Annotated in this window: 106 protein-coding genes, 2 tRNA genes and 1 pseudogene (1 of these 109 running past the window's edge); 77 read left to right on the forward strand and 32 right to left on the reverse strand. The window is 70.4% G+C overall.

Features of this window, described 5'->3' with window-relative positions:
- Positions 1 to 29: 29 nt before the first annotated feature.
- A complete protein-coding gene (gene pepN, locus ABEA33_RS07340) occupies positions 30 to 2,600 on the reverse strand; it encodes an aminopeptidase N (protein ID WP_345526080.1) in 2,571 nt (856 codons plus the stop codon).
- A 79-nt stretch (positions 2,601 to 2,679) separates the two neighbouring features.
- Here pepN and ABEA33_RS07345 point away from each other — a divergent pair, with 79 nt between their 5' ends.
- On the forward strand, positions 2,680 to 3,294 hold the full coding sequence (locus ABEA33_RS07345) for a mycothiol-dependent nitroreductase Rv2466c family protein (protein WP_345526081.1): 615 nt from the start codon (positions 2,680 to 2,682) through the stop codon (positions 3,292 to 3,294).
- A gap of 17 nt (positions 3,295 to 3,311) precedes the next feature.
- Here the strand turns inward: ABEA33_RS07345 and ABEA33_RS07350 are convergent, their stop codons facing one another.
- Entirely contained in the window at positions 3,312 to 3,899 is a 588-nt protein-coding gene (locus ABEA33_RS07350; protein ID WP_345526083.1) for a GOLPH3/VPS74 family protein, read from the reverse strand.
- Between the two features lie 125 nt (positions 3,900 to 4,024).
- Here ABEA33_RS07350 and metG point away from each other — a divergent pair, with 125 nt between their 5' ends.
- The 4 genes from metG (at position 4,025) to ABEA33_RS07370 (ending at position 7,557) form a co-directional block, all read left to right on the forward strand.
- Positions 4,025 to 5,830: a methionine--tRNA ligase gene (gene metG, locus ABEA33_RS07355; protein ID WP_345526084.1), complete on the forward strand. Its 1,806-nt coding sequence runs from the start codon at positions 4,025 to 4,027 to the stop codon at positions 5,828 to 5,830.
- On the forward strand, positions 5,823 to 6,494 hold the full coding sequence (locus ABEA33_RS07360) for a glutamine amidotransferase-related protein (protein ID WP_345526085.1): 672 nt from the start codon (positions 5,823 to 5,825) through the stop codon (positions 6,492 to 6,494). Before metG ends, ABEA33_RS07360 begins: the two co-directional genes overlap by 8 nt.
- Entirely contained in the window at positions 6,487 to 7,317 is an 831-nt protein-coding gene (locus ABEA33_RS07365) for a class I SAM-dependent methyltransferase (RefSeq protein WP_345526086.1), read from the forward strand. Before ABEA33_RS07360 ends, ABEA33_RS07365 begins: the two co-directional genes overlap by 8 nt.
- Positions 7,318 to 7,416: 99 nt before the next feature.
- Positions 7,417 to 7,557, forward strand: coding sequence for a hypothetical protein (locus ABEA33_RS07370; RefSeq protein ID WP_345526087.1), 141 nt, complete (start codon positions 7,417 to 7,419; stop codon positions 7,555 to 7,557).
- A 45-nt stretch (positions 7,558 to 7,602) separates the two neighbouring features.
- On the opposite strand, the gene ABEA33_RS07375 is transcribed toward ABEA33_RS07370, so the two are convergent.
- The 4 genes from ABEA33_RS07375 to ABEA33_RS07390 are packed head-to-tail and all read right to left on the reverse strand — an operon-like array spanning position 7,603 to position 9,074.
- Positions 7,603 to 7,893, reverse strand: a complete 291-nt coding sequence (locus tag ABEA33_RS07375) for a putative quinol monooxygenase (protein WP_345526088.1) — start codon at positions 7,891 to 7,893, stop codon at positions 7,603 to 7,605.
- A complete protein-coding gene (arfB, locus tag ABEA33_RS07380) occupies positions 7,890 to 8,318 on the reverse strand; it encodes an alternative ribosome rescue aminoacyl-tRNA hydrolase ArfB (protein WP_345526089.1) in 429 nt (142 codons plus the stop codon). The genes ABEA33_RS07375 and arfB overlap by 4 nt, the downstream gene beginning before the upstream one ends.
- On the reverse strand, positions 8,318 to 8,662 hold the full coding sequence (locus ABEA33_RS07385) for a DUF2568 domain-containing protein (RefSeq protein WP_345526090.1): 345 nt from the start codon (positions 8,660 to 8,662) through the stop codon (positions 8,318 to 8,320). The genes arfB and ABEA33_RS07385 overlap by 1 nt, the downstream gene beginning before the upstream one ends.
- Position 8,663: 1 nt before the next feature.
- Positions 8,664 to 9,074 carry a CoA-binding protein gene (locus ABEA33_RS07390; RefSeq protein WP_345526091.1) on the reverse strand — a complete coding sequence of 137 codons (411 nt, stop codon included), beginning with the start codon at positions 9,072 to 9,074 and terminating at the stop codon, positions 8,664 to 8,666.
- A gap of 150 nt (positions 9,075 to 9,224) precedes the next feature.
- On the opposite strand from ABEA33_RS07390, the gene ABEA33_RS07395 reads away from it, so the two are divergent.
- Complete coding sequence (locus tag ABEA33_RS07395; RefSeq protein WP_345526092.1) at positions 9,225 to 10,112, forward strand: Ig-like domain repeat protein; 888 nt, start codon at positions 9,225 to 9,227, stop codon at positions 10,110 to 10,112.
- A gap of 77 nt (positions 10,113 to 10,189) precedes the next feature.
- Here ABEA33_RS07395 and ABEA33_RS07400 read toward each other — a convergent pair whose 3' ends face one another.
- A complete protein-coding gene (locus tag ABEA33_RS07400) occupies positions 10,190 to 10,852 on the reverse strand; it encodes a TetR/AcrR family transcriptional regulator (protein ID WP_345526093.1) in 663 nt (220 codons plus the stop codon).
- A gap of 78 nt (positions 10,853 to 10,930) precedes the next feature.
- Between ABEA33_RS07400 and ABEA33_RS07405 the strand changes: the two genes are divergently transcribed.
- From ABEA33_RS07405 to ABEA33_RS07430, 6 genes are all read left to right on the forward strand, one after another.
- Entirely contained in the window at positions 10,931 to 12,103 is a 1,173-nt protein-coding gene (locus ABEA33_RS07405; RefSeq protein ID WP_345526094.1) for an acyl-CoA dehydrogenase family protein, read from the forward strand.
- A 174-nt stretch (positions 12,104 to 12,277) separates the two neighbouring features.
- On the forward strand, positions 12,278 to 14,113 hold the full coding sequence (locus ABEA33_RS07410; RefSeq protein WP_345526095.1) for an eCIS core domain-containing protein: 1,836 nt from the start codon (positions 12,278 to 12,280) through the stop codon (positions 14,111 to 14,113).
- Between the two features lie 31 nt (positions 14,114 to 14,144).
- Positions 14,145 to 14,879, forward strand: coding sequence for a dienelactone hydrolase family protein (locus ABEA33_RS07415; protein WP_345526096.1), 735 nt, complete (start codon positions 14,145 to 14,147; stop codon positions 14,877 to 14,879).
- Positions 14,880 to 14,888: 9 nt separating this feature from the next.
- Positions 14,889 to 16,154 carry a phenylacetate--CoA ligase PaaK gene (gene paaK / locus ABEA33_RS07420; protein ID WP_345526097.1) on the forward strand — a complete coding sequence of 422 codons (1,266 nt, stop codon included), beginning with the start codon at positions 14,889 to 14,891 and terminating at the stop codon, positions 16,152 to 16,154.
- Positions 16,155 to 16,553: 399 nt separating this feature from the next.
- A complete protein-coding gene (locus ABEA33_RS07425) occupies positions 16,554 to 17,453 on the forward strand; it encodes a hypothetical protein (RefSeq protein WP_345526098.1) in 900 nt (299 codons plus the stop codon).
- Positions 17,454 to 17,807: 354 nt separating this feature from the next.
- The gene (locus tag ABEA33_RS07430; RefSeq protein WP_345526099.1) at positions 17,808 to 18,215 is read left to right on the forward strand and encodes a hypothetical protein; all 408 of its coding nucleotides are present in this window, start codon (positions 17,808 to 17,810) and stop codon (positions 18,213 to 18,215) included.
- Here the strand turns inward: ABEA33_RS07430 and ABEA33_RS07435 are convergent.
- The 4 genes and pseudogenes from ABEA33_RS07435 to ABEA33_RS07450 all read right to left on the reverse strand — a co-directional run bounded on the left by ABEA33_RS07435 (position 18,212) and on the right by ABEA33_RS07450 (position 20,681).
- The gene (locus ABEA33_RS07435; RefSeq protein ID WP_425577356.1) at positions 18,212 to 18,451 is read right to left on the reverse strand and encodes a DUF1990 family protein; all 240 of its coding nucleotides are present in this window, start codon (positions 18,449 to 18,451) and stop codon (positions 18,212 to 18,214) included. The two genes, ABEA33_RS07430 and ABEA33_RS07435, sit on opposite strands and share 4 nt — an antisense overlap.
- Positions 18,408 to 18,620: pseudogene (locus ABEA33_RS07440) on the reverse strand (DUF1990 family protein); the annotation flags it as partial. The gene ABEA33_RS07435 and the pseudogene ABEA33_RS07440, both read right to left, overlap by 44 nt.
- Positions 18,595 to 19,464 carry a crotonase/enoyl-CoA hydratase family protein gene (locus tag ABEA33_RS07445; RefSeq protein WP_345526100.1) on the reverse strand — a complete coding sequence of 290 codons (870 nt, stop codon included), beginning with the start codon at positions 19,462 to 19,464 and terminating at the stop codon, positions 18,595 to 18,597. The pseudogene ABEA33_RS07440 and the gene ABEA33_RS07445, both read right to left, overlap by 26 nt.
- Entirely contained in the window at positions 19,461 to 20,681 is a 1,221-nt protein-coding gene (locus ABEA33_RS07450) for an LCP family protein (RefSeq protein ID WP_345526101.1), read from the reverse strand. Before ABEA33_RS07450 ends, ABEA33_RS07445 begins: the two co-directional genes overlap by 4 nt.
- Positions 20,682 to 20,814: 133 nt before the next feature.
- On the opposite strand from ABEA33_RS07450, the gene ABEA33_RS07455 reads away from it, so the two are divergent.
- The 8 genes from ABEA33_RS07455 to ABEA33_RS07490 all read left to right on the forward strand — a co-directional run bounded on the left by ABEA33_RS07455 (position 20,815) and on the right by ABEA33_RS07490 (position 32,332).
- Complete coding sequence (locus ABEA33_RS07455) at positions 20,815 to 22,263, forward strand: LCP family protein (protein WP_345526102.1); 1,449 nt, start codon at positions 20,815 to 20,817, stop codon at positions 22,261 to 22,263.
- Between the two features lie 155 nt (positions 22,264 to 22,418).
- Positions 22,419 to 23,330 carry a glycosyltransferase gene (locus tag ABEA33_RS07460; RefSeq protein ID WP_345526103.1) on the forward strand — a complete coding sequence of 304 codons (912 nt, stop codon included), beginning with the start codon at positions 22,419 to 22,421 and terminating at the stop codon, positions 23,328 to 23,330.
- Positions 23,327 to 24,229 carry a glycosyltransferase family 2 protein gene (locus ABEA33_RS07465; RefSeq protein WP_345526104.1) on the forward strand — a complete coding sequence of 301 codons (903 nt, stop codon included), beginning with the start codon at positions 23,327 to 23,329 and terminating at the stop codon, positions 24,227 to 24,229. The genes ABEA33_RS07460 and ABEA33_RS07465 overlap by 4 nt, the downstream gene beginning before the upstream one ends.
- A 6-nt stretch (positions 24,230 to 24,235) precedes the next feature.
- Entirely contained in the window at positions 24,236 to 25,462 is a 1,227-nt protein-coding gene (gene glf, locus ABEA33_RS07470; protein WP_345526105.1) for a UDP-galactopyranose mutase, read from the forward strand.
- On the forward strand, positions 25,459 to 27,468 hold the full coding sequence (locus ABEA33_RS07475) for a glycosyltransferase (RefSeq protein WP_345526106.1): 2,010 nt from the start codon (positions 25,459 to 25,461) through the stop codon (positions 27,466 to 27,468). Before glf ends, ABEA33_RS07475 begins: the two co-directional genes overlap by 4 nt.
- Positions 27,461 to 28,375 carry an ABC transporter permease gene (locus ABEA33_RS07480; RefSeq protein ID WP_345526107.1) on the forward strand — a complete coding sequence of 305 codons (915 nt, stop codon included), beginning with the start codon at positions 27,461 to 27,463 and terminating at the stop codon, positions 28,373 to 28,375. Before ABEA33_RS07475 ends, ABEA33_RS07480 begins: the two co-directional genes overlap by 8 nt.
- Entirely contained in the window at positions 28,375 to 29,163 is a 789-nt protein-coding gene (locus ABEA33_RS07485; protein WP_345526108.1) for an ABC transporter ATP-binding protein, read from the forward strand. The genes ABEA33_RS07480 and ABEA33_RS07485 overlap by 1 nt, the downstream gene beginning before the upstream one ends.
- Positions 29,164 to 29,446: 283 nt before the next feature.
- Positions 29,447 to 32,332, forward strand: a complete 2,886-nt coding sequence (locus tag ABEA33_RS07490; protein WP_345526109.1) for an FG-GAP-like repeat-containing protein — start codon at positions 29,447 to 29,449, stop codon at positions 32,330 to 32,332.
- Positions 32,333 to 32,372: 40 nt separating this feature from the next.
- Here ABEA33_RS07490 and ABEA33_RS07495 read toward each other — a convergent pair whose 3' ends face one another.
- Positions 32,373 to 33,095, reverse strand: a complete 723-nt coding sequence (locus ABEA33_RS07495) for a TIGR03089 family protein (RefSeq protein WP_345526110.1) — start codon at positions 33,093 to 33,095, stop codon at positions 32,373 to 32,375.
- A gap of 16 nt (positions 33,096 to 33,111) precedes the next feature.
- On the opposite strand from ABEA33_RS07495, the gene ABEA33_RS07500 reads away from it, so the two are divergent.
- Positions 33,112 to 34,191, forward strand: coding sequence for a mannose-1-phosphate guanylyltransferase (locus ABEA33_RS07500; RefSeq protein ID WP_345526111.1), 1,080 nt, complete (start codon positions 33,112 to 33,114; stop codon positions 34,189 to 34,191).
- A gap of 110 nt (positions 34,192 to 34,301) precedes the next feature.
- Here the strand turns inward: ABEA33_RS07500 and ABEA33_RS07505 are convergent, their stop codons facing one another.
- From ABEA33_RS07505 to cofD, 3 genes are all read right to left on the reverse strand, one after another.
- Positions 34,302 to 35,057, reverse strand: a complete 756-nt coding sequence (locus tag ABEA33_RS07505; protein ID WP_345526112.1) for a DUF3105 domain-containing protein — start codon at positions 35,055 to 35,057, stop codon at positions 34,302 to 34,304.
- A gap of 73 nt (positions 35,058 to 35,130) precedes the next feature.
- On the reverse strand, positions 35,131 to 36,093 hold the full coding sequence (locus tag ABEA33_RS07510) for a coenzyme F420-0:L-glutamate ligase (protein ID WP_345526113.1): 963 nt from the start codon (positions 36,091 to 36,093) through the stop codon (positions 35,131 to 35,133).
- Positions 36,090 to 37,103, reverse strand: a complete 1,014-nt coding sequence (gene cofD, locus ABEA33_RS07515; RefSeq protein ID WP_345526114.1) for a 2-phospho-L-lactate transferase — start codon at positions 37,101 to 37,103, stop codon at positions 36,090 to 36,092. The genes ABEA33_RS07510 and cofD overlap by 4 nt, the downstream gene beginning before the upstream one ends.
- Positions 37,104 to 37,295: 192 nt before the next feature.
- Between cofD and ABEA33_RS07520 the strand changes: the two genes are divergently transcribed.
- The 3 genes from ABEA33_RS07520 to ABEA33_RS07530 all read left to right on the forward strand — a co-directional run bounded on the left by ABEA33_RS07520 (position 37,296) and on the right by ABEA33_RS07530 (position 41,971).
- Positions 37,296 to 37,586: a WhiB family transcriptional regulator gene (locus ABEA33_RS07520; RefSeq protein ID WP_345175629.1), complete on the forward strand. Its 291-nt coding sequence runs from the start codon at positions 37,296 to 37,298 to the stop codon at positions 37,584 to 37,586.
- A gap of 93 nt (positions 37,587 to 37,679) precedes the next feature.
- Positions 37,680 to 40,535 carry a glycosyltransferase gene (locus ABEA33_RS07525; protein WP_345526115.1) on the forward strand — a complete coding sequence of 952 codons (2,856 nt, stop codon included), beginning with the start codon at positions 37,680 to 37,682 and terminating at the stop codon, positions 40,533 to 40,535.
- Positions 40,532 to 41,971: a DUF5719 family protein gene (locus ABEA33_RS07530; RefSeq protein ID WP_345526116.1), complete on the forward strand. Its 1,440-nt coding sequence runs from the start codon at positions 40,532 to 40,534 to the stop codon at positions 41,969 to 41,971. The genes ABEA33_RS07525 and ABEA33_RS07530 overlap by 4 nt, the downstream gene beginning before the upstream one ends.
- A 28-nt stretch (positions 41,972 to 41,999) precedes the next feature.
- Here ABEA33_RS07530 and ABEA33_RS07535 read toward each other — a convergent pair whose 3' ends face one another.
- Positions 42,000 to 42,449 (reverse strand): metallopeptidase family protein, encoded by a 450-nt coding sequence (locus ABEA33_RS07535; protein ID WP_345526117.1) that lies wholly within the window; start codon positions 42,447 to 42,449, stop codon positions 42,000 to 42,002.
- A 49-nt stretch (positions 42,450 to 42,498) separates the two neighbouring features.
- Here ABEA33_RS07535 and ABEA33_RS07540 point away from each other — a divergent pair, with 49 nt between their 5' ends.
- The 6 genes from ABEA33_RS07540 to ABEA33_RS07565 all read left to right on the forward strand — a co-directional run bounded on the left by ABEA33_RS07540 (position 42,499) and on the right by ABEA33_RS07565 (position 47,699).
- The gene (locus tag ABEA33_RS07540) at positions 42,499 to 42,858 is read left to right on the forward strand and encodes a DUF3499 domain-containing protein (RefSeq protein WP_345526118.1); all 360 of its coding nucleotides are present in this window, start codon (positions 42,499 to 42,501) and stop codon (positions 42,856 to 42,858) included.
- A 111-nt stretch (positions 42,859 to 42,969) separates the two neighbouring features.
- A complete protein-coding gene (locus ABEA33_RS07545) occupies positions 42,970 to 44,340 on the forward strand; it encodes a phosphomannomutase/phosphoglucomutase (protein ID WP_345526119.1) in 1,371 nt (456 codons plus the stop codon).
- Positions 44,337 to 44,504 (forward strand): Trm112 family protein, encoded by a 168-nt coding sequence (locus ABEA33_RS07550; RefSeq protein ID WP_345526120.1) that lies wholly within the window; start codon positions 44,337 to 44,339, stop codon positions 44,502 to 44,504. The genes ABEA33_RS07545 and ABEA33_RS07550 overlap by 4 nt, the downstream gene beginning before the upstream one ends.
- Positions 44,505 to 44,523: 19 nt before the next feature.
- Positions 44,524 to 45,555 (forward strand): SIS domain-containing protein, encoded by a 1,032-nt coding sequence (locus tag ABEA33_RS07555; protein ID WP_345526121.1) that lies wholly within the window; start codon positions 44,524 to 44,526, stop codon positions 45,553 to 45,555.
- Between the two features lie 29 nt (positions 45,556 to 45,584).
- Entirely contained in the window at positions 45,585 to 46,742 is a 1,158-nt protein-coding gene (locus ABEA33_RS07560; RefSeq protein WP_345526122.1) for an acyltransferase family protein, read from the forward strand.
- Positions 46,743 to 46,751: 9 nt separating this feature from the next.
- A complete protein-coding gene (locus ABEA33_RS07565; protein ID WP_345526123.1) occupies positions 46,752 to 47,699 on the forward strand; it encodes a DUF808 domain-containing protein in 948 nt (315 codons plus the stop codon).
- Between the two features lie 471 nt (positions 47,700 to 48,170).
- Here the strand turns inward: ABEA33_RS07565 and ABEA33_RS07570 are convergent, their stop codons facing one another.
- Positions 48,171 to 48,398: a hypothetical protein gene (locus tag ABEA33_RS07570; protein WP_345526124.1), complete on the reverse strand. Its 228-nt coding sequence runs from the start codon at positions 48,396 to 48,398 to the stop codon at positions 48,171 to 48,173.
- A 202-nt stretch (positions 48,399 to 48,600) separates the two neighbouring features.
- On the opposite strand from ABEA33_RS07570, the gene ahcY reads away from it, so the two are divergent.
- The 9 genes from ahcY (at position 48,601) to secA (ending at position 61,056) form a co-directional block, all read left to right on the forward strand.
- The gene (gene ahcY / locus ABEA33_RS07575) at positions 48,601 to 50,031 is read left to right on the forward strand and encodes an adenosylhomocysteinase (RefSeq protein WP_345526125.1); all 1,431 of its coding nucleotides are present in this window, start codon (positions 48,601 to 48,603) and stop codon (positions 50,029 to 50,031) included.
- Between the two features lie 189 nt (positions 50,032 to 50,220).
- On the forward strand, positions 50,221 to 50,955 hold the full coding sequence (gene mtrA / locus ABEA33_RS07580; RefSeq protein ID WP_425577359.1) for an MtrAB system response regulator MtrA: 735 nt from the start codon (positions 50,221 to 50,223) through the stop codon (positions 50,953 to 50,955).
- A 9-nt stretch (positions 50,956 to 50,964) separates the two neighbouring features.
- Positions 50,965 to 52,596: an MtrAB system histidine kinase MtrB gene (gene mtrB / locus ABEA33_RS07585; protein ID WP_345526127.1), complete on the forward strand. Its 1,632-nt coding sequence runs from the start codon at positions 50,965 to 50,967 to the stop codon at positions 52,594 to 52,596.
- A complete protein-coding gene (locus ABEA33_RS07590) occupies positions 52,593 to 54,341 on the forward strand; it encodes an LpqB family beta-propeller domain-containing protein (protein ID WP_345526128.1) in 1,749 nt (582 codons plus the stop codon). The genes mtrB and ABEA33_RS07590 overlap by 4 nt, the downstream gene beginning before the upstream one ends.
- Positions 54,342 to 54,406: 65 nt before the next feature.
- Entirely contained in the window at positions 54,407 to 55,162 is a 756-nt protein-coding gene (locus ABEA33_RS07595) for a ComF family protein (RefSeq protein WP_345526129.1), read from the forward strand.
- Between the two features lie 377 nt (positions 55,163 to 55,539).
- Positions 55,540 to 56,163 (forward strand): ribosome hibernation-promoting factor, HPF/YfiA family, encoded by a 624-nt coding sequence (gene hpf, locus ABEA33_RS07600; RefSeq protein WP_345526130.1) that lies wholly within the window; start codon positions 55,540 to 55,542, stop codon positions 56,161 to 56,163.
- Positions 56,164 to 56,274: 111 nt separating this feature from the next.
- Positions 56,275 to 56,958: a response regulator gene (locus ABEA33_RS07605; protein WP_345526132.1), complete on the forward strand. Its 684-nt coding sequence runs from the start codon at positions 56,275 to 56,277 to the stop codon at positions 56,956 to 56,958.
- Positions 56,959 to 56,987: 29 nt separating this feature from the next.
- Complete coding sequence (locus ABEA33_RS07610) at positions 56,988 to 58,193, forward strand: winged helix-turn-helix domain-containing protein (RefSeq protein WP_345526133.1); 1,206 nt, start codon at positions 56,988 to 56,990, stop codon at positions 58,191 to 58,193.
- Between the two features lie 46 nt (positions 58,194 to 58,239).
- Positions 58,240 to 61,056 carry a preprotein translocase subunit SecA gene (secA, locus tag ABEA33_RS07615; RefSeq protein WP_345526134.1) on the forward strand — a complete coding sequence of 939 codons (2,817 nt, stop codon included), beginning with the start codon at positions 58,240 to 58,242 and terminating at the stop codon, positions 61,054 to 61,056.
- A 15-nt stretch (positions 61,057 to 61,071) separates the two neighbouring features.
- On the opposite strand, the gene ABEA33_RS07620 is transcribed toward secA, so the two are convergent.
- The 4 genes from ABEA33_RS07620 to ABEA33_RS07635 form a co-directional block, all read right to left on the reverse strand.
- On the reverse strand, positions 61,072 to 61,590 hold the full coding sequence (locus ABEA33_RS07620) for an Rv3235 family protein (RefSeq protein ID WP_345526135.1): 519 nt from the start codon (positions 61,588 to 61,590) through the stop codon (positions 61,072 to 61,074).
- Complete coding sequence (locus tag ABEA33_RS07625; RefSeq protein WP_345526136.1) at positions 61,587 to 62,198, reverse strand: LysM peptidoglycan-binding domain-containing protein; 612 nt, start codon at positions 62,196 to 62,198, stop codon at positions 61,587 to 61,589. The genes ABEA33_RS07620 and ABEA33_RS07625 overlap by 4 nt, the downstream gene beginning before the upstream one ends.
- A gap of 250 nt (positions 62,199 to 62,448) precedes the next feature.
- Positions 62,449 to 63,699 (reverse strand): MFS transporter, encoded by a 1,251-nt coding sequence (locus tag ABEA33_RS07630; RefSeq protein WP_345526138.1) that lies wholly within the window; start codon positions 63,697 to 63,699, stop codon positions 62,449 to 62,451.
- A gap of 13 nt (positions 63,700 to 63,712) precedes the next feature.
- Positions 63,713 to 65,191, reverse strand: a complete 1,479-nt coding sequence (locus tag ABEA33_RS07635) for an NAD(P)-binding domain-containing protein (RefSeq protein ID WP_345526140.1) — start codon at positions 65,189 to 65,191, stop codon at positions 63,713 to 63,715.
- A gap of 144 nt (positions 65,192 to 65,335) precedes the next feature.
- On the opposite strand from ABEA33_RS07635, the gene ABEA33_RS07640 reads away from it, so the two are divergent.
- The 5 genes from ABEA33_RS07640 (at position 65,336) to ABEA33_RS07660 (ending at position 69,450) form a co-directional block, all read left to right on the forward strand.
- Positions 65,336 to 66,292 carry a metalloregulator ArsR/SmtB family transcription factor gene (locus tag ABEA33_RS07640; protein ID WP_345526141.1) on the forward strand — a complete coding sequence of 319 codons (957 nt, stop codon included), beginning with the start codon at positions 65,336 to 65,338 and terminating at the stop codon, positions 66,290 to 66,292.
- A 163-nt stretch (positions 66,293 to 66,455) separates the two neighbouring features.
- The gene (locus tag ABEA33_RS07645) at positions 66,456 to 66,857 is read left to right on the forward strand and encodes a metalloregulator ArsR/SmtB family transcription factor (RefSeq protein WP_345526142.1); all 402 of its coding nucleotides are present in this window, start codon (positions 66,456 to 66,458) and stop codon (positions 66,855 to 66,857) included.
- The gene (gene arsB, locus ABEA33_RS07650; RefSeq protein WP_425577360.1) at positions 66,854 to 67,978 is read left to right on the forward strand and encodes an ACR3 family arsenite efflux transporter; all 1,125 of its coding nucleotides are present in this window, start codon (positions 66,854 to 66,856) and stop codon (positions 67,976 to 67,978) included. Before ABEA33_RS07645 ends, arsB begins: the two co-directional genes overlap by 4 nt.
- Positions 67,975 to 68,664, forward strand: coding sequence for an arsenate reductase ArsC (locus ABEA33_RS07655; RefSeq protein ID WP_345526143.1), 690 nt, complete (start codon positions 67,975 to 67,977; stop codon positions 68,662 to 68,664). The genes arsB and ABEA33_RS07655 overlap by 4 nt, the downstream gene beginning before the upstream one ends.
- A gap of 108 nt (positions 68,665 to 68,772) precedes the next feature.
- Positions 68,773 to 69,450: a Fic family protein gene (locus ABEA33_RS07660; protein ID WP_345526144.1), complete on the forward strand. Its 678-nt coding sequence runs from the start codon at positions 68,773 to 68,775 to the stop codon at positions 69,448 to 69,450.
- Positions 69,451 to 69,588: 138 nt separating this feature from the next.
- On the opposite strand, the gene trhA is transcribed toward ABEA33_RS07660, so the two are convergent.
- Positions 69,589 to 70,356: a PAQR family membrane homeostasis protein TrhA gene (gene trhA / locus ABEA33_RS07665; protein ID WP_345526145.1), complete on the reverse strand. Its 768-nt coding sequence runs from the start codon at positions 70,354 to 70,356 to the stop codon at positions 69,589 to 69,591.
- Between the two features lie 241 nt (positions 70,357 to 70,597).
- Between trhA and ABEA33_RS07670 the strand changes: the two genes are divergently transcribed.
- The gene (locus ABEA33_RS07670; protein ID WP_345526146.1) at positions 70,598 to 71,134 is read left to right on the forward strand and encodes a hypothetical protein; all 537 of its coding nucleotides are present in this window, start codon (positions 70,598 to 70,600) and stop codon (positions 71,132 to 71,134) included.
- Between the two features lie 63 nt (positions 71,135 to 71,197).
- On the opposite strand, the gene ABEA33_RS07675 is transcribed toward ABEA33_RS07670, so the two are convergent.
- From ABEA33_RS07675 to ABEA33_RS07690, 4 genes are read right to left on the reverse strand one after another with little or no spacing between them, the layout of a single operon-like run.
- Positions 71,198 to 71,536 (reverse strand): sec-independent translocase, encoded by a 339-nt coding sequence (locus tag ABEA33_RS07675; protein ID WP_345526147.1) that lies wholly within the window; start codon positions 71,534 to 71,536, stop codon positions 71,198 to 71,200.
- Positions 71,537 to 71,554: 18 nt separating this feature from the next.
- On the reverse strand, positions 71,555 to 72,718 hold the full coding sequence (locus tag ABEA33_RS07680) for an Mrp/NBP35 family ATP-binding protein (protein ID WP_345526148.1): 1,164 nt from the start codon (positions 72,716 to 72,718) through the stop codon (positions 71,555 to 71,557).
- A gap of 11 nt (positions 72,719 to 72,729) precedes the next feature.
- Positions 72,730 to 73,314, reverse strand: coding sequence for a DUF1003 domain-containing protein (locus tag ABEA33_RS07685; RefSeq protein WP_345526149.1), 585 nt, complete (start codon positions 73,312 to 73,314; stop codon positions 72,730 to 72,732).
- A complete protein-coding gene (locus ABEA33_RS07690; protein WP_345526150.1) occupies positions 73,311 to 74,582 on the reverse strand; it encodes a magnesium transporter MgtE N-terminal domain-containing protein in 1,272 nt (423 codons plus the stop codon). The genes ABEA33_RS07685 and ABEA33_RS07690 overlap by 4 nt, the downstream gene beginning before the upstream one ends.
- Positions 74,583 to 74,721: 139 nt before the next feature.
- On the opposite strand from ABEA33_RS07690, the gene ABEA33_RS07695 reads away from it, so the two are divergent.
- The 10 genes from ABEA33_RS07695 (at position 74,722) to ABEA33_RS07740 (ending at position 88,563) form a co-directional block, all read left to right on the forward strand.
- Positions 74,722 to 75,828, forward strand: coding sequence for an endonuclease/exonuclease/phosphatase family protein (locus ABEA33_RS07695; protein WP_345526151.1), 1,107 nt, complete (start codon positions 74,722 to 74,724; stop codon positions 75,826 to 75,828).
- 40 nt (positions 75,829 to 75,868) lie between these two features.
- A complete protein-coding gene (locus tag ABEA33_RS07700; RefSeq protein WP_345526152.1) occupies positions 75,869 to 76,321 on the forward strand; it encodes a hypothetical protein in 453 nt (150 codons plus the stop codon).
- Between the two features lie 219 nt (positions 76,322 to 76,540).
- On the forward strand, positions 76,541 to 77,914 hold the full coding sequence (locus ABEA33_RS07705) for a phospholipase D-like domain-containing protein (RefSeq protein ID WP_345526153.1): 1,374 nt from the start codon (positions 76,541 to 76,543) through the stop codon (positions 77,912 to 77,914).
- 2 nt (positions 77,915 to 77,916) lie between these two features.
- The gene (locus tag ABEA33_RS07710; protein ID WP_345526154.1) at positions 77,917 to 80,916 is read left to right on the forward strand and encodes a cutinase family protein; all 3,000 of its coding nucleotides are present in this window, start codon (positions 77,917 to 77,919) and stop codon (positions 80,914 to 80,916) included.
- A 64-nt stretch (positions 80,917 to 80,980) separates the two neighbouring features.
- A complete protein-coding gene (locus ABEA33_RS07715) occupies positions 80,981 to 82,534 on the forward strand; it encodes a hypothetical protein (protein WP_345526155.1) in 1,554 nt (517 codons plus the stop codon).
- Positions 82,531 to 83,835 (forward strand): DUF6752 domain-containing protein, encoded by a 1,305-nt coding sequence (locus ABEA33_RS07720; protein ID WP_345526156.1) that lies wholly within the window; start codon positions 82,531 to 82,533, stop codon positions 83,833 to 83,835. The genes ABEA33_RS07715 and ABEA33_RS07720 overlap by 4 nt, the downstream gene beginning before the upstream one ends.
- Entirely contained in the window at positions 83,832 to 84,038 is a 207-nt protein-coding gene (locus ABEA33_RS07725; RefSeq protein ID WP_345526157.1) for a hypothetical protein, read from the forward strand. The genes ABEA33_RS07720 and ABEA33_RS07725 overlap by 4 nt, the downstream gene beginning before the upstream one ends.
- A complete protein-coding gene (locus tag ABEA33_RS07730; RefSeq protein ID WP_345526158.1) occupies positions 84,035 to 85,045 on the forward strand; it encodes a glycosyltransferase family 2 protein in 1,011 nt (336 codons plus the stop codon). Before ABEA33_RS07725 ends, ABEA33_RS07730 begins: the two co-directional genes overlap by 4 nt.
- Positions 85,045 to 87,315 carry a hypothetical protein gene (locus ABEA33_RS07735; protein WP_345526159.1) on the forward strand — a complete coding sequence of 757 codons (2,271 nt, stop codon included), beginning with the start codon at positions 85,045 to 85,047 and terminating at the stop codon, positions 87,313 to 87,315. The genes ABEA33_RS07730 and ABEA33_RS07735 overlap by 1 nt, the downstream gene beginning before the upstream one ends.
- A 36-nt stretch (positions 87,316 to 87,351) precedes the next feature.
- Positions 87,352 to 88,563, forward strand: a complete 1,212-nt coding sequence (locus tag ABEA33_RS07740; protein WP_345526160.1) for an acyl-CoA dehydrogenase family protein — start codon at positions 87,352 to 87,354, stop codon at positions 88,561 to 88,563.
- A 6-nt stretch (positions 88,564 to 88,569) separates the two neighbouring features.
- Here ABEA33_RS07740 and ABEA33_RS07745 read toward each other — a convergent pair whose 3' ends face one another.
- Entirely contained in the window at positions 88,570 to 89,586 is a 1,017-nt protein-coding gene (locus tag ABEA33_RS07745; protein ID WP_345526161.1) for an endonuclease/exonuclease/phosphatase family protein, read from the reverse strand.
- Positions 89,587 to 89,656: 70 nt separating this feature from the next.
- On the opposite strand from ABEA33_RS07745, the gene ABEA33_RS07750 reads away from it, so the two are divergent.
- Both ABEA33_RS07750 and ABEA33_RS07755 read left to right on the forward strand, forming a co-directional pair.
- Positions 89,657 to 89,842, forward strand: coding sequence for a DUF5302 domain-containing protein (locus ABEA33_RS07750; protein WP_345526162.1), 186 nt, complete (start codon positions 89,657 to 89,659; stop codon positions 89,840 to 89,842).
- Between the two features lie 70 nt (positions 89,843 to 89,912).
- A complete protein-coding gene (locus tag ABEA33_RS07755; RefSeq protein ID WP_345526163.1) occupies positions 89,913 to 90,443 on the forward strand; it encodes a MaoC family dehydratase in 531 nt (176 codons plus the stop codon).
- A gap of 112 nt (positions 90,444 to 90,555) precedes the next feature.
- Here the strand turns inward: ABEA33_RS07755 and ABEA33_RS07760 are convergent, their stop codons facing one another.
- Positions 90,556 to 91,746: an MFS transporter gene (locus ABEA33_RS07760; protein WP_345526164.1), complete on the reverse strand. Its 1,191-nt coding sequence runs from the start codon at positions 91,744 to 91,746 to the stop codon at positions 90,556 to 90,558.
- 159 nt (positions 91,747 to 91,905) lie between these two features.
- On the opposite strand from ABEA33_RS07760, the gene ABEA33_RS07765 reads away from it, so the two are divergent.
- The 13 genes from ABEA33_RS07765 to ABEA33_RS07825 all read left to right on the forward strand — a co-directional run bounded on the left by ABEA33_RS07765 (position 91,906) and on the right by ABEA33_RS07825 (position 104,097).
- A complete protein-coding gene (locus ABEA33_RS07765) occupies positions 91,906 to 93,825 on the forward strand; it encodes a CASTOR/POLLUX-related putative ion channel (RefSeq protein WP_345526165.1) in 1,920 nt (639 codons plus the stop codon).
- Positions 93,826 to 93,844: 19 nt separating this feature from the next.
- Complete coding sequence (locus ABEA33_RS07770) at positions 93,845 to 94,732, forward strand: alpha/beta hydrolase (protein ID WP_345526166.1); 888 nt, start codon at positions 93,845 to 93,847, stop codon at positions 94,730 to 94,732.
- Between the two features lie 12 nt (positions 94,733 to 94,744).
- A complete protein-coding gene (locus ABEA33_RS07775; RefSeq protein WP_345526167.1) occupies positions 94,745 to 95,257 on the forward strand; it encodes a ribose-5-phosphate isomerase in 513 nt (170 codons plus the stop codon).
- Positions 95,250 to 96,086, forward strand: a complete 837-nt coding sequence (locus tag ABEA33_RS07780; RefSeq protein ID WP_345526168.1) for an Fpg/Nei family DNA glycosylase — start codon at positions 95,250 to 95,252, stop codon at positions 96,084 to 96,086. Before ABEA33_RS07775 ends, ABEA33_RS07780 begins: the two co-directional genes overlap by 8 nt.
- Before the next feature lie 29 nt (positions 96,087 to 96,115).
- Positions 96,116 to 97,213, forward strand: a complete 1,098-nt coding sequence (locus ABEA33_RS07785) for a PP2C family protein-serine/threonine phosphatase (protein ID WP_345526169.1) — start codon at positions 96,116 to 96,118, stop codon at positions 97,211 to 97,213.
- A gap of 79 nt (positions 97,214 to 97,292) precedes the next feature.
- Positions 97,293 to 97,366, forward strand: a tRNA-Gly gene (locus tag ABEA33_RS07790).
- Between the two features lie 46 nt (positions 97,367 to 97,412).
- A tRNA-Pro gene (locus ABEA33_RS07795) sits at positions 97,413 to 97,485 on the forward strand.
- Between the two features lie 52 nt (positions 97,486 to 97,537).
- Positions 97,538 to 98,935 carry a trigger factor gene (gene tig / locus ABEA33_RS07800; protein WP_345526170.1) on the forward strand — a complete coding sequence of 466 codons (1,398 nt, stop codon included), beginning with the start codon at positions 97,538 to 97,540 and terminating at the stop codon, positions 98,933 to 98,935.
- A 207-nt stretch (positions 98,936 to 99,142) separates the two neighbouring features.
- The gene (locus ABEA33_RS07805; protein WP_345526171.1) at positions 99,143 to 100,276 is read left to right on the forward strand and encodes a lipase family alpha/beta hydrolase; all 1,134 of its coding nucleotides are present in this window, start codon (positions 99,143 to 99,145) and stop codon (positions 100,274 to 100,276) included.
- A 138-nt stretch (positions 100,277 to 100,414) separates the two neighbouring features.
- Positions 100,415 to 101,002: an ATP-dependent Clp protease proteolytic subunit gene (locus ABEA33_RS07810; protein WP_345526300.1), complete on the forward strand. Its 588-nt coding sequence runs from the start codon at positions 100,415 to 100,417 to the stop codon at positions 101,000 to 101,002.
- Positions 101,003 to 101,005: 3 nt separating this feature from the next.
- Positions 101,006 to 101,614 (forward strand): ATP-dependent Clp protease proteolytic subunit, encoded by a 609-nt coding sequence (locus ABEA33_RS07815; RefSeq protein ID WP_345526172.1) that lies wholly within the window; start codon positions 101,006 to 101,008, stop codon positions 101,612 to 101,614.
- A gap of 134 nt (positions 101,615 to 101,748) precedes the next feature.
- Positions 101,749 to 103,032 (forward strand): ATP-dependent Clp protease ATP-binding subunit ClpX, encoded by a 1,284-nt coding sequence (clpX, locus tag ABEA33_RS07820; protein ID WP_345526173.1) that lies wholly within the window; start codon positions 101,749 to 101,751, stop codon positions 103,030 to 103,032.
- Between the two features lie 312 nt (positions 103,033 to 103,344).
- The gene (locus tag ABEA33_RS07825; protein WP_345526174.1) at positions 103,345 to 104,097 is read left to right on the forward strand and encodes a hypothetical protein; all 753 of its coding nucleotides are present in this window, start codon (positions 103,345 to 103,347) and stop codon (positions 104,095 to 104,097) included.
- Between the two features lie 15 nt (positions 104,098 to 104,112).
- Here the strand turns inward: ABEA33_RS07825 and valS are convergent, their stop codons facing one another.
- Positions 104,113 to 106,755 carry a valine--tRNA ligase gene (gene valS / locus ABEA33_RS07830; RefSeq protein ID WP_425577371.1) on the reverse strand — a complete coding sequence of 881 codons (2,643 nt, stop codon included), beginning with the start codon at positions 106,753 to 106,755 and terminating at the stop codon, positions 104,113 to 104,115.
- Between the two features lie 69 nt (positions 106,756 to 106,824).
- Here valS and ABEA33_RS07835 point away from each other — a divergent pair, with 69 nt between their 5' ends.
- Positions 106,825 to 107,703 carry a GNAT family N-acetyltransferase gene (locus tag ABEA33_RS07835; protein WP_345526176.1) on the forward strand — a complete coding sequence of 293 codons (879 nt, stop codon included), beginning with the start codon at positions 106,825 to 106,827 and terminating at the stop codon, positions 107,701 to 107,703.
- On the opposite strand, the gene ABEA33_RS07840 is transcribed toward ABEA33_RS07835, so the two are convergent.
- A complete protein-coding gene (locus ABEA33_RS07840) occupies positions 107,693 to 107,851 on the reverse strand; it encodes a hypothetical protein (protein WP_345526177.1) in 159 nt (52 codons plus the stop codon). The genes ABEA33_RS07835 and ABEA33_RS07840 overlap by 11 nt on opposite strands.
- On the reverse strand, positions 107,848 to 108,138 hold the full coding sequence (locus ABEA33_RS07845; protein WP_345526178.1) for a hypothetical protein: 291 nt from the start codon (positions 108,136 to 108,138) through the stop codon (positions 107,848 to 107,850). Before ABEA33_RS07845 ends, ABEA33_RS07840 begins: the two co-directional genes overlap by 4 nt.
- A gap of 65 nt (positions 108,139 to 108,203) precedes the next feature.
- Between ABEA33_RS07845 and folC the strand changes: the two genes are divergently transcribed.
- Positions 108,204 to 109,583: a bifunctional tetrahydrofolate synthase/dihydrofolate synthase gene (folC, locus tag ABEA33_RS07850; protein WP_345526179.1), complete on the forward strand. Its 1,380-nt coding sequence runs from the start codon at positions 108,204 to 108,206 to the stop codon at positions 109,581 to 109,583.
- A complete protein-coding gene (locus ABEA33_RS07855) occupies positions 109,580 to 109,993 on the forward strand; it encodes a DUF4233 domain-containing protein (protein ID WP_345526180.1) in 414 nt (137 codons plus the stop codon). Before folC ends, ABEA33_RS07855 begins: the two co-directional genes overlap by 4 nt.
- 2 nt (positions 109,994 to 109,995) lie before the next feature.
- Here the strand turns inward: ABEA33_RS07855 and ABEA33_RS07860 are convergent, their stop codons facing one another.
- A complete protein-coding gene (locus tag ABEA33_RS07860) occupies positions 109,996 to 110,322 on the reverse strand; it encodes a hypothetical protein (protein WP_345526181.1) in 327 nt (108 codons plus the stop codon).
- Positions 110,323 to 110,470: 148 nt separating this feature from the next.
- Between ABEA33_RS07860 and ndk the strand changes: the two genes are divergently transcribed.
- The 4 genes in view from ndk to ABEA33_RS07880 are tightly spaced (at most 47 nt apart) and all read left to right on the forward strand, a layout consistent with a single transcriptional unit that may run on beyond the window.
- Positions 110,471 to 110,890 carry a nucleoside-diphosphate kinase gene (ndk, locus tag ABEA33_RS07865; RefSeq protein ID WP_345526301.1) on the forward strand — a complete coding sequence of 140 codons (420 nt, stop codon included), beginning with the start codon at positions 110,471 to 110,473 and terminating at the stop codon, positions 110,888 to 110,890.
- 47 nt (positions 110,891 to 110,937) lie between these two features.
- The gene (locus ABEA33_RS07870; RefSeq protein WP_345526182.1) at positions 110,938 to 111,438 is read left to right on the forward strand and encodes a hypothetical protein; all 501 of its coding nucleotides are present in this window, start codon (positions 110,938 to 110,940) and stop codon (positions 111,436 to 111,438) included.
- Positions 111,438 to 111,737 carry a hypothetical protein gene (locus ABEA33_RS07875; RefSeq protein WP_345526183.1) on the forward strand — a complete coding sequence of 100 codons (300 nt, stop codon included), beginning with the start codon at positions 111,438 to 111,440 and terminating at the stop codon, positions 111,735 to 111,737. The genes ABEA33_RS07870 and ABEA33_RS07875 overlap by 1 nt, the downstream gene beginning before the upstream one ends.
- A gap of 23 nt (positions 111,738 to 111,760) precedes the next feature.
- Positions 111,761 to 113,015, forward strand: the 5' portion of a protein-coding gene (locus tag ABEA33_RS07880) for an alpha/beta hydrolase (protein ID WP_345526184.1). Its footprint extends 491 nt past the window's final position; only the first 1,255 of its 1,746 coding nucleotides appear in the window; the start codon lies at positions 111,761 to 111,763; its stop codon lies off the right edge, out of view.

The following is a 113,015-nucleotide window of genomic DNA, read 5'->3' on the forward strand; positions in this document are numbered from 1 at the left end:
GGGGTCACTTTGCGCCGACTCGGCGGTTGTCAGGCTTGTGCGTCCCTCGCCTGGGCGGCCAGGGCGCGGGCGACGTCGGCCCGGCCCTCGTTGACGTAGCGCACGGCACCCTTGGGGGCGTCGGTGCCGGCCAGCCAAGCGTCCACGCGCTCGATCAGCTCGGGGGAGCCGAGCGCCTTCGGGAACCCGAACTCCAGCACGACGGAGCCCTTGTGGAAGCCGAGGGTGTCGATGACGGTGTCGGCCGCCTCGAGGTACTGCTCGAGGTACGGCGCGATCACGTCCTCCTGGCCGTACCGGAAGATCGAGAACACCATCTCCCGGCAGGTCTCGTTGGGCGTACCGGGGTCGAGGATCGCCCGCCAGCCCTCGGCCTTGGCCTCGGCAGTGGGCTGCGCGACGCGGGCGGCGGCGGCCTTCTCCTTGCCGGCGATCGTCTTGTCGCGCCCGAGCTCGGCCGCGATCAGGGCCTCTCCCGAGCGGCCGGCCGCGGCGAGCGCGGTGACGAGCGCCCAGCGCAGGTCCTGGTCGACCGCCAGGCCCTCGACCGCCCAGGTGCCGTCGAGCAGCCCCTCGAGGTCGGCGAACGCCTGGTCGCTGTGCGCGGCCGCGGCGTACGACCGCGTGAAGGTCAGCTGGTGGTCGCTGCCCGGGTCGGCGGCGAGCAGCAGTTCGCGCAGGCCCGACTCCCACTCGGCGCGCAGTGCTCCCCGGTGCTCGGGCGCGCTGTAGGCGTTGACCGCGAGCGCGGCGTACGTCGGGATCCGGGTGACGCCCCATGCGTCCGTCTCGGCGCCGATGTTGGCGAGCACGAGGCGGACGAAGTCGGTGGCCGACATCTCGGCGTCGCGGGTCATGTCCCAGGCCGAGCTCCACACGAGAGCGCGGGCGAGCGAGTCGTCGAGCTTGGAGAGCCCGGCCGTCACGGTCGCGAGCGAGCGCTCGTCGAGCCGGATCTTCGCGAACGCGTGGTCCTGGTCGTTGAGCAGCAGCAGGTCCGGTTGCTGCTTGCCGGCCAGCTCCGCGACGACGGTCTCGGCGCCTTCGACGTCGACCTCGATGTACTCGCGGAGCACCAGGCGACCGTTCGCCCCAGAGCCGGGCACAGCGTCGTACAGGCCGATGCCGAGTCGGTGCCGGCGCAGGGTCGGCTGCTCGGGGGCGGCGGTCTGGAGGATCCGGAAGGCGCCGTACGTGCCGTCGGCGCCGAGCTCGAAGGACGGCGTGAGGGTGTTGACGCCGGCGGTCTGGAGCCACTCCTGGGCCCAGCCCTCCAGCTCGCGACCGGACGACTTCTCCAGCGCCACCAGTAGGTCGGCGAACGTGGCGTTGCCGAACTCGTGGTCCTTGAAGTACTGACGCAGGCCGGCGAGGAACGGGTCGAGCCCGACCCACGCGACGAGCTGCTTGAGCACCGACGCGCCCTTGGCGTAGGTGATCATGTCGAAGTTGACCTCGACGGCGTGCAGGTCGACGTTGTCGGCGGCGATCGGGTGCGTGCTCGGCAGCTGGTCGGCGCGGTAGCCGGTCTGCTTACGGGCGTTGGTGAAGCCGGTCCAGGCATCGGTGTACTCGGTGGCCTCGGCCTCGCACCAGTAGCAGGCCCACTCGGCGAACGACTCGTTGAGCCACAGGTCGTCCCACCACTGCATGGTGACCAGGTTGCCGAACCACATGTGCGCCATCTCGTGGGTGATGACGGAGGCGCGGAACTCGTAGAACGAGCGCGGCTGGCGGCTGCGGGGGAGGTACTCGTCGCGCAGCGTCACGCAGCCCGCGTTCTCCATCGCGCCCATGTTGTACTCCGGCACGTAGAGCTGGTCGTACTTGCCGAAGGGGTACGGGTAGTCGAACTGCTCCTCGAAGAAGGCGAAGCTCTGCTGCGTCAGCTCCACCAGCACATCGACGTCGAGGTGCTCGACGAGGGACTGACGGCAGTAGTGGCCGAGCGGGATGTCGCCGTGCTTGCCGTGGTAGACGTGCTGGACCTCGTGGTACTCACCGGCGACGACCGCCGTGATGTACGTCGACATCGGCTTGGTCGGTGCGAACCGCCACACGGCCTTGCCGCTCTCGTCGGCCTCGTCGAGCGGCTCCGGCTCGGGCGAGGGAGAGTTGGAGACGACCTTCCAGTGGTCTGGAGCGGTCACGTTGAAGGTGAACGGTGCCTTGAGGTCGGGCTGCTCGAACGTGGTGAACACACGACGGGCGTCCGGCACCTCGAACTGCGAGTAGAGGTAGACCCGGCCATCGACCGGATCGACGAAGCGGTGCAGGCCCTCGCCGGTGTGCGAGTAGGTGCAGTCGGCGCGGACGACGAGCTCGTTGTCGGCCTGCAGGCCCGGCAGCGTGATCCGGCTGTCGGCGTACGCCGTCGCGGGGTCGAGCGAGACCCCGTTGAGGGTGATCTCGTGGACGATCGCGTCGACGAGGTCGGCAAAGGTCTCGGCGCCGGGCTCGGATGCGGTGAACCGGATCGTGGTGGTCGAGCCGAATGTCTTGTCGCCGGTCGTGAGATCCAGGTCGATGGAGTACGACGTGACGTCCAGGAGGGCGGCGCGGGTGGCGGCCTCGTCCCTGGTCAGGTTGGTTCCAGGCATGCGAAGCATCCTGCCACTCGGGGTGATACCGACGAAAAGCGCGCGGGAATAGTTCGCTCACCGACGGGTTTGCACCTGTATGAGCACTGCGCCGAAGACCAACGCCGACTTCTGGTTCGACCCCGCCTGCCCGTTCGCCTGGATCACCTCGCGTTGGATCCTCGAGGTCGAGAAGGTCCGCGACATCGAGGTGACGTGGCACATCATGAGCCTCGCCTACCTCAACCAGGACAAGGACATCCCGGAGGAGTACCGGGAGTTCCTCAAGACCGCGTGGCAGCCGGTGCGGGTGCTGATGGCCGTCGAGCAGAAGCACGGCAAGGAGGCGCTGCTCCCGCTCTACACCGCGATGGGCACGCGCATCCACGTCGAGAAGCAGGACAAGGACCGCGCGATGATCGAGGCGGCCCTCGCCGAGGCAGGTCTCGACGTCAGCTTCGCGGACGCGATGGACGACTCGTCATACGACGACGCGATCGCGAAGTCGCACCACCTCGGCATGGACCAGGTGGGCAACGAGGTCGGTACGCCGACCATCGCGTTCGAGGGACGCGCGTTCTTCGGACCGGTGATCGGCAAGGCGCCGCGGGGCGAGGATGCCGGTCGGATGTGGGACGCGTTCATCACGCTGTCGGCCTTCGAGCACTTCTACGAGCTCAAGCGCAGCCGCACCGAGGACCTCGACTTCAGCTGACTCGGCGGGCGCGAGTCTCAGCTTCCGGAACTCGCCACCGCTGCTCCGGCGGCCACGGCACCGATCGCGGCGACCGACGCGGTGATGGCGTCCCGGACCGCCTCGGCGGCCCAGGCGCCCTCGCTGATCTGCTTGGCGCGCTTGCGCACGTCGCGTGACGACATGCCCTGGTGGTCAACGACCTTGTGGGCCTTGTCGATGGCGGACAGGATCGCCACCAGGGCGGCGGTGCGCTGGTCCGGCTCGGCGCCGCTGACGAGCGTTGCGGTGAGCGCGCGGCGTCGAGCGGCGAGGCGGTCGGCGAGCTGGTCCTTGAGACGCTTGCCCAGGCGGTCGACGAGGTCCTGGGCCCCGCGCTCCTTCTCGGCGAGGAGGTCGTAGCCGGCTCGCAGCACGTCGTCCTGCGGGGCGGCGTCCGGGGCGGGGTGCACCTTGGCGGTCTTCCAGACGCCGGACTTCTCCTCGATCTCGACGGCACCGGTGAGGGCCAGCTCGATCAGGAGCGCACCGCCCAGGACGGTCTGCGGGTACGCCGTCGCCGTGAGCTTGCCGCTCGCGTCATCGAGCAACAGGAGGAGCAGGTCCTCCGCGATGAGGGTCGCCATGGGAGCGACGCTAGTCGAGGGTGATGGTGGTTTCGAGGCTCGCCGCTGGCGCGGCTCGCACCTCAACCACCGGGCACTCCGCGACCGAGGACGTACCACTCGCGACGCATCCCTAGGATTGACCCATGAGCAAAGTTCTGTCCGCCGTCGCCTGGCCGTACGCAAACGGCCCGCGCCACATCGGCCACGTCGCCGGTTTTGGTGTGCCCTCCGACGTCTTCAGTCGGTACATGCGGATGGCGGGCCACGACGTGCTCATGGTCTCCGGCTCCGACGAGCACGGCACGCCCATCCTGATCGCCGCCGGCGAGGCCGGGATGACTCCCCAGGAGCTGGCCGACCAGAACCACCGGATCATCGCCGAGGACCTCGCATCCCTCGGCCTGACCTACGACCTCTACACGCGCACCTCGGCGCGCAACCACCACGCCGTCGTGCAGCAGATGTTCCTGGGTGTCTACGAGAACGGCTACTTCGTCGAGCAGACGACGTACGGCGCGATCTCGCCGTCCACGGGCCGCACGCTGCCCGACCGCTACATCGAGGGCACCTGCCCGATCTGCGGGTACGACGGCGCGCGCGGCGACCAGTGCGACAACTGCGGGAACCAGCTCGACCCCCAGGACCTGATCAACCCGGTGTCCAAGATCGACGGGCAGCCGCCGGAGTTCATCGAGACCCAGCACTTCTTCCTCGACCTGCCGGCCCTGGCCGACGCGCTGGCGGAGTGGCTCGACGAGCGCGCCGCGTCCGAGACCTGGCGGCCCAACGTGATCCGGTTCAGCCAGAACATCCTCAAGGAGATCCGCCCGCGGGCGATGACCCGCGACATCGACTGGGGCATCGCGATCCCGCTCGACGGCTGGCGCGAGAACCCCACCAAGAAGCTCTACGTCTGGTTCGACGCCGTCATCGGCTACCTCTCCGCGTCCATCGAGTGGGCGCGTCGCCTGGGAGAGCCGGACCGCTGGCGCGAGTGGTGGAACGACCCGGAGGCCCTGTCCTACTACTTCATGGGCAAGGACAACATCACCTTCCACAGCCAGATCTGGCCGGCCGAGCTGCTGGCCTACTCCGGCCAGGGCGCCAAGGGGGGCACGGTCCATGAGTACGGCGTGCTCAACCTCCCGACCGAGGTCGTCTCGAGCGAGTTCCTGACCATGGAGGGCAAGAAGTTCTCCTCCTCCAAGCGCGTCGTCATCTACGTGCGCGATCTGCTCAGCCGCTACCAGCCCGACGCGTTCCGCTACTTCGTCGCGGCGGCTGGACCGGAGAACCAGGACTCCGACTTCACCTGGGCGGAGTTCGTCCGGCGTACCAACGACGAGCTGGTCGCCGGCTGGGGCAACCTGGTCAACCGCACGGCCACGCTCATCTCGAAGAACTTCGGCGAGCTCCCGAAGGCCGGCGAGCTCACGACCGAGGACCAGACGATCCTCGACACGGTGGCTGCGGCGTTCGACACCGTCGGCGACCTGATTGCCCGGCACCGCCAGAAGCAGGCGATCACCGAGGCGATGCGGACGGTGGCCGAGGTCAACAAGTACGTGTCGGACTCCGAGCCCTGGAAGCTCGCCAAGGATCCGGCCGACCGCGAGCGGCTCGCCACGATCCTGTCGGTGATGGCGCAGTGCGTGGCCGACCTCAATTTGATCCTCAGCCCGTTCCTGCCCTTCGCGGCCAACGAGGTCGACAAGGCCCTCGGTGGTGCCGGCGACATCGCACCGATGCCGCGCATCGAGGAGGTCGAGGACCTCGACGGCGGCGCGCCGTACCCGATCATCACCGGTGACTACACCGCCGTGCCGGCGTGGGGGCGCAAGCTGCTCGTGCCGGGCACGCCGATCGAGAAGCCGTCGCCGATCTTCACCAAGCTCGACCCGTCGATCGTGGACGAGGAGCTCGAGCGGCTGGCCGCCAACGATGGTTGAGCGGGTCGCGCTGCTCGGCGAGGACCGCGGGCATCGCAGCCACCAGGAGCTCAACGCGCTCCGTCCGATGCTGGGCGTCGACACGGCCTGGGTGCCGAGCGACTCGGCGTTCGACATCAGCGAGTACGACGGGGTCTGGCTCGTCCCCGGTTCGCCGTACGCCGACGACGCCGCAGTGCTGCGTGCGCTGACGGTCGTCCGCGAGCGCGGCATCCCGTTCCTCGGCTCCTGCGGCGGCATGCAGTACGCCGTGCTCGAGTTCGTGCGCTCGATCCTCAACGAGTCCGCGACCCATGCCGAGTCGGACGGTCCGGCCGACGACAACGTGGTCACCGCGCTCGCGTGCAGCCTGTACGGCGAGGAGCGCGTGGTGACCCCCGTGGCCGGCACCCGCTTTGACGGCTGGGTCGACGGTCCGTTCACCGGGATGCACTTCTGCAACTACGCGCCGACGGCCGAGGTCGTGGCGCGGCTGGAGCAGGCCGGTGTCGTCGTGGGCGCGACCGCGGACGACGCCGGCGCCGAGCTGCTGGACTTCCCGGACCACCCGTTCTACGTCGTGAGCATGTTCCAACCGCACATCGGCGCCCTCGCCGGGGCGCCGGTGCATCCGCTCGTGCGTGAGTTCGTGGCCGCCGTGCGCGACACTGTCCCTCGTGCGTGAGGGAGAGCCGAGCCGGACGGCCTTCGGGTCCGCGGTCCACCGCGCGGTCCACCAGGACCTCGACGGCGGCCGGATCTTCCGGGACCCGCTTGCCTGGCAGATCCTGGGCATCGACCGCGAGGCGACGCTCGCCGACCCGGCAGCGACCGAGCGGCCCCGGCTGCGGGTCTTCATCGCAGCCCGGCACCGCTTCGCCGAGGACACCCTGGCCACTGCCGTCGAGCGCGGCACCCGTCAGGTCGTGGTGCTCGGGGCAGGCCTGGACGCCTTCGCCTACCGCAACCCGCACGCCGAGACCCGGGTCTTCGAGGTCGACTTCCCGGCGACGGGGGCCTGGAAGCGCGACCGGCTCGCGGACGCCGGGATCGCCGTACCCGACTCGGTGACGTACGTCGGCGTCGACTTCGAGTCCGACGACCTGATGTCGCGGCTGGTCGAGGCCGGCCTCGACCCGACCGCGCCGGCGTTCTTCCTCTGGCTCGGGGTCGTGCCCTACCTCACCTGGGAGGCCGTCACGGCGACCCTGATGGCGATCGCGTCGGTGCCCAGCGGGGAGGTGGTCTTCGACTACACCACCCCGACGCACCAACTGGATGCGAAGGCGCTGAGCGACCGGACCGACCTGATCGCGCGGGTCGCCGAGGTCGGGGAGCCGCTCTCGGCGGGAGTCGAGACGGAGGCGCTGCACACGCTGCTGGCAGACCTGGGCTTCGGTGAGGTCGAGGACCTGGGCCGACCCCAGATCCGAGCGCGGTTCCTCGGTCGCCAGGCCGGCTCCGAGACCGGTGGAGCGCACCTGCTCCGGGCCCGCGCCTCGGCCTGAGATCCGGCGAGGCGCCCGCCTGGCGTGGCCGGTCGACGTATCTGGTGTGGCGCTGGGTGCTCCTCGGAGGCGCCTTGTCCACGCCCGTCAGGAGTCGCCGTGCGACGTCTCGACCGTCCACAGGGGCTGGCCCGGCGGCTGGTCGCGGGCCTGGCCGCCGGCTATCGCGGACGGGGACGCTTCCTGCCGCTCGTCGTGATGAGCCTGCTGCTGTGGCCACCGCCGGCATCTACCTGCTGATCGCCGCGATGCCCATGCTGGCGCAGCGTCACGTCGCGCTGAGCCTCAACCGGTCAGCGAGCGCCAGGACGCGACCTCGTACTCCGCGACCTCGGCGCCGGTGATCACCGCCTGCTGGTCGTCGCGCGGGCCGCTGCCGCGGAAGGCCTCGACCGCCGCAGCCGACTCCCAGCGCTCCACGACCACGACCCTGCCGGAGTCGAGAGGGTCGGCGCACACCGCGAAGTCGAGACAACCGGGCGCCCGCCGAGCGGCGTCGACTACGGCGACGCATCCCGAGAGGTACGCCGGCCGTGCGGCCGCGTCCATGCTGAGGTGTCCGCTGACGATGATCATGGGTCGCGCACCCTTCCGCGCAGCGACTTGGTCGCACCGCGCTGCTTCTTGGCGTCGAGCCGCCGCTCCTTCGAGCCGCGGGTGGGCTTGGTGGGTCGTCGCTGGGGTGGCGGCGGGGCGAGCGCGGTCCGCAGCTGGTCGGCCAGGCGCTCGCGGGCGGCGACCCGGTTGCGGTGCTGCGAGCGGTGCTCGGTGGCGACCACTCGGAGCACCGGGGACGACAACCGGGCGAGCAGACGGGCCCGCTGCGCATCGGTGAGCGCCGTCGAGGTGCTGACGTCGTACTCCAGCTCGACCCGGCTGTCGGTGGTGTTCACCGACTGCCCGCCGGGGCCGGGGGAGCGGCTGAACCGCTCGACGAGGTCACCGTCCGGGATCACCAGCCCGTCGGGGAGGCCCGGCCCCTGCGGCACCCGGACGTCCATCACTCCACCTTCGCCAGGTCGGCGATCGCGGGGATCTGGGCGAGGGCGTTGACGGCGACGGAGAGGACCAGGAGGGCGAGCGCCCACGTCGGGTGCCCGGCATCCCACAACGCCAGCGAGGCCAGCCCGAAGACCACGACCTTGACGACCGGACGCCGCAGCGTGCCGCCGTACTGCGCCTTCGGCGACGCGAACAGGAACCAGGCAGCCATCGCGACCAGCGGCAGCAACCACACCCAGAGCCACCAGGCGTCCTGGTCCCAGCCCCACACTCCGAATGCCGCGACTGCGAGCAGCTCGTCGACGAAGACGAGCGCCAGCACCGTCCAACCGAGACCGTCCACGTCAACCCCGCCTGCGCCACTCGATCGCCGGGCAGGTGTCCATCACCATCGGTACGCCGGCGGCCGCGGTGCGCGCGAACGCGGCCTCGTCGACGACGCCCAGCTGGAACCACACGGCCCGTGCGCCGACCGCCACGGCCTGGTCCGCGAACCCGCCGGCCGCGTCGGAGCGCCGGAAGACGTCGACCACGTCGATCGGGAAGGGCACGTCGGCCAAGGTCGGATAGCCGGCCTCGCCCAGCACCGTCGCCGCAGACGGATGGATGGGGACGATCCGCTTGCCGCGGCCCTGGAGGAGCGCGGCGATGGCGTACGCGGTGCGGGTCGGGTCGCCGGACAGCCCGACGACGGCCCAGGTCTCACAGTCGTCGAGCATGAACCGGATCGCTGCCGGGTCCTGCCACTTCGTCATGCTCCGAGCCTAGGCCGATGGTTCCGATCCTGAGGAAATGCTCTGTTTCCGGGGGATAGGTAGCCCGGCCCCGGATGTCGGGCTAGTGTGACCGCCGTCTCTGCTACCGCCCGGTAGCGCAGCCGAGTTGCTCGGGAGGGAGCACTTTTCATGAATCTTCGTCACCTCACCGCTCGTACCGCCGCCGTTGGCGTCACCACTGCGCTCGCCGCTGGTGCGCTGGTCGGACTGAGCTCGTCCGCCGCCGACGCCGCGTCGGTCACCGTCACCAACAACTACACGTGCACCATCGCCGCCGCGAGCATGTCGTTCGACCTCCCGGTCGAGGTCACCGGTGACATCCCGCTCACCGACTTCTGGGCCGGCGCGCCCGTGCAGAAGGACCTGCTCAGCCTGACCTCGGTCAAGGCGACCGTTCCGGCGGCCATCGCCGGTGCGCTCGGCACCTACGGCGTCAGCAGCGCTCGCAGCGACGACTTCGCGCTGTCGATGGGCGCGAACCCGCTTCCCGTTCCGCTGCCCCTGACCACCTTCACCGACGGCGCGGGCGGCACCAAGATCTGGAACGTCCTCGGCGCCAAGAACGCGGCGTTCACCACCCCGGACCCCGGCCTCACTGCCGTGTCGATGCCCAGCAAGCTGACGTTCACCGCGGTGTCCGCCACCCTCGGCGACGTGGCCATCCCGTGTGTCCTCAAGACGGGTGAGACCGTCCAGAAGATCACCGACATCAACCTGAACAAGCAGGTCTCGACCCTGTCCGCGAAGGCCCCCAAGAAGGTCAAGAAGGGCAAGGCCGCCTCGGTGAAGGTCACGGCCGCCAGCACGAGCTGGGGCGCCACCGTCCCCACCGGCAAGGTCGTCGCCAAGGAGGGCAAGAAGGTCGTCGGCAAGGCCACCCTCAAGAAGGGCAAGGCCGTCATCAAGCTGAGCAAGAAGCTCAAGGTCGGCAAGCACAAGATCAAGGTGAGCTACGCCGGCACGAAGAGCCTCGGCGGCAGCACCGCCAAGACGGTCGTCGTCAAGGTCGTCAAGTAGCACTCAGCTCCACGTAGCACTGCTGACGCCCGGCCGGGTTCTGCCCCGGCCGGGCGTTCGCATGTCCAGCCACCCGCTCACGGTTCCAGGAGCGCGCGGCGTACCTCGCCCAGGATCGTCTCTACGTCTCGGCTGCCGGTGGTGACGACGACCGTGACCGGTGCTGCCTCGGTCGCGGTCTCGCCCGGCAGACGCGACAACGCCTGCTCCAGGACGGCGGTCAGCGCGACTCGCGGATCCTCGACCTCGCCGCGCAGCCAACCGCGGAGCACGTGGTTGTGGGCGGTGATGATCGACGAGGCGGTGAGTTCGGCAAGCAGCGCCGCATCGGGCCGGTCGCCGAGCCAGCGGCGCAGGTGGCCGCTGAACAGCCGGAAGTAGCGGTGCACGCTGGCGAGCTCGCGGTGGCGCAGCGGAGCGACGGTGCGCGTCAGTCGGTAGCGCTGGCGTGCCGTCTCGCCCTCGGCCAAGTAGTGCTCCAGCACGATGCTGGTCGCCTCCTCGAGCGCCGTCCGACCGGTTGCGGCGGTCGCGGTCGCCAGTCGGGCGTCGACCCGCTGGAGGAGGCCCTGGTGGTCGGGGAAGACGACGTCCTCCTTCGTCGGGAAGTGCCGGAAGAACGTCGTGCGTCCGACGCCGGCGCGCGCGGCGACCTCCTCGATGCTGGTGCTGTCGAAGCCCTGCTCGGCGAAGAGCGCCATCGCGGCGTCGACCAGGCGGCGGTGAGTAGCGGCGACCATCGGACCCCTTCCCTCGTTGGTATCGAGTGCTGCGTATATGGTACGCAGTACCGTTTCTCTCAACCCGGAGGTCCCGCCATGAGCGCCGAGTTCCCGATGTTCGCCCTCTCCGAGGAGCACCAGGCCGTCCGCGAGGCCGTCCGCGCGATCTGCGACGCGAAGGTCGCGCCGTACGCCGCCGACGTCGACGAGAACGCGCGCTACCCCCAGGAGGCGGCCGACGCGCTCGTGGCCGCGGACTTCCACGCCCCTCATGTGCCGGAGGAGTACGGCGGCGCCGGGGCCGACGCCCTCGCGACCGTGATCGTGATCGAGGAGGTCGCCCGGGCCTGCGCGAGCAGCAGCCTGATCCCCGCCGTCAACAAGCTCGGCTCGCTGCCGGTCCAGCTCGCCGGCTCGGAGGATCTCAAGGAGCACTACCTCGGCAAGCTCGCTGCCGGTGTGGGCGGCTTCTCGTACTGCCTCTCCGAGCCCGATGCCGGCTCCGACGCCGCCGGGATGAAGACCCGCGCCGTCCGCGACGGTGACCACTACGTGCTCAACGGAGTGAAGCGCTGGATCACCAACGCCGGCGTCTCGGAGTACTACACGGTGATGGCCGTGACCGACCCGGAGAAGCGCAGCCGGGGGATCTCGGCCTTCGTCGTCGAGAAGTCCGACGAGGGTGTCACGTTCGGTGCTCCCGAGAAGAAGCTCGGCATCAAGGGCAGCCCGACCCGCGAGGTCTACCTCGACAACGTCCGGATCCCCGCCGACCGGATCATCGGTGCCGAGGGCACCGGCTTCGAGACCGCGATGCGCACCCTCGACCACACCCGGGTCACCATCGCCGCCCAGGCCGTGGGCATCGCCCAGGGCGCCCTCGACTATGCGCTCGGCTACGCCCAGGAGCGCAAGCAGTTCGGCAAGCCGATCGCCGACTTCCAGGGCCTGCAGTTCCTGCTCGCCGACATGGGCATGAAGGTCGAGGCCGCCCGCCAGTTGACGTACGCCGCCGCCGGCAAGTCCGAGCGCGGCGACAAGGACCTCACGTTCTTCGGCGCCTCGGCCAAGTGCTTCGCCTCCGACGTCGCGATGCAGGTGACCACGGACGCGGTCCAAGTGCTCGGCGGCTACGGCTTCACCCGCGACTACCCGGTCGAGCGGATGATGCGCGATGCCAAGATCACCCAGATCTACGAGGGCACCAACCAGGTGCAGCGGATCGTGATGGCGCGGCAGCTGCTGGCGGGGATTCAGTCGCAGCTCTGACCGGGCCGGCGTAAGAGTCGAGGACGCCGTTCCCTTGCGCGCACACGGCCACACCATCGCGAAATGCCGGCGCCACGACGTCGCCAGTTCTCCAAAGGCCGACCTGAATGCAGCGCCACGTCATATGGTCGGCTGGGGACTCTTTCGCTGGTCGGTCTAGGGAGAGGTAGCGCTATGGGACCCGAGCTCGCACCTACCGAGGCGGACCGTCCTGTGGCGGAGGTCGTGCCGGCTCAACCCGGGGGAACGTCGTCTCCAGAGAACCCCGTGCCGCTGGCTGCCGCGGCCGCTGCAGCTCCCGTCCCGATGCACGTGGGAGACGCCGCGGATCAGGCCGAGAAGGACGCCGATCTTCGAGCCGACCAGGCCCTTGCCCGGCTGAGGAGGTCGAGCATCGCTCCTACCTCGGCGTTGGCGGACGACCGGCATGATCCCGGATGTACTCACCTGCGACGCCTCGCAGACCAGTCGCCCCCGCCGGCGGCGATCGGCCTCTCGGGCGGTGCCATGCCGAGCGAATCGGCCAGCGCAATCGACGGGCTCCGTCCTGACGGGCAAGCCCTCGCGCCGCCGGTGAGACGTCGCATGGAGGAAGGATTCGGCGTCTCGTTCGCCGACGTGCGTGTCCATGACGGTCCCTCCGCCGCTCAGCTCAGCCAATCCGTCGGGGCGCGTGCCTTCACCACCGGCCGTGACGTCTTCTTCGGCCGCGGCCAGTACGCCCCCCACACGCCCGAAGGCGAGCGAGTGCTCGCACACGAGCTTGCTCACACCTTGCAACCAGATCAGAGCCTGCGGCGTCTGCCGGCACGGTCCGAGCCGGTGATCCGACGCCTGAAGCTTCTTCCCGTGAGGAACGCTCCGACCATTCACGTCAACGACTACCACTTCATCGATCGGATGCGATTGGGAAACGCACCGAAGAGCGGCGAGCATGACGTCGTCATCAAGCCGTTCGACGACTTCGAGGGCCTCGCTATCGAAGCGGCCACCCATCCCGGAGACGAATTCGAGTTTGACGGCATCACGTGGGGATGGCGGGGAGCAACGGAGATCTTCCCGATAGCGGACAAGCACGGCAAGGTCTGCGTCCGGCTCTCGGCGGAGCAGATCTCCGAGCTGAAGGGGGTCGCCGGCGACGACGACATCGACCGCGACGTGACGTTCGCGACCATCCGGCACGAGTTGGGCGACAAGGTCGGCGCCGCCCTGGCCAAGGTCACGCAGAAGCCCGACCCTCACGCGATCCTGCCGCTGCGCACGACCCCGAGAGCGATGAAGGGCCTCCCTCGGGTGTCCTTCGCAGAGGGAAGGTACTGGAACGACTCGATCGAAGGGGGCGGGGACAACTTCCAAGCCTTCATGTGGGGGCCGAACGGAAGCAAGGAGGAGGGTCCGCACCTGCATCTCTTCTTCGAGTGCAAGGCGAAGCACCCCGATGCCGAGGAAGCCGATCACCCCATCACTCTCAAGAGCTTCATCTTCACCACGAAGAGCAAGCAGCACCTCACGTACGAGGGCGGTGTGTTCAGGGACAAGAAGGGTCTCGCGCACCTCTCGGAGAGCGAATATGCCGAGGTGGAGGAGTTGCTCGCGGTCTCGGAGATGCTCATTCGGGCAGACTCAGCTGCGCCGTCATCGGACGCGTTGTCCGATGAGAAGGATCCCGAGGCTCTGCTCGGAGACGACCTGAAGGAGATCGGCAAGGGCAAGACGATCCGGATGGAGGTGCTGAAGCACTTCTTCCTCGCGGTGGCACAGGTGACCGCGGAAGACATCTCGAGCTACGTCAAGAACCCGAAGGGTGACGTCAGGTACCAGTTCGAGACCTGGGTGGAGGACCTGGGCGAGTTGGAACGGCTGGACGTCGCCGCGGCAGCGATGGGGTTCGACGTCGGCAAGGTCAATGAGCTGCTGACTGCCGAGGATTACCCATATGAAAAGGTCTCGGCCTATTACGACAAGTTGATCGATACCCTCACCAAGAAGTTCGAGGGCGCGTCGCTGTGAGTCGATCTCGTCCAGCGCTACGGTCGCTGACATGGGTCAGACGATCGAGATCACCACGCCCGACGGCACCGCCCACGCCTACCTGACCGGGGAAACCGGCAAGCCGGGCGTGCTCTTCTACGTCGACGCGATCGGGCTGCGGCCGCAGATCGAGGAGATGGCCGACCGGATCGCGTCCTGGGGGTACGTCGTGCTCGCACCGCACGTCTTCTACCGCGACGGTGGCGCCGCCGAGCTGGCGCCGAAGGGCGACCTCCGTGACGCCGGGGCGCGGCAGGAGTTCTTCGCGGGCGGAGTGATGGACCGCGTGGACAGTCTGACGCCGGAGCTGGCCCGGACGGATGCCGCGGCCTGGGTCGCCGAGCTCGAGGAGCACGCCGGGGACGGTCCGATCGGCGTCACGGGCTACTGCATGGGCGCGCGGCTCGCCGTACGCACCGCCGGGTGGCACCCCGGGACCGTCGCGGCCGTCGGCGGCTTCCACGGTGGTCGCCTGGTGACCGACGCCGACGACAGCCCGCACCTCGCGATCGCGAACTCGACCGCGGCGTACGCCTTCGGCCACGCCGACCAGGACTCCTCGATGCCGATCGAGCAGGTCGAGGCGCTCGAGCAGGTCCTGCAGGACGCCGGGCTCGAGCACGTCAACGAGATCTACGAGGGCGCCGCTCACGGCTACTCGATGGCCGACACATCGGCGTACGACGAGGCCGGGACCGAGCGGCACTTCAACGTCCTGCGAGACCTGTTCGGACGCACCCTCTAGCCTGACCGGGTGACCGGCGAGGTCCCGCCCCTCGACCGCGGCGAGCTGGAGTCGCTCCAGCTACACCGCCTGCGGACCACGCTGCGCACGGCGTACGACGCGGTGCCGCACTACCGTCACGCGTTCGACGAGGCGGGCGTGCACCCGGACGATCTCGGGTCGCTGGCCGATCTGGCGCGGTTCCCGTTCACGACGAAGGCGGACCTGCGGGCCGAGTACCCCTTCGGCATGTTCGCGGTGCCGCGCGAGCAGGTCGCGCGCGTGCACGCCTCGAGCGGCACGACGGGCAAGCCGACGGTGGTCGGCTACACCCAGGGCGACATTGACACCTGGTCGGAGCTGATGGCCCGCTCGATCCGGGCGGCCGGCGGGAGGCCCGGGGATCTCGTGCACGTCGCCTACGGCTACGGGCTCTTCACCGGCGGCCTCGGCGCCCATTACGGCGCGGAGCGGCTCGGCTGCACGGTGGTGCCGGTCAGTGGTGGGATGACCGAGCGGCAGGTCCAGCTGATCGTCGACTTCGGGCCGCGGGTGATCATGGTGACGCCGTCGTACTTCCTCGCGATCCTCGACGAGATGGACCGCCAGGGGATCGACCCGCGGAGCACGAGCCTCGAGATCGGCATCTTCGGTGCCGAGCCCTGGACCGATGAGATGCGGCGTGCCGTCGAGGAGCGCTCCGGGATCCGGGCCGTCGACATCTACGGGCTGTCCGAGGTGACGGGGCCGGGGGTGTCGCAGGAGTCGGGGGAGACGCAGGACGGGCTGCACGTGTGGGAGGACCACTTCCTGCCCGAGGTCGTCGACCCCGTCACGCTCCAGCCGGTGCCGGATGGGGAACGCGGCGAGCTGGTGTTCACCTCGCTCACCAAGCAGGCGATGCCGGTCGTGCGCTACCGCACCCGCGACCTGACCCGGCTGCTGCCGGGCACGGCGTACCCCGCCTTCCGGCGGATGGAGAAGGTCACCGGGCGCACCGACGACATGATGATCGTGCACGGGGTCAACGTCTTCCCGAGCCAGGTCGAGGAGCAGATCCTCGCCGTCGAGGGGCTGGCCCCGCACTACCTCTGCGTCCTGACGCGACCGGGGAGCCTCGACGAGCTGACCGTGCAGGTCGAGGCCGTCACCGAGTCGTACGACGAGGGGCTCGGCGCCCGGCTCGAGGAGCGCATCAAGCAGCGGATCGGTGTCACGGCCCGGGTCGAGGTGCTGGCGCCGTACGGGCTGGAGCGCTCGCTGGGCAAGGCCAAGCGGATCAGCGACCGGCGGTAGCCGCGTTGGTCACGTCGGCGGCGGAACTGTGGATGCGGTCGTGAGGAGTCGCACTTGGCTAGCCCAGTCACCGAACCCGCTACTTCGAAGGCCTCGACCCAGTCTGCGCCCGGAAGTTCATGGTGAGTGAAGGAGTGATGGCCCACCAGCGAATACTGGGCGGTCTCTTCTTGCGCTCATTGGGTGGCTAGAGTCCGGCACGCGGAGGCGACGGCCACGAAATTGTGGCGCCCGTGACAAGTTTCTGCCGCTGTCGGGTAGAGATCTCCGCTTGTCGCAGCGTTCGCCGCGCTCGGCCGCTAGATTCTCAGCACTCGAAGCCGCAAGTCTGTGAGGGGAACATCGATGATCGAAGTTGAACTGGACATTTTCTCCGGACATCGAAATCCAAGGTGAGTGTTGGCCGACGACGAGATTGCAGATTTTCGTTCGCTGGCTCAAAGTGAGCGGGACAATTTGCTTCCACTCGCTCAAGCGCCCGCGGGGCTGGGCTTCAAAGGATATGTGGTTCGGGCGGAAGGAAAGGATGCGCGGTGGGTTTCCGCTCGTGGACTCCCGTCATTCTTTCGAGTACCTACACTGAATGATCCGTGGAGCGCCACACAACAACCCGTGCCGCTGAGTCGGTTTCTGCCGGACCCTAGCGTCCCGGTTCAGCCGCCAGCGATCGAGTCAGCCAGGAACGAGGGTTCAGGTCTCCAGTTGCGTGACGCGGTGATCTCCGGCGCTGTAGGTGACGCACCCGTGATGGCGGCCGCCGCGACCGCGTGCAGTCTGAACTACACTTCATGGAACGACTTCTCGTTCTGGAACGGCAGTCGCCAGTCGATCTCCCACTGTTACTGCTATGCCGCCAACTACTCGCCCGGGATGTTCGGCACTCCTGGCGTGGCGGGGGGCAACAACGGCATCAGGAGCAGGACGCCGTACGCCTCCGACAGGCCGACGGCAACCCAGTTCGCCAACGCGCTGAAGGCAGATGGGTGGAAGGAAAGCTGCACCGGAGCCAGCCTGTGCATAGTTGCCTATCTTGGAAAAATCACGGATCGTGCATCCGGGAACGTTGTTTTCTGGGACTTCCACTTTTACCGCAAGAATCTGAACGGATCCGCTGTCCGGTGGTGCCACAAGCCGGGCTCTCGCACCGCGCGCAACACCGATTCGTCCGGGAATTACATTACCGCCCCCGTTGATGCCAATAGGACAACCATCGACGGGCCTTACGAGATCCACTACGGTGAGAACGTGGGCACGTTCTACAGTCCTGCTGGGACGCGCTCTGTGGTGATCTCGGGATGAAGGAGACGCAGATGCTCAGCCGTCGTACCTTGGTGCTCGGATCGCTGTCGATTCCGATCGCCGTGACGACCGTGGCGATGCCACGCGCCCATGGGGCAACCACGAACGCGAACCAAGAGACTCAGAGCGGCGCAGACCTGTGTGCGTTCCTTAACCGCTCTTGGCTTGCCCAGGAGGGCACGGTTCGTGCTTAGTGCGCGCGTGGTTCGCCAGGGGAGCGCGGCAATCGCGGCCTTGTTCATACTGGCGTGCTCAGCTTCTTGCTCTGCGGAAGATGGTGGCACCCGCGCGGCTGTCGTAGTGCCCACATCCTCGGGCACCGGATCTCCTTCCACGAACGGAGATGGTTTAGCCATGTCGAGCGATGGAAAACCCGATTCGAGAGTGGTGTTTGTGCCAGCTTTTGCGAAGGGCTGGCCGAGTGCCGAAGCGGCCAGGTGTGCCGACCTCAAGGCACTTGAAGGCCCCGAGGCGCTGTATCTGGTCGGGGAGGTGTCCGATACCTGTCTCGGGCTTGTTCCTGGCGGACAGGTCGCGGTTTTCGCCGGGCCGGAGGCCAGCTCTCCCGATGACACGACCGCGGGTCGCGAAGTCGATGACGGGAGATTCGTCGTCCGCCGGGTCCTTCCGTCGATGAGCAGTGCGCAGACCGTCGCGGTGGATGTTGCCGAAACCGGCAGTCACCTGCTGATCGTCCACCGTGGGGGGGCGGAGCAGGCGCGCTCGCTCGACGACCTGATCTCGACCCTGGGTGACCGCTAACTGACGCCTGCTTCAGCGGCGCGCAGATACCGGTCGGTGACCCGGCTCTGCAGCCCGCGCGCCACCGGCCCGCCGAGGCGCGCCAGCTTGGTCGCCGGCCGTGAGAACGCGGTGAGCGTGAAGGTGATGCGGCCCGTCGCCGAGCCGCGACAGCAGGAAGAGCTCCTCGCCGGTCTCGGGGTGGCCCGGCAGGGTGCCGTAGGCGAACCCGGCCCGCTCGGGCTCGTCAACGACATAGACGACCCGGCAGGGGATGCGCAGGGCAAGCGGACCGAGACCGAAGCGCATGTCGACGACGGTGTCGGTGTCGGCGACGGGTCCGCTCGCCGCGACCAGAGCCCAGCTCCCTCGTGCACCCGCCAGGCGCTGCACCATCGCGCTAGAAGACGTTGGGCAGGTCCGTGACCGAGCTGGTGAAGACCGGCGGGCGCTTCTCCAGGAAGGCGGCGACGCCCTCCTTGCCGTCGCCGAGGGACTGCCAGTACATCGCGAGCGAGTCGGACAGGTGCGCCTCGAGCGGGTCGGCGGCGGCGCTGTTGCGGTAGAGCAGCCGCTTGGCGAGGCCGAGCGCGACAGGGGAGCGGTCGACGACGAACGACCGGGCGAGCTCCTGGGCCACCGGCACCAGGTCGTCCGGCTCGTGCAGGCTGCGCACCAGCCGGCCGGCGAGTGCCTGGTCAGCGGTGAGGATGTCGGCGGAGTAGACCCACTCGAGCGCCTGCTGGATGCCGACGATCCGCGGCAGGAACCAGCTCGACGCCGCTTCCGGGACGATGCCCAGACGGCCGAACACGAAGCCGATCCGCGCTTTCGTCGAGGCCAGGCGCAGGTCCATCGCGAGCGTCATGGTCGCGCCGATGCCGACGGCCGGGCCGTTGATCGCGGCGATCACCGGCTTCGGCAGCGCGTGGATCGCGAGCGTCACCTTGCCGCCGGTGTCGCGGACGCCGTCCTGGTACGGCGCCTCGTCGTACGCCGCGCGGAAGTCGGCGGGCGTGGGGGAGACCGACTCGTCGAGGCCGAAGACGTTGCCGGTGGCGTTGAGGTCCATACCGGCGCAGAACGCCCGGCCGGCCCCCGTCACGACGACCGCGCGTACGGCGTCGTCCCACGCGTCCTCGCGGAACACCTGCTCGAGCTCGCCCGCCATCGTCAGGTCGAAGGCGTTGAGGTGGTCGGGCCGGTCGAGCGTGAGGGTGGCGACGCCGTCGGTGTCGACCTCCCAGCGGAGGGTCTCGAAGGTGTTCATCCCGTAACGCTCCTAGGCAGACCCGTGGGCGTGCAGAGGCCCTTCGGGATGTCGTCGGTCTTGTCTTCCTTGATGTAGTCAAACATCTGCTTCGACCGCTCGGCATCCCAGTGCACGGCGAGGTCGGAGATCGGCACCCCGCAGGTCAGGCCCTGGTCGCCGTTGACGCGGGTCATCGCCAGCGCCCAACGGGCGGCGCCGAAGGGCGACATCCCCTCGCCGAACTTGAACGTGTCGGGCACCGCCATCATCACGTCCCAGTAGCGGAACGGGTTGACGAAGGTCCACGGAGACATCACCTCGGAGCCGACCGCGGAGACGACCTCGCGCTGGTGCTTCGCGCGGGTGATGTCGCCGTACCTCGGGTCCGTGTGCCGGGACCTCGCGTAGGCGAGCGCGACCCGGCCGTTGGCCTCCTGGCAGCCCTTCTTGATGTTCAGGCCCGCGAGCGGGTCCACCATCTTGAAGGTCGGGCAGATCTCGATGCCGCCCACCGCGTCCACCATGCTCACGACGCCTCCGAGGCCGACCTCGGCGTACTGGTCGATCCGGATGCCGGTGCTCTGCTCGATGGTCTTCACGAGGAGCTTCGGGCCGCCGTACGCATAGGCGGCGTTGATCTTCGTGGTGCCGTGTCCCGGGACGTTGACAAGCGAGTCGCGCGGGATCGACATCAGCAGGTTGGGCCCGGATCCGGTGTGCAGCAGCATGATCGTGTCGGTGCGCTTGCCGGCGGCGTTGCCGGTCGCGTACTCCTTGCGCTGCGCCTTGGTGAGGCCGGCGCGGGAGTCGCTGCCGACCATCAGGTACGTCGTGCCCGGCTGGTCGGCCGGGCGGTCGCCCTTGGGCTCGAAGTTGACCTTGTCGACCTTGCCCCACGAGATGAGCGGTACGGCGACCAGGTAGGCCACCCACAGCAGGAGCAGCACCAGCACGATGCGGAAGTAGAAGCGCGGGCCGCGGCGACGTGGTGTCCGCTCCTTGCCCGGGGCCGGTGCCACCGGCGGCGGGGTCGGCGGCGAACCCGCGCGGCCCTGCGGGGCGGCAGGTCGCCCGCCGGGCGCGCCCGCCGGCTGGTCGGTCGGCCGCGACATCGCGGGCATCACCCGGGTCTCGTCGGGCTTGGGCCCGGACGGGTCGGCGCCGCCGCCGTACAGCCAGTGGTACTCAGGCGTGCCCTCCGCGGGCTCACCGTCGCCGCGGGGACGCTCGTTCATGCGGCGACGGTACCCGGTCGCACCTGGCCTCCCGGGATCGCCCGGCGCGTCGTGTCGGATGTTGCGCCTGTGACTGGTGATACTGACGGGGCACCATCCTTCCCCGTACGACGTACTCGAGAGAGGCATCTCGATGCCGCCCGCACCTTCCCCCGAGTCGCAAGCCTCGCGCTTCACTCCCGGTGAGCGCGCGGCTCGCGTACGGTTCCGCCGGGCCGTCGCCCTGATGCTGATGACGCTCGTGCTGCCGGGCTCAGCGCAGCTGGTCGCCGGCAACCGGAAGGTCGGCCTGATCGCACTGCGGATCTGGGCCGTGCTCCTGCTGACGCTCCTCGTGACCGCGGTGGCCGGAGTGTTCTGGCACGGCCTCTTCTTCCGGCTCGCGTTCGACACCGCCGCGCTGCTCTGGCTGCGGCTGCTCCTGACCGGACTGGCGATCGGGTGGGCGTTCCTCTTCATCGACGCCTGGAGGCTCGGTCAGCCCCTGACGCTCAACATGGCGCACCGTCGCGCCGCGATCGGCGTCAACGGCGTGCTCTGCCTGTCGATCGCCGCGTCCCTGCTCTTCGGCGCCCACCTGGTCGGCGTCCAGCGCGGGTTCATCCTCGCCATGTCGGGGAACGGCGCGGTGTCCGACGCCCACGACGGTCGCTACAACGTGCTGCTGCTCGGCGGCGACTCCGGCGCCGATCGCTGGGGTCTGCGGCCGGACTCGATGACGGTCGCCAGCATCGATGCCGACACCGGCCGGACCGTGCTGATCTCGCTGCCGCGCAACATGAAGAACTTCCCGTTCGCCAAGGGCTCCGTCATGCGCGAGCAGTTCCCCGACGGGTTCGACGCCGACTACCTCAACGGCGTGAGCACCTGGGCGGGCGACAACACCGAGCTCTTCCCCGACTCCGACAACCCCGGGGTGGACGCCACGGTCGAGGCGATCGAGGGCATCACCGGCCTGAAGATCAACTACTGGGCGATGGTGAACATGCGCGGCTTCACCGACCTCGTCGACGCCGTTGGCGGCGTGACCCTCAACGTGCGCCAGCCGATCCCGGTCGGAGGCCTCGGGTCCGACGTCACGGGCTACATCGAGCCCGGCGTACGCAAACTGGACGGGCACGACACCCTCTGGTTCTCCCGGGCGCGCGACGACTCCGACGACTACTCGCGGATGGCCCGGCAGAAGTGCGTGATGGGCGCGATGCTCCAGCAGATCAGCCCGCAGACCGCCGTACGCAACTTCGCGGACATCGCCGACGCCAGCTCGGCGATGGTGTCGACCAACATCCCGGCCGGTGAGTTCTCCCGGTTCGTCCAGCTCGCTCTCGAGGCACGCGGCCAGAAGGTCTCCACGCTGTCGCTGGTGCCGCCGATGATCAACACCGCCGATCCCGACATCAAGCTGATCAAGCGCAAGGTCACCCAGGCGATCGACCGGGCCGAGGGCAAGGCCCCGGCGAAGGGCACCAAGCCGAAGAAGCCCGCCGGCGAGCAGGCCGAGACCGTCACCGGCGGCTCGGTGGGCTCCCTGAGCACCGGGTACGCCGCCAACGAGGCCGACGACCTCGGCAGCGCCTGTTAGTAGCTGGTGGTGGTCGCCGTACGCCGGTGTCCGGTGGTGACGGCAGTGCGTCGGTGCGGGGGTCTCGACGACGCTTGGCGCTGGCGCGCCTCCCTGCTCGACCATCGGTGGTCTCGAATCACCTTCGCCGTACGCCGTTCTCTAGGGTGTACGCCGTGCCCCCCGACGCCCCCCGCATTGCTGCCGTGGTCGTCACGTTCAACCGGATCGGCCTGCTCCGCGCCTTGCTGGAGCGTCTCGAGCAGGTCCCGGAGCTGGCCGAGATCCTGGTGGTCGACAACGCCTCGACCGACGGCACGGGGGGGTGGCTGGCCGGTCTGGGCGGACGTGTGCACGCTCGGACGCTGGACGAGAACGGCGGCGGCGCGCGCGGCTTCCACGACGGCCTGGCGTGGGCGGTCGAGCGGGGCGCCGACCTGGTCTGGCTAATGGACGACGACGGCCTGCCCGACGCCGGCTGTCTCCCCCGGCTGCTCGAGGAGCCCGATCTCGACTTCTGGGGCCCGCTCGTCGTGGACGAGGCCGACCTCCGCCAGCTGGTCTTCCCGATCCGGCTCCCGGGCGGCACCCGTGTCGTGCACCAGCTGGCCGACGTGCAGCGGGCGGCGACGGCGGGCCGGCTCGACGACATCGTCATCCCGTTCAACGGCGTCCTCGTGACCCGTGAGCTGGTCGAGCGGATCGGCCTGCCCCGCGCCGAGTACTTCATCTGGGGCGACGACCACGAGTACCGCCTGCGTGCCGAGGCCGCCGGCGCCCGGATCGCGACCGTCGTCGACGCGCAGGTCCGACACCCCGCGGTGGGCAGCCTGGGCACCCCGATGATGTTCGGGCGCACGACGTACAACCACAGCCCGAGCGATCTCAAGCACTACTGCATGGCGCGCAACAACCTGCTCAACCTGCGCGAGTACCGGGGGTGGCCGCACGCACTGGCGTTCGTCGCGAAGACCGTGTGGTTCTACACGTTCACCCGCCCGAGCCCCCGGCGCCTCGGCATGAGCCTGCGGGCCATGTACGACGGCCTGCGCGGCGACTTCACCGGCCACCGGAGGTACCTGCGATGAGCGCCGAGACCGTCGCCGTCGTCGTGGTCACCTACAACCGCGCCGACCTGCTGGAGCGGATGCTGGTCGGCCTGGCCGCGCTCGAACGGCTGCCCGACGCCGTGATCGTCGTGGACAACGCGAGCTCCGACCACACGCCGGGGGTGCTCGCGGCAGCGGCCAACCCGGGGCTGCAGGTCATCCGCACCGAGGACAACCTCGGCGGTGCCGGCGGCTTCCACCTCGGCGTGCGTACGGCGTACCACGGCGGCTTCGACCGGATCTGGCTGATGGACGACGACGTCATCCCCGCTCCCGACTGCCTGACCGTGCTGATGGCGCGCGACGAGGACTGCCTGATGGCGGTCCGCGAGGACACGGCCGGCCGGTTGGTCGAGAAGGCCGCCACCCGCTTCGACCTGCGCAACCCGCTGTCGATCCGGCCCAAGAAGGCGATGGTGGAGACCGACTTCGGCAGCCGAGACCGGATGCCCGACCTGGTCGAGGTGGAGAACGTGGCGTTCGAGGGCTTCATGGTCCGGCGCACCGTCGTGGACGCGATCGGGCTTCCCGACCCGTCGTACTTCATCTTCTACGACGACGTCGACTTCGCCGTCCGCGCCCGGCGGGCCGGCTACCGGATCTGGGCGGTCCGCGACGCGGTCCTCGTGCGGCAGCTCGACTTCAACCAGCAGCACGACCTGAGCGGGTGGAAGGGCTACTACATGTACCGCAACCTCTTCGTGGTGCACCTGAGGTACGGCGAGAACGTGCTGGTCCGCCTCAGGCCCTGGCTGATCACCGCGGTGGTGGTGCTGCTCAGCCCGCTGCGCGGTGGACGGGCTGAGGCGGGCAATGTGATCCGGGCCATGCGCGACGCGCGTGGAATGGGTGACGTACCCACCAGATCCGTAGACTGACCAACCGTGTCAGCCCCCCATTCCCAGGCCCGAGAGCGGGCAGAGTCCGGCCCCGATCTGGTCGTCGTCGGTTCTGGCTTCTTCGGCCTCACGATCGCCGAGCGTTGCGCCACCGAGCTGGGCCTGAAGGTCCTCGTGCTCGAGCGCCGCCACCACCTCGGGGGCAACGCCTACAGCGAGTTCGACGAAGAGACGGGCATCGAGGTGCACGTCTACGGGACGCACCTCTTCCACACCTCCAACAAGAAGGTGTGGGACTACGTCAACCGGTTCACGGACTTCACGGGATACCAGCACCGGGTCTTCGCGAAGTACCAGGGACAGGTCTACTCGTTCCCGATGAACCTCGGGCTGATCAACCAGTTCTTCGGCAAGAGCCACACCCCCGACGAGGCGCGAGCGCTGATCGCGGAGCAGGCCAGCGAGATCGCCACGGCAGACGCGACCAACCTCGAGGAGAAGGCGATCAGCCTGATCGGGCGGCCGCTCTACGAGGCGTTCGTCAAGGGCTACACCGCCAAGCAGTGGCAGACCGACCCGAAGGAGCTGTCGGCCGACATCATCACGCGGCTGCCGGTGCGCTACACGTTCGACAACCGCTACTTCAACGACACCTACGAGGGCCTCCCGGTCGACGGCTACACCGCCTGGCTGGAGCGGATGGCCGACCACCCCAACATCGAGATCCGTCTCGACACCGACTTCTTCGCAAATACCGATCGATTCCGTGTCGATGACTTCAAGGGCAAGGTCCCGATCGTCTACACCGGCCCGGTCGACGAGTACTTCGGCAATGCCGAGGGAAGCCTGTCCTGGCGGACCATCGACCTGGAGCGCGAGACCATCGACATCGACGACTACCAGGGCACCGGCGTGGTCAACGCCAACGACGAGGACCTGCCCTACACCCGGACGCTGGAGTTCAAGCACCTCCACCCGGAGCGCACCTACCTGCCGGGCAAGACCATCGTCGTGCACGAGTACTCGCGCTTCGCCGAGGAGGGCGACGAGCCCTACTACCCGGTCAACACCGCCGACGATCGAGCGAAGCTGCTCAAGTACCGCGAGCTCGCCAAGCAGGAGCCGATGGTGCTCTTCGGTGGCCGCCTGGGCACCTACAAGTACCTCGACATGCACATGGCCATCGGCTCGGCGCTCTCCATGTTCGACAACAAGCTGCGGCCGCACTTCGCCGAAGGTGCGCCGCTCACGAGTGGAGGGGTCGACGAATGAGCCAGACCGTACGCCGCGTACTGCAGCGCCAGATCATGCCCGCCGACCGCGACCTCGACGTGCTCCCGCTGTACGTCGACCCCGACCCCGCCGTACTGGACGCCGACAAGTACAACGTCGGCGGTGACAAGGGCGCCAAGGAGCTCAACAAGGCGTCGCTGCGCCAGTCGGTGAGCTCCGGCACGACGGTGCATCCCGACCAGATCGTCGATCGGCACGCGATCCGCATCGAGCAGGGTGAACGGCTCTCGTTCGGCAGCTACTTCAACGCGTTCCCCGCGTCGTACTGGCGGCGGTGGAGCATCGTCGACGAGGTTCGCCTGACCGTCGACCTCACCGGCACCGGTGCCAGCGTCACCGTCTACCGCTCGATGGCCAACGGCCGCTCGCAGCGCGTCGACTCGCGCCAGGTCGAGGGCGGGGACGACGCCAGCGGTTCCTTCGAGTTCGTGCTGCCGCTGCGGCCGTTCGCCGACGGTGGTTGGTACTGGTACGACGTGACCGCAGGGGACCAGGACGCCGTCGTGACGGCGACCTGGGACGCCGAGGTCCCCGCCGATCGCGCCGAGTCCGGCAGCGTCACGGTCGCGATCACGACCATGAACCGTCCGGACTTCTGCGCCAAGCTGGTCGGCCAGCTCGGCGAGGACCCCCTCGTGCTGAGCCTGCTCGACGAGGTGCTCGTCATGGAGCAGGGGACCCAGAAGGTCGTCGACTCCCCGGAGTTCCCGGCCGCCGAGAAGGCCGTGCAGGGCAAGCTCCGCATCATCGAGCAGGGCAACCTCGGCGGCTCCGGCGGCTACGCGCGCGGACAGCTGGAGGCCGTGAAGGCCGCCGTGTCGACGTACGTCCTCTGCATGGACGACGACGTCGTCTGCGAGCCGGAGGGCATCCTGCGCGCGGTCACCTTCGGCGACCTGGCTCGTCGGCCGACGATCGTCGGTGGCCACATGTTCAGCCTCTACTCGCGCTCGCGCCTGCACAGCTTCGGCGAGATCATCCAGTCGTGGCGCTGGTGGTGGATGTCGCCCGAGCACGTGCTGCCCGAGTGGGACTTCGCGGCGCGCAACCTCCGCTCGACGCGCTGGCTGCATCGCCGGGTCGACGTGGACTTCAACGGCTGGTTCATGTGCCTGATCCCGCGCCAGGTGCTCGAGGACGTCGGGTTGTCGCTGCCGCTCTTCATCAAGTGGGACGACAGCGAGTTCGGCGTCCGCGCCAAGGCCGCCGGCTACCCGACGGTGACCTTCCCCGGTGCCGCCGTGTGGCACGTCCCGTGGACCGACAAGAACGACGCCCTCGACTGGCAGGCCTACTTCCACCAGCGCAACCGGATGATCGCCGCGCTGCTGCACTCGCCGTACCCCCACGGCGGCCGGCTGATCCGCGAGAGCCTCAACCACACGATCGCCCACCTGGTGTCGATGCAGTACTCCACGGTCGAGCTGCGCCAGCTCGCGATGGAGGACGTCCTGGCCGGCCCCGACGGGCTGCACGCCCAGCTCCCGACCCGGCTCGGCGAGGTCAACACGCTGCGCAAGCAGTACGCCGACGCGCAGCTCAACCCCGACCCCGACGCCTTCCCGCCCGTGCGCAGGGCCAAGCCGTCGCGGCGCGGTCACAGCGAGCTCGAGGTGCCCAGCAAGCGCGCCCAGATCATCACCGCCGGGTTGCTGCCGCTGCGCCAGCTGCGCAAGCCGCGGCCGCTGTCGCGGGAGTTCCCGGAGGCGGAGGTCGCCGCCATGGACGCGAAGTGGTACCGCCTCGCCCGCCACGACTCGGCCATCGTCTCGATGCCCGACCAGACGTCGGCGGCGCTCTACACTCGGGACCCGGAGCTCTTCCGCGACCTGGTGAAGCGGATCACCGACCTGCATCTCAAGCTCTACCGCCGCTGGCCGGAGCTCGCTGCGGAGTACCGCTCCAAGCTGCCCGAGATCACCTCGCCGCAGGCGTGGGAGGAGACCTTCCGACCGTGGACCGATGTAGAGGCGGCCGATGACTGACGTGACGGAACCCGCTCGTGCGGCCGCTCCGCGCGAGATCCGCCACGTGGACGCACCGCTGCGGTCGCCCGCGGCGGGCACGGGCCTGCTCGAGGTCTTCCGCCGGCGCTACCTGCTGAAGCTGCTGGTACACCGCGAGATCTCCGCGCGCTACCAGGGCTCCGTCCTGGGTCTGCTCTGGTCCTACATCAACCCGCTGAGCCAGTTCTTCATCTACTACGTCGTGATGGGCGTGCTCTTCAACCTCCACGAGGACGTGGAGAACTTCGCCATCCACATGTTCTGCGGCATCATCATCGTCCACTTCTTCAACGAGACCTTCAACGCGGGCACGCGGTCCATCGTGCGCAACAAGGCGCTCGTGCAGAAGATGGCGATGCCGCGGGAGATGTTCCCGGTCGCGTCGATGCTGGTCTCCGGCTACCACGTGGTGCCGCAGGTGGTGATCATGGTGATCGCCTGCGTGCTGCTCGGCTGGACGCCGACGCTCGTCGGGATGGCCGCGCTGGTGACCGCGCTGATCATCATCATGGTGTCCGGCACGGCGATGGCGCTGCTGTTCAGCGCCGCCAACGTCTTCTTCAGGGACGTCTCGAACGTCGGCCAGATCATGACGAACTTCGTCCGCTTCGGCGTACCGATGATCTACCCGTACACGATGGTGCAGGACCGCTTCGGTGACTTCGCCCAGTACTACCTCCTCAACCCGGTCGCCGACGCGGTGCTGCTGTTCCAGCAGGCGTTCTGGGTCGGCACGACCGACGACCCGGCGGTGACGGCGGCCAAGCACCTGCCCGCCAACCTGTGGGCCTTCTCAGGGCTCGCGGTGCTGATGTCCGTGATCCTGCTTGGCATCGGCCAGCTCGTCTTCTCACGGCTCGAGAACAAGATCCCGGAGCGCCTCTGATGAGCGGCAGCGAATCGATCGTCGTCGACCACGCGACGAAGACCTTCACCCTGCGCTACCACCGCACGTTCAAGCAGATGACCGTCGCGGCCCTGAAGCGCCAAGACATCAGCGACACCTTCAAGGCCGTCGACGACGTCTCCTTCACGATCGAGCAGGGGGAGTCGGTGGGGCTGATGGGCCTCAACGGCTCCGGCAAGAGCACGCTCCTCAAGCTGATCAACGGCGTGATGCGGCCCGAGGGCGGGGCCGTCCAGACTCGAGGCCGGATCGCCGGCCTGATCGCGACCGGGGCCGGGTTCCACCCGCAGCTCACCGGCCGCGACAACATCTTCCTCAACGCCGCCGTCCTCGGCATGACCGAGGCCGAGACCCGTCGCAAGTTCGATGACATCGCCGAGTTCGCCGAGCTCGGCAAGTTCCTCGACTCCCCGGTGGGTCACTACTCGTCGGGCATGAGCTCGCGGCTGGGCTTCTCGGTCGCGATCCACGTCGACTCCGACATCTTCCTCGCCGACGAGGTGCTGGCGGTGGGGGACAAGCCCTTCAAGACGAAGTGCCTGGAGAAGATGCAGGAGATCCGCCAGAGCGGCCGGACACTGGTCTACGTCAGCCACGCGGCCGGCTCCGTGCGCAAGATGTGCGACCGCGTCATCGTGCTCGAGAAGGGCAAGCTCGGCTTCGACGGTGGCGTCGCCGCCGGGATCAAGTACGTCAAGTACGACACCGGCAACGAGACCCAAGAAGAGCTCGAGCAAGAGGACGACGAGCTCGGGGCAGACATCTAGCGCAGCGAAGCGGAGCTAGATAGCCGCCGAGTCGGCGGTAGTTTTCCCTCCCGACTCGGCGCGCCCACGGTCCGCAGGCAACGCGGTGACCCCGTGCGAGGGGCGATGTGCGCCGACCTCTGGCGAAATTACACGCCTGTAATTGATTGACAAATCCAAGATTCATCGGCGTGTCGAGTGGAAATTACATGTTTGTAGTTACTCACGAGACCTTTCGTGACTCCTGTGACGCGTGTGAAAGTTGCTCACTGTGTGACCTTCCCCCGCACTGGAGTAATGCCTCATGCCACCCAGCAAGATCCGTTTTGTCACGGCCTGCCAGCAGCTGTTGGCGCTCGGGCTCGTGATCGCTGTGCTCACCCCTGCGGCGAGCGTCATCAGCCTCGATGTCGTGCACGACCGCCCCGGCGAGACCGCCGCGAGCGGGCTCGCCGCCGACCTCAGCGCCTACGTCCGCGAGTCCGGCCGCACCTCGAGAGTGCCGGACGAGGTCGTGGACCCCGACGTCACCGAGTACGACCTGACGGCGTCCTCCACGGCGCCGCGGGGCGCCCGCACCAAGGCGGACATGCTCGCAGCCCAGCACTCGACCGAGGCTGCGGTCACCAGCGTCCCCGAACCGGTCGAGGGGTACGGCGCCGTCGGCGTGACGTGGGAGCACGGGACCAAGGTCCCCGAGGACGACATCGCGCTGCAGGTGCGCACCCGGACCGGTGGCACCTGGTCGGGCTGGATGGACCTCGAGTACCACGACGACCATGGTCCCGACCCGGGCACCGCGGAGGCCCGGCACGCACGTCCCGGCACCGACGCCCTGCTGGTGGGCGACGTCGACGACGTCCAGGTCCAAGTCGAGTCGACGACCGGCGACCTGCCGCCCGACCTGAAGCTCGCGGTCATCGACCCCGGCGTCGCGACCAAGACCGCCGTCGAGCGGCCGGCTCTGGACACGAACGGCACGGAGTCCGCCACACCCACGACCCCGCCGGCGACGGGTGGCACCCCGGAGACCGACGGCACTCTCGAGACCGAGCCGGGCGCCGGTGACGACGGCTCCGACCAGATCGCCCTGCAGGCCGCGACCTTCACCCCGAAGCCGCAGATCTACTCGCGTGCGCAGTGGGGGGCCGACGAGAGCATGCGTGACAAGAGCTCGCTGCACTACTTCGAGGTGCACGCCGGCTTCGTCCACCACACGGTCAACGCCAACGACTACACGCGCGAAGAGGTGCCGGGCATCCTGCGCAGCATCTACGCGTACCACACCGAGAGCCGGGGCTGGTCGGACATCGGCTACAACTTCCTGGTCGACCGGTTCGGGCGCATCTGGGAGGGGCGGGCCGGCGGCGTCGACCGCCCGGTGGTCGGCGCTCACACACTGAACTACAACGACTACTCGTTCGCGATGTCGGCGATCGGCAACTACGACATCAAGCAGCCGTCGAGCGCGATGATCGAGGCGTACGGCGCGCTGTTCGCCTGGAAGCTCTCCCTGCACGGTGTCGATGCCGCCTCCACCAACCAGCAGGTCGGCAAGAAGGCGTTCCCGGCGATCAACGGCCACCGTGACGCGGCCGCGACGGCGTGCCCGGGCAAGTACCTCTACGCGCGGCTGGCGGACATCCGGAACCTGGCGGCCCAGGCGCAGCGCGGGTGGTCCGGGCGTGAGCTCGAGTCCGACATCGCGTCGACCCCGCACCCCGACCTGGTCGCACGACGGATCAGCGACGGTCAGGTGTACGTGATCCCCACCGGAGGGCTGACCAACCTCGCCGGCCCGGTCGCGGCCGCCACCGGGCTGGCCGCGAAGGACCGCACGGTCGTGTCGCCCGACCTGACCGGCGACGGCATCCCCGACCTCATCGTGCAGCCGACCAAGGGGGCGGCCAAGGTGCGTCCCGGCACCGGCGTCGGCACGTTCGGCGCCCCGGTCAGCAAGATCGGACGGCTCAGGGGTCACAACCTGCTCACGGCGATCGGAGACGTCAACCGCGACGGTCGCAACGACCTGGTCGCCCGCGTCCCGTCGACCGGTCGCCTCGACGTCCTGCTGGGCAAGAGCGGCGGAGGATTCGCCGTACGGCGGCTGTCCGCTGCCTGGGGGAGGTACAACCTGCTCACGAGCATCGGCGACGTCAATGGCGACGGACGGGCCGACCTGCTGGCCCGCGACACCTCCGGGAAGCTCTGGATGCACGCCGGCAACGGCAAGGGCCGGTTCCGCAAGGCGGTGGCGCTGCCCGGGGCCTGGAGGTCGTACTCCTCGATCAGCGGTCTGGGCGACTTCACCGGCGACGGGCGCCCCGATCTCTTCGTGCGCAAGCGGGCCAACGGCTACGGCTTCGTGCTGCCGTCCCGCGGCAACGGCAGGTTCGGGCAGAAGCTCGGCCCGGTGGCCGCCACCAAGGCCGGCCCGGTCGTCGGCGTGGGTCAGCTGGTCCGCGACGCGACGCCTGACGTGCTGGTGCGCAGCTCCGGCGGCACGGTGTCGGTGCTCGGCAACTACGGCGGCACCGAGATCCGGACGCCGATCGCCTCCGGCGTCATGATCCCCACGGCCACTGCGCTGCTGAACGCCGGTGACTGGGACCGCGACGGCCACGGCGACATCATCACCCGCACCGCGGACGGCCAGCTGGAGCTGCGTCGCGGCGACGGTACCGGTCACTTCGCAGCGCCGCTGGTCATCGGGACCGGCTTCTCGGGGGTGGGCCTGCTGGCCGCCGTCGGCGACATGACCGGCGACGGCTGGCCGGACCTGACGGGCCAGCCGGCGGGCGGCGCGGTCCAGATCTACCCCGGCAACGGGCTGGGCGGGCTGAAGGCCAGCTACGTCGCGCGCGGCGCGGTCAGCGCCACGGCCCAGATAGCGGTCGGGCGTTGGAACGCCGACGGCGCCCCCGACACGGTCTTCCGCAAGGGCGGGAAGGCGACTCTGTACGTCGGCAACGGGCCGGGCGGTCTCACCAGCAAGCGTGCGCTCGGCGTCGACCTGACGCCGTACGACTGGGTGATCGGCATCAGCGACATCGGGCTGACCGGCCACGCCGACCTGGTGGTGCGCAAGAAGTCGAACGGCAAGCTCTTCCTGCTGCCGGGCTCTCCGTCCGGATTCGGGAAGCCGCGGTTCCTCGCCCAGGGGATGGGGGTCTACGACCTGGCCGGCTAGGGCCGGCCAGGGCCCCGGCTAGACGTGGTGCTGCTCGCCCTCAAGGGAAGCGAGCCGTGGCGCGCTCCGCGACGTACGTCGCAGCGAGCCGCTCCGGTTCGGAGTGGACGACCAGCACCAGCGAGCCGCCGCGTGCGAGCGGCTCGGTGAAGGAGGCGAGCCCCGGTGGGGAAGCCGGGTTCGCCTCCGAGAGAAGGCGGCCGCCGTCGGACAAGAGGCGTCCGACGGCGGCCGCTCTCCACGTCTCGGCGTGAGTGTGGTCGCCGTACTCGCCGGCCGTCGCGGGGTCCTCCGCGCCGGGCGGGTCGTAGGACACGAACGCATCGGGCTGGGACCAGACCTCGATGCCGACGTCGTGCACGTCGGCCGGCACCGGCTCGGCGAACCGTACGCCGAGCGGCAGCAGCGAGCAGGCCAGCACCGGCCGGTCCCCGGCGTACGCCGCCCACCGATCCAGCGAGTCCGGGCCGCAGACGACGGCGTCCGCCTCGTCGTCGGGCCCGACGACGACCAGCCCGACGGTCCAGGCGGCTCCCAGGAAGACGGGCCCGAGCCAGTGCGTGGGCAGGTCGATGGCGAGGCGCTGCCCTCGCTCGAGATCGTGCTCCTCGGTGAGCAGCGACGCGGTCTTCGCGACCCAGTTGGCATAGGTCGTCGCGGACAGCTCGACGCGCTCACCTGTCGCCTCGTCGTAGAAGGTCACGAGTGGTCGGCCGGGATCCGTCCGCAGCTGGCGCGCCAGCACGTCGCTGAAGGTCGTCACGCCCTAGGGTCCCACCATGTCTTCGATCGACCACTTCTGGGCCGCGATCCCCGCCGGTGGCGCGGGCACTCGCCTCTGGCCGCTGTCGCGCTCCTCGGCCCCCAAGTTCCTGCACGACCTGCGTGGCGAGGGTCGGACCCTCCTCCAGGAGACCTATGACCGGCTGGCCCCGTTGGCCGACGAACGCGTCGTCGTCATCACCGGCCAGGCCCACCGCGAGGCGGTGCTCGGCCAGCTGAGCGAGCTCGGCCCGGACTCGGTGATCGCCGAGCCGTCGGCCCGCGACTCGATGGCCGCGATCGGCCTGGCCGCCGCTCTGCTCGAGCGGTCCGACCCGGACGCCGTGATGGGCTCCTTCGCCGCCGACCACGTGATCACCGACCCCGAGCTCTTCGCGGAGGCCGTACGGCGCGCCGTCGAGGTCGCCCGCGACGACTGGCTGGTCACCCTCGGCATCGAGCCGACCTTCCCGTCCTCGGCGTTCGGCTACGTCCACGTCGGCGAGCCGCTCGCTGCTCACCCCGGCGCGGCTGTGGTCGCGGAGTTCGTCGAGAAGCCGTCGGTCGCCACGGCCGAGGCCTACCTCGAGACCGGCCGCTACCGCTGGAACGCGGGCATGTTCGTCGTACGCCCGAGCGTGCTGCTGGACCTCCTCCGGCGCTGGCACCCCGAGTTCGCACAGACCCTGCGCGCGATCGCGGCCGATCCGGACCGGCTCGACGAGCTGTGGCCGGCGCTGCCGAAGATCGCCCTCGACCATGCGGTCGCGGAGCCCGCCGCTGACGCTGGCCGGGTCGCGGTCGTGCCGTCGTCGTTCCACTGGGAGGACATCGGCGACTTCGACGCCCTCGCCACGCTCTTGGACCAGACCGGGATCCCGGTCTCGGTGCTCGGTGACGCCGGCTCGGTGCTCGGTGTCGACAGCACCGGGCTGGTGGTGCCCGGCAGCGGCAGGGTCGTGGCCGTCGTGGGCCTGGACGACGTGGTCGTCGTGGACACCCCGGACGCGCTGCTCGTGACGACCCGGGCACGCGCCCAGGAGGTTAAGCAGGTCGTCGCGGCACTCAAGGAGAGCGGTAGGTCAGATCTGACCTGACTCCTCTGGTTTCGAGACGCGTCGCACACCTCGCGCTGGCGCGCGGTGCGTGCCGACGCTCCTCAACCTGGCACCCGGGTCTTACCCGAGCAAGCTCGGCTAAGGGGTGCTCACATGGCCGCGGGCTCGGGCGAGTCGGTGTAGGGGTACTCGTCCATGAACGTGCTCAGGGCCTCGCCGCTCACCCCGGAGCAGTACTGGAACACGCCGACCTGCTTCGTGGTGTCGGTCTCGCCGGTGCCGCCTGCCGACCAGTGCGTGAACGCGACGTGCTTGCCGTCGGGGATCTTGGCGCCGTTCTCGTCGTCGGACGTCCACGGCGCCGCGATGAACTTGTCGCGGAGGTCGTCGCTGCCGGAGAACTTGCGGGCAATCGCCTCGACGTCGTCGAGCGCCTTCGGGTCGTCGGCGATGGTGTCGTCGTACCAGAGGATCGTGTAGCCGTGCTCGAGGTTGTGCACGAGCGCCTCGAGGGGCGGGCGGTCGTCTGCGGTGTAGAACTTGCGCGAGAACGCTGCCGGGGCGACGCCCTGCTGGTTCCAGTGCGCGCCGAAGGCCGGCGGTGCGTCGGGGTAGTCGACCGGGGTGTTGACCGGCACGTGCTGCTGGTTGCCGTCGGCCGGCTTGGTCGTGATCTTCTCGCAGGACGACGCCGCGGACCCGATCTTGTCCAGCGCGACGCCGTCGAGCTTCGAGTCCTCACGCTTGTCGAGGAGGATCGGCACCACGGCTGCGGCGATGATGCCGAGCGCGGCCAGGACGCACACCGTCACGATCACGGTCCCGCGTCGCCGGTCGGCACTCTTCTGCTTCTTGCGCATCTCTTCGATGACCGCCTTGCGGTCGGTCTTGGCGGGCTTGGCCACGTCATGTTCCTCGGTCGTGCGGGGCGATGCGATCGCGATGGGTCGGGTCGACGGCAGAGTCTACGGGTGGGTGTCACACAGACGCAGGCCGTAGCCGCAGTTCGTTGGGGTGGTCGGTCGAGGTGACCGTCCAGCCGTACGCGAACGTCAGTGCGGTCAGCGGCCGGATCAAGCCGCGAGGGCAGGTCACCATGAGCGCCCCGTCGCTGGCCCCCGTGTGGGAGGGGACCAGACCGACCACGTCGCGGACGGCGGTGGTGAGCTCGGCCGGAGCGGCGGGCGCACCGAACGGTCGCTGGTCCGCAGGCGCCGCTCGCAGGGCGCGTACGACGGCCTCGCGCGCGCCGTATCCGAAGAGGTCGGCGCCGTCCGGGCGCACGAGCGAAACGGCGCCCCGGCCGTGCTCGCCGACCGGCAGCACCAGGTCGGCACGGCCGCGCACGACCGCGAACGGGCGGCCGCCGAGCTTGCCCGTGGCGAGCTCGGCGGCTCCGGCCAGCTCGTCCGCGACCGCCGGGAGGGTGACGGCGAGCTCGTTGCCGTGGGCGTCGGTCCGCCCGGCGTAGTCCTCGGCGACGACGAGACCGGCCGCACCGATGGCGATGTCGGTCTGGCCCTCGCGCCAGGCCCGGCCCGCGGTGTCGCTGACGATGACGGCCACGTTGACGCCGCCATGCTCGCGGATCCCGTCGCGCAGCTTGCGGGCCGAGTCGTCCGGGTCCGCCGGGAGCAGCACGATCTGGCCCTGCGGCACGTTGGAGTTGTCGATGCCCGCGGCGGCCATGGTCAGTCCCAGGTGGTTGCGGACGATGGTGGTCTCGCCGCGGCGTGCGACCACCCGCGCCGTCTCGCCGGGCAGCGCGTCCTCGCGGGTCCCGCGGCGAATCCGGCCCTCGGCCTTGCTGACCACCTTGCTGGTCACCACCAGCACGTCGCCGTCGGCGAGCGATGTCATCAGCAGCACGATCGCGACCAGGTCGTCGCCCGGCTCGACCTCAGGCGTGCCGTCGGGCGCCGTGATCTCGAGGCGACTCATCGGACGACCAGCTCCACCGCCGCCGCCGCCATCGCGGCCGTGGCGGCGGGGTCGATCATCATCAGCGGTACGGCGCGGCAGGGGAGTCCTCCGGCCTCGACCCGCGCCACCTGGTCGGCGTCGACCTGGTCCACGAGCCAGCCGTCGAGCACGCCGCCGTCGGCGCGCGACCCGTAGTGCAGCCCGACTCCGGCGGCGCTCACCTCGACCCCGATCGAGGTCAGCATCTGATCGGCCATGCCGCGCACGTGGGTGCCGCCGATGATCGGGGACAGGCCCACGACCGGCGCCTTCGTGGCGACGAGCGCCTCACGGACCCGGGGGACACCCAGGATCGTGCCGATCGAGACGACCGGGTTGGACGGCGGGACCACGACCAGGTCGGCGTCGGTGAGGGCGTCGATGACACCCGGGCCGGGGGACGACTCCTCGAGCCCGACGACGACCACGGTCTCCGCCGGGACCTGGGCGCGCAGCCGCACCCAGTACTCCTGGAAGTGCACGACCCGCCGTCCGCTCGGCGACTCGGGGTCGGCGATCGCGACGTGGGTCTCGACTCGGTCGTCGGTCATCGGCAGCAGGCGCACCGCGTCGCCGTACGCCGGCGTGAGCCAGCGCTGGCAGAGCGCGCTCGTCACGTCCGACAGCGGGTAGCCGGCGTCGAGCATCTGGGTGCGGACCAGGTGGGTCGCGATGTCGCGGTCGCCGAGGCCGAACCAGGTCGGCTCCACGCCGTACGCCGCGAGCTCGTCCTTGGTGCTCCACGTCTCCTCGCGCCGGCCCCACCCGCGGTCGGGATCGATGCCGTCGCCGAGCGTGTACATGACCGTGTCGAGGTCGGGGCAGACCTTCAGGCCGTGGACCCAGATGTCGTCGGCCGTGTTGGCGACGACGGTCACCCGGGCGTCCGTCGCCACGCCGGGCAGGAGGCCCTCGGCGATGCCGTGGAGGAGACCCTGGAGGAAGCGGGCGCCGCCCATGCCCCCCGACAGCACGGTGATGTTCTGCATGTAGATACCTTGCCGCACGACCGATGAGCGCCGAGCGCCGCCTCGACCTGTCTGGCGCGAGCGGGACGCCATAGCAGATGCGGGGTTGACTTTCGGGGTACGACAGGCATGTAATTCCCACAGTGTCGTTCACGTTTTCCACGCGGTGAGGCCGGACCAATCTTCCAGGGGCCGTGCTGCGGGACGACGCGGATGTGGGAGCAATACCGGGTCGAAAGGGCGAGTGCCGTGAGAGAACTTTTTCTCCTCGACGGGGACGCCGAGGAAGCGGGTTGGCAGGACCGTGCGCTGTGCGCACAGACTGACCCCGAAGCGTTCTTCCCTGAAAAGGGAGGATCCACGAGGGAGGCCAAGAAGGTCTGCCTCACGTGCGAGGTGCGCGACGAGTGCCTCGAGTCCGCGTTGATGAACGACGAGCGCTTCGGCATCTGGGGCGGTCTCTCCGAGCGGGAGCGTCGCAAGCTGAAGAAGCGCGCAGTCTGATCCACAGCTGAGACTGTCGAGAGCCAGAGCAGCGACGGAGAGGACCACCGCCGAATCCGGGCGGCCATCACCTGGCCGTTAGGGTTCGGGATCGTGGTTCCCTCCGTCGCTGCTCTGCTCGTCAGTCATGACGGCCGACGCTGGCTGCCCACGGTCATCGACGGGATCCGGGCGCAACGGGCGCCGCTGTCCACCGTGGTCGCCGTCGACACCGGCAGCAAGGACGACAGCGCCGACCTGCTCCAGACCGCGTTCGGCGACGTCCTGCGCGCACCCGGCTCGACCTCGTTCCCGGCCGCGGTCGAGCTCGGTCTCGAGCGGCTGCGGGACCGCGGCGAGGCGCCCGAGTGGATCTGGATCCTCCACGACGACGCGAACCCCGACCCCGGCGCCCTGGCCGCGCTCCTCGCCGCGGCGGCCGCCGACCCCGACGTCGACATCCTCGGCCCGAAGCTTCGCGAGTGGCCCTCGCTCAAGCGCCTCCTCGAGCTCGGCATCACCATCAGCGGCACCGGCCGCCGCGAGACGGGCCTGGAGCGCGGCGAGTACGATCAGGGCCAGCACGACGAAGTACGCCGGGTGCTCGCGGTCAACACCGCCGGCATGCTGGTGCGGCGGACCGTCCTGGAGGCGCTCGGCGGCTTCGACCCCCAGCTCCCGATCTTCGGCAACGACATCGACTTCGGGTGGCGCGCCGCGGCCGCCGGTCACGCGACCTCGGTGGTCCCCGACGCGGTCGTCTTCCACGCCGAGGCGGCACACCGCGGTGCCCGGCGTACGTCGCTGACGGGTCGGCACACCCACTACCAGGAGCGCCGCGCCGCCCTCTACACGCTGCTGGCGAACGCCCCCGGCCGGAAGCTGCCGTGGCTGGTGGTGCGCCTCGCCTTCGGCACGCTGCTGCGGATGCTCGGCTTCCTGGTCGTCCGGTCGGTGGGGGAGGCGCTCGACGAGCTCGCCGCCCTGCTGTCGCTCTACACCCACCCCGGCCAGGTCCGCGCTGCGCGCCAGGCGCGCCGTGAGCAGCCGCGGGCCGACCTGGACCGCGCCGGACCACTGCTCTCACCCTGGTGGGTGCCCTACCGACACGGGCTGGACTTCGTCGGTGACCTGGTGGCGGCCGCGACCAACCAGGCACAGGACGTCGCCGAGCGTCGGCGTGCCGCCGCGGCCGAGCGGGCGCCGGCGAGCTACGCCCCGCGGCCGAGCTCGGACGACGAGGACACGCTCGGCGCCGACACCGGCATCCTCGCCCGCTTCCTCACCAACCCGGTCGCCCTGCTGCTCACCCTCGTCGTGGTGGCCGCGCTGGTCGCCGCGCGCACGGCGTACGGCTCGATCGCCGGCGGCGACCTGTCCCCGGTCCCGGCCGGCGCCGGGGACTGGTGGCGGCTCCAGGTGGAGACCTGGCATCCGCTCGGCACCGGTACGGCGGTGCCGGCCCCGGCGTACGTCCTGCCGATGGCGCTGCTCGCGACCCTGCTCGGCGGCAGCACGTCGGCGGCGGTCTCGGTCGTCTTCGTCGCCGCGGTGCCGATCTCGCTGTGGGGCGCCTGGCGGTTCCTGCGGGTGGTCGGGCGTCTGGTCGTCTTCACCGGTGCCTCACGGTGGGTGCTGCTGTGGGGAGCGACGACGTGGAGCCTGGTCCCGGTCGTCTGCGGCGCCTGGGGCGGTGGCCGGCTGGGCCTCGTCGTCGTGTCCGCGATCCTGCCGTGGCTCGCGCACGCGGCGCTCGGCTTCGCCGACCCCGCCGCCGACCGGCGCTGGCGTGCCGCGTGGCGCGTCGGTCTGCTGCTGGCCCTCGCCGCGGCGTTCGCGCCGGTGCTGTGGGTGCTCGCCGCGGTCCTCGGCCTTGTCGTCGTCGCAGCGGCTGCCCTGGTGGTGCGCGGCGCGATCCGAGACCGTTCGGTCTGGGGCCCGCCCGCTGCCGCGATCGGCCTCGTGCCGCTCCTCCTCTCGCCATGGTGGATCCCCGCGATCCAGCGCTCGGCCGCCGAAGGCCTGCTGCTCGACACCGGCCGGCTGCCCACCCCGACCACCGACACGATCGACCTGATGAGCGGGCGGCTCGACGGGCTCGGCGCCCCGGTGTGGCTCGGCCTCGTGCTCGCCGTGCTCGCGCTCCTCGCCCTGCTCCCGCGCGCCACCCGGATCCCGGTGCTGGTCTGCTGGGTCGTCGCACTGGTCACCAGCGTGCTGGCCGCCGTGCTCGGCGCACTCTCGTTCGACCTGGCCGCCGTCACCGTCGACGCCGGTCTCGGCGTCCTCGTCGTGGTGCTCCAGGGCACGCTCGTCGTCGCGGCCGCCATCGGCGCGGTCGGACTCGGCGCTGAGCAGGTGCCGTGGCGCCGGGTCGTCGCGGGAGTCCTGTTGGTCGTGGCCGCCGCGGTGCCGATCGGCGGGTTCGCGTGGTGGCTCGGCTCTGAACCCGAGATCTCCGACGGGATCGACACCGACATCCCGGTCTACATGGTCCAGAGTTCCGAGGAGGGGCCGGAGCACGGGATCCTGGTGATCCGGGGCACCGTCGAGGACGGGCTGACCTACACGATCCGACGCGGCGACGGCGTCACCCTCGGTGAGGACGAGATCATCAACCACACCTTGGAGGACACCGACTTCAGTGCCGACGTCCGCGCGTTGGTGTCGCGGCCGACCACCGAGCTCGTCGACGCCCTCGGCGCCAGCGGCATCGAGTACGTCGTGCTGCCGTCGCCTGCCGACGGCGACGTGGCGGCGGTGCTCGACGCGACCACCGGCCTGGTGCAGGCCAGCGCCGAGGAGCGCACCACGCGAGCCTGGCAGGTCGACCGACCGCTCGATGCCGCGGCCCTGGAGGGGCCGGCATCGTGGCTGCGCATCCTCCTGCTGGTCGTGCAGGGTGTTGGCGTGGTGGTGGTCGCCGTGCTCTGCCTGCCGACGACCAACCCGAGGCGGTCCGCGCCATGAGCCAGTCCCGGCCGCAGCCCCCGACCCCCGGCAAGCGCGCCGGTCGGCGTACGGCGACGCGGCGCAATCGGGTCAACCTGACGACCGTGCTCGCGGTGCTGCTGCCGGTGCTCAGCGCGGCCGTGCTCCTGCTGGTGCGGCCGGACTCGCCGCCGGACCCGACGTACCCCCCGACCAGGACGACCCTGACCGCTGCGACGCTGATCTGCCCCGCGGGCCTCCCCGACTCACCCGAGGTCGCACTGACGACGGTGTCCGACGACGTCGACGATCAGGTCGCGGTCGGCCTGGGCGACGACCCGCAGGACGCCGACCTGGTGTCGGGCCGCGTCACCACCGTCGACGACGGCGACGCGCTCTCGGTCTCGGGCGAGGGCGACGCCGCTCCCGGCCTGGTCGCGGGACGGGCGAGCGACGGCGAGGAGGCGGTCTCCAGTTGCCTGTCGCCGGCCGCGGTCCGGTGGTTCACCGGCGTCGGCGCGGGCGCGAGCCACCGCTCGGTCCTCGAGCTCACCAACCCGGACTCCGGCACCGCCGTCGCCGACGTCACGGTCCTGGGTCGCGACGGCGTGGTCGACGCTCCCCGGCTGCGCGGCGTGTCCGTGCCGGGTGGCAGCAGCATCCGGCTCGACCTGAGCTCGCTGGTCCCACGGACCGACGAGCTCGCGCTCCAGGTGGTGACCGCTCGCGGCCGGATCGGCTCGACGCTGCTCGACCAGGTCGACCGGGTCGGCTCCGCCCCGGCCACCCGGGACTGGCTGTCTGGCCAGGCCGAGCCGGCCACGGACAACGTGCTGCTCGGGCTCGCTCCGGGATCCGGGCGCCGCACCCTGGCGATCGCGAACCCGGGCACCGACGAGGTCCGGGCCCGGCTCCGGGTGGTCGATACCGAGTCGGTCTTCGCGCCGGACGGCGTCGACGAGATCCGGGTCCCTCCGCAGAGCGTGGTGCGGGTGCCGGTCACGGCCGTCGTCGACCAGGCGGTCGCCGAGGGCGCGATCGGGGTCTCGGTGACCGCGTCCGGGCCGGTCACCGCGACCGTGCGCTCGGTGGTGCGCGGGGACCTGTCGGTCACGACCGGCGGCACGCCGATCGACGCGCAGGCGACCGTGCTCCTGCCCGAGCTGCCGGACCGAGGTGGCCAGGCGGCCACCCGCCGAGTCGTGCTCGGCGACGCCGCCACGGCCGGCACGGTGACGGTCGTGGCGCGCGCCGCGGACGGCTCGAAGCTCGAGGAGACGAGCATCGACGTCGTGCCCGACCGCGGCGCGGTCATCCGGGTGCCGGCCGCGACGCGTCAGCTCGACGTCACCCCGGCGCGGACCACGGTCACCGGCTCGGTGGTCACCAGCAGCCCGGGCGGTACGTCGGTCCTGTCGCTGACCGTCCCGCTGCGCAACGGCCTGGTCCCGCACGTGCGACCCGGATTGTCCTGAAGGCCTAGTGTCGCGCGCACCCGCGCCACTAGTCGCTCTCGTAGCGCGGATCGACGTCCTCGGCGTCGATGCCGAGCAGCTCGGCGATCTGCTCCACGACGATCGTCAGCAGCATCGCCTCGAGGTCGGTCCTGGTCTCGCAGCGGTGCTCGATCGGCCGGCGGAAGAGCACCAGCCGCGTCGGCGTCGCGCCGGTGCCGCGCACCAGGGACGACAGCGGCACGGTGCCGGACGTCCAGTCGTCGGGGATCTGCGGGGTGTCCTCCACGGCGTACTCGACGAGGCCGAGCCGGTCCTGCCAGCGCTGGTCGATCTCTGTGACGATGCCGAGCGCCAGATCGTCGAAGCGCTCGCGACCGGTGCGGCGCTCGGGTCGCCCCGGCACCGTCGGTGCGACCGCCGGACCCCGCATCCCGCGGCCACGCCGGTCCCTGATCCGCCGCCGGCCGAGACCACCCGACGTACCCGCGTCATCCACGCCGCGAGCCTAATCGGCGCGGTCGTCGTTCGGAGGTACCGTCTGCGACGTGAGTCCTGCCCGCCGCTGTTCGCGAACGGCCTGCGGTCGAGCCGCGGTCGCGACGTTGACCTACGTCTACGCGGACCAGACGGCGGTGCTCGGTCCGTTGGCCACCTACGCCGAGCCCCATGCCTACGACCTGTGCGCGGAGCACAGCGAGCGGCTCTCGGCACCCCGCGGCTGGGAGGTCCTCAGGCTCGCGCGCGACCCGGCCGCCGAGGGCCCGTCGAGCGACGACCTGCTCGCCCTCGCCGACGCGGTCCGCGAGGCCGGCCGCCCGGTCGCGCCGCTGCGGGTCGCTCCCGCGGAGGAGACCGGCCGCGAGACCACCAGGCGTGGACACCTGCGGGTCTTGTCGTCCGACTGAGCGGACCACCCGGTCTCGACACACGTCGATCGTCGCTTCGTTCCTCAGCCGCGCGACTCGCTCGACCACCATCAGTGAGGCCGCTGCCGCGTCCCCACTAGGCTCCGGGGCATGGCCGACACCCTCGACCCCGCGAACCTCCACGCCGTCTTCAAGGCGTACGACGTCCGCGGCACCGTCCCCGACCAGATCGACGAGGCCCTCGCCAGGGCGACCGGTCGCGCGTTCGCCCAGGTCGTCGGCGCCGAGACCGTGGTCGTCGGCCACGACATGCGCCCGAGCTCGCCCGGCATGGCCGGCGCGTTCGCCGAGGGCGCGAGCGAAGCCGGTGCCGACGTCGTCATGATCGGGCTGGCGTCGACCGACCAGCTCTACTTCGCCTCCGGGCACCTCGGACACCCCGGCGCGATGTTCACGGCCAGCCACAACCCGGCGCAGTACAACGGCATCAAGATGTGCCGTGCGTACGCGACCCCGGTCGGCATGGAGACCGGGCTGGCCGAGATCCGCGACTTGGTCGCCGAGCCCCGGCCGGTCGCCGGGCCGGCCGGCAGCATCAGCGAGCACGACGTCCTCGAGGCGTACGCGGCGCACCTGCTCAGCCTCGCCCCCGTCACGGGTCGGCGCCTGAAGGTCGTCGCCGACGCCGGCAACGGCATGGCCGGGCACACCGCGCCCGCCGTCTTCGGCCGCCTCGGCGACCAGGTCGACCTGGTCCCGATGTACTTCGAGCTCGACGGCAGCTTCCCCCACCACGAGGCCAACCCGATCGAGCCGGCCAACCTGGTCGACCTCCAGAAGCGGGTGCTCGCCGAGGGCGCCGACATCGGCCTGGCCTTCGACGGCGACGCCGACCGGTGCTTCATCGTCGACGAGCGGGGCGAGGCCGTGTCACCGTCGACGCTCACCGCGCTGATCGCCTCGCGGGAGCTCGCCAAGGAGCCCGGCGCGACCGTGATCCACAACCTGATCACCAGCCGCTCGGTGCCCGAGATCGTCCTCGAGCTCGGCGGCAAGCCGGTGCGCACCCGGGTCGGACACTCCTACATCAAGGCCACGATGGCCGAGACCGGCGCCATCTTCGGCGGCGAGCACAGCGGCCACTTCTACTTCCGCGACTTCTGGCGCGCCGACTCCGGCATGCTCGCCGCGCTGCACACGCTGGCCGCGCTCGCCGAGACCGACCGCCCGCTGTCGGCGCTGCTGGCGGAGTTCGACCGCTACGTGCTCAGCGGCGAGATCAACTCCGAGGTCGCCGACCAGGCCGCCGTGTCGGCCGAGATCGAGGCGACGTACGCCGCCCAGGACGGCGTCACGACCGACCTGCTGGACGGCCTCACCGTCAGCCACGCCGACTGGTCCTTCAACGTCCGACCGTCCAACACCGAGCCGCTGCTCCGACTCAACGCCGAGGGCCGCGACGAGGAGACCATGGTGCGCGTCCGCGACACCGTGCTCGCCCAGATCAGGAGTGACCGATGACCGACCTCGACCCCGCCCTCCTCGAGATCATCGTCTGCCCGGCCTGCCGTGCCGACCTCGCCGTCGTCGGGGACGAGCTGGTCTGCCAGGGCTGCGGACTCGCCTACCCCGTCCGCGACGGGATCCCGGTGCTCCTCGTCGACGAGGCCCGCAAGCCCTCCTGAGGGCCTGGGGAACTGCGCCATGGCCACCTGGTTCGACGAGTCGCGTCTCGACGACGCCGCGGTCCTCGAGGCCGACGACCACGTCCTCCGGCTGCTCGCTGAGTCCGGCGCGCGGGTGCGCCGTACGTCCGGCGAAGCTGCGGAGGCCACCGCCCAGGCGGTGGCGCGCGCGGAGGACCTCGGCCGGCCACGGGCCGTGATCGCCGCCGGACCCGACTCCCGGCTCCTGCGTGCGGTGCTCGAGCCGTGGTGCCCGGTGCCGTTCGTCGCCTGGCCTGCACCCGGACTCCCGGGGTGGGCCGGCAGCCTGGACCTCGTCGTCGTGCTCGCGCCCGACGGCGCCGACTCCGGCACCGCGTCCGCCGTCGCCGAGGCCGTACGCCGAGGCTGCCAGCTCGTGGTCGCCTGCCCGCCGACGTCCATGGTCGCCGAGCACGCGGCCGGACGCTGGAGCACCATCCTGCCGACGACCGCCCGCGACCAGCTGGCCACGGCCGTCGCGCTCCTCGAGTACCTCGACCGGGTCTCGCTCGGCCCGCGCGCGGACGCCGACCAGGTCGCCGAGGCGCTCGACGCAGTGGCGATCGCCTGTTCGCCGCACCGTGACCTCGCGGTCAACCCCGCCAAGATGCTCGCGATCGCGCTCGCCGACGCCAATCCGGTGGTCTGGGGCGGCTCGGTGCTGGCGGCGCGTGCCGCCCGACGGGTCGCGGAGTCGATCCGCCGCTCCACCGGTCGCACCGCTCTCGCCGGCGACGCCGAGCACCTCCTGCCCGTCATCGAGGCGGCCCGGCAGCGCAACGTCTTCGACGACCCGTTCGGCGACGACGCGGGGGAGCGGCGCCCGATGCTGCTGGTCCTCGACGACGGCTCCGAGGACGCCGTGGTGCGCGAGCAGCGCGGGCGGCTGCTCGCCGCGGCCGCCGAGCGCCGCGTTCGGGTGGAGACCGTCACGGCGGACGCACCCACCGAGGTGGCTCGCTACGCGTACCTGTCCCTCAGCGGTGCCTACGCTGCGGAGTACCTGAGAATCGGCTTCGTCGAGGACTGATCGCGGCAGACACCGGGTAGACCGGGGGTGTGCCGACTCCGACCTCGACGCCCGTGAAAGCCGCGCCCCCGAGCGGTCGCGACCCCTGGTTCGACAACGCCAAGATGCTCCTGGTGACGCTCGTCGTCGTCGGGCACTCGTGGGTCCTCCTCCCGAGCAACGCCGTCACCGACCACTTCTACGACTTCCTCTACGCCTGGCACGTGCCGGCGTTCGTATTCGTGACCGGCTATCTCTCGCGCACGTTCGTCTACAGCAAGGTGCGGCTGTGGCAGCTCTTCCGCACCGTCGTGGTGCCGTACGTGCTCTTCGAGTGCGCCCTGGCCCTCTTCCGGGTCTACGTCGGCGGGGAGGACCTACAGAACCTCTTCCAGGACCCGCACTGGCCGATGTGGTACCTCGCCGCGATGTTCTTCTGGCGCCTGCTCACCCCGATCTTCCGGCCCATGTGGGGCGGGCTCGTCGTGGCGGTCGGCATCAGCCTCGTGGCCGGCCTGTACGCCGGCAACACCCTCGACTTGGCGCGGGTCCTCGGCCTGCTGCCCTTCTTCGTGATGGGTCTCAAGGCGACCCCCGAGCGGCTCGAGCTGCTCCGCCGTACGCCGTCTCAGGTGGCTGCTGTCGGTGTCCTGGTCGGCATCTGGATCCTCACCACGTGGACCGACGTCTGGGCGAGCACCGAGTGGCTCTACTACCGGTCGCGCTACGACGAGATGGGGTACGCCGACGACGTACGCGCCCTGCTGACCCGGACCCTCGTGCTCGCGATCGGCACGCTCGGGGCGTGGGCGTTCTTCGCCCTCGTGCCGCGCGTCGGTGGCTGGTTCGCCCGGATGGGCGCCGCGACGCTGGTCGTCTACCTGTTCCACGGGTTCGTGGTGAAGGGCGCCGGCTACGCGGGCTGGGGCGACTGGGCCGACCACCACGGGGTCATGGCGTTCGGAGTGACCACGGCTGCGGCGGTCCTGCTGTCCCTGGCGCTCGCGTGGCACCCGGTGTCGTCGCGGCTCAACCACCTCGTCGACCCCCTCGGCTACGGCGAGCACTACCTCAAGCACGCCGTCGCCCTCACGGCGGCCAAGGACCAGGTGCAGCCGGACGTCCAGGCGGAGATCGAGGCCGGCGTGGACGCCGGGCTGCACCACCGGGCGGCCTCCGCCGTCGGGGAGCACACCGCAGCCCGCTAGCCTTCCCCCATGGCTGGAGGGCTCTTCGCACTGCTCGACGACGTGGCCGCCCTCGCCCGGCTGGCCGCCGCGTCGATCGACGACGTCGGCGCGGCCGCGGGCCGAGCCACCACCAAGGCCGCCGGGGTCGTCGTCGACGACACGGCCGTCACGCCGCAGTACGTCCACGGCGTGACCGCCGACCGCGAGCTCCCGATGATCAAGCGGATCACGATCGGGTCTCTGCGCAACAAGCTGGTCATCATCCTGCCGATCGCACTGCTGCTGAGCCAGTTCCTGCCCGGGCTGCTCACCCCGATCCTGATGGTCGGCGGTGGCTACCTCTGCTACGAGGGCTTCGAGAAGGTCTGGGCCCGAGTCCGCGGCCACGACCACCACCCGGTGCCGGTCGGTGCCGTGGGCGAGGACGCCGAGAAGGCGATGGTGGCGGGCGCGATCCGGACCGACCTCATCCTCTCCGCCGAGATCATGGTGATCGCGCTCAACGAGGTCGCCGACGAACCGTTCCTCAGCCGCCTGGTGATCCTGCTGGTCGTCGCCATCGCCATCACGATCGCGGTGTACGGCGTGGTCGCGATCATCGTGAAGCTCGACGACATCGGACTGCTCCTCACCCAGCGCTCCTCGGGCTTCGGTGCCAAGATCGGCCACGGCCTCCTCGTCGGCACGCCCAAGCTGCTCGCCACGATCTCCGTCGTCGGCATCGCCGCGATGCTCTGGGTCGGCGGTCACATCGAGCTCGTCGGTCTCGACGAGCTCGGCTGGCACGCGCCGTACGAGTTCGTCCACCACCTCGAGCACGAGGTCCACCACGCCATCGGTGGGACCCTCGGCAGCATTGCCGGCTGGCTCACCAACACCTTCGCGTCCGCCGTCTTCGGCCTGGTCGTCGGTGCGCTGATCCTCGGCGTGCTGCACCTGATCCCGCGGCGTACCAAGGCCGACGCGGCGCACTGAGCGGCGCCGGGTGCTCACCCGTTGGCGAAGGCCAGGACGAAGCCGCCCCCTGAGGCGTGACCTGGATGGTCGGGTCGCCGTCCTGGGCCACCAGGATCGGCCGCCCCACGCCGTCGCCGCCGTGGCGTACGACGCGGCCTCGTAGCGGGCCTTGGTCATGCGGGAACGTCGGGGACGCGAGCCCGACCTGCGTGGAGGTCTCACCAGGGCCGGCCAGGTGGGCGCCGCGAGAGCACCGGATCGAACAGCGGGTGCGGCACGGCGCGTTCAGGCCACAGTTGTAGTGCTGGAAGGTGTAGGCGACCTTCGAGCCGTCGGGCGACATCGCCATCTTGCTGATGGCGCCCCCGATCGGCTTCCCGATGGCGTTCTCGAGGTCCGGCGGGTCGAAGCTGTTCAGGACCGTGCCCCACTGGTCCATGCGGTAGACGACGGGTCCGCGCGCCGCAACGACCGTCGCGGCGCAACACACTAGATCCAAGGCTCTGCAACCGACCCGTTGGTGGTGAGGCGGCGCTCGCCGGAGCCGTCCGGGAGGGCGACGTACACGTCGTAGCCCTTGATGTGGACGATCGTGCCCGGGCCGGTGGGTGACGCACCGACCGCCGGCTCCGTCGCGGTGACGGTGGTCAGGAGGGCAGCAAGCAGGAGCAGGGTGATCAGTGCGCTCCCGCGTCGGAGGGAGGTGTGACGTGGCATGACGACAGGCTCCTGCTCCGGGCGTCCCGGGCATCAGGGCCGGCTGTACCGACATTCCGGGTGTTCGGGGCGGGACGGGTCTGGGCGGGTCGTGTGTCGAGCGGCCTCGTGCAGGGTGTGCCGAGGATTCTCGTGTTGGGTGCGACGCGTTCTAACCTCGGATCCCCGGCAGCATCCCCTCGCCAGACCCCAGGAGCAGACGATGGACTTCAAGGTCGCCGACCTCAGCCTGGCCGACTTCGGCCGCACCGAGATCCAGCTCGCCGAGCACGAGATGCCCGGCCTGATGGCAATGCGCGAGCGCTACGGCGCCGAGAAGCCGCTCGCCGGCGCTCGCATCGCAGGCTCGCTGCACATGACCATCCAGACCGCTGTCCTCATCGAGACGCTGGTCGCGCTGGGCGCCGAGGTGCGCTGGGCGTCGTGCAACATCTTCTCGACGCAGGACCACGCGGCTGCCGCGATCGCGGTCGGCCCGAACGGCACTCCCGAGGACCCGCAGGGCGTCCCGGTCTTCGCCTGGAAGGGCGAGACGCTGGAGGAGTACTGGTGGTGCACCCAGCAGATCCTCAACTGGCCCGGCGACACGTTCGCCAACATGATCCTCGACGACGGTGGCGACGCCACGATGCTCGTCCACCTCGGTGTCGATGCCGAGAAGTCGGGTCAGGCGCCGGACCCCGCCACGGCCAAGAGCCACGAGCAGAAGATCGTCTTCGACGTCCTCAACGCCTCGCTCGCCGAGAGCACCGACCGCTACACCAAGGTCGCGGCCGAGCTCAAGGGCGTCACCGAGGAGACCACCACCGGCGTGCTGCGCCTCTACGACATGATGAAGGAAGGCTCGCTGCTCTTCCCGGCCATCAACGTCAACGACTCCGTCACCAAGTCGAAGTTCGACAACAAGTACGGCTGCCGTCACTCGCTGATCGACGGCATCAACCGTGCCACCGACGTCCTCATCGGCGGCAAGGTCGCGGTCGTCTGCGGCTACGGCGACGTCGGCAAGGGCTGTGCCGAGTCGCTGCGTGGCCAGGGCGCGCGCGTCATCGTCACCGAGATCGACCCGATCTGCGCGCTACAGGCGGCGATGGACGGATACCAGGTCTCGACCCTCGACGACGTGCTCGACGTCGCCGACATCATCATCACGGCGACCGGCAACAAGGACGTCGTCACCGTCGAGCAGATGTCGCAGATGAAGCACAACGCGATTCTCGGCAACATCGGCCACTTCGACAACGAGATCGACATGGCCGGCCTCGAGACCTTCGAGGGCGTCACGCGCAAGAACGTGAAGCCGCAGGTCGACGTGTGGACGTTCCCGAGCGGGAACGCGATCATCGTGCTCTCCGAGGGTCGGCTGATGAACCTCGGCAACGCGACGGGCCACCCGTCGTTCGTGATGTCGAACTCCTTCACCAACCAGGTGCTCGCGCAGATCGAGATCTTCACCAAGCCCGAGGCCTACCCGGTCGGCGTCTACGTGCTGCCCAAGCACCTCGACGAGGAGGTCGCCCGGCTGCACCTGGACGCGCTCGGCGTGAAGCTGACGACCCTGAGCGACGAGCAGGCGAAGTACCTCGGCGTCGACGTCGCGGGTCCGTACAAGTCGGACCAGTACAGATACTGATGAGCTGCCCCGGCCTGAGCTCGCGAAGGCCGGGACCCAGCAGCCAGGTCGAGTAGCCGCGCGAGCGAGGAACGAGCTCGCGACCTGCGTATCGAGGCCCGGTGAGCCGCGAGTCGGCGACCGGGTCTCGATACGCCGCGCTCGCCCTCGCGCGGCAACTCGACCAACGAGATGGACCCGGCTGTCATGATGGACGACATGAGCGAGCCCGCCGGAGCGCCCTCCGGCCCACCGAACGACCAGTCGACCAAGGGTCGGATCCTGGTCGTCGACGACGACGCGTCGTTGGCGGAGATGCTCACGATCGTCCTGCGCCAGGAGGGCTTCGAGAGCCGGATGGTCACCCGGGGCGACGAGGCGGTCGAGGCGTTCCGGTCGTACCGTCCCGACCTGGTGCTGCTCGACCTGATGCTGCCCGGCAAGGACGGCATCGACGTGTGCAAGGAGATCCGCGCCGAGTCCGGCGTCCCCATCGTGATGCTCACGGCCAAGGGCGACACCGTCGACGTCGTCGTCGGGCTGGAGTCCGGTGCGGACGACTACGTCGTCAAGCCGTTCAAGCCCAAGGAGCTGGTCGCCCGCATCCGCGCCCGCATCCGCCGCTTCGACGAGCCGACGCAGGAGAGCCTGACGATCGGCGACCTGTCGATCGACGTCGCCGGCCACGCCGTGGTCCGCGCGGGCGTGCCGATCAGCCTGACGCCGCTGGAGTTCGACCTGCTCGTGTGCCTGGCCCGCAAACCCTGGCAGGTCTTCACCCGCGAGGTGCTCCTCGAGCAGGTCTGGGGCTACCGGCACGCCGCCGACACCCGTCTGGTCAACGTGCACGTCCAGCGGCTGCGTTCCAAGGTCGAGCACGACCCGGAGAACCCCGAGATCGTCGTCACCGTCCGTGGCGTCGGCTACAAGGCCGGGACGGCCTGAGGTCCGGCCATGCTGCACCTGCGCCCGCGCGGGACGCGCTGGGTTCCTGAGCCGGTACGCCGGGCCCTGACGTTCTGGCGTCGATCCATCCAGGCGCGTGTCGTGGTGAGCACGGTGCTGCTGTCGGTGGCCGTCATCGGCGTCGTGGGCTGGTACCAGCTCCAGCAGGTGCGAGACGGGCTGCTCGACCACCGCGTCGAGGCCGTCGTCGCCGAGGTCAACGACGAGACCGCCGAGACCCGGGACCGCCTCGAGGCGGTGCTCGGCACCGACACCGATGTCGCCAGCCAGAAGTCCGATGTGGTCGACCCGATCATCCAGCGCGGGGCCACCCGCGGCTTCTACGTGGTGCTGGCCGGCCCGACCGGGCCGGGCGGGCGGATCGCCGACGGCGGTGTGAACTCCAGCCCGCTGCTCGATACGAGCAGCGTCCCGATCTCCCTCGAAGAGCACTTCGACGACGAGGCGTCGACCGCCTGGACGTACACGACGATCCGCACCACCGACGCCGAGGGCGTCACCACCTCCTCTCGCGGGATCGTCGTGGGCTCGCAGGTGTTGCTGCCGGCAGACGCGCGCACCTACACGCTCTACTACCTCTTCCCGCTCGACGAGCAGGAGGAGACGATGGCGCTGGTCACCCGCGCCCTGCTCACCGCCGCGGTGCTGCTCGTCGTGCTGGTCGCCGGGACGACCTGGCTGGTGACCCGTCAGGTGGTCACCCCGATCCGGATGGCCCGCCGGGTCGCGGAGCGGCTCGCCGCCGGCCAGCTCCAGGAGCGGCTGCGCGTCTCCGGGGAGGACGACCTGGCCCGCCTCGCGACGTCGTTCAACCAGATGGCGAGCAACCTCCAGCGCCAGATCCGCCAGCTCGAGGAGCTCAGCCGGGTCCAGCGCCGCTTCGTCTCCGACGTCTCGCACGAGCTGCGGACCCCGCTGACGACGGTACGGATGGCAGGCGACGTCCTCCACGACGCCCGCGCCGACTTCGACCCGACGACCGCGCGCGCCGCCGAGCTGCTCCAGACGGAGCTGGACCGCTTTGAGACGCTCCTGGTCGACCTGCTGGAGATCAGTCGGTTCGACGCCGGCGCCGCCGTGCTCGAGCTCGACGACATCAACCTCATCGACGTCGCCCACCGCATCGTCGACGCCGCCCGCCCGTTGGCCCGCCAGCGCAACGTCGAGGTCGTCGTGCAGGCGCCCGACCATCCGTGCCTGGCGGAGGCCGACGTACGCCGGGTCGAACGGGTCGTGCGCAACCTGGTCACGAACGCGATCGACCACACCGGCAGCCAACGAGCCGGAGGCGACATCGTCGTACTGGTCGCGGGCGACGACCACGCGGCGGCGATCGCCGTCCGCGACTACGGCATCGGGCTGGCGCCGGGGGAGGCCGCCATGGTGTTCAACCGGTTCTGGCGCGCGGACCCCGCTCGCGCTCGCACCAGCGGCGGCACCGGACTCGGTCTCTCGATCTCGCTCGAGGACACCCACCTGCACGGTGGGTGGCTGCAGGCATGGGGACGTCCCGGCGAGGGCGCCCAGTTCCGGCTGACCCTGCCCCGCCGAGCCGGCGGCGTGCTCCGACACAGCCCGCTGCCCCTCGTGCCCACCGACGTCACGGAGCCCGTCACATGACCCGCACCCGGCGCGGGCCACTCACCAGCGTGGCGGTCCTGGTGGCCGCCGTTCTGCTCGCGGGCTGTGTGTCCATGCCCGACTCGGGGCCGGTGGTGGAGACCCAGTCCCAGGGGGGCGTCTCCCTCGACCAGGGCCCCTTCATCAGCCCCAAGCCACCGAGGGAGGGGGACACCCGCGCCGACATCGTGCGCGGCTTCCTGGCGGCGATGCAGGCGACCCCGATCCAGACCAACACTGCCCGCGAGTTCCTCACGAAGGACGCCGCCGCTGCCTGGTCCCCCGACGGGACGATCACGTACGCCGACTCCCCGCGGGTGGCGGAGACGGCGGCCGGGGTGTCGGTGACGCTGGCCAACCCTGACCGCCTCGACGCCCAGGGTGCCTGGCAGGGGCCGCTGCCGAAGTCGCAGCGCACCATCGGCTTCCCGATGGCCTTCGAGGACGGTGAGTGGCGCATCGACGAGGCCCCCGACGCGCTGATCGTCCCCGAGACCTGGTTCGCCCGGCGCTTCCGACAGGTCTCCCTCTACTTCTTCGACCCGACGGTCGGGACGCTCGCCCCGGAGCCCGTGTACGTCCCGATCGGCAAGCAGTTGGCGAGTGCTCTGACACAGGCGCTGCTCCTGGGGCCGAGCGACGGCCTCGACCGGGTCGTCAGGACGTTCCTCCCGCCCGGCCTGACGATCGCCCCGTCCGTCCCCATCTCCCAGGGCGTCGCCGAGATCGCGCTGAAGGGGGATGGTGCCCAGATGTCGGCCGAGTCGATCGAGCTGATGATGGCGCAGCTGGCATGGACCCTGCGCCAGGACACTCGTATCGAGGCGCTCCGCGTGTCGATCAACGGCGACGCCGTACCCCTTCCGGGCGGGGTCAGCGTCTATCGGGTCGACGGCGGTGCGGAGTTCGACCCCGCAGGTCTCCAGGCGAGCCCGCTGGTCTACGGGCTGCAGGACGGACTGCTCTCGTCTGGGGCCGGTGGCACGCTCGCGCCTGTCAGCGGACCGCTCGGCACGACCGACCTCGGACTGCGCAGCGTGGGCGTCAGCCTGACTGCTGACCTGGCCGCCGGGGTGTCTTCGGACGGACAACGCGTCGTCGTCGGACCGGTGACCGGCAGTGACGGCAACGAGGCTCGCGACGTCGTGACCGGTGGGCGCGACCTGCTCAAGCCGGCCTGGGACTTCTTCGACCGGATGTGGCTCGTCGACCGCACCGCCGACGGTGCCGAGGTGTCGTGGGTCATGGACGACAAGCGTCACGTCCTCGACATCCCGGGCATCTCCAGGACGCAGGTGCGCAGCTTCGTGGTCTCCCGCGACGGCACCCGCCTGGTCGCCGTGGTCCGCCGAGAGGCCGGCGACGAGCTGGTCGTCAGCCGGATCGCCCACAGCCGGAGCGGGCGGGTGCTCTGGGCCACGCCGGCGCGGTCGATCTCCGAGGCCCCTGACGGCGACCTCCCGGTGCGGGCGATCGCGTGGCGCGGCACGACGAGCCTGGCGATCCTCAGCCCGTTCACCGGCGCCGGGTCGCTGGCCCAGCTGCAGGCCGCCTCCATCGACGGCTCACCGGCCTCCGACAGCTCGACGACGGTCGGCGGCGGGCTGCGGGCTCTGCTCGGCTCGCCCGCCTCCGACGAGCCGCTCTACGGCTTCAACCGGAAGGTGCTCGTCAACCTCTCTGCGAACCCCCGCCGGATCGTGCCGATCACCGAGGGTACGACCGGCTTCACGTACGTCGGCTGACCGCGCGCTCCACAGGCGGACGCCGGCGGCTTGAGTCGGGGCGCAGTCGGTGGTCCCATCGAGCCGTGCTGCGGGACACCTGGGGTGAACTCGCCGACGCGGCCTCCGACCTGCTGCTCGGCGGCCGCTGCGCGGGGTGCGAGCGTCCGGGACGGGTGCTCTGCCCCGACTGTGCGCGGGCCCTGCCGAGCGACGGTCATCCGGCCTGGCCAGATCCGGTCCCGGCCGGTCTGGCGCCGCCCTGGGCAGCGGGGGAGTACGCCGGGCCGCTGCGTGCGTTGGTGATCGGGCACAAGGAGCGGCGTCTCCTCGGTCTGCGGGCACCGCTCGCCGAGCTGCTCGCCCTCGCAGTGCGCGCTGCGCTGGCGGAGGTGCCGCCGGGCCCGGTCGTGCTGGTGCCGGTGCCGTCCCGGCCGGGCGTGGCCCGGGGTCGGGGCCACGATCCGACCGGACGGGTCACCTCCCGAGCGGCACGCCTGTTGCGGCGCGACGGGGCCGACGTCATCGCGATGCCGCTGCTGCGCAGTCGGCCCGGGTCCGTGGACCAGGCGGGGCTCGGAGCAGTCGCCCGCGCGAGCAACCTCGCCGGATCGATGCACTGCCCGACGGAGCTGGTCCGGCGGCTGGTGGCCCGGCGTACGCGCGCGCACCTCATCGTGTGCGACGACGTGGTGACCACCGGGGTGACCCTGCGCGAGGCCCAACGCGCTCTCGAGGCGGTCGGGCTCGACGTGGCCGCGGTCGCAGCGGTAGCCGCGACACGCCGTCGGATCCCGGCTGGAGCGGCCCGCCCCCTTTCTTCGGCCGACCCTTCGGACTAACGTCTCATCATGGAGTCCGTCCGGGTCCGTGGTTGCGTCGTCCAGGTGCCTCGGTCCAACCGGGTGCCCGGTCGACAAGCCGATGCCAGTCGCAGGCGAAACGGTCCACGTAAGACGGCCCGCCCCGCACTGCGGAGCGGCCGACGATCACGGTGCGGCTTAGTGGTAAGTCCTGCCTCGGCTCCGTCGTCAGATGCGACGGCGGTCGGGAGAAGGTCAGTAGTGGCAGAGAAGCTGCGAGAGCCTCAGCAGGCGATTGTGGGGTCGAAGACCAGGTCGGCCGGACGGACTCCTCTCCGCGGCGTACCCGAAAGAGGGCGCGCCCGGAGCTGACCGCCGAAACACCGAGAAGCAAGTTGTGCAATCGGGAGGTTCACATGGAAGTTGTGGTCACGGGTCGACACTGCGAATTGTCCGATCGGTTCCGCAGTCACGTCGAGGAGAAGCTGGCGCGACTGGAGAAGCACGATCATCGGATAATCCGGGTCAACGTCGAGGTCGAGAACGAACGCAACCCGCGGCAGGCCGATCGCGCCGTACGCGTCGAGCTGACAGCCCTCTCGAAGGGCCCGGTGATCAGGGCCGAGGCGTGTGCCGCCGACAAGATGGCTGCCCTGGACCTGGCCCTCGACAAGATGGCAGCCCAGATGCGGCGCGCCTCCGATCGGCGGCGGGTCCACCACGGACGCCGCGCCCCGGTGTCGGTGGGGGAGGCGCTCGCCAACGGCGCTCCCACGCTGGAGACGGTGGCTGACGAGGTGGTCACCACCGATCGCCAGGTCGGCCCCATCGACGTGACCGGCGACGGGCCGCTCGTCGTGCGTGAGAAGACGCACGCGGCCGACCCGATGACGCTCGACCAGGCCCTCTACGAGATGGAGCTCGTCGGTCACGACTTCTACCTCTTCGTCGACAAGGAGAGTGACCGTCCCGCAGTCGTCTACCGCCGCCGTGGGTACGACTACGGCGTGATCTCGCTCGACCTCGAAGCGACTGTCTGACCGCTCTCGAGCACGCTCAGACGATGGGATGGCCCGGACGGGCCATCCCATCGACACGTCTCGCCACCCGCCTGTCAGCACAAAACGGCCCGGTCGTGCCATGATTCCCTCGTGGCCGAGCCGATGACAGACGCAGGGCGTGAGCCCATTCGCGTGCTCGTGGTCGACGACCAGGAGCTCTTCCGGCGCGGACTGACGATGCTGCTGGGCGTCGAGCCCGGTGTGGAGGTGGTCGGCGAGGCCGGCGACGGCGTCGAGGGGACCGCCCTCGCTGAGCGCACCGCCCCCGACGTCGTGCTCCTCGACATCCGGATGCCCAAGCGCTCCGGGATCGAGGCCTGCCTGGCCATCAAGGAGGCCGTGCCGACGGCCAAGATCGTGATGCTCACCGTCTCCGACGAGGAGGCCGACCTCTACGAAGCGGTCAAGAGCGGTGCGGCCGGCTACCTGTTGAAGGACTCCTCGATCGAGGAGGTCGCCCAGGCCGTCCGGGTCGTCGCCGACGGCCAGTCCCTGATCAGCCCGTCGATGGCGGTCAAGCTGATCGACGAGTTCAAGCAGATGTCGCGCCCCGAGCGCGACCACGCCTCCGGGCTCCGGCTGACCGACCGCGAGCTCGAGGTGCTCCGCCTGGTCGCCAAGGGCATGAACAACCGTGAGATCGCCAAGGAGCTCTTCATCAGCGACAACACGGTGAAGAACCACGTGCGCAACATCCTCGAGAAGCTGCAGCTGCACTCGCGGATGGAGGCCGTGATGTACGCCGTCAAGGAGAAGCTGCTCGATCTGCCGTGACTGTCGGCGCCACCTCGTAGCCTCGCGCCATGGAGTCGATGAGCGTCGCGCAGGCGCGTCGTACGGCGCTGGCAGCGCAGGGCTTCCTCGACAAGCCGCACGCCGAGCCCACCATGCGCACCTTCCAGCGGACGCTGGAGCGCACCGGGGTGCTCCAGGTCGACTCGGTCAACGTGCTCCAGCGCGCGCACTACATGCCGCTCTACTCCCGGATGGGCCCGTACGACGTCGGCCTGCTCCGCCGCGCCGCCGAGCAGCGTCCCCGCCGGGTCGTGGAGTACTGGGCGCACGTGCAGGCGTTCATGCCGGTCGAGCTGTGGCCGGTGATGCAGCACCGGATGGACGACTACCGCGCCAAGCGAGGCAAGTGGGGATTCGTCGCCGTCGACTCCGACAGTCTGGCGCTGGAGCAGAACCTGCTCGCCGAGCTCGCCGACCGCGGTGCGGCGACCGCCCGCGATCTCGACGAGGGGCTGCCGCGGGCCAAGGACCACTGGGGCTGGAACTGGTCCGAGACCCGCCGGATGCTCGACTACCTCTACACCTCCGGGCAGGTCGCGATCGCCGGCCGCAACAGCCAGTTCGAGATCCGCTACGACCTGCCCGAGCGGGTGATCCCGGCGGCCGTGCTCGCGCGGCCCACTCCTACCCGCGAGGAGGCCGCACTGGAGCTCGTACGCCGGGCCGCCCGCTCGCACGGCGTCGCCACCATCCAGGACCTCCGCGACTACTTCCGGATGCCGGTGGCCGACACCGCGGCCGCGGTCGCGACCCTGGTCGAGGAGGGCGACCTGCTCCCGGTCTCCGTGGCCGGCTGGCAGCGACCGGCCTACCTGCACCGCGACGCCCGACTGCCGCGCCGGGTCGGGGCCCGGGCGTTGCTCAGCCCGTTCGACCCGGTGGTGTGGGAGCGGGCGCGCACCGAGGCGCTCTTCGACTTCCACTACCGCATCGAGATCTACGTCCCCGCCGACAAGCGGGTCCACGGCTACTACGTGCTGCCGTTCCTGCTCGGCGACCGGATCGTCGCCCGGGTGGACCTCAAGGCGGACCGCAAGCTCGGCCACCTGCTCGTCAAGGGGGCGTACGCCGAGCCCGGTGCCCCGCCGGAGACCGCCGAGGAGCTCTCGGCCGAGCTGCGTCGGTTGTCCGGGTGGCTCGGGCTGGCCGCCATCTCGATCGAGCCGCGTGGCGACCTGGCTCCTGCGCTACGAACGCTGGGTGACGCTGGGTAGAGTGGCGCCGCTCAGCGATTTACGCGACTCAGGGAAGTTGGACCACGTGCCTGCCATTCTCGACAAGATCCTCCGCATCGGAGAAGGCAAGATCCTCCGCCAGCTCGAGGCTGTCACCGCGGCTGTCAATGCCATCGAGGATGACTTCGTCGCGATGAGCGACGACGAGCTGCGGGGGATGACTGCCGAGTTCAAGGACCGGCTGGCCAACGGGGAGTCGCTCGACGACATCATGCCCGAAGCGTTCGCCACCGCCCGCGAGGCCTCCCGCCGGGTGCTCGGCATGCGCCCCTTCGACGTGCAGGTCACCGGCGGCGCCGCGCTGCACATGGGCAACATCGCCGAGATGAAGACCGGTGAGGGCAAGACGCTGGTGGCCGTGCTGCCGTCGTACCTCAACGCGCTCTCCGGCAACGGCGTCCACGTGGTCACGGTCAACGACTACCTGGCCAAGTACCAGTCCGACATGATGGGTCGCGTCCACAACTTCCTCGGCCTGACCGTCGGCGTGATCCTGCCCGAGATGCGTCCCGACGAGCGGCGCGAGGCCTACAACTGCGACATCACGTACGCCACCAACAACGAGCTGGGCTTCGACTACCTGCGCGACAACATGGCGGGCTCGATCGAGGAGTGTGTGCAGCGCGCCCACAGCTTCGCGATCGTCGACGAGGTCGACTCGATCCTCATCGACGAGGCGCGCACGCCGCTGATCATCAGCGGCCCCACGCAGGACGACGTGCAGTGGTACGCCGAGTTCGCCAAGATCGCGCGCAAGCTCGACAAGGACGTCGACTACGAGGTCGACGAGAAGAAGCGGACGATCTCGGTCCTCGAGCCCGGCATCACCAAGGTGGAGGACCACCTCGGGATCGAGAACCTCTACGACTCGGTCAACACACCCCTGATCTCCTTCATGAACAACTCGATCAAGGCCAAGGAGCTCTTCCGCAACGACAAGGAGTACGTCGTCATGGAGGGCGAGGTGCTCATCGTCGACGAGCACACCGGCCGCATGCTGGCCGGTCGTCGCTACAACGACGGCCTGCACCAGGCGATCGAGGCCAAGGAGGGTGTGGAGGTCCGCGAGGAGTACCAGACCCTCGCCACGATCACGCTCCAGAACTTCTTCCGCCTCTACGACAAGCTCTCCGGCATGACCGGTACGGCCATGACCGAGGCGTCGGAGTTCGACAAGATCTACAACCTCGGCGTGGTCCAGATCCCGACCAACAAGCCGATGGCCCGCGTCGACCAGGCCGACCTCGTCTACCGCACCGAAGAGGCGAAGTACGACGCCGTCGTCGACGACATCGCCGAGCGGCACGAGAAGGGTCAGCCGGTCCTCGTCGGCACCGTCTCCGTCGAGAAGTCGGAGCACCTCTCCAACAAGCTGCGCAAGCGCGGCATCCCGCACTCGGTCCTCAACGCCAAGGTCCACGCCGACGAGGCCAAGATCGTCGCGATGGCCGGTCACAAGGGCGCGGTCACGGTCGCCACCAACATGGCCGGCCGAGGCACCGACATCATGCTCGGTGGCTCCGTCGAGTTCCTTGCCGACCAGGAGCTGCGCAAGCAGGGCCTCGAGCCCACCGGCGAGACCGCGGACCAGTACGACGAGGCCTGGCCGACCATGGTCGAGCGGATCAAGGAGCAGGTCGGCAACGAGCACGACGAGGTCCGCGAGGCCGGCGGCCTCTACGTCGTCGGCACCGAGCGCCACGAGTCGCGTCGCATCGACAACCAGCTGCGAGGTCGTTCCGGCCGCCAGGGCGACCCCGGCGAGTCGCGGTTCTACCTCTCGCTCGAGGACGAGCTGATGCGGCTCTTCAAGTCCGAGTGGGTCGACCGCGTGCTCCAGGTCCTGAAGATTCCGGACGACGTCCCGATCGAGAACAAGCGGGTCACCAGCGCGATCGCCAACGCGCAGGGCCAGGTCGAGTCGCAGAACTTCGAGTCACGCAAGAACGTCCTCAAGTACGACGACGTCATGGACCGCCAGCGCAAGGTGATCTACGCCGAGCGTCGCGAGGTCCTCGAGGGCAAGGACCTCGAAGAGCAGATCCGCGGGTTCCTCGACGACACGGTGGCCGGGTACGTCAACGGCGCCACCGCGGAGTTCGCCGAGGAGTGGGACCTGGACGCGCTGTGGACCGCCCTGCGGCAGATCTACCCGGTCACGGTCGACCAGCAGGCGATCATCGACGAGGCCGGCGGTGTGGAGGGCCTCGAGCGCGAGGAGCTCGTCGAGACCCTCAAGGCCGACGCCAACGCGGCGTACGACCGGCGCGAGGAGGAGGTCGGCGAGCCGGTCATGCGTGAGCTCGAGCGCCGGGTCGTGCTCTCGGTGCTCGACCGCAAGTGGCGCGAGCACCTCTACGAGATGGACTACTTGCGCGAGGGCATCTACCTGCGCGCCTACTCGCAGCGCGACCCGCTGGTCGAGTACCAGCGCGAGGGCTTCGAGATGTTCACGGCGATGATGGACGGCATCAAGGAAGAGGCGGTCGGCTTCCTGTTCAACCTCGACGTCCAGGTCGAGGAGGACGTGGACGACGACACCGAGGTCGACTTCGAGGTCGAGGCCGAGGAGGTCGTCGAGCCGATGGCTCGCGTGCTGCCGTCAGCCGAGCAGCCCACCATCCGCGCCAAGGGTCTGGAGCGGCCCGCGGCCCCGCAGAACCTGTCCTACTCCGCACCCTCCGAGGACGGCGAGGTCGCGGTCAAGACCGAGGCTGCCGCTGACGAGGAGTTCGCCAAGGTCGGGCGCAACGACAAGTGCCCGTGCGGGTCGGGCAAGAAGTACAAGATGTGCCACGGCCGCCCGGGCGGCCCGACCGGCCTGACGGCGCGGATCTCGTGACCTGACGCGTCTCCGCTACGCAAACTCCAGCGCCGTGCACCGCCAACGCTGGTCGTGGGTGCGTTCGAACCTGGCGGCCAGGGCACGGGAGCGCTCGCCGTACCGCACGTGCGTGCTGACCTCGACGACGTCGCGGCTGATGAAGCACGGGTGGACGCCGAGCACGCGCGGCCGCACCGGCTGGAACCGGCCCTGACCGGGGTGGTGCCGCCCGGCACGGGCGACGAGCAGCGCGCGGCGCTGCAGGTTCTCGTAGACCTCGCGTGAGCTCCACCGGAGCAGTTGGGTGACCGGACGGTCGCCACCGACGATCTCGACGGCGGCCTGGGCGTAGCGGCGGGCCCACTCCTCGAACGCCCGGCGGATCAGGCCGTCGATCGGGAGCACATCGGCGACCGGCCCGGACCCGGTCGTGGCCGGCAGCCACGGCGGATCCTGGCGTGGCTCCAGGTCCAGTGCCAGCGTGCCCTGCACGCTGGCGAGCGGCGCGGCCGGGCGGAGCGGCACGACCTCGTGGGGGTGGTGTTCGGTCATGGCAGTACCTCCAGTCGCTGGGCGGGTCGGATCAGGTCGGGGTCGGGGCCGATGACAGCCCGGTTGAGGTCGTAGAGGCGTCGCCAACGCACGTCGATCTCGGACGTGCTCGCGTCAGGTCCGAGGCTGCGCGCAGCGATCGCCCACAGCGTGTCCCCGGGAGCGACCACGACCGTCGACAGGTCAGCGGGCAGAGCCGTGGCCCGGTCGGGAAGCGGTAGCCCGACCAGGACGACCGGGTCCGCGACCCGGTCCTCGTGGAGCCGCCCGGGTGTCGCGTGGGCCGGGCCGGCCATGCCCAGCCCGCTTGCGAGCGCGACCCCGCAGGCGGCGAGCACAGCGCGACGCAGGGAAGCGGGTACGCCGGCGGCGTACCGCCCCCGCCCACGGAGGGCGCAGAGCACGGTCACCACGGTCGACAGCCACAGCCAGCCGGTCGCGAGGAGCGCCAGGCCGGCGCAGAGCCGGACCAGGGCCGCGTCGAAGGTGGCGGCCCCTGGCTCGCGGGTTGCCGGCAGCAGCCAGGCGACCAGGAGCGCGCAGCCCGCCGTCGCGACGACGAGCACGGCGAGGCAGCGGGCGAGCGGCACCTGCGGGCTGCTGATCATGGTCCGAGACTCCAGGATCGTTACGTTTGCTTTCGTTTACGTAAGAAAACGCTCTTTTAGATGGGGAGTCAACCATTCGTCCACAGCACGCGCGTGTGTGGAGTCGCGCGGACGTGGCGGCGAGCTGCAGCACCTCCAAAGCTGTAGCGCCTGGCTGCTTGCGTCACCGCCAACGGCAGACACCCGCTCGACCCGGTCGGTGTTGCGCCACCGGCGACGGGATGCCGGTCGTCCAGCCGTAAACGACCTGTCAGGCGACCGGAGCCAGGGAGGGCTGCCGCGGAACGACGAGGGCGGCCCCTACGGCGAGCCCCGCGAAGACGGCGAGGGTTGCCGCGTGGCTGCCGAGGGCCGTGGCCAGCGCGGTTGCGAACCAGGGTGCGAACGCGGCGGTCGCCAGGAGGGGCAGGGACAGGGTCGCGTTCAGGCGGGCGTAGTCGGTGGTGCCCCACCGGTCGGTGACGGCGGTGGCTTGGAGGAGGGTGAAGATGCCACGGACCATCCCGGCCACGAACGACAACGCGACCAGTGCCGAGTAAGGGCCGGGGGTGACAGCGAGCGCGAGCGTGGTGACGGCGACAGCGGCGAACACCAGGCGGGTTCGGGTGCTCACGCTGGTGGCGGCGTCGAGGCGGCGGTAGCCGAGGCGGCCGCAGACCTGGCCGATGCCGCCGATGCCGAGCGCGGTCGCTGCGGCGGCGGTGCTGAAGCCGCGGGCCGTGAGCAGCGGGACGAAGACGATGAGGACGGACCACATGCAGAGTCCGGCGAGCCCGAACGCGGTCACTGTTCTGGTGAATCCCGGCAGCTGCCACGGCGATCTCGAGCCTGGGCGGTCATGAGGTCGGGCAGTAGGTCTGGGGGTCGTGACTGGGTCGGGTGTCGGCCACGGGGCGCGCAGTCCCCACGCGTGTAGGGCGACGGTGACGGCGAGGATCCCGGCAAGGATCGTGTAGGTGTCACGCCAGCCGACGTGTTCGTCGAGAACTGCTGTCAGGGGCGCGAACACGGTGCTGGCGAGTCCCGCTACCAGCGTGAGGGCGGTCAGCGCGTGGAGACGTTGTCGTCCGCCCCAGGTGGTGAGCGCCGCGAACGCCGGCGGGTACAGAGTCGCGGCCATCGCAGCGCCGGCGACGCACCAGGCGGCCAGGAACACCGACCAGGTGCCGGCCAGGGAGAGCGCGACGACCGATGCGACTGCGAGGACGGACCCGAGGGTCATCACGGCGCGGGGGCCGCGTTGGTGGATGTGGCGGCCGACGAGGAGCCCGGTGCCGGCGGCGATGAGCTGCGCGATGGTGAACGCTGCGACGACTGCTGGTTGGGACCAGCCGGTGTCCTCGCTGATGGAGGGTGAGAGGACTGGGAACGCGTAGTAGAGGACGCCCCACGAGATGATCTCGGTCGCGCACAGGACCGTGGTGACGCGTCGAAGGGTGCCGTGCGGAAGCCCGCGGTCGGTGGTGACCGCGGGCTCCGCGCTTTCGGTGGGTGAGGTCAACGAGGTGTGACGGTCAGCCGCAGCTGGGGCCGCATCCTGTCGAAGTGCCTGCCGGTGCGGTGGCTTCGCTGCTTCCTGCTGCCGTGGCCGCGGCGCCGATGGTGATCAGCTCGGGCGCTGCGGTTGTGCCGCAGCAGCCGCCGTCGGCGGCTGCGCCGTCGAAGAGGCCGGATCCGCCGCAGACACCCGTATCGGGCAGGACGAGCTCGACCCGCGCGGCGGCCTCGTGGTCGCCGGCGATCTCGGCGACGATGCTTCGGGTCTGCTCGAACCCGGTCATCGCCAGGAACGACGGGGCGCGGCCATACGACTTCATTCCGGCCAGGTACAGGCCGGCCTCGGGCTGACGGAGCCGGTCGGCGCCGTGTGGCGTGACGCTTCCGCAGCTGTGCCACGCCGGGTGGATCTCGCCGGCGAGCTGGGAGGGGGCGTCGAGCTCGGCGTCCAGGTCGAGCTGGACCTGGCGCAGCCAGGTGTGGTCGGGGGCGAACCCGGTGACGACGATGACCTCGTCCACACCGCCGACGACCTTCCCGTTGCCGTCGGGAACGTCGGCGAACGAGGTCAGCCGCAGCTGGCCGGCCTGAGCGTCGGGGTCGGGCTCGACATCGCTGGTGCGGAACGAGGTCACCACGGTGACCGGGCCTGACTCAACGGCTGCCTGTGCGCTCTTCCCGAGCGCTCCGCGGGCCTCGAGCTGGTCGTTGTCGCCGCCGCCGAACGCGTCATCGGTTCCCGGGCGGCGCACGAGCCAGGTGACCTGGGTGTCGGGGTGGGTCTTGGCGAGGCTCCCGATGCCGACGAGGACGTTCTGCGCGGACGCGCCGGCACCAGCGACCGCGACGTGCTTGCCGGCGTAGCGGTCCACGACCTTGGGGTCGGTGAAGTCGGGGATGCCGTAGGTGATGCGCCCGGCATGCTCGGCCTCGCCTGCGGCCGGGTAACCGTCGCCGCCGAGCGGGTTCGGCCCGGTCCAGGTGCCGGAGGCGTCGACGACGGCGCTGCCGGCGATCCGGGTGCGGGTGCCGTCGGGTGCTTCGACATGGATGGTGAACGGCAGGCCGTCGCGGTCGGCTGCGACGAGCCGGTCGCGGCCGTACCGGGCCACACCCACGACGCGGGCGCCGTAGCGGACCTCGACCTCGTCGGTCGCGTTGAGGGCGTCGGCGAGCGGGGCCAGGTAGCGCTCGACCCAGTCGCCGCCGGTCGGGTAGGTCTGCGGGTTGGGTGCGACCCAGCCGGTGGGAGCGAGGAGCTTCTCGGCGACGGGGTCGATGAGCTCGCTCCAGGCGGAGAACAGCCGTACGTGGCCCCAGTCGCGCACCGCCGCGCCAGCATTGGCGCCGGCCTCGAGGACGACGGTCGGCAGGCCGCGGGACTGGGCGTGTGCGGCGGCGGCGAGGCCGATGGGGCCGGCGCCGACGATGACCAGCGGCCGCCCGGCGGTCGGCGTCAGGCTGGCGGTCGGTGCGGACGGGGTCGTGGTGCTCATCGCGTGCTCCTGAAGCGGTAGTGGCCGAAGGGAGCCATCCTTCATCGAAGATGGTCGATGTAGGCTCCTGAGTCCGGACTGTATCGACGAACACCGATGAACGCAACCATCGATCCATATCGATAGAGCGGGTAGGGTGTGCGCATGAGCGTGAGCACGACGCATGAAGCCACCGGGACCAGCGAGGCCCCGGCTCGGACCGCACTGCCGGTCCTGACCGACGCCGCGGCGTGCGCCGACGCGTCCTGCGCCCCGTCGACTGCCTTGCCGACCGGGCAGCCGGCCGCGCTCGCCGACGACCTCGCGTCGACGTATGCCGAGTGGTTCGCGACGCTCTCGGACCCGACCCGGGTGCGGCTGTTGCACGCGGTCTCGACCGCACCGACCGGGCACCTGCGTGTCGGCGACCTCGCCACCGAGCTCGGCATCAGCCAGTCCACGGCCTCGCACCACGTCCGCAAGCTGGCTGACGTCGGATTCGTCGCGGTCGACAAGGTTGGTACCTCTTCGGTCGTCAGCGTGAACCCGGCCTGTTGCACCGGCCTGCCGCACGCCGCCGACGTCGTCATGGGCACCCTCGCGGCCGTCCCGTGCTGCCCCGAGGATCTGCCGGTTGACGTGACTACGCGGGCGATGACCGATGCCGACCTGCCGCTCGTGCGTGACATCTACGCCGAAGGCATCGCGACCCGCAACGCGACCTTCGAGACCGAGGTCCCCAGCCTGGCCGTCCTCGCCGAGAAGTGGCTGCCCGGGCACCGGTGGGTCTCCGAGCGCGACGGCAATGTCGTCGGGTGGACCGCGGTCAGCCCGATCTCGCAGCGCGAGTGCTATGCCGGCGTCGGTGAGACCAGCGTCTACGTCACCGAGTCCGCACGGGGTGCCGGCGTCGGGAAGGCGCTGCTGTTCCGCCAGGTCACCGAGGCCGACGCCGGCGGCCTGTGGACTCTGCAGACCTCGATCTTCCCCGAGAACCGCGCTTCGATCGCCCTGCACCACTCCGCCGGCTACCGCACCCTCGCCGTACGGCCCCGCATCGCGAAGCTCGACGGCGAGTGGCGCGACACGGTGTTCCTCGAGCGCCGCAGCGAGAACGACTGACCGGGCGCCTCGCGTCGTCCGACTTGCGGTAGGGCGGTTGTCGGTGTCGCTCGTGGCCTCGCGGCGATGTCGTGCGCGCTCGGAGCGCTCGCCTGAGGGCTGTTCACCGAGTGTTCGTCTGGTCAGCTCGCCGTGAGACATAGACGCATGTAAGTATCTACGCATGTCGATGTCTGGTCCTCGTACCTGCAACCCCGATGATGTCCTGGCGTGCTGCACGCCGCTGGCTCGTGAGCCGATGACGGCCGACCAGGCGGCTCAGGTGGTGCCGCTGCTGAAGGCGCTCGCCGACCCGGTCCGGCTGCGGTTGATGTCGATGGTGCTCTCGCATGAGAACGCTGAGGCGTGCGTGTGCGACCTGCAGCCGGCCTTCGACCTGTCCCAGCCCACGATCAGCCACCACCTCAAGGTGCTGCACGAGTCGGGTCTGTTGAACCGCGAGAAGCGCGGCGTGTGGGTCTACTACCAAGCCCGTCCCGAGGCGATGGAGGCGATGGCGACGCTGTTCACCACCGCTGGGCTCTCCCTTCCCGAGGGCGCGCAGCCGGTCGGAGCTGGCGCGTGAGCGACCTGTCGCAGGAGACGGGCCGCGCCCCGCGGGACGGAGCGTCGCCAGAGGATGCGGCCGTCATCCAACGCCTCTCGGTGCTGGACCGGTTCCTGCCGGTGTGGATCATCGCCGCAATGGCCCTCGGGCTGCTCCTTGGCCGCGGTGTCGACGGTCTCGACGACGCCCTCTCGAAGGTCGAGGTCGGCTCGGTGTCGCTGCCGATCGCGATCGGGCTGCTCGTGATGATGTACCCGGTCCTGGCCAAGGTCCGCTACGACGAGCTTGGCCACGTCACCGGCGACCGCAAGCTGCTGGTCTCCTCGATCGTCCTGAACTGGCTCATCGGCCCCGCGCTCATGTTCGCCCTGGCGTGGCTGCTGCTGCCCGAACTGCCCGAGTACCGCACCGGCCTGATCATCGTCGGCCTGGCCCGGTGCATCGCAATGGTGTTGATCTGGAACGACCTGGCGTGCGGCGACGGCGAAGCGGCCGCGATCCTGGTCGCCCTCAACGCGGTCTTCCAGATCATCGCGTTCGCGGGCCTCGGCTACTTCTACCTCGAGCTGTTGCCCGGCTGGCTCGACCTCGACGAGACCGGCCTCGACGTCTCGGTGTGGGGCATCGCGAAGTCTGTGCTGATCTTCCTCGGCATCCCCTTGCTCGCTGGGTTCCTGACCCGCGTGGTCGGTGAGCGGGCCAAGGGTCGCGAGTGGTACGAGTCGCGGTTCCTGCCGAAGATCGGACCCGCAGCGCTCTACGGGCTGCTCTTCACGATCATCATCTTGTTCGCCCTCCAAGGCGACACGATCACCAACCAGCCGCTCGACGTCGCCCGGATCGCCGTCCCGCTGCTCGCCTACTTCGCCCTGATGTGGACCGGGTCGTTCGTCCTCGGCTACCGGCTGCGGATGACCTACCCGCGGACCACGGCCCTGGCGTTCACCGCGGCCGGCAACAACTTCGAGCTCGCCATCGCCGTCGCGATCGGCGTCTTCGGGGTCACCTCCGGTGAGGCTCTCGCCGGTGTCGTCGGACCGCTGATCGAGGTCCCGGTCCTCGTCGCCCTGGTCTACGTCGCCCTGTGGGCGCGACGCCGCTACTACCCGACTGACGGAAGCCGAGGAGCCATCTCGTGACCCCTGCAATCGATCGACCCCCGCCACTGTCCCTGCGCACCGACTTCACCAGCTGGCACCTCCTCGAGCCCGACCAGCTGCTGCACCGCATCGCCGGCGCACTGGAACCCGAGTTCGCCGGCATCTTCGGCCCCGAGACCATCCACGCCTACGTCGCCGACGCCTACCAGCGCATCGCACACGAAGCGCGCATCAAGACCTACCTGCCCACCCTGACCGCCCAGATCGCGCACACCGCCCTGGTCGACCAAGCCCGCACCCAGAAGGACATCCACATGACCACCACCCCTGAGGTCCTCTTCGTCTGCGTCCACAACCAGGGCCGCTCCCAGATGGCCGCCGCGCTCCTCAACCACCACGCAGCCGGTCGCGTGCACGTCCGCTCCGCCGGCTCCGCTCCGGCCGACTCGGTCAACCCCGCCGTCGTCGAGGTCATGGCCGAGGTCGGGCTCGACATCTCCCAGGAGTTCCCCAAGAAGCTCCTCACCGAAGACGTCGCAGCCTCCGACGTCGTCATCACCATGGGCTGCGGCGACGCCTGCCCCATCTTCCCCGGCAAGCGCTACGAGGATTGGGCACTCACCGACCCCTCCGGCAAGGGACCCGAGGCCGTCCGCGCGATCCGCGACGAGATCGACCAGCGCGTCCAGAAGCTCCTCGCCGAGCTGCTCGCCGACGCCGTCTGACCCAGCACGCCACCGGACGCACAAGGGGACGTCCAGCGACCCTGTGCACGAGAACTACCCAACAACACCCTCTAAACTACATAATCGACAGGCCGGTTAGCATGTTTAGTGGGTGTTTTGGGAGGCGACAACCTCGTCGTCGACCGGTCCCCGGACGGCACCGTCGTCGACCGCTACCGCGAAGCCCTGGCCGCCGGCACCCACCATCCGGTCCTCCTGATCGGGCTGTTCGTCCTGGACCTCCTCACCATCCACCCCTTCGACGACGGCAACGGCCGTGTCGTCCGAGCCCTCACCAACGCGATGCTCGACGACGCCGGCTACACCGTCGGGAGGTACGTCTCCCTCGATCAGCTCATCGCTGAGACCGCCGACGTCTACTACGCGGCTCTCCTCGAGTCCACGCACGGGTGGCACGAACGCGAGAACGACCCGTGGCCGTGGCTGTCGTACTTCGTCGTGATCCTCTCCCGCGCCTACGAGCGGTTCGAGCAGGGCACCGCGGCGCAGCGCTCGACCGGCACGAAGCAGGACCGGGTCCGCGAGTACGTGACCCAGCACGCGCCGCAGATCTTCAAGATCGCCGACATCCGAGTAGCTCTGCCCGGCGTCAGCGATCCCACCATCAGGCTTGCCCTCGACCAGCTCAAGCAAGAAGGGTCCGTCCGGCCAGAAGGAACCGGACGAGCCGCCGTCTGGGTCAAGACCGGCCGCCACGGGCAGTTGCCTACCGGACCCCCGGCCGTCGCTCGGCGACTGACGGGGTCCGGAGCCAACCGCGGCTAATCGCGTCTCGGGCGTCGCTGCATGCCCGGTTGGCGGTGGCGCAAGAAGTCGCCGCCAACGCCGTGCAACTCCACGACGTGACCGTGAAGCCATCAGAGTGCGGTGGCTCGGCGGCGAGATTCGCGTGGTCGGGTGTGCTCAGCGCATGGCGTAGGTCGCCAGGGAGATGCCGACGTAGTGGAACGCGAACGCGAACACGGTGAAGGTGTGGAACACCTCGTGGAAACCGAACCACCGAGGCCACGGGTCGGGCCTGCGGAAGCCGTAGACCACCGCACCCGCGATGTACAAGGCGCCACCTGCACCGAGCAGCAGCAGTGCCACCTGCCCGACGCCACCGAGGCGTGCAGCGCCGTCGAGGAAGTCCGGGAGGAAGACCACCGCCCCCAGGCCGCACGCGATGTAGACCGGCGGCGACAGCCACCGCGGCGCGTCCGGCCACACGAACCGCGCCGTCACCCCGAGCACAGCGCTCGTCCACACCAGGATCAGCATCAGCGTCCGGTCGGAGCCGTCCAGCAGGAGCAGAGCCGCGGCCGTGCAGGAACCGGCGATCAGCACGAAGATGTTGCAGTGGTCGAGCCGTCGCAGCACCCGCCGCGTGCCCGGTGACCAGGTGCCCCGGTGGTACGCCGCCGACACCCCGAACAGCACGAGTGCTGAGGTCATGAAGATCGCCGACCCGGTTCGCGTGAGTCCGCTGGGGGACAGCGCGACGAGCACGACGCCTGCGGCAAGCACCAGGGGCACGGTCCCGAGGTGGAGCCAACCGCGCAGGTGCGGTCTGACGTCGGCTATCGACTCCCGCAGCTGCTCGACGAGCGAGACAGCTGCGTCCGGTGCGGACCGGTTCGGGTCGCCGGGCGACGCTGAGGGCAGGATCGGGGCGGCGTCACGTGTTCGCATGGCTCGGATCTCCGACGCGACGCACAGGGGCCGGGGGCGCGACATCCAGGTTGGGGTCAGGCCGGCGGCGAGCCGGCCACGGCAACACAGTAGACCGCGGCTGGTTCAGTCCTGGCTGGAGCTCTCGCCGGCCGGCCCGGCAACCGGGTCTGCTCCGCTGCTGCGACGAGCACCTGGCCGGCCCGACCGCGGCCGACTGCCGCCGGGTTCCGGCGACCGCAGATCGGGGAAGGGTGCGGCCATGGCGTGGGAGGACGAGCTGTTCTCGCTGCTCGACGACCTCGAGCAGCAGGCGGAGGCGCTGTACGACGTGGAGCGCGGGTTCGAGCTGGCCGACCGCAGTCGGGCGGAGTACCAGCAGGTGACGCTCGCGAGCCGGCTGATGGCATCGGTCGGGTCCGACGTCGGGCTCGACGTCCGGGGGATCGGCGCGGTCGGCGGAGTGCTGGAGCGGGTCGGGTCCGGCTGGTGCCTGGTCAGTGGCAGCGGCCAGGACTGGATCGTGCCCCTGGCCGCGGTTGTGGCCGTTCGCGGGGCCTCGGACCGATCGGCGCCGGAGGTGGCGTGGACTCCGGTCTCCAGGCTGGGTCTGGGCTCGGCGTTGCGCCGGCTCGCGGAGGCGGGGGAGCGGTGCGTCTTCCACAGCACCGACGGCCGGATGCTCGACGGCACGGTCCACCGGGTGGGTGCGGACTTCGTCGAGGCTCGGGTCGGCGAGGACGCCCGGACCGTGCTCGTGCCGTTCGGTGCTCTCGGGGCTGTCCAGTCGAGGGACTGATTGGCCATCGTCGCCTAACTGGGATCTCGACACGCACCGTCGGGTCCGCTGACGCGTCCCCGATCAGGTCGCGTCGACGTCGTACGGCGGGACCTCGCCGTCCTCGAGCGGACGCTGTCCTCGACGGGTGCGCCGGACGGGCTCCTCGTCGTCGTCCTCGTCCATCGCCTCGCTGATGTGACGGCGGACGATCTCGCGGGGGTCGAGGTCGCGGAGCTCGAGGTCGGCATACTCCGGGCCGAGCTCCTCACGCAGCTCGTCGCGGGCGTTGTTGGCCATCCGCTTGACCTGGCGGGCCATCCGGCCGGCCTGGCGGGCCAGGTCGGGCAGCTTGTCCGGCCCGAAGACGAAGATCGCGATGACTGCGATCACCGCGAACTCCGGTAGGCCGACTCCGAACACGAGGCAAAACCTACTGGGTCAGAACTTGCTGGTGGGCGTCAGCCCGAGCTGCATGCCCGCGAGCCCGCGGCCACGACCGGCCAGTCGGGCGGCGATGTCGGTGAGCGCCACCGCGCCCGGCGCGGTCGGGTCGGAGTCGACGATCGGCTTGCCGACGTCGCCGCCCTCGCGCAGGGAGGTGTCGATCGGGATCCGGCCGAGCACGGGCACGTCGTACCCGAACCGCTCGGAGAGCGTGGCCGCGACACGGTCGCCGCCGCCATTGCCGAAGATCTCGAGGCGGTGGTCCTTGCCCTCGGCGGTGCAGTGCGGGCAGGGCAGGAAGCTCATGTTCTCGACAACGCCGACGACGCGCTGGTGCATCATCGAGGCCATCGTGCCGGCGCGCTCGGCGACCTCGGCCGCGGCCTCCTGCGGGGTGGTCACGACGACGACCTCGGCACCCGGCAGGTGCTGGCCGAGCGAGATCGCCACGTCACCGGTGCCCGGCGGCAGGTCGAGGAGCAGGACGTCGAGGTCGCCCCAGTAGACGTCGGCGAGCATCTGGACCAGGGCTCGGTCGAGCATCGGGCCGCGCCAGGCGACGACCTGGTCGCGGCGCGGCTTCAGCATGCCGATCGAGATCACCGAGACGCCGCTGGACGTGGGGACCGGCATGATCAGGTCGTCGACCTGGGTGGGCCGGTGGTCGGCCACGCCGAGCATCGCCGGCACGGAGTGGCCGTAGATGTCGGCGTCGACGATGCCGACCTTGAGGCCGAGCTTGGCCATGGCGAGGGCGAGGTTGACCGTCACGGAGGACTTGCCGACGCCACCCTTGCCGCTGGCGATCGCGAGGACCTTGGTGAGCGAGCCGGGCTGCGCGAACGGGATCTCGCGCTGCGCCTGGCCGCCGCGGAGCGTCTCCTGCAGGCCGGAGCGCTGCTCGGCCGTCATCACGCCGAGGGTCAGGTCGACCCCGGTGATCCCGGCGACCCGGGTCACGGCGGCGGTCACGTCGCGGTTGATGGTGTCCTTGAGCGGACAACCGGCGACGGTCAGCAGCACGGTGATGTGTGCGACCCCGTCGGCACCGACCTCGACGGACTCCACCATGCCGAGCTCGGTGATCGGCCTCTTGATCTCGGGATCGTTGACGGTCGCGAGGGCGGCGTTGACCTGCTCGACAGACGGAGTGCTCACGAGAGTCGAGTCTACGTGGGGGTGTCGTCCGGATCCGCTTCGGCGGGGTGAGCCTGCCCACGCTCCCGGTCGGACGCCAGGTCGTGGTCGCGAGCGTCCTGCTCGCGCGCCTCCTGGTCGCGGGTGTCCAGCTCGCTGAGCAGGGTACGCAGCTCCGAGCGCAGGAAGTCGCGCGTCGCGACCTCGCCGACCGCCATCCGGAGAGAGGCCACCTCCCGCGCCAGGAACTCCATGTCGGCGTGACCGCGGGCGTTGGCCTGGCGGTCCTGCTCGGCGATCACCTTGTCGCGCTGCTCCTGGCGGTTCTGCGCGAGCAGGATCAACGGAGCGGCGTACGACGCCTGCAGGCTGAGCGCCAGGGTCAGGAAGATGAACGGGAACTCGTCGAACTTCCAGTCCGCCGGCGCGAACGCGTTCCACAGCACCCAGATGACGACGACGCCCGTCATCCACATCAGGAACCGGGCGGTGCCCATGTAGCGGGCGAACTGCTCGGCGAAGCTCCCGAAGGCGTCGGAGTTGTACGTCGGGCGGCGCATCAAGGGCTGCCGCCGGGTCTCCCGAGGTGTGTCGAGGCGCGGGTTGCGGTCGTTCATCGGACGACCTCTTGCGGCTGGTCGGTGCCGGAGCGGGCGCGGTCACGCCATCCCTCGGGGAGCATGTGGTCGAGCAGGTCGTCGACGGTGACGGCGCCGACCAGGTGCCCGTTCTCGTCGACGACCGGAGCCGCGACCAGGTTGTACGTCGCGAGGTGGGCCGCGACCTCGTCGATGGTGGCCTCGGGGCGCAGCGTCTCCATGGTGACGTCGAGAGCGCCGGCGACGAGCGTCGAGGGAGGTTCGCGCAGCAGCCGTTGGATGTGGGCGACGCCGAGGAACTTGCCGGTCGGCGTCTCGAGAGGCTGCCGGCAGACGTAGACGAGCGCGGCCAGCGCGGGCGTCAGCTCGGGGTTGCGCACGTGCGCCAGGGCGTCGGCGATGGTCGCGTCCGGGCCGAGGATGACCGGCTCCGGCGTCATCATGGCGCCGGCGGTGTTCTCGACGTACGACATCAGGCGGCGGACGTCCTCCGCCTCCTCGGGCTCCATCAGGTTGAGGAGCGTCGCCGCGGTCTCCGGCGGCAGGTCCGCGATCAGGTCGGCGGCGTCGTCGGGAGACATCTCCTCGAGGATGTCGGCGGCCCGCTCGGAGTCGAGGAGCTCCAGGATCTCGACCTGGTCCTCCTCCGGCAGCTCTTCGAGCACGTCGGCGAGGCGCTCGTCGCCGAGGGCCGCGACCACCGCCATCCGGCGCTCCCGCGGCAGGTCGTGCAGCATGCTGGCGGCGTCGGCCGGGCGCATCTCGTTGAGCGCTGCGATCAGGTGGGTCGCGCCCTGGGACTCCTCGCGGCCGATCAGCCCCTCGACGTCACGCCATTCGAAGACGTGGGTCTGGCCGCGCCGGCGCAGTCCCTTGGTGGGCTCCTGGATGGCGACCCGGGACAGCACCCAGTCGCGGTTGCGGGCCTGCTCCATCGCGACGTCGTAGACCGTGCCGACGACACCGGTGCTCGGGATGCGGACGGTGCGGTCGAGCATCTGGCCGATCACGAGCGTCTCGGTCGGTCTCTGCTCGAAGCGGCGCATGTTGAGCAGGCCGGTCGTGTAGACCTGCCCGCTGTCGACGTTGGTCACCCGGGTCATGGGCACGAAGATCCGGCGCCGGCCGAAGACCTCGGCCACGAGTCCCAGCACGCGAGGCTGATGGATCTCGGACCTGACGGCGACCACGAGATCGCGGACCTTGCCGACCTGGTCCCCCTGGGGGTCGAAGATCGGCAGCCCGACGAGTCGGGCGGCGTACACGCGGACGGGGGTGGTGCTCACGGGGCCGACGCTACCGGCCCGAGGCCCCGGTCGATGCAGGGAACGCGGCCTTCTCCGGTAGAGTCGCGGCAATTCTGCCGGGCCGCTGCGGTGCCCGGGACCAGCTGAGCGCACTCGGGTTGCGGGAGGATCGCACGCGATGTCCAAACACGCCGCCGAAGGGCGCCCCCGTCGGGAGCGCATCGGCGCCCTCGCGGCGACGATCGGTGTCGTCGGGATCTTCGGGCTGGTGATCGCGACCCTGGCCGGTCTGCGCGCCGCCGACGTGGGCGACGCGGACACCGCGGCCGGCGACGCCGCGAACGTCGCCGCCCATGCCCGACCGGCGACCGGCGAAGGCGCCTCGAGCACGTCTCGGGGATCCGCGAGGACCGCTCCCGAGCCGCAGGAGATCGTCACCGCCCAGCCGCTGAAGCTGGACCCGGTCGTGATCAAGCGTGAGCGGATCGAGCGGAAGGCGAAGGTGCAGGCCCGGCGCGAGGCCGCCCTGCCGAAGACCTCCGCCTTCCGGATCGGCACGCTCAACATCCTCGGCAGCCAGCACACCAAGGGCAACGGCGGCTACGGCCCCGGCCCGATGCGGGCGGGCATCAGCGCCGGCCTCATCCGGTCCCGCGGCATCGACGTCGTCGGGTTCCAAGAGGTCCAGGACGACCAGATCGCGCCGCTGCAGAACCAGCTGGGCGACTACGACATGTGGCCGGTCCAGGCTCTGGGCAACAACGGGCAGCGCCTCCAGGTGATGTGGCGCGAGTCGAAGTTCGAGCTCGTCGACACCGGCTCGGTGTCCTACGTCTTCGCGAGCCAGCGCATCCCCCTCCCGTGGGTGCGGCTGCGCGATCGCGAGCACGGCGGCGAGTTCTACGTGATCACCGCCCACAACTCGGCTGGTGGCCTCGAGGGGGAGCGGGACGCCGCGACGACCGTGGAGGTCGCGCTCATCAAGCAGCTGCACGCCACCGGTCTCCCGGTGTTCATCACCGGCGACATGAACGAGCACGAGGAGTTCTTCTGCCGGGCCGCCACCGAGGCCGGGATGGTCGCCGCCAACGGCGGCAGCGGTGCCGGCGGCTGCCAGCTGCCCCCGTCGCCGCGCCGGGTCGATTGGATCATGGGCACCACGGACATCGGCTTCTCCGGCTACGTCCAGGACGGTGCCTCCCGCGCGGCCGCCTCCGACCACTACCTCCTGTACGCCGACGCCGGGCTGGACAACGGACCCGACAACGAGGGCACCGGCCGCTGAGTCCGGGTCGACGGGGCGCCGGGTGCGTTAGCGTGGCGACATGGTCGTTGTGAAACGTGGGTTCGGATTTATCGCCGCCGCCGCGCTCGTGGCGGGTCTGGCGGCCGGCTGCGGGTCCGACGACGGCTCCGGTGACGGGGTCGCGACCGACAGCTCGGCCACCCCGAGCGCCTCCGAGTCGGCAGCCTCCGAGACCCCGGCACCCGACGGGAGCTCCTCGGCGGCCGAGCCGAGTGCGACCGCCGCGCCGGCATCCTGGTCGACCTGCGCGGAGGTCTGGAGCGTGGGGGCGGTCCTGCCGAAGCCCTACCCGGGGTGCTCCCTCGATGGTCTGGCGGTGCCGGCGGAGTCCGTCCACTGCTCGATGGGCGCTCTTCTGGTGACGTACGACAACACGTTCTGGGGCGTTCCGGGACACGAGATCTCCCGCGCCCACGGCAAGCTGGCGAAGGATCCGGAGTTCCAGCGGGTCCGTGCGACCTGCACCGCCTGACGCTGGACACGCCGTCACACCTGTCACAGGAGCATCACCGGCCTCGGGCGCGGCGATTCGGATCGGCCCTGCTCGTTGGTTACAGTGACCCGGCGGGGACTGCGCAAATGTGTGGGGTGCTGCCCTCGTGCCGAGCTACCGCTCCGGCACGAGTCCCGCGGCTCGAGACTCACGGTGCTGGGCGGACCTCGGGCTGAACAGTCGGAGTGGAGTCTCATTTTGCGCCATCAAGTCCTGCGGAACATCGCCCTCGTCCTCGCCCCGTGCCTGGTGGCGAGCGTCCTGGTCGCGGCACCGTCGACCATCGCCGCCGGGCCGGTCGCGGCTTCGGCTGCTGAGGCCCCGGCAAAGCCGAAGCCGAACCCGAACAAGCCCACCAAGTACACGCCGACCGGCGGGCCGACGTTCAACAACCCCTACGGACCCGCCGCGTCTCGGCGCGCGATCATCCGCAAGCTGTTGAACACCATCGACGCCGCCCCGAGACGCAGCCACATCCGCATCGCGTCGTGGAACATCCGCAGCAGCAACATCACCTCGGCGCTGCTGCGCGCCCACAGCCGGGGCGTCTCCGTCCAGGCCGTGATGGACCGGTCGAACTGGAACCCGCAGAACCCCAACCCGGACGCCGCGAGGCTCAAGGCGGGTCTGAAGAAGAAGCAGAAGAAGCGGCAGCCGGCCAACAAGAGCTGGCTGCGCCAGTGCGGCGGCGCCTGCCGCGGGCCGCACGGGATCGCGCACACGAAGTTCTTCCTGTTCAGCAAGGCGGGCAAGGCCAAGGACGTCGTCATCTACGGCTCCAACAACGCCACCGAGCTGGCCGCCGAGATCCAGTGGAACGACGTCTACACGCGGGTCAACAAGCCTGACGAGTACGCCGAGTTCGAGTCGGTCTTCCGGGAGATGGCCAGGGACAAGAAGCCCAAGGGCGGCGGCTACCGCGCCTACACGCACGGCAGGTTCCAGTCGATCTTCTACCCGTACGCCGGCAAGGCCGCCCCGACCGTGGACCCGGCCCTCGAGGTGCTCGACAAGGTCCGCTGCACCGGCGCGACCGGCGGTCGCGGCGTCAAGGGCCACACGAAGATCCGGATCGCCCAGACCGCGATGTACGGCGAGCGCGGCATCGCGATCGCCAAGCGCCTCGCGCAGATGCACCGCCGCGGCTGCGACATCCGGCTCGTCTACGCCATGTTCGGCAACGAGGTGCTGCGCATCATGCGCCAGGAGGCGGGTCGACCGATCCCGATGACCCACCTCGCGTGGGACCGCAACGAGGACGGCATCTACGACCGCTACGTGCACATGAAGACGATCGCGATCAGTGGGGTCTACGACGGCAAGACGGACGCGATGATCACCGTGAACGGCTCCGCCAACTGGACGCACGTCTCGCTCGTCAGCGACGAGGTCATCGGGGTGCTCCAGTACCCGAAGGCGACCCGCCAGTACATCAACTGGATCGACTACCTGTTCAACCACCGGCCCGCGACGTGGGGCGTCGAGGGAGCGGTCGGCAACACCGCTGGCGGGGTGGAACGTCGCCGTACCACCTCGGTCGATCCCTACGCCCTGATCAAGCAGGAGATGTAAGCATGGGGACACGTCATCTCGGGAAGTTCGGCGTCACCACCACGGTGACCTTGGCATTGACGGCGTCCCTCCTCGCGGTGGCGACCTTGCCCGTCGAGTCCGACGCACAAGCAGCTGCTGCGACCAGCAGCACCGCCACCAGGCCCTTGGCGCGGATGTCCGCCTGTGCGGACGTGCTCGTCCTCGGCGTCGACGGCAACGGCGAGCGACCCGCGCGTCGGAACACCTTCGGGCGCACGGTGCAGGCGTTCGCCGGCAAGTACGAGCGCCAGCTGTCCGCCGGTCGCTCGGTCAAGATGACGCGGGTGGGGCTGCGCACCCCGGGACTGGGCGCCTTGACCGCAGGGCACCGGTCCGGCAAGACGGCGGTGTCGTCGGTCCGCCCGTCCTCGGTGCGGCATTGGACGGCACCGGTGCGGCCGGGCACGGCCAAGCTGATGAAGGTGCTCGACGCGGCCGCGGTGAAGTGCCCGGAGCAGCAGTTCGTGCTCGTCGGCTACGCGCAGGGCGCCAAGGTCGTGCACCTCGGCCTGCTGAAGGCGGCCAAGCGAACCTATGCGAGCCGAATGGCGGCGGGCGTCCTGATCTCCGACCCGGCCCGGCGCGGCGGCATCGAAGCGCGCCTCGGCAAGCGGGTCCCCGCGACCGCGACCCCGACCCCGACCTTCGGTGTCTGGGGTGTGTGCATCAAGGGCGACCTCGTGTGCGCTCCCGGCAAGTCCCGACTCGGTCCTGCCACGAACAAGGCGCACGACTACCGCGTCGCGTCTCCCGCGATGGTGAAGGCACGGACCGGCGCACTGGACCGGGCCCGCCGTTGGCCGGCGCCCGATCCCGCGGTGCGGATCAGCGCGGCCCTGGTCGGCGAGCCGGTCAGCCTGTCGCTCGCCGCGGACGCGACGAGCGCATCCCTCGCAGGTGCGCAGTGGACAGCGACCGGAGTCGTGCCCGCCGGGCTCACGCTGTCGCCGACCGGCGTGCTCAGCGGCACCGTCGAGACCAGCGGTCAGTGGACGGTCGACTACGTCGTCGCCGGCACCTCGCCCGCGACGACACCGCACTCCGGCCGGGTCATCCTCAGCGTCGGGGAGGGCGCCACCTCGGTGAGCGCCGGGGGCCAGGTCAGCTGCACGACCGACGGAGGCGGCATCGCCACCTGTCGCGGCGCCAACCAGTTCGGTCAGCTCGGTGACGGCACCACCACGGGCCGGAGCACGCCCGCACCGGTGAAGGGCGCCGACTGGGAGAGGGTCAGCACCAGTGGCGCGACCAGCTGTGGGATCAAGACCGGTGGCACCCTGTGGTGCTGGGGTCTCAACAACTTCGCCCAGCTCGGCATCGACACCTCGAGCCCACGCACGAAGCCGGTGCAGGTCGGATCCGGCCTGGTCTGGAAGCAGGTCGCGACCAGCTGGTTCAACACGTGCGCGATCGACAGCACGGAGGCCCTGTACTGCTGGGGGCAGAACCTGCGCGGCGCCGCCGGCGTCGGCAAGACCTCCCGCGTCGTGCCCACCCCTCGCCTCGTCGGGGCGACCACCGACCGTTGGGTCGACGTGAGCTCGGGCGGCTGGCACGCCTGCGCCGTACGCGGCGACGGCTCGATGTGGTGCTGGGGCCAGAACTCGTTCGGGCAGGTCGGCACCGGCAAGGAGGGCAACCAGGCCGCTCCGGCCCAGGTCGGCACCGCCACCAACTGGAGGAGCGTCAGCACGTCGTGGGGCCACACGTGCGGTGTCACCACCAACGGTGAGCTGTGGTGCTGGGGCCTGAACAAGGACGGCCAGATCGGTGTGGGTACCCGCGACGACGCCTGGGCGCCGCAACGGGTCGCCCCGGGCACCGTCTGGACCGCCGTGGCCGCGGGTGACGCCAACACCTGTGCGCTCGACAGCGATGGGAAGGCCTGGTGCTGGGGCGGCAACCGCTACGGCCAGCTCGGCATCGGCGCCGGCCCGACCAGCACGATCCCGATCCAGGCGACGGCGGTGCCGTCGCTGACCTCGATCTCGGCGGGGTGGATGCACGGCTGCGGTCTCTCCGGCTCCGTGCCGACGTGCTGGGGCAGCAACGAGGCCGGCCAGCTCGGCACGGTCACCGCGCGGACTCGTACCGGGGCCGCCGCCGTGACGAGCGGCGACCTCGAGCGACAGGGTGACGCCGTACGGCGTGGCCGGGCCGCCCTGCGCCTCTCGCCGGCTGCCCAGATCCGCCGTGAGCTCGCCGACCGCCCGAAGGTGTCGGCGGCGGCGCGCAAGAAGAAGGAGCCGTTCACCACCAAGGTGATGACCTTCAACCTGCTCGGCAGCCAGCACACCACGGTGGCCGGCACCCGTCCCGACTGGGCGCCCGGCCGGGTCCGCTCGGAGTGGGCGTCCTCGCTGATCGAGGCTCGGGGCGGCTCGATCATCGGGGTCCAGGAGATCCAGCCGGACCAGGTGGCCTCGCTCGCCGTCGCGACCGACGGCAAGTACGACATCTGGCCCGGGACCTCGATGGGCTACGCGGGCGCCCCGCAGTCGGTGATGTGGCGCAACTCCGAGTGGAAGGCGGTCTGGAAGAAGACCATCACCATCCCCTTCATGCGCAACCAGCCCCGACCGCAGCCGATCGTCCGGCTTCGCCACAAGGCCACCGGCCGTGAGGTCTACGTGATCAACGCGCACTTCTCGCCGGGCAAGATGGAGGCCGACCGCCGCAAGGCGACCGCGCTCATCATCAAGTCGATCAAGACCCTCAAGAAGGACGGCCTGCCGATCCTGCTCACCGGGGACTTCAACGACCACAACCGGGTGTTCTGCCAGGTCACCGCCAAGACCCCGCTCCGCGCGGCGCTCGGCGGCAGCAACAAGAAGAACACCTGCAAGCCCCCGGCGGGGCGACGGGTCGACTGGATCTTCGGCTCCGGTGGCTCCTTCGGCAAGGTGGGCATCAGCCAGGGCGCCCAGGTACGCCGGACCACCGACCACGCCGTCCAGGACGTGTCCTTCTCGGTGGAGTAGAGTGCGCGCGATTCGAAAGTCGACGCCGAGGGATGTAGTGGGGCGAGGAACCAAGCGGTCTGCCGTGCGTGTCGACGACGCGGGCATCCGCCTCCCTCGCGGCTTCAGCGGCTCCGCTGACGTCGTCTTCGACGGGCGCCGGGTCTGGTCGTTCTCGGTGGACAAGCCGTCCGCGGACGCGCAGACCGTGGTCTGGCCCAAGCGGATGAAGCGGATGCTCGAGGGCCGCGTCGAGGTCCGGATCGTCGCGGCCGAGCGCGAGATCTTCGCGGAGGAGCGCCAGTTCGGCACCAGCAGCGAGCGGATCCGTCTGGTCGACGCACAGGGCACGCCGATCGTGGTCGACAAGTGGGGACTGATCCAGCGGCCGTTCGAGGGCCGCGACCCTGGTGTCATCGACGCGATGGCCGACAAGGCGATCGAGATCCTGCGCGTGATGAGGGAGGACTGCGGCTTCGAGGGCTGGATCGCCTTCGGCAGCCTCCTCGGCGCCGCCCGCAACGGTCACGCCATCGGCCACGACTCCGACATCGACCTGTGCTTCCTCAGCACCGCGAGCACGCCGGCCGGGATGGCCTCCGACCTGTGGCGCATCGCCCGGGCTCTTCGACGGGCCGGGATGCGCGTGACCCACGCCAGCGCCAGCTTCGTGACCGTACGGTTCCGCGGACCCGACGGTGGCGCCGCGGGCATCGACATCTACATCACCTTCTTCCTGGACGGCCTGTTCTACGAGACCGCCACCGTGCGCGCTCCGGTGCCCCGTGAGGCGCTGCTCCCGCTGCGCGACATCGCGTTCGAGGGCCGGATGCTCCCGGCACCGGCCGACCCTGCTGCGCTGCTCGAGGTCTCCTACGGCCCGAACTGGCGGGTGCCCGACCCGTCGTTCCAGCACCAGCCGGGACCCGAGATCGTCGACCGGTTCCACGGCTGGTTCGGCTCGTTGATGCCCGGACGTCGAGACTGGCGGCACGCCAACGCCGCCGCAGCGACCTCCGGGGCCGGCCCGTCCCCGTTCGCCGAGTGGGTGTGCGGTCACCTCACACCGGACAGCGACGTCGTCGAGATCGGTCCAGGCGGCGGCGTCGACCTGTTCCGCTACGCCGAGTCGGCTCGCCGGGCCGTCGGGCTCGACTACGCCCTGCCCGCGCCGCTGGTCAGAGCCGCCAAGAAGCGGCGTGGCGTCGGCGTCGACACGTTGAACCTCTACGACCGTCGCGACGTCCTCGTCCGCGGGGGATCGCTGGCCAGGCGACCCGGGCCGCGCGTCCTCACGGCGTACCAGGTGCTCGAGACGCTCGAGCCCGAGGGCCTCGAGGCGTTCTGGCTGCTCGCCGGGATGGCGCTGCGTGGCGGTGGTCGGGCGTACGTCGGGGGCATCGCCCGCAACCGCGCCGCTGCGGGCGAGTGGTCGCAGCGGCACGGCCTCGGTAAGGTCTTCCCGTTCTCACCGACCAGCATCGAGCAGCAGGTGCTGGCCGCCGGGGGACGGATCGTCGAGCGATCGGGCTTCGAACAGGCCGACCGCGCTCGTCGTGGTGGTGCGGCCGCCGAGTGGAGAATGATCGTCGAGTGGCCCGAACGCGGGTCCGCCAGCGCCGGGGAGGTGACGCAGTGACCGAGCGCGTCTACCTCCATGTCGGCACTCCCAAGTCCGGGACGACCTACCTCCAGCGGGTCCTCGACCAGAACCGGGAGCGGCTCGCCGCGGCCGGGGTGCTGGTCGTGGGGCAGCGGCACGTCGACCGGGTCCATGCCGCCCTCGTGCTGCGGGAGGACCCACGGGTGAGCACGCTCTCCGCACGCCAGGCGCAGAGCTGGCAGCGCCTCGTGGCCCAGATCCGGGCGTGGGACGGCCCGTCGGCCGTGCTCAGCTACGAGCTGTTCTCGGCAGCGACCCGGGAGCAGGCCGAGCGCGCGCTGGCCGACCTCGCCGGCCTCGATGTGCACGTCGTGATCACGGCGCGCGACTTCGGCAAGATGGTGCCGTCGGCCTGGCAGGAGCGGCTGAAGTTCGGCCTGACGACGCCGTTGGGCCAGTGGCGTCCGGCGCGTGAGAAGGCCGGCCCCCGGCGAGAGTGGGGGTGGCGGACGATGGACCCCGCGAGCGTCGCGGAGCGCTGGGGTGCGAGCCTGGCCCCGGACCACGTTCACGTCGTCACGGTGCCGCGCGAGCGCCGCGATCCCGACGAGCTGTGGGACCGCTTCGCAGCCGCCTGTGACCTGACTTCGACATCGGACGACCTGAACCTGGGAGTGGGCCTCGTGAACGAGTCGCTGGGAGTGACCGCGGCCGAGCTGCTGCGCCGCGTCAACGAGCGGATCGGGCCGCCGATCGAGGGCAGCCGTGAGCAGGCCAAGTGGCTGCGCGACACCCTCGCCCACGGGGTGCTCGCCCGACTGGGCTCCGAGCCGATTCAGATCAACGACCGCCAGCTCGACGACGCCCAGCGACAGGCCAACAGGTCCGTCCAGCGGGTCGACGAGGCCGGGTACGACGTACGCGGTGACCTCGACGACCTGGCCCCGAGCCGCGGCGCGGGCCGGTCGCCGGAGGACGTCACCGACGCCGAGCTCCTCGACACGGCCCTCGACACGATCGTGCAGCTCCTCCTGCTGGTGCGCGAGCGCTCGCAGCGCGGTGCCCCGGCCGATGATGCTGACGTCCCAGGTGGTCGACTGCGTCGAGCTGCCCGAGCGACGGCGCAGCGGACCAGCGCGCCGTACCTCCGGCACCGTGCCGCGGCCAGCGAGCGACGGATCGCCGAGCTGGAGGAGATCGTGGCGGCCGACCGTGCGCTGCACCTGCGCGTCGCCGCGCTGCAGGACGTCGTCACCGAGCTGCTGCTTCCGCTCGGGGACCGCGACGCGGAGATCACCGGCCGTGCGTTGAGGCGCTATCACCGGGACTCGGTGTGAAGAGCCCGGCAGGCCTCCTGCGGCAGGCCGCCGACGGCACCGGTCTCACCGATGCGCTGCGCCAGCGCCAGGCGGTCGAGTCGCTGGCGGTCGCGGTCGGCGAGAACGCCCGCCTCGCGGAGCTCCTCGAGGACCAGGTCGCCGAGCTGGAGCGCAGCCTGGTCCCCGTGCTGGAGGCCGACCAGCGGGCGAGGCAGCGATGAGCCACGCGAGCGGGCACGCGGTCGCGCTGTCGGTGGTCGTGCCCTGCTACAACGAGGAGGAGTCGCTCCCGGCGTTGGTGAAGGTGCTCGGCGAGGTGCTGCCGGGCGTGGCCGAGACGTTCGAGGTCATCCTCGTCGACGACGGCAGCCGGGACCGCACCCTCGAGATGCTGCGTGAGGTCAACGCCGCGGACCAGCGCTTCCGCTACCTCGCACTGAGCCGCAACTTCGGCAAGGAGTCGGCGATGCTGGCCGGCCTGAGCCAGGCCCGCGGCGCCGCCGTGGCGATCATGGACGGCGACCTCCAGCACCCGCCACAGCTCCTGGAGCAGATGGTCCCGCTGCTGGGCGAGGGCTACCACCAGGTGGTCGCGCGCCGTACGCGCGAGGACGACCCGGTCTTCCGCACCTTCCTGTCCCGGCTCTACTACCGGATGATCAACCGGCTGATCGACGTCGAGCTCGAGGACGGCGTCGGTGACTTCCGGGTGCTCAGCAGCGAGGCGGTCCGCGCCCTGCTGTCGCTGGGGGAGACCAACCGGTTCTCCAAGGGGCTCTTCGCCTGGATCGGCTTCCCCACGGCGGTCGTCGACTACGAGAACGTGTCCCGCGAGGCCGGGACCACCAAGTGGCGGCTGCGCGACCTGTTCAACTACGGCCTCGACGGCGTCATCTCCTTCAACTACCGCCCGCTGCGGCTGTCCATCTGGTTCGGGCTGTTCGTGATGGTGGTGGCGATCGGGTACGCCGCATGGGTGCTCTGGGAGGCGGCGCTGCACGGCAACAGTGCTCCCGGCTACGTCACCATCATCTGTGCGGTGACCGGATTCGGCGGCGTCCAGCTGATCCTCCTCGGCGTCATCGGGGAGTACCTCGGACGCATCTACGCCGAGACCAAGCGCCGCCCGCTCTTCCTGCTCCGCGAGAGCAGCGAGGGGCCGCGCCGTACCCCGATCACGGTCGAGCTCGGCCCCGACCACGACGCCCACCTCCACGAAGAGCGCTGATGACGACGACAGAGACAGCGCCGGTGCGGCGCGCGCCCGCTCGCCGGGCCGTGACCGTGACACGCGGCCGCGGCCGGTGGCTGTGGCCGCTGGCGGTCGCGCTGGTGACGGCGGCGTACGCCTGCATCCCGTACTTCGCGCACCCCTACTTCTTCCAGCGCGGCGACACCGCGGCGCAGTTCGCCCCGACGTGGTTCAACCTGGGCGAGATGGTCCGCTCGGGCCAGTGGCCACCGTGGCTCGACCCCGACGCGTGGGCCGGCGGCAACTACGCCGCCGAGGCGCTCTACGGCATCTACAACCCGCTCAACATCCTGGTCTGGCTGTGGATGTCGGCGGCGTCGGACCTGATGTTCGCGACGTTCGTCGTCAAGCTGGTCGTGCTCGTCGCTCTGGCGCTGGGCGCCTACCTGCTCGCCCGGGAGTACGGCGCGGCCGAGTGGGCGGCGGCCGTCGTCGCCACCGCACTGCCGTTCAGCGGCTTCACGCTCTACTGGGACGCCGGGTCCTGGCCGTCCGGCCTGATGGCCTTCGCCTACGCGACCTGGCTGTGGTGGGTGCTGCGGCGCTGCCTGCGCGGCGTGACCAACCCGTTCTGGGGCTTCCTGGTCGGTGTCCTCACCGTGACGCAGGGCAACCCCTACGGCACGCTCGTCGTGGTCGTGGTCGGCTTCGGGCTCGTGGTCGAGGGGCTGCTCAGCCGCAACCGCGGCGGTGTCATCCGCCTCGTGCTGACGGGGCTGTGCATCGCGGCCTTCCTGCCCCTCGTCTTCCTGCCGTTGGTGGAGACCGCCGACCTGGCCGTCCGCTCCCAGCAGGGCGCCCTGATCGAGAACAGCGGCAAGCTGCGGCCCGGGATCGGGGACCTCTTCGGGCTGAGCTCGCCGACGTTCGTGCCCGACATCCGGGCGATCACCGGCCCGATGCGCGTGCCCGCGACGTACCTCTTCTGGCTGGTGCTCCCGCTGCTGCCGTGGCTGCGGTACGCCATGCTCCGCGAGCGTGCGCGCGAGCTCAGTGGGCTCGGCGTCATCACCGTCGTCTACCTGGCGCTCACCGTCGGACCCTCGAAGCTGTGGCTCTTCCGGTGGCCGCTGCGTCTGGTCGAGTACACCTGGCTCGGCCTGGCCGTGCTCTTCGCGGTGCTGCTCAGCCAGGGACTGCAGCGCACCCACGTCCGCGCCCGGGCGCTCGGGTCGCTCGCCATCGTGCTGGGCGCCGGCTACCTGGCCTGGGCGCAGCGACCCGCGGCCGCCCATCAGGTCGCAGCCGGGGTCGTGCTGGTCATCGTGCTCGTCGGCGCGGTGCTGGCCTGGGCGCACTGGCGCGAGAAGGCCACCGCCGTCTTCGCCGCGATGTGCATCCTCGGCACCGGGGCGGTGCTCGGCCTGCAGATCCACACCTTCGGGGAGAACGCGTCGTCGCGCTACTGGCACCTGCCCCGCGACGTCGCCGCGATGCAGGAGCGGTTCGGCGACCGGGACGGCCGGGTGATGCAGTTCGCCGACCTCAAGCCGCTGCAGAAGAAGCACCCGCGCGAGCTCGTGCGTGCCTGGGACACCTTCCTGCCCGGCAGCATGTACCAGGTCGCAGGCGTCGACGCCGTCAACGCCTACACCGGCATGGGCATGCGCGTCTTCAACAGGCACTTCTGCATGGAGTACGACGGTCTCACCCAGCCGTGCGGGTACGCCAACCTGTGGAGGAAGTCGGCGGTCGCCGGCGTCCCGGTCGCCGACCTGATGAAGATCGACACCGTCGTCGTCCAGCCCGAGATGGCCGTCGGCGTCGAGATCCCGGACGGCTGGACGATCGCCGAGCAGAACGACGCCGTGCTCGTCCTGACCCGCGACGAGCCGCTGCCGTGGTCCGACTCGCGACTCAGCTGGGCTGCCGACGGCATCGAGGTCGAGTCGGCTGAGACGGTCGAGCCGCTGCACGAGCAGGTGGACATCTCGGACACCGGCGAGGGCGGCCAGCTGATCTTCGCGGCCCTCGGCTGGCCCGGGTGGCAGGCCGAGCTCGACGGCAAGCCGGTCAAGGTGTCCCGCACCAAGATCGGCATGCTCATGGTCGACGTCCCGGCGGGCTCGTCCGGCACGCTCGACGTGACCTACCGCCCCCCGGGACTCAACGTCGGTCTCGCCGCGGCGGGCCTCGGCACGATCGGCGCGCTCGCCCTGGGGCTGGTGGACTGGCGACGACGTCGTCGGCCGCGCCCCGACGAGGGTGCGATTCCTCACGTGGTCGAGGACCGGCCGAGCGAGTAAGTTACCGCTGAGTTTCACCGTCGACGAGGGGAAGACATGGGCCGCCTGTGCCAGACCGAGGGACTGAACGACGACCAGGCCGAGATCGTCAAGGCCGTGCGGACGTTCGTCGAGGAGAAGATCCTCCCCGTCGCGACCGAGCTCGAGCACGCTGACGAGTACCCCACCGAGATCGTCGAGGGCCTCAAGGAGCTCGGCATCTTCGGGCTGATGATCCCCGAGGAGTACGACGGCCTCGGCGAGTCGCTGCTGACCTACGCGCTGTGCGTGGAGGAGATCGCGCGCGGGTGGATGAGCGTCTCCGGCGTCATCAACACGCACTTCATCGTGGCCTACATGCTGATGAAGCACGGAACGGAGGAGCAGAAGCAGAAGTACCTGCCCCGGATGGCGACCGGCGAGGTCCGGGGTGCGTTCTCGATGTCGGAGCCGTCGCTCGGCTCGGACGTCGCGGCGATCAAGACCAAGGCCACCCGGACCCAGCTGGATGACGGGGCTGACGGCTACGAGATCACCGGCCAGAAGATGTGGCTGACCAACGGCGGCACCTCCACGCTGGTCGCGGTCCTGGTCAAGACCGACGAGGGCAACGAGTCGGTCTACAAGAACATGACGACGTTCCTGGTCGAGAAGGAGCCCGGCTTCGGCGAGACCGCCCAGGGCGTCACCGTGCCCGGCAAGATCGACAAGATGGGCTACAAGGGCATCGACACCACGGAGATGGTGTTCGAGGGCCACAAGATCTCGGCTGAGCAGATCCTCGGCGGTGAGCCCGGCAAGGGCTTCTACCAGATGATGGACGGCGTCGAGGTCGGCCGCGTCAACGTCGCCGCCCGCGCGGTCGGCATCGCCAACCGGGCCTTCGAGCTCGGCGCGGCGTACGCCCAGCAGCGCGAGACCTTCGGCAAGCCGATCGCCGAGCACCAGGCGATCCTCTTCCGCCTCGCGGAGATGGCGACCAAGGTCGAGACCTCCCACGCGATGATGGTCCGCGCGGCCCGCAAGAAGGACGCCGGCGAGCGCAACGACGTCGAGGCCGGGATGGCCAAGATGGTCGCCTCGGAGTACTGCAACGAGGTCGTCCAGGACTCCTTCCGGATCCACGGCGGCTACGGCTACTCCAAGGAGTACGAGATCGAGCGCCTCTACCGCGAGGCGGCGTTCATGCTCATCGGCGAGGGCACGTCCGACATCCAGAAGATGATCATCGGGCGCAGTCTCCTTAAGGAGTACAAGCTCAAGGCCTAGAGCTGCCTAGGGCTTGCGCTTGCCCCGGCCGAAGTCCGGCAGGCAGACCTTGCCCGAGGCGTCGAGGGCCAGCCTGGCCCACAGCGCCCGGTGGTCGGACACGGTCGGCGTCAGCACGCGCATGTCCTGTGGCACCAGGCCCGACTGGAGCAGGTAGTCGATCCGGCGACGTGGCGCCACCCGGGGCACCGTGAGGCCCGGCCCTGCGCCGACGGCGGCCCAGGTGTCGGAGGCGAATGACCGGGCCAGGCCCATGACAGCCGAACCCGGGCCCGTGTTGAAGTCGCCGCCGATGATCTTCGGGAGCGGGTCGGCGGTGACGATCCGCTGGATCGTCGTCATCTGGCTGAGCCGGGCGGTCGCGGACGTGTGCTGCAGATGGACGACGTACGCACTGAGCTTCGTGCCGTCGACATCGACGACCGCGTGCAGGAGGCCGCGCGGCTCGTCGCCCGGGAGTCGGGGGAGCCGGGTGTTCTCGACGCTCAGGATCGGGTAGCGGGAGAGCAGAGCGGTGCCGTACTGACCGCCCGACCTGGTGGACATGTTGGCCCCGAACGTCGAGTAGAAGCGCAGCTTCTGGCCGAGGTACGCCGGCTGGTCGACCCGTCCGGTCCGTGCCTGGTTCTTGTCCACCTCCTGCAGGAGGACGAGGTCCGGCTTCCAGGAGGCCAGGGTCGAGGCGAGCAGGTCCAGCTGGACGGTCCCGTCCGCGCCGTGGGCCGACTTGATGTTGAACGACACGACGGTGAGGCCGGTCGTGTTGCCGGGCACGCAGGTCTCGCCGCTGGCGGTGGGCAGCGGGTCGGGTGTCGGTGACCCGGTCGGAGTCACGTCGGTGGGTCCGGAGGGGCTCGGTCCGGTGGGGCGGACCCGTCTCTGTCCGGGGTCGCCGCCCTCGTCCGAGAAGTGGCCGTAGCCGACCACGACGACCGGCACGGCGATGAGCAGGAGGCCGATGGCGACCGAGGCGGCGGTGTGGGCCCAGGCGGGCCAGGACTGCTCCGAGCCGTCGTCCCCCATGGCGAGGAGGATACGTCCGGTCGGCGACTAACCTGTCGACGCCTGCGCACCGGCGTGCTTGGCTGGACGCATGACGGATTCCAACGGAACCAACGAGGACCTCAAGGCCAAGATGCGTGAGGCCCTGGACCGGAAGAACTCCAAGGAGAAGGGCGTCCACCAGGACGGCCCCTTGCAGGAGAAGGCCCACGGCTCCGAGGTCTCGGACAACGCTCCGAAGCTGCACCGCCGCAAGGCAGGCGGCGGGGGGAGCTGACCAGGGTGGGTGACATTACCCACGCGCAGCAGCGGGTGCGCAACCGCGCGCTGACGGGCAGCATGGGCGCATGCAGTTCGGACGCAGCTACGAAGAGTTCGAGGTCGGCGCGACCTACAAGCACTGGCCCGGCAAGACGGTGACGGAGTACGACGACCACCTGTTCTGCCTGCTCACGATGAACCACCACCCGTTGCACCTCGACGTGAACTACGCGACGGAGACGACGCAGTTCGGCAAGAACGTCGTGGTCGGCAACTACGTCTACTCGATCCTGCTCGGCATGAGCGTCGCGGACGTCTCAGGCAAGGCGATCGCCAACCTCGAGGTCGAGTCCCTGCGCCACGTCGCGCCGACGTTCCACGGCGACACGATCTACGGCGAGACGACGGTCCTCGACAAGACCGAGAGCAAGTCGAAGGACGACCGGGGCGTCGTGTACGTCGAGACCATCGGCTACAACCAAGACGGCACGATCGTCTGCATCTTCCGCCGCAAGGTGATGGTCCCGAAGAACAGCTACCTCGAAGCGCGTGGCGGCGAGCAGCCCGGTCGCCCGGTGCCTCGGCCGGACAAGAACTGGCGAGGCGCCGCGGACTGAGCTTGCGAAGTCCGCGTCAGCGGCGAAGGGTTGAGGAGCGTCGGGTCAGGCCTGAGCGCAGCGACGGGCTGACCGACGCGTCTCGAAACAAGGGACCCGTATCCTCCTGAGTTCACCCGGGGGATAGCCGGGATCCACCGACCGCGGCCGCGATCTTCGGCACGAACGCCGGGGCCAGCGGGATGATGCCGAGCACCAGGATCATCGGCACCGCGAACCCGATCCGCAGGTCACCGCTGCCCACGAGGCCGGTCATCACCGACCCGAGCAGCGCACCCACGTAGTTGAACTGGTTGAACCGGGCGATCACTGCGTCCACGCGGGCCTGGCGTACGGCGGGAGAGAACTCCTCGCCGCCCTCCGCCGCGCCGGCGATCCGTGCAGCCGCCGAGAAGCTCAGCGGGGCGACCACGGCCACGCCGGCACCGAGGATCGCGAAGCCGACCACTGCGACCTGCCACGTGGGGGAGAAGACCACCACCGCGAGTCCGCCCGCGCCGACCACCGCGCCGACCCGGAGGATCAGCACGACACCGAGCCGGGAGACCAGCCGGTCCCCGGCGATCCGGACCGCACCGCTGGCGAGCAGGTAGGCCAGCGCCGAGAGCGCGACGTACCGCTCCGGGGTGGTGAAGGTGTGGTCGAGGAACAGTGGTCCCCAGGTCTGCACACCCGTGTCGACCATGTAGAAGAGCACCATCGCGATGCCGACCAGGATGATCGGGCGCCAGGGCACGGCGACCTCGGTCGCCAGCTCGGTAGGCCCGTGGTCGCGGGGCAGGAACGGCCCGAACGCCACGACCAGCGGGATGAGGCCGACAAGGGCGGTGACCTGGATCGACGACTCCGCGGTCGCGAGCCCGATCACGGCGCCGATCACCCCACCGAGCGTCCAGGCGCCGTGGAACGACGGCAGGATCGGCCGGCCGTAGCGGTGCTCCAGGGCGACGGCCTGCATGTTGGTGCTGGCGTCCACGATGCCGAGCCCGATGCCGTAGCCGGCCATCCCGGCGACGAAGACGGCCGTGCTGGGCGCCAGGCAGAGTACGGCCACCGACACCCCGACGATGACCAGGCCGGTGCGCAGGAGCAGTGCGCTGTCGCGGCGCTTGGCGAGCGTCTCGGCGACCACCGAGCCGACCCCCGCCAGCAGGATCATCATCAGCAGCACCAGGGACAGCTTGACGTCGGACAGGTGCCACTTGTCCTGGAAGTCCGGGAGCCGCGTGGTGAGGCTGAGCAGGATCAGCCCCTGCGTCATGAATCCGGCGGCGGTGGCGGCACGGGCCCGCGAGTTGCGCATGGCGCATCGTGGCATGCCGTGCGGTCGGGTGCCCCAGGAGTTCCCCGGAAACGGGTGCTCAGGTGTCCCCGGTGCGCGACGATTCTCCGAGAAGCAGAAACGTGGGGGGATCAGATGGCACGCACGGGCCTACAGGCACGCCAGCGCACGACCAGGGCGATGGGCGCACGGACCGACCGGGCGGCCCCCGCTCGCCGACGGCATCTCGAGGAGCCGAAGCTCGGCGAGAAGCTGCGCTACTGGTTCGACAACAGCATGTCGCGCGGGACGTCCGCGCTGATCGCATGGCTGTGCGTCGCGACCGTCGCCCTGATCGTCGCGTTCTCGCTGATCGTCACCGTCCTCGGGCTTCGCAACCATGACAACGAGGTCGACGGCTTCGGTCGTGAGCTGATCCAGAACCTCTTCCACGCGCTCGACCCCGGCACGATCGCCGGCGACGGCACGTTCCAGTGGCGCTACCTGCTCACAATGCTGCTGCTCACCATCGCCGGCCTCTTCATCGTCAGCGCGCTGATCGGCGTCATCGCGACCGGCATCGACGCGAAGCTGGCCGACCTGCGCCGCGGTCGCTCCACGGTCCTGGAGAAGGACCACACCGTCATCCTCGGCTGGTCGGACTCCATCTTCACGATCGTCCGCGAGCTGACCCTTGCGAACGAGAGTCGCCGGAAGCCGGTGATCGTCGTCCTCGCCGACCGCGACAAGGTCGAGATGGAGGAGATCCTGCGCGCGAAGATCCCCGACCTGCGCGGCACGCGCGTGATCTGCCGGTCCGGCTCGCCCATGGACCTCGACGACCTCGCTCTCAGCAGCCACCCGAGCGCCAGGTCTGTGATCCTCCTGGCCCCGGAGACCTCCGACGACCCGGACAGCGAGGTCATCAAGACCCTCCTCGCGCTGACCCACGCCGGCCCCGACGGGCCCCGCATCGTCGCGGAGATCCGCAACCCCACCAACCTCGAGGCCGCCCGGCTGGTCGGCGCCGATCGCACCGTCCTGCTCGACATCCGCGAGACCGTCGCGAAGCTCGTTGTGCAGACCTCACGGCAGTCCGGCGCCGCCGCTGTCTACACCGAGCTCTTCGACTACGGCGGCGACGAGATCTACTTCCTCGACGGCCACGCGCTGCCCGCGGACGCGACGTACGCCGACGCGCTGCTCGCCTACGAGCTGGCCGGCGTGATCGGCGTGATCTCCCCGGACGGTCCGAAGCTGAACCCGCCGCCGGAGACGCCGATGGCCGGCTGCACGCTGATCGTCGTCGCCGAGGACGACTCGACGCTGCGCGGGGAGCCCGACGCGCTGGTCCGCCCGGACCTGACTCGTCTGGGGACGTCCTTCGGCTTCGACGACCACCCGACCAGGGCCGTGCTGGTCGGCTGGAACGAGCGGGCGCCGATCGTGCTGCGCGAGCTCGACAAGTACGCGCCGCCCGGATCCGGGCTGACCGTCGTCACGTCGTACGGGCCGGAGCAGCTGCCTGAGATGGCGAACCTCGACGTCCACGTCGTCAGCGCCTCGACGACTGACCGGGCCACTCTCGAGCGGCACGTCACCGCCGACCTCGACCAGGTCATCGTGCTCTGCTACTCCGACGACCTCGAGGCCCAGGCGGCCGACGCCCGCACCCTCGTCACTCTGCTGCACGTGCGCGACATCCTGGCCAAGATGGACGCGGCCACCCCGGTCGTCAGCGAGATGCTCGACGACCGCAACCGGGTGCTCGCCCAGGTCGCGCACGTCGACGACGTCGTCGTCAGCGGCGAGATCGTCAGCCTGCTCGTCACCCAGCTGTCCGAGGACCACCGGCTCGAGGCGGTGTTCAGCGAGCTGCTCGGCGACGAGGGCAGTGAGATCTATCTCCGCCCCGCCGAGTGGTACGTCGAGCCGGGCGCCGAGGTCGACTTCGCCACCGTCCTCGCCGGTGCGGCCCGCCGCGGTGAGACCGCGATCGGCTACAAGTCCGAGGCGCTGTCGGACGGCACCAGCAGCTTCGGTGTGCGGGTCAACCCGGCCAAGTCGGAGACGTTCCGGGTGATCCCCGGCGACCGGGTGATCGTGCTCGCGGAGGAGTGAGGGCGCTAGTTTCTCCGGCATGCTGTTTCCCGAGTCGCGGCGCGCCCTCGAGCTGGTCGCCGGTGAGACCCCCGTCTGGACCGACGGCTACGACATCGCCGCGGCGCGGGCGGAGGCCCGGGCCGCGGCGGCTGCCGAACCGCGAGAGGACGTCGCGGAGGTGCGCGACCTGGACGCCGACGGCGTGCCGGTGCGTCTCTACCGCCCGTCGTCCGACCGGTCGGGCTCGGTCGTCGTGCACCTGCACGGTGGCGGGTTCGTCTTCAACGACGTCGATGTGCACGACGCGGCCGCGCGCCGGCTCGCGAACCGGACCGGGATGTCGGTGCTCAGCGTCGACTACCGCCGACCACCGGAGCACCGCTTCCCGGCGGCGCCCGACGATGTCTCGACGGTCGTCGGCTGGCTCGACCGCGAGGCCGACGGGCTCGGGTTGAGCGGCCCGTCGTACGTCCACGGCGACAGCGCGGGCGCCAACCTGGCGCTGGTGGCCGCCCTGCGCCATCCCGGCCGGTTCGCCGCGGCCGTGCTGATCTACCCGTTCCTCGACCCGCAGGCCGGCTTCGACAGCTACCGGACCAGCGCCGACGGCTTCGACCCGCGCGAGGCGGCCTGGTACTGGGCGCAGTACGCCGCGTCTCCCGCCGATCTCGACGACCCGGACCTGGCGCCGCTGCTCTCCGACCGGCTTGCGACCCTCCCGCCGACGCTGGTCGTCACCGCCGAGCACGACCCGCTGTGGGGCGAGGGCGAGCACCTCGCCGGCCTGCTCGCGGCGGCCGGCGTCGCGGTCACGGCAACCCGCTACCTGGGGCAGCTGCACGGGTTCTGGCGGCACGCCGCGGTCTTCCCCGCGGCCGAGGCGCTGCTGCGCCAGACCGCTGCGTTCCTGGACCAGCAGGGCTGAGAGAATGCCGTCATGCGCGTGCACCTCGGCTGCGACCATGCCGGACTCGACCTCAAGGACCACCTGACCGCCTGGCTCACCGAGCACGGCTACGAGCCGGTCGACCACGGCCCGTTCTGGTACGACGCCGAGGACGACTACCCGGTCTTCTGCCTCCGCGCGGCGACCGCCGTCGCCGAGGAGCGCGCCGCGGGCCAGGACAGCCTCGGCGTCGTGATCGGTGGCTCCGGCAACGGTGAGCAGATCGCCGCCAACAAGGTCGCCGGCATCCGCTGCGCACTCGCCTGGTCGGAGGAGACCGCACTGCTCGGCCGCCAGCACAACGACGCCAACGTCGTCGCCGTCGGCGGCCGGATGCACTCGCTGGACGACATGACGCGGTTCGTGGAGCTGTTCCTCGCCGAGCCGTTCTCCGGCGCCGAGCGTCACCAGCGCCGGATCGACCAGCTGACGGCGTACGAGGGGAGCGGTGCCCTGCCGCCGCTGCCCGCGCGCCCGGCGGCCGACTCGGCTGGCGATGCCTGAGGGGCACACCCTCCACCGTCTGGCCGGTGAGCTGACCGAGACGTTCGGCGGTCAGGTCGTCGAGGTGAGCAGCCCGCAGGGGCGGTTCGCCGGCTCCGCAGCGCTCCTCGACGACCAGGTGCTCGTCGGGGCCGAGGCGTGGGGCAAGCACCTCTTCGTGGAGTTCCCCGAGGACCGGTTCGTGCACGTCCACCTGGGCCTCTACGGCAGGTTCGACGTGTACGCCGACGTCCCTGTCGTACCCGACCCGGTCGGTCAGGTCCGGGTCCGGCTGGCTACCGACAGCTCGTACGCCGACCTGCGCGGCGCGACCGCGTGCGAGCTGCTCACGCGAGCCGAGCGTGACGTCGTCGTGGCTCGCTCCGGACCGGATCCGCTCCGCGCGGACGCCGACCCGGCCATCGCGTGGGAGCGGATCCGGCGGAGCAAGGCACCGATCGGCGGCCTGCTGATGGACCAGTCGGTGCTGGCGGGCGTCGGCAACGTCTATCGCGCGGAGGTGCTGTTCCGACACCGGATGGACCCCTACCGGCCGGGCAACACGCTTCGGATCGGGCAGTGGCGCGCGATCTGGGACGACCTCGTCGTGCTCATGCAGGAGGGCGTGCGCACCGGGCGGATCGACACGGTCCGGCCCGCGCACACGCCCGAGGCGATGGACCGGCCGCCGCGCCGCGACGACCACGGGGGCGAGGTCTACGTCTACCGGCGCAACGGGATGCCCTGTCACGTCTGCGGCCGCGCCGTACGCACTGCTGAGCTGCAGGGCCGGAACCTCTTCTGGTGCTCCCAATGCCAGCGCAGGTACCGGTCGCGAGCACTACAGTGAGCCCACCCCAGGACGAGGATCGACCGACCATGACCGCTCGCGGCGACGCGGACCGGGCCGCCCGCCCGTCCAAGCTGAAGGTCGCGCGCCGGCGACCGCGGTTGGTGCCGCGAGGCAACCGGACGCTCACGCTGCTCGTTGCGCTGACCGTCGTCGCGACCATGGTGGTGCTGATCTGGCCGACGAACGCGCCGATGACGGTCCTGATCGTGCCGCTGCTGCTCGGCAGCCTGCTGCTCGGCCCGCGGCAGCTGCCGTGGTTCGTGGTGTTCGTGATGGTGATGCTGATGCTCGCCATCGTGCGACAGCGCGAGATCACCCCGCGGATCGTCCTGGCGATCACGGTCCTCTACCTGCTCTGCTTCATCGTGCTGCTGACGTCCTTCCGGCGCTCCCGGCTCGGGGTCGCGGGCGTGCAGGGAGAGTCGATGCTCGTCGACCTCCGTGACCGGATCCTCAGCCAGGGCAAGATCCCGGAGCTTCCGGACACCTGGTTGACGGAGACCGCGCTCCGCTCGGCCGGCGGTACGCCGTTCGCCGGCGACTTCATCGTCTCGGTCGGCACCCCCGGTGCCGACCGCCTGGAGATCGTCGTCGTGGACGTGTCCGGGAAGGGCGAGCAGGCCGGCACCCGCGCGCTGTTGTTGTCGGGTGCCTTCGGTGGACTGCTCGGCGCCCTGCCCCCGGCGGACTTCCTGCCCGCGGCCAACGAGTACCTGCTGCGCCAGGGCTGGGAGGAGGGCTTCGCGACCGCTGCTCATCTCTCGCTCGACCTGGTCACCGGCGCCTTTGAGGTCCGCACCGCCGGGCACCCCCCGCCGGCCCAGCTGGACGCCGGGTCCGGACGCTGGACCGTGCACGAGGGGGAGGGGCCGGTCCTCGGCCTGATCGAGGACGCCGAGTTCCTGACCATCGCGGGTGTGCTGCGCCCCGGCGATGCACTGCTCCTCTACACCGACGGCATGGTCGAGACCCCGAAGCGCGACATCAGCCTCGGCATCGACCGGATGCTCGGTCAGGCCGAGAGTCTGCTGCGCGGAGAGTTCGACGGAGGAGCGGACCGATTGGTCGACTCGCTCGGCTCCCGCAACGACGACCGAGCGCTGGTGCTGATCCACCGACGCTGAGCGACCGGCGTCCCGGTTGGGATCAGGACCCTCGGATGTGGCACGATTGCACCCGCTCTGGGGCCTCGGCCCCGGGCTCGCGGATGTAGCTCAATGGTAGAGCTCCAGTCTTCCAAACTGATTACGCGGGTTCGATTCCCGTCATCCGCTCCAAGCAGGGTCCTGAGCGTGCTCCACTCACGCTCGGGACCCCACTTGGCGGGGCGTAGCGTAGTGGCTAGCGCGCCTGCTTTGGGAGCAGGAGATCGCAGGTTCGAGTCCTGTCGCCCCGACTGAACCAAGTACCACCTCCCAGCACCACCACCGAAAAGTAGGAGAAAGCCTGTGAAGAGCGCCGTCGAGACCTTGAGCCCGACCCGGGCCAAGCTGACCGTCGAGGTGCCCTTCGAGGAGCTCAAGCCGAGCCTCGACGCGGCGTACAAGACGATCGCCAAGCAGATCAACGTCCCCGGCTTCCGCCGCGGCAAGGTCCCGCCGGCTGTCATCGACCGTCAGGTCGGCCGCGGCGCCGTCCTCGACCAGGCGATCAACGAGGTCGTCCCGCAGAAGTACGCCGAGGCGCTCCAGGCCAACGACCTCCAGCCGCTCGCGCAGCCGGAGATCGAGGTGACCAAGTTCGAGGACAACGAGGCACTCGAGTTCACCGCCGAGGTGGACGTGAAGCCCGAGATCAAGCTCCCGACGTACGACGGCGTCACTGCCTCCGTCGAGGCCATCGAGATCAGCGACGAGGACGTCACCGAGCAGGTCGAGGCGCTGCGTGAGCGGTTCGCCACCCTGATCGACGTCGAGCGCCCGGCCGCGGACGGCGACTTCGTCGTCATGGACCTCAAGGCGACCAAGGACGGCGAGGTCGTCGACGGCGCCGAGGTGTCCGGCATGTCCTACCGTGTGGGTCGCGGGGGCATGATCGACGGTCTCGACGAGGCGCTGGTCGGCCTGGCCGCCGGCGACGAGAAGGTCTTCACCTCCCAGCTCGTGGGCGGTGACCTGGTCGGCGAGGGCGTCGACGTCGCTGTCGCCGTCACCCAGGTGCAGGAGCAGGAGCTCCCGGAGCTCGACGACGAGTTCGCCCAGCTGGCCTCGGAGTACGACACGGTCGCCGAGCTGACCGAGGACGTGCGGGAGCGGCTGGGCCGCGGTCGCCGCCTCGAGCAGGCCGCCGCCGCGCGCGACGCCGTCCTGGAGGCGCTGCTGGAGTCGGTCGACATCCCGCTGCCCGAGACCATCGTCACCGACGAGCTCAACGCCCGTCGCACCAGCTTCGAGCAGCAGCTCGCGTACGCCGGCGTCACGATGGAGAAGTACCTCGAGGACGAGGGGCAGACCCAGGAGGAGTTCGAGGCCGACCTCGAGCGCCGGGTGCGCGACGCCGTGACCGCCCAGTTCATCCTGGACGAGATCGCTCAGGTCGAGGAGTTCGGCATCGACCAGCAGGAGCTCTCCGAGCACATGGTCCGCAAGGCCCAGCAGTCCGGTGAGGACCCGCAGGAGTTCGCGAACCACATGTTCGAGCACAACCACATCCCGGAGCTGGTGCAGGAGATCCTGCGCGGCAAGGCGCTCGCCCGCATCGTCGAGTCGGCCGTCGTCACGGACGCCTCCGGCAACGTCGTCGAGCTCAAGAACCTCCGCCCCGACGGCACCATCGGTGAGCCGGAGGCCGAGGTCGCCGACGTCGAGACCGCCGAGCCCGCCGAGGAGGAGAAGGCCGAGGCCTGATCCCTGCGCCCACTTCCGGGCAACGTCGTACGCCGACCCGCCAGGTCTGACCCGGCGGGTCGGTGTCATTTCGGGCAGGGGAGCTGGCGGCCGAAACCTGCCGACGCGCCGTTGCGGCAATGGCGTGTCGGCGGGTTTCCCCGGGCGGCCGGGGAAACCCGCCGCACGGACCTCGCCACCACCCCATACCGCGGGTATGGTCACGCCATGAGCCAGCGCGCATCGGGGCCGGGCGTGCTCGACGCCCTGTCGCTCCTGACCGAGGTCACCGACGAGCTCGTGCTGCGCGGCGTCCGCGACACCCACGACGCCTGGGCGGACCGGTTCGGCGGCTACCCCGGGCGCGCGATCACCAGCGCGGTGTACGCCGGGGTGGGGCTCGGCCTGCGTGCCGCGGCCACCGGGCTCGACCGGGCCGGTGCCGCCGGGATCGGCCCGCGCCTGGACCAGGGGCCGCGCGGCCGGTTCGTCCGCTCGGCCGTCAACGGGCTGATCGGCGACAGCCTGGCCGTGGAGCGACCGCGGCTGGCGATCACGATGGCGGTGCGGGTCGACGGGCGCGACGTCCCGCTGACGCCCGAGGACCTGGCCGCCGGGTTCCCCAGCGCGACGGGTCGCGTCGTGGTGCTCCACCACGGGCTCTGCGAGAACGAGTCCTACTGGGAGCGCGGCCGCGAGCGCGTCGGCACGACGTACGCCGAGACGTTGGTGGACCTCGGCTGGACGCCGGTCTTCCTGCGCTCCAACACCGGGCTGACCGTGCGTGAGAACGGTGCCGCGCTGACCAGCCTGATGGACCGCCTGGTCGTCGCCTGGCCCGTCCCGGTCACGCAGGTCGCGCTCGTCGGCCACTCGATGGGCGGCCTGATCGTCCGGGCAGCGGGCGCGGTCGCGAGCGACCACCCCCGGCCCTGGACGGAGCTCGTCTCCGACGTCATCACGCTCGGGACACCGCACCTCGGCGCCCCGATCGCGCGGGGGATCGGGCACGGTGCGCGAGGGCTCGCGCGGCTCCCGGAGACCGCGGCGTTCGGTCGGATCCTGGACCGGCGCTCGGTCGGTGTCCACGACCTGGTGGACGGCCTGGCCGAGGATGTGCCGCCGCTTCCCCGCGCCCGCTACCGGCTCGTCGCCGCCACGCTGACCGAGCGGGAGCGGCACCCCGTCGGCCACGTCGTCGGCGACCTGTTGGTGCGGCCGCCGTCGGCGTACGGCCGGGACCGGCGCGGGGGAGAGCTGTTCCCGGGCGCCGATGTGCTGCACCTGGGGCGGACCGACCACTTCGGCCTGCTCAACCACCCCGACGTCCACCAGGCGCTGCGCGAGTGGCTCTCGAGCTGAAATCCGCTGTTGGCGAACAGGGGGTGGTTGGCCGTGGAACTGTCGGCTCTTGCGGCTAGGGTCGCTTCCGTGACCCAGTACTCCAGCTCCTCCTCGCACCCGGGGACCCATCAGCCGCAGCTCAACGGTGGCGGCGGGATGAACGGCCTCGACGACCACATCTACCAGCGCCTCCTGCGCGAGCGGATCGTCTTCCTCGGCTCCGAGGTGCGCGACCAGAACGCCAACGCGATCTGCGCCCAGCTGCTGCTGCTGTCGGCCGAGGACCCCGAGGCCGACATCTTCCTGCACATCAACAGCCCGGGTGGCTCGGTCGACGCCGGCATGGCGATCTACGACACCATGAACTACATCCCCAACGACGTCGCGACGGTCGGTATGGGCCTGGCCGCGTCGATGGGCCAGTTCCTGCTCTGCGCCGGCACCAAGGGCAAGCGCTACGCCCTGCCGCACGCGCGGATCATGATGCACCAACCCTCTTCGGGCATGGGTGGCTCCGCGTCCGATATCAAGATCCAGGCGCAGCAGTCGCTGCACATCAAGAAGGTGCTGCTCGACCTGATCTCCGAGCACACCGGCCAGCCGATCGAGCAGGTCATCGCCGATGCCGACCGCGACCGCTGGTTCACCGCCGAGCAGGCGCTCGAGTACGGCCTGGTCGACCAGGTCGTCAAGAGCGCTCGCGAGGCCGCAGACGAGGGCCGGCCCGCCCGGCAGAAGGACTGACGCATGAACTACTACATCCCGCAATGGGAAGAGCGCACGTCCTACGGCTTCCGCCGCATCGACCCCTACGCCAAGCTGTTCGAGGACCGCATCATCTACCTCGGCACGCCGATCTCGGACGACGTCGCCAACGCGGTGATCGCCCAGCTGATGTGCCTGGAGTCGATGAACCCCGACCAGGACATCCAGATCTACATCAACAGCCCCGGTGGCTCGTTCACCGCGCTGACGGCGATCTACGACACGATGAACTTCATCAAGCCGGACGTGCAGACCGTGTGCATCGGCCAGGCGGCCTCGGCGGCCGCGATCCTGCTCGGCGCGGGTGCCCGCGGCAAGCGGATGGCGCTGCCCAACAGCCGCATCCTGATCCACCAGCCCTACACCGAGGGCACGTTCGGCCAGACCTCCGACATCGAGATCCAGGCCAACGAGATCCTGCGGATGCGCGAGCTGCTCGAGAAGATGATCAGCGACCACAGTGGCCGGCCGATCGAGCAGGTGAGCCGCGACATCGAGCGCGACAAGATCCTGACCGCCGCGCAGGCCGTGGAGTACGGCCTGATCGACGCTGTGATCGAGTCTCGCAAGGCCGCTCCAGCGCTTGCCTGACCCCGACGGCGCCCGTGTCCATCCCCTGAACGGGGGTGGCACGCGGTACCGTCAAGGGGGCTTTCGGGCCCCGGACCCGCACAACTGCTGCATCAGCTCGAAGTAGGGCTCGACTTACCGGAGGATGACCGCCCGTGGCACGTATCGGTGACGGAGGCGACCTGCTGAAGTGCTCTTTCTGCGGGAAGAGCCAGAAGCAGGTCAAGAAGCTCATCGCCGGCCCCGGCGTCTACATCTGCGACGAGTGCATCGACCTCTGCAACGAGATCATCGAAGAGGAGCTCAACGAGGGCGCCGAGGTCAGCCTCGACGAGCTGCCCAAGCCCCGGGAGATCTTCGAGTTCCTCAACTCCTACGTGATCGGCCAGGAGCAGGCGAAGAAGTCGCTCGCGGTCGCCGTCTACAACCACTACAAGCGGGTGCAGGCGGGCATTCAGCCCCTGTCGGGCAAGCACAGCAAGGAGGAGGTCGTCGAGGTCGCGAAGTCCAACATCCTCGTGATCGGACCGACCGGCTGTGGCAAGACCTACCTCGCGCAGACGCTCGCGCGGATGCTCAACGTCCCCTTCGCGATCGCCGACGCCACCGCCCTGACCGAGGCCGGCTACGTCGGTGAGGACGTCGAGAACATCCTGCTCAAGCTGATCCAGGCCGCCGACTACGACGTCAAGAAGGCCGAGACAGGGATCATCTACATCGACGAGATCGACAAGGTGGCCCGCAAGGCCGAGAACCCGTCGATCACGCGCGACGTCTCGGGAGAGGGCGTCCAGCAGGCGCTGCTGAAGATCATCGAGGGCACGACCGCCTCGGTGCCGCCGCAGGGCGGTCGCAAGCACCCGCACCAGGAGTTCATCCAGATCGACACCACCAACATCCTCTTCGTGGTGGGTGGTGCCTTCGCCGGGCTCGAGCACATCGTCGAGCAGCGGGTGGGCAAGAAGACGCTGGGCTTCACCGCCGAGGTGCGCGGCCAGGTCGAGCGCGACGCCGAGGACCTGCTCTCGCAGGTGCGGCCCGAGGACCTGACCAAGTTCGGCCTGATCCCGGAGTTCATCGGCCGACTCCCGCTGATCGCGAGCGTGACCAAGCTCGACCGCCCGGCCCTGGTGCAGATCCTCACCGAGCCGCGCAATGCGCTGGTCAAGCAGTATCAGAAGCTCTTCGAGCTCGACGGCGTCGATCTCGAGTTCACCACCGAGGCCATCGAGGCGATCGCCGACAACGCGATGGAGCGGGGCACCGGCGCCCGCGGCCTGCGCGCGATCATCGAGGAGGTCCTCCTCCACGTGATGTACGACGTGCCCTCGCGCGGCGATGTCGCCAAGGTGATCGTGACCGGTGAGGTAGTGACCGACGGCGTGGCGCCGACCCTGGTGCCCCGCGAGTCCGAGTCCAAGAAGAAGAAGTCCGCGTAAGCGGACGCGCCAGCGGCCGCGTGTACGCGGAGATCGAGCAAGCGGCTCGACCGAGGAACGAGGTCGCGACCCGCGTGTTGAGATCCCGGACAGTCACGGACGAGCACGACCATCCCGCGTGCCCATCCCGCGTGACCACCGCGAGGTCAACACACCCCCTGCGGACCACCCTGGCGGACCACCCCACCTAGCCCATCTGGGCCATTTGTGGCCGAAACCGGCCTGGGGGTTTGGCGCCCGGCGGTCCAGACCGGAAAACTCTGACGCGAAGCGTCCGATTCTCGGCGGGCGCGCTGAAGCGGGAGGGTCCACATGCGGTCTGAGCACCGAGCGCCATTCGTGGCCTCGATCGTCGTGGTGCTGGCGTGCATCGGCGTGATGGCTCACGCCGTCCGGACCGACGCGCTGGGCGGGTTCGCCCGACACACCCCGATGGGCCTGATCGCCGGCACCGTCCTGCAGCCCAAGTCGGCGGTAGGCGCCGACGCCGCGCCGGTGATTCCCTCGGCGACGGAGACCAGCAAGGCTCCGACCCCTCCCGCCACGACCTCGAGCAAGCCGCAGCGCCCCGTGAAGAAGGGTCACGCTCCCGCCGGCGCGCAGGGCAGCTCCCAGGGCGGCCGGCAGAGCCACACGAAGGTCCACACGTCGACGCAGCCAGGCGGAGGGACCCACTCGGGCACGCCGCAGCCGCCGGCGTCGCAGACGCCCGACCCGGTCTCCGTGAAGCCGTCCCCGATCGCGGCGCCGATCCCGACGCCGACCCCGCCTCCGGTCTCAGCGCCGCCGCCGGCCCCGACGCCGACCCCCGCACCGACCCGCCCGGGCCGCGGGCCGGCGTACGGACAGGGTCCTGGGCGCGACCTGACCAACGCCATCGCCTCGGCGATCACCGCAGCGCTCAGCAACGCCCGCGACCACAGCGACGGGTACGGGTCGCTGGACCATGAGTCCGACGACGACTCCCACGGCTACGGCCACGACAATGGCCATGACAACAGCTATGACAACGGGCGCTCCGACGACGGCCGCGGCGGCCGCGGCGATCACCGCAGCTGGCGCTGATCTGCTCCGAGGGCGTCAGCCCTCGGCGACGGGTGCGAGCTCGGCTTCGACGGTGATCTCGGTCGCGCCCTCGACGGGCGTGAACACCAGGTCTCCGACGATCTTGCCGGTCTTGCGCAGGTCGTCGGCGGCGAGCTCGGCGGCTGCGACCAGGGCCTGAGGCCCGCGGATGTCCACGCGGGACAGCTCGGCGCGCATGCCGACCTTGGCCGTCGACTTCGCGCCGCGGATGCCGACCAGGGCGGCCGCTACCGCGTCGAGGGCCACCGCGTCGGACGCGGCGGCCGAGCCCAGCTCGGTGACCGTCGGCCAGCTGGCGAGGTGGATCGAGCCCTCCTGCCACCACGACCAGACCTCCTCGGTCACGTAGGGCAGGAACGGCGCGAGCAGCCGCAGCTGCACGTCGAGCGCGATCGCGAGGGTGGCCTTGGCCGAGACGGTGGCGGCGCCACCCTCCTCGTCGTACGCCCGGGCCTTGACCAGCTCGAGGTAGTCGTCGCAGAACGCCCAGAAGAACTTCTCGGCGGTCTCGAGGGCGGTGGTGTAGTCGTAGGCCTCGAACGCGTCGGTCGCGGTCCGGACCACCTCGGCGAGCCGTCCCAGCAGGGCACAGTCGACGGGCTCGGAGACCTCGAACGGGTTGACGCCGCTCGCGCCGACGCCACCGAGGACGAACTTCGAGGCGTTGAGGACCTTCATCGCCAGCCGGCGGCCGACCTTCATCTGGGTCTCGTCGAACGGCGAGTCCAGGCCGGGCCGGGCCATCGCGGCCCGCCAGCGGACGGCGTCCGCGCCGAACTTGTCGAGGATCTCGGTCGGGACCACCACGTTGCCCTTGGACTTGGACATCTTCTTGCGGTCCGGGTCGAGGATGAACCCGGAGACCAGGGCGTGCGACCAGGGAGCGGCGTGGTTCTCGAAGTGCGCGCGGACGACGCGGGAGAAGAGCCAGGTGCGGATGATGTCGTGCGCCTGGGTGCACAGATCCATCGGGAAGACCCGCTGCCACAGGTCGTCGTCGGACTCCCAGCCGCCGGCGATCTGCGGCGTCAGGGACGACGTCGCCCAGGTGTCCATCACGTCGGGGTCGCCGATGAAGCCGCCCGGCTGGGCGCGTTGCGATTCGTCGTACCCACCTGGGACGTCCGTCGACGGGTCGATCGGCAGGTCGGCCTCGCGGGGGAGGAGCGGGTGGTCGTAGTCGGGCTCGCCCTCGGCGTCCAGCGCGTACCAGACGGGGAACGGGATGCCGAAGAAGCGCTGCCGCGAGATCAGCCAGTCGCCGTTGAGGCCGCCGACCCAGTTGTCGTAGCGGTGCTTCATGTGGCCCGGGATCCACCGGATCTCGGCGCCCCGGTCGAGCATCTCGCCGCGCAGGCCGGCGTCGCGGCCGCCGTTGCGGATGTACCACTGGCGGGTCGCGACGATCTCGAGCGGCTTGTCGCCCTTCTCGTAGAAGTTCGTCATCCGCTGGGTGGGCTTGGGCTCGCCGTCCAGGTCTCCGGACTCGCGCAGGGCGGCGACGACCGCCTCGCGGGCGGAGAAGGCGGTCTTGCCCTTGAGCTCCTCGTACGCCGCCGCAGCGGTCGGGCTGCTCAGCCACTCGGGGGTCTCGCGGGACATCCGGCCGTCGCGGCCGATCAGGGTGCGCACGGGCAGGTCGAGCTCGCGCCACCAGGTGACGTCGGTGAGGTCGCCGAACGTGCAGCACATGGCGATGCCGGCGCCCTTGTCCATCTCGGCGGCGGGGTGCGCGCGGACCGGGATCTCGACGCCGAAGACCGGGCTGGTCACGGTGGTCCCGAACAGCGCCTGGTATCGCTCGTCGTCGGGGTGCGCGATCAGGGCGACGACGCTGGGGATCAGCTCCGGCCGGGTGGTCTCGATGTAGACGGGCTCGCCGTCCCTCCCGTCTGTCGGCTGAGTGTGGAACGCGACCCGGTGGTAGGCGCCGGCGTACTCGCGTGCCTCGAGCTCGGCCTGGGCGACGGCGGTCTGGAAGGTGACGTCCCAGAGGGTCGGTGCCTCCTGGAGGTAGGCCTCGCCGCGGGCGAAGTTGCGCAGGAACGCGCGCTGGCTGACGGTCTGCGACTTGGCGCCGATCGTCGTGTAGTGCTGCTTCCAGTCGACCGAGAGGCCGAGGGTGCGCCAGAGCTGCTCGAAGACCTGCTCGTCCTGCTCGACCAGCTGCTCGCAGAGCGCGATGAAGTTGGGTCGGCTGATCGGGATCTGCTTCTTGGCGTCAGGCTTCTCGGGCGGGGTGAAGTCGGCGTCGTACGGCAGCGACGGATCGCACCGGACGCCGAAGTAGTTCTGCACGCGGCGCTCGGTCGGCAGGCCGTTGTCGTCCCACCCCATCGGGTAGAAGACGGACTTGCCGCGCATCCGCTGGAAGCGGGCGATCAGGTCGGTGTGGGTGTAGCTGAACACGTGGCCGACGTGCAGGCTGCCGCTCACGGTCGGCGGCGGGGTGTCGATCGAGTAGACGTTCTCGCGCGGCTGGGTGCGGTCGAAGGCGTAGGTGTCCTGCGCCTTCCAGCGCTCGCTCCAGGTGGCCTCGAGGCCCTCGAGCGCAGGCTTCTCGGGTACGACGACGGCGCGTCGATCGGCGCTGGTCGTCTCCGTGGCCTGGCTCTGCGTGTCGGTCATGGTCGAAATCCTAGGGCGCGGCCGCTCCACGGGAGAAACCGGTTGTGACCGTGGGCATTGGGCTGGCTGACTTCGGTCATGGTCTCCCGCGTCGACTTCACCGATGATCCCCAGCAGTTCCTGGCCACGGTCGGCCCGTTCCTGGCGGCCGACCCGGTCGTCACGACCGTGATCGCGACGGTCACGCAACGCCTGGCAGAGCGCGGCGGCGGCGACGCGCCGTACCTCTGGTGGGCCGTCGCGCGCGACGGCGGGGACCACGTCGTAGGGGTCGCGATGCGCACCGCGCCGTTCGCGCCGCACCCCCTCTACGTGCTGTCGATGCCCGACGACGCCGCGCTCGGGCTCGCCCGGTCGCTGCACGAGCGCGGCGAGGAGGTCGGCGGGGTCAACGGGGCGCTGCCGGCGGCGCGACTGGTGGCCGAGGAGTACGCCCGGCTGTCCGGCGGGGAGGTCAGCGTCCACGAGCACACCCGGCTCTTCGAGCTCGGCGACCTGGTCGAGCCGCCGGCGCCGCCCGGGCGGCTGCGGCCGGCGGCGCGCGACGACGCCGAGCTGTGCCTGGCGTGGTTCCGGGACTTCGCGCAGGCGGCCGCAGACCAGGCCGGCCGGATCGAACCGCACGCCATGGAGGAGTTCTCCATGGAGGAGATGCTGGTGCGGATCGACGACGGCGTCATCTGGCTCTGGGAGGACGAGGCCGGCGAGGTCGTCCACCTGACCGGTGCCAACCCGCCCGCCAACGGCGTCACCCGGATCGGCCCCGTCTACACGCCGTGGGACAAGCGTGGCCACGGCTACGCCGGCCGTGCGGTCGCCGAGATCTCACATCAGTACGTCGAGCAGGGCGTGCGCTGCTGCCTCTTCACCGACCAGGCCAACCCGGTGTCGAACCACATCTACGAGGCGATCGGCTACCGACCGGTCGTCGACATGGCGAACCTGGTCATCGGCTAGGAGCAAGGGGGGCGAGGACGTCCTCCGCGCCGCGGTCGGTGCCGCCGATGCTCACAGGGCTGCACCCGCGCATGGTGCTCCCGAGCACGAACGTCTCGCCTTCGCCGGTCGTGACCATCAGCGCCCGCGGGTCCGGCATCACGCTCATGGCTGCGCAGTCCGGCGGCAGCTCGTACGCCGGGAGCGCCGAGACCGCGTCGGCGAACGAGGCGGCAGCGGCGCCGAACAGTGGCGTGGTCGGCGGGTCGGGCTTGGACCTCCGTCCGTTCCCGACCAGGCGGCGAGCAGCGTGTCCGGCAGCGAGATGTCGGTGTCGCAGAGCCCGGTGGCGACGATCCGCACCAGCACCTCGTCGGCGCGCGGCCCGTCGACCTCCACCTCCTCGAAGACGAACGGCTCTCCGGGGGTGTTCACGACGGCGACAGTGGTCTTCACTCGACAAATGTAGAATCTGTTCCACTTTCTGTCAGTGCGACGGGCATCCCTAGACTCGGGACACGATGAGTGAGACCCCCGACGTACCCCGCCTGGCCCCGCGACTGGCAGAGACCTTCGACGAGGTCGAGGACGCTCTCCTGTCCCGCTGGCCGGAGACCAAGCTCGAGCCGTCCCTGGACCGCATCCTGGCCTTCACCGAGCTGCTCGGCGACCCGCAGCGCGCCTACCCGGTCATCCACCTGACCGGCACCAACGGCAAGACGTCCACCTCGCGGATGATCGACACCCTGCTGCGCGCGCTCGACCTGCGCACCGGCCGGTTCACCAGCCCGCACGTCGAGCGGATGTCCGAGCGGATCTCGATCGACGGCGAGCCGCTCTCCGACGACGACTTCGTGCGCGCGTTCAACGACGTCGCGCCGTACACCGAGCTGGTCGACCGCGACCAGGACCACCCGCTGTCGTTCTTCGAGTGCGTGGTCGGCATGGCGTACGCCGCGTTCGCGGACGCCCCGGTCGACGTCGCCGTCGTCGAGGTCGGCATGGGCGGCTCGTGGGATGCCACCAACGTCGCGGACGCCGCGGTGGCCGTGGTGCTGCCGGTCGCGATCGACCACGCCCGCTACCTCGGTGACACGGCGGTCCAGATCGCCTTCGAGAAGGCGGGGATCATCAAGCCCGGCTCGGCCGTGGTGCTCGCGGAGCAGACCCCCGAGGTCGCCGCGGTGCTCCAGGAGCGGATCGCCGAGGTCGGCGCGACCGTGGTCCGCGAGGGCATCGACTTCGGCGTCGCCGCCCGGACGCCGGCCGTCGGTGGGCAGATGCTCTCGCTCCAGGGGCTCCGCGCGCGCTACGACGACGTCTTCCTCCCGCTGTACGGCGCTCACCAGGCGCAGAACGCCGCCGTGGCGCTGGCCGCGGTCGAGTCCTTCCTCGGGAGCGGTGAGCAGGAGCTCGACGCCGACCTGGTCCGTGCCGCGTTCGCCGAGGTCACCTCGCCGGGTCGCCTCGAGATCGTCCGGCGCAGCCCCACCGTCGTGCTCGACGCCGCCCACAACCCGCACGGCGCCGAGGCGCTGGGCGCGGCCCTCGAGGACTCGTTCACGTTCAACCCGCTGATCGGCGTCGTCGGGGTGATGGCGGACAAGGACCAGGAGCAGCTGCTGGTCGCCCTGGAGCCGCACCTCGCCCACATCGTCTGCACGCAGAACTCCACCGACCGCGCGCTGCCCGCCGAGCAGCTGGCGGTCATCGCCCGCGAGGTCTTCGGCGAGGACCGCGTGTCGGTCACCCCGGCCCTGGGCGACGCCATCGAGGCGGCCGCCACCCTCGCCGAGGCCGGCGCGGCATTCGGCGAGGGCGTCGGGTCGGGTGCCGTGCTGGTCACCGGGTCGGTGGTCACCGTCGGCGAGGCCCGCAGCCTGCTGGTGCGTCGCCGATGAGCGACGAGCCCCAGGTCCGAGACGAGCGAGCCCGGTCGCCGCGCCGCGGCATGTGCGCGGCCGTGCTCAGCCTCGAGGCGATCACCCTCGGCCTGACCACGCCCGTGATGATCACCATCGCCGACGTCAGCGCCGGCACCGCGGTCGCCGTGGGAGTCGGGCTGGCGGTGGTCTGCCTGCTGCTCGCCGGCATGCTCCGCGCCGAGTGGGCCTACGCGCTGGGCTGGGTGGTGCAGGTCGCCGCGGTCGCCCTCGGCTTCGTGATCCCGCTGATGTTCGTGCTCGGCGGCATCTTCGCGCTGCTGTGGGGCGCCGCCTACTTCCTGGGTCTCAAGATCGAGCGCGAGCGGGCCGAGGCGTTTGCGGCGTACGACGAGACGGCTGTCCCGGAGACCGGCTCAGAGGACTGACGTCACGGCCGCCAGCGCGCGGTCGAGCTCGTCGTCGGTGATGCCCCCGAAGCCCAGCACCAGGCCGGTGAGCCGCGCTGGACCGGCCACGGTGCTCCCTCGTGCGTGATGACCCGGCGGGGGTTGACCGCGTCGAGGTGGGCCGGCGGCGGGACCATCCAGCCGAGCCGCAGCGACGGGGCGACCGCCTTGGCCGCGGTGCCGAGGTAGGCGACCCGGTGGCGATCCAGGCTGGCCAGGTCCGGCACCGGGGCGACGTCGTAGCGGAACTCGGAGTCGTAGTCGTCCTCGACCACGACCGCGTCGGCGGTGCGGGCGGCGCGGGCCAACAGCCGCAAGGAGCTGGCCGCGACGGCCGTGCTCGCGGTCTCGCTGCACGAGGCGTCGATGAAGTCGCGCGGCGAGGGGCCGAGGACGCCACCGGTCCGGTCCCGGCCGACGTCGTACGGCGGGCGGCGTCTCTATAAGGTCGGGGCCATGACTCAGCGCACCCTCGTCTTGCTCAAGCCCGACGCCGTCAAGCGCGGCCAGGTCGGTGAGATCATCCGCCGCATCGAGGCCAAGGGTTATGCCCTGGTGGCGGTCGAGCTGCGGACTGCGACGCCTGAGGTGCTCGCCGAGCACTACGCCGAGCACGAAGGCAAGCCGTTCTACCAGCCGCTCGTCGACTTCATGCTGTCCGGCCCGGTCGTCGCGATCGTGCTGGAGGGCGAGCGCTGCATCGAGGGTTTCCGCTCGCTGGCTGGTGCGACCGACCCCACGGCGGCCGCCCCGGGCACGGTCCGCGGCGACCTCGGCCGCGACTGGGGCCTGAAGGTCCAGCAGAACCTCGTGCACGGCTCCGACTCTCCCGAGTCCGCAGAGCGCGAGATCGGGATCTGGTTCCCCGCGCTCTGAACCGGACCTGACGGTTTCGGGAGGGCCCCTCCGGGCAGCCTCCCGTCATGGAGCTCCAGTCTCGGGGTGCGCCGCTCCCACCGTTCTTCGCTGCTGTACGGCGCCGCCATCCAGACGTCGACATCGTCCTGCTGCCCGGCGAGCGGCCCGAGAGTGAGCACGCCGAGCAGGCGACGGAGCAGCAGCTCGCCAACGCCTTCGACCTGACCACGGGCACGGCCACCCGGGCGTGGGCAGAGGCGGTCGGCGACGGGCAGCTGCCGGAGAGCCGCTTCGCGTTCGGCCCCGACGAGGACAGCGTGACCGCCCGGGCCCGGGTGTCCGCCCGACTCGACGGATCGCCCCTGCTGCCGTTGGCCGCGGCGCTCGCGCAGACCGGGTGGGACATCGGCCAGCGACCCGGGGCCGTCAGCCAGCTCTTCGCCCACCGCGCGACGATGCAGCTGGTGGCGTCGTACGCCGCGGCGAACGGCACGTTCGTCCTCACCGCCAGCTCGACACCTCTGCTGGTGGGCGTCGACCGGGCGCGCGAGCTGGTGGAGCCCTGATGGAGGCGGTGCCGTTCACGATGGGCATGACGGCCCGGTCGTGGGACGAGCAGCACCTCACCCTCCAGGCCGCGTCCGATCAGGTCGCGGCGGCGCCGACCGGCGGCTTCACCTCCGGTGTTGCCGGCGCGGCGGCCCGGTTCGCCGCCACTTGGCAGCGGCACGTCGCCGAGCTGGGCACCACCGCCGAGGCTCGGGCCGACGGACTCCGGACGAGCGCCGCCGACTACGTCCGGACCGACAACCTGGTAGCGACCAACCAGGTCTTCCTCGACACCGCCCTTCGTGAGGACCGGTGAGCGGCGTGGTCACCCTCCCGCCGTTGCCACGGGAGGTACCCGAGCTCGATGCCGAGCCTGCGAGCATCCGGGAGTACGCCGCCGACCTGCTCGCGGCGTCCACCCAGGTCGACGAGCTCGGCTCGTTCGTCGCGGGTGATGCTCGGATCGCCGACTGGACCGGGCTCGGCGCGACGGCCTACCACGACGCGATCCGGCCCACCGGCCGACGGGCGGACGCGATGTCGCTGGCACTGCGCGGGGTCGCGCGCCGCGTCGACCAGCACGCCGCCGCGCTGCAGTCCCTGCTCGACCGTCGGGCAGCGCTCAGCGACGAGCGGGGACAGCTGGTCGCCACCATCGGCGGTCTGCGCGACCGGGTGGCCGGCGCGACCGCCGACGAGGCGCCGGCGATCCAGGCTGCCTGCGACGACTGCGCGGCGCGGGTCGCGGCGTACGAGGTCGACCTGGACCGGTGGATCACCGATCTGATGGCCGAGGAGGAGGCGATCCAGGAGGCGTTCTCGCGGGTGCTCACCCTGGACCAGGTCGAGCGCGCGTACGGCGGCTCCGCCGACCCGGCCGACGCGGCGCTCGACTCGATGCCCGGGCCGAGTGCGTCCTCCCGCGACGTCAACAGCTGGTGGGACGCGCTCACCCGCGACCAGCAGCTGGCGATCATCGCGGCCTCCCCGGGCGCGATCGGCAACCGCGACGGCATCCCGCCGTGGGCTCGGGACGCCGCCAACACCGTCTCCCTGGACCGCGACCTCGCGGACTGGGGCAACCTCGAGGACCAGGGCCTACTGAGCGACGACGAGCGGCAGTGGCTCGACAACGCCCGCGCGGCGCAGGACGCGGTCGCCACGATCGAGCGCGGGATCGACCCGCAGACCCTGGACGGCGTCGCGTCGCAGCTCTACCTCTACGACCCGACCGCCTTCGACGGTGACGGCGCCGTCGCGGTCGCGGCTGGCGACCTCGCGACCGCGCATGACCTCGCGGTCACCGTCCCCGGCTTCGGCACGGACGCGCAGAGTGCGCCGTACCAAGCCGATCGCGCGCTCGACCTCTACGAGGCGACCCGCAGCGTCGACGGCACTGGAGGCGTGGCCACCATGTTCTGGATCGGGTACGACGCCCCCGACGACCTGCCCTGGGAGGCGGAGAGGTGGGACGGCGCCGGGGTGGTCAGCGAAGACCTGGCGCCCGCCGGCGGCGACCGCCTGGCCGACCTGCTCGACGGGCTCCGTGACTCCCGCGACGGTGATCCGGCCCACCTCACGGCGATCGGGCACA

Source organism: Nocardioides endophyticus (assembly GCF_039543845.1).
Taxonomy (GTDB): domain Bacteria; phylum Actinomycetota; class Actinomycetes; order Propionibacteriales; family Nocardioidaceae; genus Nocardioides; species Nocardioides endophyticus.

Coding starts and splice junctions, on each gene's coding strand:
- pepN (WP_345526080.1), bottom strand. CDS start 2,600: ATGCCTGGAACCAACCTGACCAGGGACGAGGCCGCCACCCGCGCCGCC.
- ABEA33_RS07345 (WP_345526081.1), top strand. CDS start 2,680: ATGAGCACTGCGCCGAAGACCAACGCCGACTTCTGGTTCGACCCCGCC.
- ABEA33_RS07350 (WP_345526083.1), bottom strand. CDS start 3,899: ATGGCGACCCTCATCGCGGAGGACCTGCTCCTCCTGTTGCTCGATGAC.
- metG (WP_345526084.1), top strand. CDS start 4,025: ATGAGCAAAGTTCTGTCCGCCGTCGCCTGGCCGTACGCAAACGGCCCG.
- ABEA33_RS07360 (WP_345526085.1), top strand. CDS start 5,823: ATGGTTGAGCGGGTCGCGCTGCTCGGCGAGGACCGCGGGCATCGCAGC.
- ABEA33_RS07375 (WP_345526088.1), bottom strand. CDS start 7,893: ATGATCATCGTCAGCGGACACCTCAGCATGGACGCGGCCGCACGGCCG.
- arfB (WP_345526089.1), bottom strand. CDS start 8,318: ATGGACGTCCGGGTGCCGCAGGGGCCGGGCCTCCCCGACGGGCTGGTG.
- ABEA33_RS07390 (WP_345526091.1), bottom strand. CDS start 9,074: ATGACGAAGTGGCAGGACCCGGCAGCGATCCGGTTCATGCTCGACGAC.
- ABEA33_RS07395 (WP_345526092.1), top strand. CDS start 9,225: ATGAATCTTCGTCACCTCACCGCTCGTACCGCCGCCGTTGGCGTCACC.
- ABEA33_RS07400 (WP_345526093.1), bottom strand. CDS start 10,852: ATGGTCGCCGCTACTCACCGCCGCCTGGTCGACGCCGCGATGGCGCTC.
- ABEA33_RS07405 (WP_345526094.1), top strand. CDS start 10,931: ATGAGCGCCGAGTTCCCGATGTTCGCCCTCTCCGAGGAGCACCAGGCC.
- ABEA33_RS07410 (WP_345526095.1), top strand. CDS start 12,278: ATGGGACCCGAGCTCGCACCTACCGAGGCGGACCGTCCTGTGGCGGAG.
- ABEA33_RS07415 (WP_345526096.1), top strand. CDS start 14,145: ATGGGTCAGACGATCGAGATCACCACGCCCGACGGCACCGCCCACGCC.
- ABEA33_RS07430 (WP_345526099.1), top strand. CDS start 17,808: ATGTCGAGCGATGGAAAACCCGATTCGAGAGTGGTGTTTGTGCCAGCT.
- ABEA33_RS07435 (WP_425577356.1), bottom strand. CDS start 18,451: ATGTCGTTGACGAGCCCGAGCGGGCCGGGTTCGCCTACGGCACCCTGC.
- ABEA33_RS07445 (WP_345526100.1), bottom strand. CDS start 19,464: ATGAACACCTTCGAGACCCTCCGCTGGGAGGTCGACACCGACGGCGTC.
- ABEA33_RS07450 (WP_345526101.1), bottom strand. CDS start 20,681: ATGAACGAGCGTCCCCGCGGCGACGGTGAGCCCGCGGAGGGCACGCCT.
- ABEA33_RS07455 (WP_345526102.1), top strand. CDS start 20,815: ATGCCGCCCGCACCTTCCCCCGAGTCGCAAGCCTCGCGCTTCACTCCC.
- ABEA33_RS07465 (WP_345526104.1), top strand. CDS start 23,327: ATGAGCGCCGAGACCGTCGCCGTCGTCGTGGTCACCTACAACCGCGCC.
- ABEA33_RS07475 (WP_345526106.1), top strand. CDS start 25,459: ATGAGCCAGACCGTACGCCGCGTACTGCAGCGCCAGATCATGCCCGCC.
- ABEA33_RS07480 (WP_345526107.1), top strand. CDS start 27,461: ATGACTGACGTGACGGAACCCGCTCGTGCGGCCGCTCCGCGCGAGATC.
- ABEA33_RS07485 (WP_345526108.1), top strand. CDS start 28,375: ATGAGCGGCAGCGAATCGATCGTCGTCGACCACGCGACGAAGACCTTC.
- ABEA33_RS07490 (WP_345526109.1), top strand. CDS start 29,447: ATGCCACCCAGCAAGATCCGTTTTGTCACGGCCTGCCAGCAGCTGTTG.
- ABEA33_RS07500 (WP_345526111.1), top strand. CDS start 33,112: ATGTCTTCGATCGACCACTTCTGGGCCGCGATCCCCGCCGGTGGCGCG.
- ABEA33_RS07510 (WP_345526113.1), bottom strand. CDS start 36,093: ATGAGTCGCCTCGAGATCACGGCGCCCGACGGCACGCCTGAGGTCGAG.
- cofD (WP_345526114.1), bottom strand. CDS start 37,103: ATGCAGAACATCACCGTGCTGTCGGGGGGCATGGGCGGCGCCCGCTTC.
- ABEA33_RS07520 (WP_345175629.1), top strand. CDS start 37,296: ATGTGGGAGCAATACCGGGTCGAAAGGGCGAGTGCCGTGAGAGAACTT.
- ABEA33_RS07530 (WP_345526116.1), top strand. CDS start 40,532: ATGAGCCAGTCCCGGCCGCAGCCCCCGACCCCCGGCAAGCGCGCCGGT.
- ABEA33_RS07545 (WP_345526119.1), top strand. CDS start 42,970: ATGGCCGACACCCTCGACCCCGCGAACCTCCACGCCGTCTTCAAGGCG.
- ABEA33_RS07550 (WP_345526120.1), top strand. CDS start 44,337: ATGACCGACCTCGACCCCGCCCTCCTCGAGATCATCGTCTGCCCGGCC.
- ABEA33_RS07555 (WP_345526121.1), top strand. CDS start 44,524: ATGGCCACCTGGTTCGACGAGTCGCGTCTCGACGACGCCGCGGTCCTC.
- ABEA33_RS07565 (WP_345526123.1), top strand. CDS start 46,752: ATGGCTGGAGGGCTCTTCGCACTGCTCGACGACGTGGCCGCCCTCGCC.
- ABEA33_RS07570 (WP_345526124.1), bottom strand. CDS start 48,398: ATGCCACGTCACACCTCCCTCCGACGCGGGAGCGCACTGATCACCCTG.
- ahcY (WP_345526125.1), top strand. CDS start 48,601: ATGGACTTCAAGGTCGCCGACCTCAGCCTGGCCGACTTCGGCCGCACC.
- mtrA (WP_425577359.1), top strand. CDS start 50,221: ATGGACGACATGAGCGAGCCCGCCGGAGCGCCCTCCGGCCCACCGAAC.
- mtrB (WP_345526127.1), top strand. CDS start 50,965: ATGCTGCACCTGCGCCCGCGCGGGACGCGCTGGGTTCCTGAGCCGGTA.
- ABEA33_RS07590 (WP_345526128.1), top strand. CDS start 52,593: ATGACCCGCACCCGGCGCGGGCCACTCACCAGCGTGGCGGTCCTGGTG.
- hpf (WP_345526130.1), top strand. CDS start 55,540: ATGGAAGTTGTGGTCACGGGTCGACACTGCGAATTGTCCGATCGGTTC.
- ABEA33_RS07610 (WP_345526133.1), top strand. CDS start 56,988: ATGGAGTCGATGAGCGTCGCGCAGGCGCGTCGTACGGCGCTGGCAGCG.
- ABEA33_RS07620 (WP_345526135.1), bottom strand. CDS start 61,590: ATGACCGAACACCACCCCCACGAGGTCGTGCCGCTCCGCCCGGCCGCG.
- ABEA33_RS07625 (WP_345526136.1), bottom strand. CDS start 62,198: ATGATCAGCAGCCCGCAGGTGCCGCTCGCCCGCTGCCTCGCCGTGCTC.
- ABEA33_RS07635 (WP_345526140.1), bottom strand. CDS start 65,191: ATGAGCACCACGACCCCGTCCGCACCGACCGCCAGCCTGACGCCGACC.
- ABEA33_RS07640 (WP_345526141.1), top strand. CDS start 65,336: ATGAGCGTGAGCACGACGCATGAAGCCACCGGGACCAGCGAGGCCCCG.
- ABEA33_RS07645 (WP_345526142.1), top strand. CDS start 66,456: ATGTCGATGTCTGGTCCTCGTACCTGCAACCCCGATGATGTCCTGGCG.
- trhA (WP_345526145.1), bottom strand. CDS start 70,356: ATGCGAACACGTGACGCCGCCCCGATCCTGCCCTCAGCGTCGCCCGGC.
- ABEA33_RS07670 (WP_345526146.1), top strand. CDS start 70,598: ATGGCGTGGGAGGACGAGCTGTTCTCGCTGCTCGACGACCTCGAGCAG.
- ABEA33_RS07685 (WP_345526149.1), bottom strand. CDS start 73,314: ATGAACGACCGCAACCCGCGCCTCGACACACCTCGGGAGACCCGGCGG.
- ABEA33_RS07695 (WP_345526151.1), top strand. CDS start 74,722: ATGTCCAAACACGCCGCCGAAGGGCGCCCCCGTCGGGAGCGCATCGGC.
- ABEA33_RS07700 (WP_345526152.1), top strand. CDS start 75,869: ATGGTCGTTGTGAAACGTGGGTTCGGATTTATCGCCGCCGCCGCGCTC.
- ABEA33_RS07710 (WP_345526154.1), top strand. CDS start 77,917: ATGGGGACACGTCATCTCGGGAAGTTCGGCGTCACCACCACGGTGACC.
- ABEA33_RS07730 (WP_345526158.1), top strand. CDS start 84,035: ATGAGCCACGCGAGCGGGCACGCGGTCGCGCTGTCGGTGGTCGTGCCC.
- ABEA33_RS07735 (WP_345526159.1), top strand. CDS start 85,045: ATGACGACGACAGAGACAGCGCCGGTGCGGCGCGCGCCCGCTCGCCGG.
- ABEA33_RS07740 (WP_345526160.1), top strand. CDS start 87,352: ATGGGCCGCCTGTGCCAGACCGAGGGACTGAACGACGACCAGGCCGAG.
- ABEA33_RS07745 (WP_345526161.1), bottom strand. CDS start 89,586: ATGGGGGACGACGGCTCGGAGCAGTCCTGGCCCGCCTGGGCCCACACC.
- ABEA33_RS07750 (WP_345526162.1), top strand. CDS start 89,657: ATGACGGATTCCAACGGAACCAACGAGGACCTCAAGGCCAAGATGCGT.
- ABEA33_RS07755 (WP_345526163.1), top strand. CDS start 89,913: ATGCAGTTCGGACGCAGCTACGAAGAGTTCGAGGTCGGCGCGACCTAC.
- ABEA33_RS07760 (WP_345526164.1), bottom strand. CDS start 91,746: ATGCGCAACTCGCGGGCCCGTGCCGCCACCGCCGCCGGATTCATGACG.
- ABEA33_RS07765 (WP_345526165.1), top strand. CDS start 91,906: ATGGGCGCACGGACCGACCGGGCGGCCCCCGCTCGCCGACGGCATCTC.
- ABEA33_RS07770 (WP_345526166.1), top strand. CDS start 93,845: ATGCTGTTTCCCGAGTCGCGGCGCGCCCTCGAGCTGGTCGCCGGTGAG.
- ABEA33_RS07775 (WP_345526167.1), top strand. CDS start 94,745: ATGCGCGTGCACCTCGGCTGCGACCATGCCGGACTCGACCTCAAGGAC.
- ABEA33_RS07780 (WP_345526168.1), top strand. CDS start 95,250: ATGCCTGAGGGGCACACCCTCCACCGTCTGGCCGGTGAGCTGACCGAG.
- ABEA33_RS07785 (WP_345526169.1), top strand. CDS start 96,116: ATGACCGCTCGCGGCGACGCGGACCGGGCCGCCCGCCCGTCCAAGCTG.
- ABEA33_RS07805 (WP_345526171.1), top strand. CDS start 99,143: ATGAGCCAGCGCGCATCGGGGCCGGGCGTGCTCGACGCCCTGTCGCTC.
- ABEA33_RS07810 (WP_345526300.1), top strand. CDS start 100,415: ATGAACGGCCTCGACGACCACATCTACCAGCGCCTCCTGCGCGAGCGG.
- ABEA33_RS07815 (WP_345526172.1), top strand. CDS start 101,006: ATGAACTACTACATCCCGCAATGGGAAGAGCGCACGTCCTACGGCTTC.
- ABEA33_RS07825 (WP_345526174.1), top strand. CDS start 103,345: ATGCGGTCTGAGCACCGAGCGCCATTCGTGGCCTCGATCGTCGTGGTG.
- ABEA33_RS07835 (WP_345526176.1), top strand. CDS start 106,825: ATGGTCTCCCGCGTCGACTTCACCGATGATCCCCAGCAGTTCCTGGCC.
- ABEA33_RS07840 (WP_345526177.1), bottom strand. CDS start 107,851: ATGAGCGTGATGCCGGACCCGCGGGCGCTGATGGTCACGACCGGCGAA.
- folC (WP_345526179.1), top strand. CDS start 108,204: ATGAGTGAGACCCCCGACGTACCCCGCCTGGCCCCGCGACTGGCAGAG.
- ABEA33_RS07855 (WP_345526180.1), top strand. CDS start 109,580: ATGAGCGACGAGCCCCAGGTCCGAGACGAGCGAGCCCGGTCGCCGCGC.
- ndk (WP_345526301.1), top strand. CDS start 110,471: ATGACTCAGCGCACCCTCGTCTTGCTCAAGCCCGACGCCGTCAAGCGC.
- ABEA33_RS07870 (WP_345526182.1), top strand. CDS start 110,938: ATGGAGCTCCAGTCTCGGGGTGCGCCGCTCCCACCGTTCTTCGCTGCT.
- ABEA33_RS07875 (WP_345526183.1), top strand. CDS start 111,438: ATGGAGGCGGTGCCGTTCACGATGGGCATGACGGCCCGGTCGTGGGAC.